Source organism: Mucilaginibacter sp. SMC90 (assembly GCF_022811725.1).
Classification (GTDB): Bacteria; Bacteroidota; Bacteroidia; order Sphingobacteriales; family Sphingobacteriaceae; genus Mucilaginibacter.
Genome location: NZ_CP094527.1, coordinates 6974274 through 7089616 on the forward strand (window position 1 = coordinate 6974274; position 115343 = coordinate 7089616).

Annotated in this window: 87 protein-coding genes, 3 tRNA genes and 3 rRNA genes (1 of these 93 only partly in view); 41 read left to right on the forward strand and 52 right to left on the reverse strand. The window is 42.7% G+C overall.

Going from position 1 to position 115343, the window contains the following annotated elements:
• The first annotated feature begins 8 nt into the window (after positions 1-8).
• Entirely contained in the window at positions 9-1124 is a 1116-nt protein-coding gene (locus MTO98_RS29080) for a sensor histidine kinase (protein WP_243482529.1), read from the forward strand.
• Positions 1121-1855, forward strand: coding sequence for a LytTR family DNA-binding domain-containing protein (locus tag MTO98_RS29085; protein WP_243482530.1), 735 nt, complete (start codon positions 1121-1123; stop codon positions 1853-1855). The genes MTO98_RS29080 and MTO98_RS29085 overlap by 4 nt, the downstream gene beginning before the upstream one ends.
• A 208-nt stretch (positions 1856-2063) precedes the next feature.
• Here the strand turns inward: MTO98_RS29085 and MTO98_RS29090 are convergent, their stop codons facing one another.
• The 12 genes from MTO98_RS29090 to MTO98_RS29145 form a co-directional block, all read right to left on the reverse strand.
• Positions 2064-3473, reverse strand: coding sequence for an ATP-dependent RecD-like DNA helicase (locus MTO98_RS29090; protein ID WP_243482531.1), 1410 nt, complete (start codon positions 3471-3473; stop codon positions 2064-2066).
• A gap of 11 nt (positions 3474-3484) precedes the next feature.
• Complete coding sequence (locus MTO98_RS29095; RefSeq protein ID WP_243482532.1) at positions 3485-3802, reverse strand: hypothetical protein; 318 nt, start codon at positions 3800-3802, stop codon at positions 3485-3487.
• Positions 3803-4033: 231 nt separating this feature from the next.
• Complete coding sequence (locus MTO98_RS29100; RefSeq protein ID WP_243482533.1) at positions 4034-4876, reverse strand: oxidoreductase; 843 nt, start codon at positions 4874-4876, stop codon at positions 4034-4036.
• A 96-nt stretch (positions 4877-4972) separates the two neighbouring features.
• Entirely contained in the window at positions 4973-5275 is a 303-nt protein-coding gene (locus MTO98_RS29105; protein ID WP_243482534.1) for a hypothetical protein, read from the reverse strand.
• Between the two features lie 89 nt (positions 5276-5364).
• Positions 5365-7359, reverse strand: coding sequence for a M1 family metallopeptidase (locus MTO98_RS29110; protein ID WP_243482537.1), 1995 nt, complete (start codon positions 7357-7359; stop codon positions 5365-5367).
• A 329-nt stretch (positions 7360-7688) separates the two neighbouring features.
• Entirely contained in the window at positions 7689-8039 is a 351-nt protein-coding gene (locus MTO98_RS29115; RefSeq protein WP_112572923.1) for a Spx/MgsR family RNA polymerase-binding regulatory protein, read from the reverse strand.
• A 132-nt stretch (positions 8040-8171) separates the two neighbouring features.
• Entirely contained in the window at positions 8172-10643 is a 2472-nt protein-coding gene (locus MTO98_RS29120; protein WP_243482539.1) for a TonB-dependent receptor domain-containing protein, read from the reverse strand.
• Between the two features lie 108 nt (positions 10644-10751).
• Positions 10752-13193 (reverse strand): outer membrane beta-barrel family protein, encoded by a 2442-nt coding sequence (locus tag MTO98_RS29125; protein ID WP_243482541.1) that lies wholly within the window; start codon positions 13191-13193, stop codon positions 10752-10754.
• A 105-nt stretch (positions 13194-13298) separates the two neighbouring features.
• Positions 13299-13859: an aminoacyl-tRNA hydrolase gene (gene pth / locus MTO98_RS29130; protein ID WP_243482543.1), complete on the reverse strand. Its 561-nt coding sequence runs from the start codon at positions 13857-13859 to the stop codon at positions 13299-13301.
• 275 nt (positions 13860-14134) lie between these two features.
• Positions 14135-14719: a 50S ribosomal protein L25/general stress protein Ctc gene (locus MTO98_RS29135; protein ID WP_243482545.1), complete on the reverse strand. Its 585-nt coding sequence runs from the start codon at positions 14717-14719 to the stop codon at positions 14135-14137.
• 136 nt (positions 14720-14855) lie between these two features.
• A complete protein-coding gene (locus MTO98_RS29140; RefSeq protein WP_243482546.1) occupies positions 14856-15800 on the reverse strand; it encodes a ribose-phosphate pyrophosphokinase in 945 nt (314 codons plus the stop codon).
• A gap of 154 nt (positions 15801-15954) precedes the next feature.
• Positions 15955-16025 (reverse strand) — tRNA-Gln (locus MTO98_RS29145).
• A 214-nt stretch (positions 16026-16239) separates the two neighbouring features.
• Between MTO98_RS29145 and MTO98_RS29150 the strand changes: the two genes are divergently transcribed.
• The 5 genes from MTO98_RS29150 (at position 16240) to MTO98_RS29170 (ending at position 24707) form a co-directional block, all read left to right on the forward strand.
• Positions 16240-19377, forward strand: coding sequence for a DUF2723 domain-containing protein (locus tag MTO98_RS29150; RefSeq protein ID WP_243482547.1), 3138 nt, complete (start codon positions 16240-16242; stop codon positions 19375-19377).
• A gap of 379 nt (positions 19378-19756) precedes the next feature.
• Complete coding sequence (locus tag MTO98_RS29155; RefSeq protein ID WP_243482548.1) at positions 19757-20440, forward strand: response regulator transcription factor; 684 nt, start codon at positions 19757-19759, stop codon at positions 20438-20440.
• Complete coding sequence (locus MTO98_RS29160) at positions 20441-21814, forward strand: HAMP domain-containing sensor histidine kinase (protein WP_243482549.1); 1374 nt, start codon at positions 20441-20443, stop codon at positions 21812-21814.
• 1438 nt (positions 21815-23252) lie between these two features.
• A complete protein-coding gene (locus tag MTO98_RS29165; protein WP_243482550.1) occupies positions 23253-23744 on the forward strand; it encodes a hypothetical protein in 492 nt (163 codons plus the stop codon).
• Between the two features lie 30 nt (positions 23745-23774).
• Positions 23775-24707 carry a bestrophin family protein gene (locus MTO98_RS29170; RefSeq protein WP_243482551.1) on the forward strand — a complete coding sequence of 311 codons (933 nt, stop codon included), beginning with the start codon at positions 23775-23777 and terminating at the stop codon, positions 24705-24707.
• 42 nt (positions 24708-24749) lie between these two features.
• On the opposite strand, the gene MTO98_RS29175 is transcribed toward MTO98_RS29170, so the two are convergent.
• From MTO98_RS29175 to MTO98_RS29190, 4 genes are all read right to left on the reverse strand, one after another.
• On the reverse strand, positions 24750-24953 hold the full coding sequence (locus MTO98_RS29175) for a DNA-directed RNA polymerase subunit alpha C-terminal domain-containing protein (protein ID WP_243482552.1): 204 nt from the start codon (positions 24951-24953) through the stop codon (positions 24750-24752).
• A gap of 672 nt (positions 24954-25625) precedes the next feature.
• Positions 25626-26579: an acetyl-CoA carboxylase carboxyltransferase subunit alpha gene (locus tag MTO98_RS29180; RefSeq protein WP_243482554.1), complete on the reverse strand. Its 954-nt coding sequence runs from the start codon at positions 26577-26579 to the stop codon at positions 25626-25628.
• 47 nt (positions 26580-26626) lie between these two features.
• Entirely contained in the window at positions 26627-27130 is a 504-nt protein-coding gene (locus MTO98_RS29185; RefSeq protein ID WP_243482556.1) for a hypothetical protein, read from the reverse strand.
• Positions 27131-27347: 217 nt separating this feature from the next.
• Positions 27348-29105, reverse strand: a complete 1758-nt coding sequence (locus MTO98_RS29190) for a discoidin domain-containing protein (RefSeq protein ID WP_243482557.1) — start codon at positions 29103-29105, stop codon at positions 27348-27350.
• A gap of 182 nt (positions 29106-29287) precedes the next feature.
• Here MTO98_RS29190 and MTO98_RS29195 point away from each other — a divergent pair, with 182 nt between their 5' ends.
• From MTO98_RS29195 to MTO98_RS29215, 5 genes are all read left to right on the forward strand, one after another.
• On the forward strand, positions 29288-31372 hold the full coding sequence (locus MTO98_RS29195; protein WP_243482558.1) for a beta-galactosidase: 2085 nt from the start codon (positions 29288-29290) through the stop codon (positions 31370-31372).
• 238 nt (positions 31373-31610) lie between these two features.
• Positions 31611-32705 (forward strand): acyltransferase, encoded by a 1095-nt coding sequence (locus MTO98_RS29200; protein WP_243482559.1) that lies wholly within the window; start codon positions 31611-31613, stop codon positions 32703-32705.
• Positions 32706-33173: 468 nt separating this feature from the next.
• On the forward strand, positions 33174-33740 hold the full coding sequence (locus MTO98_RS29205) for a pentapeptide repeat-containing protein (protein WP_243482560.1): 567 nt from the start codon (positions 33174-33176) through the stop codon (positions 33738-33740).
• Between the two features lie 43 nt (positions 33741-33783).
• The gene (locus tag MTO98_RS29210; protein WP_243482561.1) at positions 33784-34509 is read left to right on the forward strand and encodes a M23 family metallopeptidase; all 726 of its coding nucleotides are present in this window, start codon (positions 33784-33786) and stop codon (positions 34507-34509) included.
• Complete coding sequence (locus MTO98_RS29215; RefSeq protein ID WP_243482562.1) at positions 34506-35261, forward strand: DUF4846 domain-containing protein; 756 nt, start codon at positions 34506-34508, stop codon at positions 35259-35261. The genes MTO98_RS29210 and MTO98_RS29215 overlap by 4 nt, the downstream gene beginning before the upstream one ends.
• A 187-nt stretch (positions 35262-35448) precedes the next feature.
• Here the strand turns inward: MTO98_RS29215 and MTO98_RS29220 are convergent, their stop codons facing one another.
• Positions 35449-36468 carry an aldo/keto reductase gene (locus MTO98_RS29220; RefSeq protein WP_243482564.1) on the reverse strand — a complete coding sequence of 340 codons (1020 nt, stop codon included), beginning with the start codon at positions 36466-36468 and terminating at the stop codon, positions 35449-35451.
• 148 nt (positions 36469-36616) lie between these two features.
• On the opposite strand from MTO98_RS29220, the gene MTO98_RS29225 reads away from it, so the two are divergent.
• Both MTO98_RS29225 and MTO98_RS29230 read left to right on the forward strand, forming a co-directional pair.
• Positions 36617-36943: a hypothetical protein gene (locus MTO98_RS29225; RefSeq protein WP_243482565.1), complete on the forward strand. Its 327-nt coding sequence runs from the start codon at positions 36617-36619 to the stop codon at positions 36941-36943.
• A gap of 288 nt (positions 36944-37231) precedes the next feature.
• Positions 37232-38842 (forward strand): mechanosensitive ion channel family protein, encoded by a 1611-nt coding sequence (locus MTO98_RS29230; protein WP_243482566.1) that lies wholly within the window; start codon positions 37232-37234, stop codon positions 38840-38842.
• A gap of 292 nt (positions 38843-39134) precedes the next feature.
• Here the strand turns inward: MTO98_RS29230 and MTO98_RS29235 are convergent, their stop codons facing one another.
• Complete coding sequence (locus MTO98_RS29235; RefSeq protein WP_243482567.1) at positions 39135-40115, reverse strand: acyl-ACP desaturase; 981 nt, start codon at positions 40113-40115, stop codon at positions 39135-39137.
• Positions 40116-40173: 58 nt separating this feature from the next.
• Positions 40174-41229: a glycoside hydrolase family 5 protein gene (locus MTO98_RS29240; protein ID WP_243482568.1), complete on the reverse strand. Its 1056-nt coding sequence runs from the start codon at positions 41227-41229 to the stop codon at positions 40174-40176.
• Between the two features lie 129 nt (positions 41230-41358).
• Between MTO98_RS29240 and MTO98_RS29245 the strand changes: the two genes are divergently transcribed.
• The 4 genes from MTO98_RS29245 (at position 41359) to MTO98_RS29260 (ending at position 48393) form a co-directional block, all read left to right on the forward strand.
• On the forward strand, positions 41359-42705 hold the full coding sequence (locus MTO98_RS29245) for a sensor histidine kinase KdpD (protein WP_243482569.1): 1347 nt from the start codon (positions 41359-41361) through the stop codon (positions 42703-42705).
• A gap of 10 nt (positions 42706-42715) precedes the next feature.
• The gene (locus tag MTO98_RS29250) at positions 42716-44803 is read left to right on the forward strand and encodes a cellulose biosynthesis cyclic di-GMP-binding regulatory protein BcsB (protein WP_243482570.1); all 2088 of its coding nucleotides are present in this window, start codon (positions 42716-42718) and stop codon (positions 44801-44803) included.
• Between the two features lie 171 nt (positions 44804-44974).
• Positions 44975-46828, forward strand: coding sequence for a glycosyltransferase family 2 protein (locus MTO98_RS29255; RefSeq protein ID WP_243482571.1), 1854 nt, complete (start codon positions 44975-44977; stop codon positions 46826-46828).
• Positions 46825-48393, forward strand: coding sequence for a hypothetical protein (locus MTO98_RS29260; protein WP_243482573.1), 1569 nt, complete (start codon positions 46825-46827; stop codon positions 48391-48393). The genes MTO98_RS29255 and MTO98_RS29260 overlap by 4 nt, the downstream gene beginning before the upstream one ends.
• A gap of 26 nt (positions 48394-48419) precedes the next feature.
• Here MTO98_RS29260 and MTO98_RS29265 read toward each other — a convergent pair whose 3' ends face one another.
• Both MTO98_RS29265 and MTO98_RS29270 read right to left on the reverse strand, forming a co-directional pair.
• Positions 48420-48920, reverse strand: coding sequence for a hypothetical protein (locus MTO98_RS29265; RefSeq protein WP_243482575.1), 501 nt, complete (start codon positions 48918-48920; stop codon positions 48420-48422).
• A gap of 327 nt (positions 48921-49247) precedes the next feature.
• On the reverse strand, positions 49248-49628 hold the full coding sequence (locus MTO98_RS29270; RefSeq protein ID WP_243482577.1) for a very short patch repair endonuclease: 381 nt from the start codon (positions 49626-49628) through the stop codon (positions 49248-49250).
• A gap of 144 nt (positions 49629-49772) precedes the next feature.
• Here MTO98_RS29270 and MTO98_RS29275 point away from each other — a divergent pair, with 144 nt between their 5' ends.
• Both MTO98_RS29275 and MTO98_RS29280 read left to right on the forward strand, forming a co-directional pair.
• Positions 49773-51221 (forward strand): ATP-binding protein, encoded by a 1449-nt coding sequence (locus MTO98_RS29275; protein WP_243482579.1) that lies wholly within the window; start codon positions 49773-49775, stop codon positions 51219-51221.
• A gap of 3 nt (positions 51222-51224) precedes the next feature.
• Positions 51225-52268 (forward strand): O-methyltransferase, encoded by a 1044-nt coding sequence (locus MTO98_RS29280; protein WP_243482581.1) that lies wholly within the window; start codon positions 51225-51227, stop codon positions 52266-52268.
• On the opposite strand, the gene MTO98_RS29285 is transcribed toward MTO98_RS29280, so the two are convergent.
• The 8 genes from MTO98_RS29285 to MTO98_RS29320 form a co-directional block, all read right to left on the reverse strand.
• Positions 52258-53439, reverse strand: a complete 1182-nt coding sequence (locus MTO98_RS29285) for a DNA cytosine methyltransferase (RefSeq protein WP_243482583.1) — start codon at positions 53437-53439, stop codon at positions 52258-52260. The genes MTO98_RS29280 and MTO98_RS29285 overlap by 11 nt on opposite strands.
• Before the next feature lie 285 nt (positions 53440-53724).
• Positions 53725-54792 carry an AAA family ATPase gene (locus MTO98_RS29290; protein WP_243482585.1) on the reverse strand — a complete coding sequence of 356 codons (1068 nt, stop codon included), beginning with the start codon at positions 54790-54792 and terminating at the stop codon, positions 53725-53727.
• A 435-nt stretch (positions 54793-55227) separates the two neighbouring features.
• Entirely contained in the window at positions 55228-55467 is a 240-nt protein-coding gene (locus MTO98_RS29295; RefSeq protein WP_146750056.1) for a hypothetical protein, read from the reverse strand.
• Between the two features lie 225 nt (positions 55468-55692).
• Positions 55693-55804, reverse strand: a 5S ribosomal RNA gene (gene rrf, locus MTO98_RS29300).
• A gap of 267 nt (positions 55805-56071) precedes the next feature.
• Positions 56072-58951: ribosomal RNA gene (locus MTO98_RS29305) — 23S ribosomal RNA — on the reverse strand.
• A gap of 272 nt (positions 58952-59223) precedes the next feature.
• Positions 59224-59297, reverse strand: a tRNA-Ala gene (locus MTO98_RS29310).
• A gap of 92 nt (positions 59298-59389) precedes the next feature.
• Positions 59390-59464: transfer RNA gene (locus tag MTO98_RS29315), tRNA-Ile, on the reverse strand.
• A 278-nt stretch (positions 59465-59742) separates the two neighbouring features.
• A 16S ribosomal RNA gene (locus MTO98_RS29320) occupies positions 59743-61263 on the reverse strand.
• The 16S, 23S and 5S rRNA genes sit together here with 2 tRNA genes alongside, the layout of an rRNA operon.
• Positions 61264-62525: 1262 nt before the next feature.
• Between MTO98_RS29320 and MTO98_RS29325 the strand changes: the two genes are divergently transcribed.
• The 5 genes from MTO98_RS29325 (at position 62526) to MTO98_RS29345 (ending at position 66689) form a co-directional block, all read left to right on the forward strand.
• Positions 62526-63452: an outer membrane protein assembly factor BamD gene (locus MTO98_RS29325; protein ID WP_243482587.1), complete on the forward strand. Its 927-nt coding sequence runs from the start codon at positions 62526-62528 to the stop codon at positions 63450-63452.
• A 31-nt stretch (positions 63453-63483) separates the two neighbouring features.
• Entirely contained in the window at positions 63484-63816 is a 333-nt protein-coding gene (locus MTO98_RS29330; protein ID WP_243482588.1) for a DNA-directed RNA polymerase subunit omega, read from the forward strand.
• Positions 63817-63942: 126 nt separating this feature from the next.
• Entirely contained in the window at positions 63943-65136 is a 1194-nt protein-coding gene (gene coaBC, locus MTO98_RS29335; protein ID WP_243482589.1) for a bifunctional phosphopantothenoylcysteine decarboxylase/phosphopantothenate--cysteine ligase CoaBC, read from the forward strand.
• A complete protein-coding gene (locus MTO98_RS29340; RefSeq protein ID WP_243482590.1) occupies positions 65133-66026 on the forward strand; it encodes a DUF4835 family protein in 894 nt (297 codons plus the stop codon). The genes coaBC and MTO98_RS29340 overlap by 4 nt, the downstream gene beginning before the upstream one ends.
• Before the next feature lie 78 nt (positions 66027-66104).
• A complete protein-coding gene (locus MTO98_RS29345; protein ID WP_243482591.1) occupies positions 66105-66689 on the forward strand; it encodes a hypothetical protein in 585 nt (194 codons plus the stop codon).
• Between the two features lie 111 nt (positions 66690-66800).
• Here MTO98_RS29345 and MTO98_RS29350 read toward each other — a convergent pair whose 3' ends face one another.
• The 5 genes from MTO98_RS29350 to lpdA form a co-directional block, all read right to left on the reverse strand.
• The gene (locus tag MTO98_RS29350; RefSeq protein ID WP_243482592.1) at positions 66801-68471 is read right to left on the reverse strand and encodes a glycosyltransferase family 39 protein; all 1671 of its coding nucleotides are present in this window, start codon (positions 68469-68471) and stop codon (positions 66801-66803) included.
• A gap of 32 nt (positions 68472-68503) precedes the next feature.
• Complete coding sequence (locus MTO98_RS29355) at positions 68504-69484, reverse strand: glycosyltransferase (protein ID WP_243482593.1); 981 nt, start codon at positions 69482-69484, stop codon at positions 68504-68506.
• A gap of 137 nt (positions 69485-69621) precedes the next feature.
• Complete coding sequence (locus MTO98_RS29360) at positions 69622-70062, reverse strand: sterol desaturase family protein (protein WP_243482594.1); 441 nt, start codon at positions 70060-70062, stop codon at positions 69622-69624.
• Between the two features lie 2 nt (positions 70063-70064).
• Positions 70065-70685, reverse strand: a complete 621-nt coding sequence (locus tag MTO98_RS29365) for a TlpA disulfide reductase family protein (RefSeq protein ID WP_243482595.1) — start codon at positions 70683-70685, stop codon at positions 70065-70067.
• A gap of 108 nt (positions 70686-70793) precedes the next feature.
• Complete coding sequence (lpdA, locus tag MTO98_RS29370) at positions 70794-72197, reverse strand: dihydrolipoyl dehydrogenase (protein ID WP_121234164.1); 1404 nt, start codon at positions 72195-72197, stop codon at positions 70794-70796.
• Between the two features lie 263 nt (positions 72198-72460).
• On the opposite strand from lpdA, the gene MTO98_RS29375 reads away from it, so the two are divergent.
• From MTO98_RS29375 to MTO98_RS29400, 6 genes are all read left to right on the forward strand, one after another.
• Positions 72461-74317, forward strand: coding sequence for a CocE/NonD family hydrolase (locus MTO98_RS29375; protein WP_243482597.1), 1857 nt, complete (start codon positions 72461-72463; stop codon positions 74315-74317).
• A 216-nt stretch (positions 74318-74533) separates the two neighbouring features.
• Positions 74534-76204: a M1 family metallopeptidase gene (locus MTO98_RS29380; RefSeq protein ID WP_243482598.1), complete on the forward strand. Its 1671-nt coding sequence runs from the start codon at positions 74534-74536 to the stop codon at positions 76202-76204.
• Between the two features lie 11 nt (positions 76205-76215).
• On the forward strand, positions 76216-77880 hold the full coding sequence (locus MTO98_RS29385) for a M1 family metallopeptidase (protein ID WP_243482599.1): 1665 nt from the start codon (positions 76216-76218) through the stop codon (positions 77878-77880).
• 236 nt (positions 77881-78116) lie between these two features.
• Positions 78117-78860 carry a head GIN domain-containing protein gene (locus MTO98_RS29390; RefSeq protein WP_243482600.1) on the forward strand — a complete coding sequence of 248 codons (744 nt, stop codon included), beginning with the start codon at positions 78117-78119 and terminating at the stop codon, positions 78858-78860.
• Positions 78861-79069: 209 nt separating this feature from the next.
• The gene (locus MTO98_RS29395) at positions 79070-80092 is read left to right on the forward strand and encodes a proline iminopeptidase-family hydrolase (RefSeq protein ID WP_243482601.1); all 1023 of its coding nucleotides are present in this window, start codon (positions 79070-79072) and stop codon (positions 80090-80092) included.
• 48 nt (positions 80093-80140) lie between these two features.
• Positions 80141-80980 carry a DUF2911 domain-containing protein gene (locus MTO98_RS29400; RefSeq protein WP_243482602.1) on the forward strand — a complete coding sequence of 280 codons (840 nt, stop codon included), beginning with the start codon at positions 80141-80143 and terminating at the stop codon, positions 80978-80980.
• Positions 80981-81206: 226 nt separating this feature from the next.
• Here MTO98_RS29400 and MTO98_RS29405 read toward each other — a convergent pair whose 3' ends face one another.
• From MTO98_RS29405 to MTO98_RS29415, 3 genes are all read right to left on the reverse strand, one after another.
• Positions 81207-81932 (reverse strand): DUF2490 domain-containing protein, encoded by a 726-nt coding sequence (locus MTO98_RS29405; protein ID WP_243482603.1) that lies wholly within the window; start codon positions 81930-81932, stop codon positions 81207-81209.
• A gap of 216 nt (positions 81933-82148) precedes the next feature.
• Positions 82149-83174: a hypothetical protein gene (locus MTO98_RS29410; RefSeq protein WP_243482604.1), complete on the reverse strand. Its 1026-nt coding sequence runs from the start codon at positions 83172-83174 to the stop codon at positions 82149-82151.
• A gap of 8 nt (positions 83175-83182) precedes the next feature.
• Entirely contained in the window at positions 83183-84904 is a 1722-nt protein-coding gene (locus MTO98_RS29415; RefSeq protein WP_243482606.1) for a glycosyltransferase family 39 protein, read from the reverse strand.
• Positions 84905-85052: 148 nt separating this feature from the next.
• On the opposite strand from MTO98_RS29415, the gene MTO98_RS29420 reads away from it, so the two are divergent.
• The gene (locus MTO98_RS29420; RefSeq protein WP_243482607.1) at positions 85053-85532 is read left to right on the forward strand and encodes a DinB family protein; all 480 of its coding nucleotides are present in this window, start codon (positions 85053-85055) and stop codon (positions 85530-85532) included.
• On the opposite strand, the gene MTO98_RS29425 is transcribed toward MTO98_RS29420, so the two are convergent.
• The 9 genes from MTO98_RS29425 to MTO98_RS29465 all read right to left on the reverse strand — a co-directional run bounded on the left by MTO98_RS29425 (position 85529) and on the right by MTO98_RS29465 (position 94152).
• A complete protein-coding gene (locus tag MTO98_RS29425; RefSeq protein WP_243482608.1) occupies positions 85529-86872 on the reverse strand; it encodes a hypothetical protein in 1344 nt (447 codons plus the stop codon). The two genes, MTO98_RS29420 and MTO98_RS29425, sit on opposite strands and share 4 nt — an antisense overlap.
• Entirely contained in the window at positions 86857-88365 is a 1509-nt protein-coding gene (locus MTO98_RS29430) for an FAD-binding protein (RefSeq protein WP_243482609.1), read from the reverse strand. The genes MTO98_RS29425 and MTO98_RS29430 overlap by 16 nt, the downstream gene beginning before the upstream one ends.
• A gap of 6 nt (positions 88366-88371) precedes the next feature.
• Positions 88372-88728 (reverse strand): Bor family protein, encoded by a 357-nt coding sequence (locus tag MTO98_RS29435; RefSeq protein ID WP_243482610.1) that lies wholly within the window; start codon positions 88726-88728, stop codon positions 88372-88374.
• Between the two features lie 129 nt (positions 88729-88857).
• Entirely contained in the window at positions 88858-89973 is a 1116-nt protein-coding gene (cfa, locus tag MTO98_RS29440; RefSeq protein ID WP_243482611.1) for a cyclopropane fatty acyl phospholipid synthase, read from the reverse strand.
• A gap of 141 nt (positions 89974-90114) precedes the next feature.
• Positions 90115-90663, reverse strand: a complete 549-nt coding sequence (locus tag MTO98_RS29445) for a transposase (protein ID WP_243482612.1) — start codon at positions 90661-90663, stop codon at positions 90115-90117.
• A 194-nt stretch (positions 90664-90857) separates the two neighbouring features.
• The gene (recA, locus tag MTO98_RS29450; protein WP_243482613.1) at positions 90858-91877 is read right to left on the reverse strand and encodes a recombinase RecA; all 1020 of its coding nucleotides are present in this window, start codon (positions 91875-91877) and stop codon (positions 90858-90860) included.
• Positions 91878-92053: 176 nt separating this feature from the next.
• A complete protein-coding gene (nth, locus tag MTO98_RS29455; RefSeq protein ID WP_243482614.1) occupies positions 92054-92806 on the reverse strand; it encodes an endonuclease III in 753 nt (250 codons plus the stop codon).
• Between the two features lie 302 nt (positions 92807-93108).
• The gene (locus MTO98_RS29460) at positions 93109-93303 is read right to left on the reverse strand and encodes a hypothetical protein (RefSeq protein ID WP_243482615.1); all 195 of its coding nucleotides are present in this window, start codon (positions 93301-93303) and stop codon (positions 93109-93111) included.
• A 264-nt stretch (positions 93304-93567) separates the two neighbouring features.
• The gene (locus MTO98_RS29465) at positions 93568-94152 is read right to left on the reverse strand and encodes an RNA polymerase sigma factor (RefSeq protein ID WP_112575763.1); all 585 of its coding nucleotides are present in this window, start codon (positions 94150-94152) and stop codon (positions 93568-93570) included.
• Between the two features lie 505 nt (positions 94153-94657).
• Here MTO98_RS29465 and uvrA point away from each other — a divergent pair.
• The 4 genes from uvrA to MTO98_RS29485 all read left to right on the forward strand — a co-directional run bounded on the left by uvrA (position 94658) and on the right by MTO98_RS29485 (position 100992).
• Complete coding sequence (gene uvrA / locus MTO98_RS29470) at positions 94658-97546, forward strand: excinuclease ABC subunit UvrA (protein ID WP_243482616.1); 2889 nt, start codon at positions 94658-94660, stop codon at positions 97544-97546.
• A gap of 237 nt (positions 97547-97783) precedes the next feature.
• The gene (locus tag MTO98_RS29475) at positions 97784-98377 is read left to right on the forward strand and encodes a glycoside hydrolase family 19 protein (protein WP_243482617.1); all 594 of its coding nucleotides are present in this window, start codon (positions 97784-97786) and stop codon (positions 98375-98377) included.
• A gap of 87 nt (positions 98378-98464) precedes the next feature.
• Positions 98465-99262: a Fic family protein gene (locus MTO98_RS29480; RefSeq protein WP_243482618.1), complete on the forward strand. Its 798-nt coding sequence runs from the start codon at positions 98465-98467 to the stop codon at positions 99260-99262.
• An 89-nt stretch (positions 99263-99351) separates the two neighbouring features.
• Positions 99352-100992 (forward strand): ABC transporter substrate-binding protein, encoded by a 1641-nt coding sequence (locus tag MTO98_RS29485; RefSeq protein WP_243482619.1) that lies wholly within the window; start codon positions 99352-99354, stop codon positions 100990-100992.
• A 160-nt stretch (positions 100993-101152) separates the two neighbouring features.
• On the opposite strand, the gene odhB is transcribed toward MTO98_RS29485, so the two are convergent.
• The 5 genes from odhB to msrA all read right to left on the reverse strand — a co-directional run bounded on the left by odhB (position 101153) and on the right by msrA (position 108898).
• Positions 101153-102724, reverse strand: coding sequence for a 2-oxoglutarate dehydrogenase complex dihydrolipoyllysine-residue succinyltransferase (odhB, locus tag MTO98_RS29490; RefSeq protein WP_243482620.1), 1572 nt, complete (start codon positions 102722-102724; stop codon positions 101153-101155).
• 64 nt (positions 102725-102788) lie between these two features.
• Entirely contained in the window at positions 102789-105605 is a 2817-nt protein-coding gene (locus MTO98_RS29495) for a 2-oxoglutarate dehydrogenase E1 component (RefSeq protein ID WP_243482621.1), read from the reverse strand.
• A gap of 172 nt (positions 105606-105777) precedes the next feature.
• Entirely contained in the window at positions 105778-107073 is a 1296-nt protein-coding gene (locus MTO98_RS29500; protein ID WP_243482623.1) for a DASH family cryptochrome, read from the reverse strand.
• A gap of 254 nt (positions 107074-107327) precedes the next feature.
• Complete coding sequence (locus MTO98_RS29505; RefSeq protein ID WP_243482624.1) at positions 107328-108134, reverse strand: 5'-nucleotidase, lipoprotein e(P4) family; 807 nt, start codon at positions 108132-108134, stop codon at positions 107328-107330.
• 218 nt (positions 108135-108352) lie between these two features.
• Positions 108353-108898 carry a peptide-methionine (S)-S-oxide reductase MsrA gene (gene msrA / locus MTO98_RS29510; protein ID WP_243482625.1) on the reverse strand — a complete coding sequence of 182 codons (546 nt, stop codon included), beginning with the start codon at positions 108896-108898 and terminating at the stop codon, positions 108353-108355.
• A 116-nt stretch (positions 108899-109014) separates the two neighbouring features.
• Between msrA and MTO98_RS29515 the strand changes: the two genes are divergently transcribed.
• Positions 109015-109407: a DoxX family membrane protein gene (locus MTO98_RS29515; protein ID WP_243482626.1), complete on the forward strand. Its 393-nt coding sequence runs from the start codon at positions 109015-109017 to the stop codon at positions 109405-109407.
• A gap of 186 nt (positions 109408-109593) precedes the next feature.
• Here the strand turns inward: MTO98_RS29515 and MTO98_RS29520 are convergent, their stop codons facing one another.
• Entirely contained in the window at positions 109594-110490 is an 897-nt protein-coding gene (locus tag MTO98_RS29520; RefSeq protein WP_243482627.1) for a LysR family transcriptional regulator, read from the reverse strand.
• A 98-nt stretch (positions 110491-110588) separates the two neighbouring features.
• On the opposite strand from MTO98_RS29520, the gene MTO98_RS29525 reads away from it, so the two are divergent.
• The 4 genes from MTO98_RS29525 to MTO98_RS29540 all read left to right on the forward strand — a co-directional run.
• Complete coding sequence (locus tag MTO98_RS29525) at positions 110589-111227, forward strand: NAD(P)H-dependent oxidoreductase (RefSeq protein ID WP_243482628.1); 639 nt, start codon at positions 110589-110591, stop codon at positions 111225-111227.
• Complete coding sequence (locus tag MTO98_RS29530; RefSeq protein ID WP_243482629.1) at positions 111193-111483, forward strand: putative quinol monooxygenase; 291 nt, start codon at positions 111193-111195, stop codon at positions 111481-111483. Before MTO98_RS29525 ends, MTO98_RS29530 begins: the two co-directional genes overlap by 35 nt.
• A gap of 228 nt (positions 111484-111711) precedes the next feature.
• On the forward strand, positions 111712-114144 hold the full coding sequence (gene galB / locus MTO98_RS29535) for a beta-galactosidase GalB (protein WP_243482630.1): 2433 nt from the start codon (positions 111712-111714) through the stop codon (positions 114142-114144).
• A 151-nt stretch (positions 114145-114295) separates the two neighbouring features.
• Positions 114296-115343, forward strand: the start of a protein-coding gene (locus MTO98_RS29540; RefSeq protein ID WP_243482631.1) for a bifunctional YncE family protein/alkaline phosphatase family protein. The gene runs 1400 nt beyond the window's last position; only the first 1048 of its 2448 coding nucleotides appear in the window; the start codon lies at positions 114296-114298; the stop codon falls past the right edge of the window.

Genomic DNA, 115343 nt, shown 5'->3' on the forward strand with positions numbered 1-115343 from the left:
TTAGCTATATGAATAATGGTTTCGATCTGATGCTCAATAATGTTAAGCTGCCACGTTTCTGGCAGCACGTGATATTTTGGGTAATCGTATCGTTTTTCATTACCACGCTTTATTCATTCCAAACCAATTTTTGGGTATCATTTCGTAATAACCTTTTGTACATGCCCATTCAAATTGCTTACTACTATGCCATTGCCTATTGGCTGGTACCCAGGTATGTTTTTGAAAAGCGATATGTGATGTTCTTCCTGATGCTGATACCGCTTGTTTTTGCGTGTATGTTTATAAGCCGCACAATAGGGATCTTTTTTGTTACCCCATACCTGATCCGGGTGATGCGCGTAACCGATGCGGATTACATAGCATCTACCCATCGTCCGTTTCTTGAACAACTAATGGACGGACAAAGCCTTGTAAACTCATTTAAAGGGACCAACCTATTCATAGGCTTTGTACTCGCAATCAAACTGTTTAAAATGTGGTACGAGCGCAAACAGGCAGCCCTTGAAGCCGAGCTTAATGCGCTGAAAGCCCAGATACATCCGCATTTTTTATTTAATACGCTTAATAACCTTTACTCTTTGAGCCTCAATAACTCACCGAAATCGCCGCAGGCCATTATTGGTCTGTCGGATCTGTTGCGGTATATGCTTTATGAATGCTCGGATAATGAAGTTTCATTAGAGAAGGAAGTGTTTATGATGCAGCAATATGTAAAGCTCGAAAAACTTCGCTATGAGGAGCGCATTGATATCAACTTTACCATCACCGGTAATTTGAAAGACAAAACCATAGCTCCGCTGCTGATCTTGCCTTTTATCGAAAACGCTTTTAAACACGGCACCAGCGAACAGATCGGCGCTACCTGGATCAATATTGATATCAGTGTTACGCTAAACCACTTTAAACTAAAGGTAGCCAACAGCAAACCCGAACACCCCGTTGAGGCAGGTAATACGCCGGGCCATATCGGGTTAAAAAACGTAACCAAAAGGCTCAACCTGCTTTACCCTCATACTTCGCGCCTGAAGATCGTAAACGAAGAGGATACCTTTTTCGTGGCGCTTGATCTCGATCTGAAAACTGTAAAGCAAACTGTAACTCCACAAATGGTAACCGCATGAAAATCCGCACGCTTATAGTTGACGATGAACCGCATGCCATTGAGGTATTGAAAAATTACCTCGAGCGTTTCAGCGAGATGGAGGTTACCGCCACCTGTAACGACGGCATCCAGGCTTTCAGGTTATTGCAGCAAAAACCTATAGACCTGATGTTTCTTGATATCCAGATGCCGGGGATAAAAGGTACCGACCTGTTAAAAAGTCTCAAGAATCCACCTAAAGTAATTTTCACCACCGCCCATAGCGAATACGCTCTTGATGGTTTTGAGCTGAATGCAGTTGATTACCTATTAAAGCCAATCTCTTTCGAACGTTTTTTGCGGGCTGTTGATAAGATCTATCAACTGAACGAGCATAAAGGCAAACCTGTTATTACCCACGAAGAGCCTGTAAGCGATACGCATACGTTCATTTATTTGAAAGTAGATCGCAAAACCATCAAGGTGAATATCAATGATATTTTATGGATAGAAAGCCTGCGCGATTATGTGAAAGTAGTAGCCGTAAATAACCAGGTCCACATCACCAGGCAAAAGATCAGCCTGTTGGAAGAAATGCTTCCCGAAAACAAATTCGTACGCATTCACAGATCGTTTATAGTAGCGCTCAACAAAATAGATTCTTTCTATGCCTATAGTATGGATGTCGCCGGGCATGAACTGCCTATTGGTCGTAATTATAAGCAGGATGTGCAGAAACGGTTGAAGAACGAGCGATTGCAGATGGGGTGATGCGTTTTAGTGGATGAATAGCTTTGCAACAACCATGTCATTGCGAGGAGCTAACCGGGAATGAGCTTGGGTGCGACGTGGCAATCGCATGCTATACAGGGCGACCATGCTTCCGTGCGATTGCTTCGTCGTTCCTCCTCGCAATGACATTTTTGATATAACTTCAATGTCGTTACACCTACTATCGGCCTATTTCGAACAGCTCTTCTCACGAAATCCACCAGTCGTTCACCAAATTCAATTCATCTTTTGCGCGAGTAACGGCGGTATACCACCATTTGCAAAGTTCGTAATAGGACGCGCCGTACATGCTTTTATCTAAAAACAGGTAAACATTGTTCCACTCCCCTCCCTGTGCCTTATGACAGGTAACCGCATAGCCGTACGAAACTTTAAGACAGTTGAGATAAGGATCTTCACGCATGGCTTCCTTGTATGGCTCACTTTTTTGATGATATCCCTTAGCCTTCATCTGGTTGTTAAAATCAATCATCAGCGCTTTGGCTTGTTCGTTGGTGAGGTTACCCTTTAAACTTTCAAGTGTATCTAACGAAAGCAGCATCTTAAATTCCTTCCCGGAGGCAAGCGCGGTAACCAACACTTTTTGAAATTTCATATCAAGCTTTTGCTCTACCTCTTCAAGCTCATTCACAATAACAAAATCGCCATTAGTTAACGGCACCGAATAATTATTTTGTGTTACCAGCAGCACATCGCCAACCTGCAAAGGCACATATCCCGAACCAAAAAGCTCGCGGCGCATGTCGCGGTTTATCATTTGTACTTTTTTGTTGCTCCGCGCAATGGCGAGGCAGCTATTAGACCCGGCTGCTTTATAATTAGCGGCATACAGGCTAAACATAGCGTCATCTGTAGTGTGCAGCTTCACATTATTGAGGTTTGATGCCGGGATTTTAGGAAACTTGATCCGTTCCCGGCTCTCGGTCATGGCGCGGATGGCTCCTGCTAAAACCAATATGTCATTATCATCTTTATTGCGCTCTATTTTGGAAAGCTTAACTGATACCGGAAAACGCTGCTGCTTGGCCAGCCAATCGGTATCTAACGCCGGACTAAACGTTTGCCCTACTGGCGGCAGCTGGCAGGGATCGCCAACAAAAATGATCTTGCTTTTATTGGCTACCTGGAAAAAATCCTCCAACAAAATCCCCGAACCAAAAACGGCAATATTATTTCCCTCGGTCGGTACCCCGGAAAGCATCGACGCCTCATCAACAATATAAATGGTAGTTTCGCTATCTGGTGGACGGATTAAAAATTGCATGGTCATTTGTCCGACGATACCCGGCCCTGAACTTTCGGCCAGTGTTTCTTCATCAAGACCGTCTATCTTATCAAAGTTATATAGTTCACTATGAACTGTTGAGGCGGAAAAACCTGTTTTTCCTCTCAGAACGGTAGCAGCTCTGCCCGTTGCCGCCAGCATACAAAACTTCTTTTCCTTTTCCTTCAGCCATTGCGCAATGTGCTGCATCAAAAAAGTTTTACCCGTACCGGCGTAACCCTTCAGCACAAAAACATCGGCAGCAGGATGATCAAGAAATTTTTGGATTGCCTTGAATGCAGCTTTTTGATCTGTATTTAAAGTAACAGGCACAAAGACTCTTTTTAATTAACAGGCGTAAAACCGGCAAACAGATCCCCGGCTTCTTTCAAAGTATTCAGCGGAACGTAATCGCACACCTCAGCATATTCGCCCCACATTTGTTGCACGGCTTTGTTGCTATGTGCATTCGCGATGGCTTCTGCACTTAGCCATTCAAAAACCTCTATAATAGTGCCGTCAGTCGCCTCCATGATGATGGATTCGCGGTCGGTTACCAGCCCTTCTTGTTTAAGACGTGGCAAATGCGTTTTCATTAATTGTTTTAGTGCTTCGTCCTTGCCCGGTTTAGGTTTATAGGCAACAATTACAATCTGTCCCATGGGTTTCAGTTTATTGTGGATGCAATTTACGAAAAAACCGCGGGGCTTTTAAATAGAGACCCCATCTAAGACCAAATCAAAGAAATTGTCATTTCGAGCGCAGGGAGAAATCTTGTATAACATACAAAGCGGATTTGCAAAGCGACCATGCCTGGCGTACAAGATTTCTCTTTCGCCCTTACGCACATCCCCCCGCTCAATCGAAATGACAAATTTCAGAAAGCAAACCCTTTATTCCCCTTCCGGAAAATCTGCACCTACGGTAGTTGCTTCCCAGGTATCAAAATCCTTTTGCAACTCCTGTAGCTTATTACGTGCGCCTTTTAATGCGGCTTTACCTAATAACAAACGTAACGGCGAATTTTCGGCTTCAACTGCATCAACTATGGCTTTCGCCGCGCGTTCCGGGTCGCCGGGTTGCTTGCCGCTGTAACCGCGGATATTGTTTTTGTTGGTACCTGCGGTTTCTTTGTAATCGTCGATAACGATCTTGCTGTTATTAGCCGAACGACCGGCCCAATCGGTACGGAAACCACTTGGCGCAATCACCGTAACTTTAATACCCAAGTGTTTGGTTTCTTTAGATAGCGCTTCGGAATAACCGTCGACAGCAAATTTAGTTGCGTTATAAAAACCAACTGCGGGGAAACCCACCAGTCCGCCAATAGAGGCAATGTTAACCACATGCCCGCTTTTCTGCGCACGCATGATTGGTAAAACGGCTTTGGTCATATTGGCAAGGCCAAAGAAATTGATCTCGAACATCCGCCTTACTTCATCTTCCTCGCTCTCTTCAATGGCTCCAAAATAACCGATACCGGCATTGTTCACCAATACATCAATGGTGCCAAATTTTTGTGTTATTGCATCAACCGCCGCTTTGATCTCGTCGGGCTTGGTTACATCAAGCTTTAGCGCCACTGCTGTTTCGGGATAAGCCTCAACAATGTCTTTTACATCGTCTGTATTGCGCGAAGCAACACCAGCCTTGTAACCTGATTGTAAAACAAGCTTTGCCAGCTCCCTGCCAAAACCGGTTGAACAGCCGGTTATTAACCATACTTTGTTTTTCATGATAGTTTGTGTTTGATCATGTAAATTAACGGTGTAGTACGTAATTGTTTGTCAGTTGAACTTCATTGTTACAAAGAACGCCCCTCTAAATCTCGCCTAAACGGGATGGCTTTCTCTTGCGCCGCTGTTGATGTTGTCGCCAACAGCTTTACACGCTGCTTTTGAAGTTAGATTTCCGGCGCTATAAATACATTGGGGATTAAAAGAGTTGTTGGTGACAACACCAACAAGGGCGAAAATAAAAAATATGTCATTGCGAGCGTAGCGCGGCAATCTCGTAGCCAATGCATGTCCGCCCTGTATAGCTACGGGATTGCCACGTCGCCCCAAGTGCTTTTGCCCATGCCGCTCCTCGCAATGACATGACTTTTTTAACCAGCATTTCCAACCGATCTTCATCTTCTGAACAATCTATGGTGACAACACTAACACAAGCGGGAGACAAATCCATTCAAACAAAAAACCCGGCGTAAACCGGGTTTCTTCTTTTATTTCTTCCAAACGTTATTGTCCTGGTTGTAATCAGGCAATACTTTGTCAGGATCGTAAGTAACCGATTCAATCTCCTCTGTCGATGGATATTTAAATGTCCATGAAGCATAACGCTCCCAAATTTCAACAGGTAGTTTTATACGATCAACTTTGCCACCTTTGGTTTTGATCTCCAGGATAACCGGCATAGCCATTTTACCCAGGTTATCTAAAGTGATCAGTGAGCCTTTGGTTGGATCATTGTCAATATATTTTACATCGCTTACAGCAACGTCTAAACGCCAGTCGTTCAGGAACCAGCCTCTCCAAAACCATTGCAGGTTTTCGCCGGCTGCGTTTTCCATCGTGCGGAAAAAGTCGTCGGGAGTTGGGTGTTTAAATGCCCAGCGGTTAATGTAAGTTTTAAAGGCAAAATCGAAACGCTCAGGGCCTAAGATCTGCTCGCGCAGCAATACTAAACCAGCACTTGGTTTTGAGTAAAGCAAGGTACCTGTATTTCTTTCTTTCAGGTTGGCCGGTTGGCTCATTATAGGCTCAAGATCTGGCCTGGTAAAGTTACTGCCAATGGCATGCATGTCAGGCACACGGGTGCTTTTGTATTCGCCATTGTTAAAGTTAGCTGTTGATAAAGTGTTGATGAAAGTATTGAAACCTTCGTCCATCCAGCCGTACATACGCTCGTTTGAGCCAACGATCATCGGGAACCAGGTATGACCAAACTCGTGATCGTTTACACCCCAAAGACTTGCTTTTTTCGCTTTAGCTCCGCAGAAAACAATACCTGGGTATTCCATACCGCCAACAATACCGGCAACGGCTGTAGCGGCTGGGTAAGGGAACTCAAACCATTTTGATGAGTTATACTCGATAGATTTTTTAACGTATTCGGTTGAACGGCCCCATGCATCGTTGCCATCGCTTTCAACCGGGTAGGCTGATATGGCAGTTGATTTTTTACCGCTTGGCAGATCCATTTTGGCAGCATCAACAATGAATGCGGCAGATGAAGCCCATGAAGCATCACGGGCATTCTTGATTTTAAAGTGCCAGGTTAATTCGGCTTTACCGGCAGGGCGCGATTTTGGATCGGTAACCTCGCTTGCGCTACGGATGATCACTGTGCTTTCGCTTTTTTCGGCAGCTGCCCAGCGTTTCAACTGCTCAGGAGTATAAACCTCTTGTGGGTTTAATAATTCGCCCGATGCTACTACGATATGGTTTGCAGGAGCAGTAATATTCAGGTCGAAGTCACCATATTCCAGGTAAAACTCGCCCGGTCCGCTGTATGGAAGCGTATTCCAGCCCATTACGTCGTCATACACACATACACGTGGGTACCACTGTGCAATGGTATATACTTTACCATTTTTGGTTTGCAGGTAGCCCATACGGTCAGATCCGTAATTTGGAGAAACGAATGAGTATTCAATTTTCAGCTTAGCCTGTCCGCCGTTGGCAGCAATATCCTTCGGAAGAAAAACCTGCATCCTTGTATCGCTGATCAGGAACTTCACATCAACATATTCGCCTTTCAAACCGGCAACCTTTACCGATTTAATTTTGTAACCGGCATCAAATGCTTCGCCACGGCCCCAGTTACGGCTGCCCGCCGGCGGAACGATAGCTGTACCCCTTGAATCGAGCTTAAACAAGTTCTGATCCAACTGCATCCAAACAAAACCTAAGGTTTGCGGACTGTTGTTGGTATAAGTTAAAACTTCCGAACCGGTAATTTCATTGGTTTGATCGTTCAGTTTGGCAGCCAATTGATAGTCGGCGCGGTTTTGCCAGTATTTATACCCTGGCTCGCCGCTGGCTGCACGAAATTCGGTACCATTTTTAGTGTAAAACCCAGGACCAAAAGTTTCGTGATAATCGTAAACAGAACCGGCGGGTGTAGTAGTGGTGGTAGGTGCTGGCTGCTGGGCGTAACTCACGCTTGCGGCCAACGTAAAGGCAAGGCTGCAACCTGCCATCAGTTTTAGTTTCATGTTCAGTCAAATAAATTGCGTAAAGGAACAAGTATACTACAAATTAGGGAGATGCCAAGGGTTGGTAAAACGATTGTTACGGATTTATTAAATAATTAAATCCGTGCTTAAAGCCTATATATCAGGTAGATTTGAATAGGAATTAAAAGGAAGCATTAAAAAAAATCATGTCTTTGCGAGGAGGAACGACGAAGCAATCTCGTAGCTATACAGATCGGACATGCATTAGCTACGAGATTGCCACGCTATCGCTCGCAATGACATGGCTTTTAAGAGGTAATTTCATCCTCCGAGCATTTGTGGTGACAGCACCAACAATGGCGGGGAGCTTACTTCCCTAAAAAATGATCGGCATACACCTTTTCATCAAAACCGAAGAAAAGGAAACCATTATCTTCAATTACAGGGCGTTTGATCATGCTGGTTTTTTGCTGTAATAATTGCAGCGCATCAGTATTGGTTTTAATGCTTTCTTTAACTGCCGGGTCAAGCTGCTTCCAGGTTAGGCCTTGTTTGTTCATGAATTTTTCGTAGCCTGCTTTGGTATCCCATTCCTGCAGCTTTTCGGTACTTACACCCAGTTTTTTAAAATCCTGGAAATCATAAGCTACTTTATTTTCTTTAAGCCAGTCGAGGGCTTTTTTAACTGTGTTGCAATTGGTTATTCCGTAAACTTTCATGTGGTAAATTTACGCTTTTAGATATTCTGTGGATAGCTTTCAACACATCCAATCAATCACTTTTACAATAGCGAGATACAAAACAAAAAAAGGCGCAATTACGCGCCCTTCTTCATAAATATCATTCAACAATTAACCATTGCCGCCGCTATTGCTTTTGCCGCCGCCTTTGGTATCATCATTATTAATGCCGCGCTGGTTCTTTTTAATATCGCCATTCAGTTTACCAAACTTATAGTTTAGCCTGATAGCGAAATGGCGGTAGCGGTTATTATATATCGACTCCTGGTCAAAATCAACGGTACGGGTAGTCGACCGGAACGCACGGTATTTGCTATACGGGTTGTTGGCTACTAACGATATGGTCATTTTCTTATTCAGGAGTTCTTTTGAAACCACATAAGAATTATAAATAAAATTGCTCGATTTACCCTGTAAAGTAACATCACCGCTAAAGAAACCTGCATCAAGGCCAATACGATATCCACCGTCAAACTTGTAACCGATATTAGCAAAAGCATTGCCAGTGTAACCATCGTTTTTATAAAACTGGCCGTTATAAGTTCCCTTTAACCATATGTGTGAAATTTGCCCGTTGATGTTAACGGTAAACTTTTTAGTAATAGAGTAATTGGTGTTAAGGTTTAAACCAAGCGAACGGTTACTACCCAAATTTTGATAGGTAGTAAAAGTAACCGTATCAATATGATCGCCCATGTTGTTTTGAATCAGGCTGGTTACATTTTGGATGGCATTGTTGGAGAACGCATAGCTCAAACCCACGTTGATTGAACCCTTTGAAAAATTGCTGTAATTTAACTCGAAAGTATTATTTAATTCGGGTTTCAGATCGGGGTTACCGGTGCTGATAAATTTAGGATTTGATTTATCAATAAATGGGTTTAACTGGTAAATGCCCGGCCTTTGAATACGCTGGGTGAAACCTAAGCTAAGGCTGCTGCTTTTGAGCGAACGCTGAACAGAAACCGAGGGAATCAAATTATTATAGCTTTTATCAAGTGGTGTACCGGTAAACACGGCATTTACTTGTGTATGTTCCAATCGTAAACCTGCCTTACCGGTCCATTTATCTAACTTTAACTGGTATGAGTTGTAAGCACTATACACATCCTGGTGATAATCAAATTGGCCGGTTTGCCCTGTATTTACATTGTATACCGAACTGGTTGAATCCTTATCCTCGCGCCTGTAATCGCTGAAGTTATTGCGAAGGATAACTTTACCACCGGCCTCAATACTAACCTTTTTTAATGGATACGCATAATCTAACTGGAAAGTATGCTCGCGGTTACCGGCATTATTATACTGCCTGAAATCGGGCTGAAGGGCATTGTAATAATTAACCCTGTCCGAAAACTGGTTATCGGTAAAGTTTTTGCTCGGCCCGTAGCTGTATTTGTATGATAAAGTAAGCAACTCGTCCTTATGCCCTTTAAAGCCCAGCTGATAGTTGATGGAAGCATCAAGTCCCTGATCATGATTATAGCCATTGCTCAGCAAATTATATCCCTGGGTAAGATTGCCGACTGCATTTGTTTGGGCAGACCTTTGTGAGCCATCCTGATCAAACTCGCCATGAAAAACTTCAAATGAGCCGGTAAGCAGGTTCAGCGTATCTATCTCATAGCTCAACTCGGCATTGGCATAGCGATATTTGCCGCCAAATGAGTTATCACCTGTTTGCAGTATGGCAGACTCAGGGTTAAAAAAAGTTTGTTTTGTAGTTGAGGTATTGGTGTTACGCCTTTGGGTACCAAAACCGGCATAACCCGAAACTCCGAATTTGCCCTGCTTAGCAGTCATGTTCAGGTTATATCCGGGTCCCCATACGCTATTATAACGCAAATTAACACTCCCGTTATAGCCCTGGTCGGCATTTTTTTTGGTAATGATATTGATGATACCGGCTAAACCTTCGGCATCATATTTTGCCGGCGGAGTGGTGATCACCTCAATTTTCTCGATGTTGGTAGCCGGCATAGCTTTTAGCACATCTGACGGATTTTTAGCCATCAGCGCCGATTCTTTTCCATTAACCAGGATCTTATATTTGCCGCTGCCTTTCAGCTTGATATTATCATCTCCATCAACAGCTAAAAGCGGTACTTTGCGCATCATATCCAAAGCAGAAATGGCCTTGCTTTCAGGATCGGCAGTAACATCATAGCTAAGGCGGTCAACCTCTTGTTTCATTACGGGCTTTACTGCAGTAATGGTTACTTCATTGAGTTGTTTGTTTGAAGTTGCCACCAATATCCGCCCGGCGTCAAATATTTTACCTGTTAGTTTTACCGGTATAACTTTAGTAGCATATCCTACCGAAGCCACTACCAGCTGATACGTTTTACCTTCCGGAGCTTTCAGTTCAAAGCTGCCGTCATCTTTGGCAAGTGTACTTTTTACCGGCGTTTTGGTAGCTGCATCCTGCAGTGCAACAGTGCCATACCCCAATGGCTTGTTGGCTGCCGAATCAATCACGGTACCCCTAACCGTTATATTTTGGACAGGAGCCGGTGCAGCAGCCTGGGCCATGGCCATGCCCGTGACAAAACAGCATAGCACTGTTAGCAGAAGTTGTTTCATAATTGTGATTTTGGTCATAAGACGTTTAAGATACCCTGGCGTGACAGCAAAAAATATGCGTTTAACACTTTTTAACGTTTGCCACTACCAAATTAGTTATTCAAGTTGTTAATTGCGGCTTCCGCTGCTGGCATCATCATTATTGATACCACGTTGGTTTTTCTTTATGCTACTGTTAAGCCTGCCAAATTTGTAGTACACGCTTACGTTTATAGTACGATAAAAATTGTTGTTTGCCGTATAGGTTTCAAATCCATCGCCTTTTGTATAAAAGTCGAGCTTGTTGAATTTTTTAAATGGATTGTTAATGTTTAACGCTATCCCGGCTTTTTCTTTAAACAAAGTTTTGCTGCCGCTGATAGAACTGAAGAAGAAGTAATTGTCTTTACCCTGCAATAATACATAACGGCTATCATAGCCAATATTTAAACCGGCACGATAGCCACCGTCAAATTTATAGGTGGTATAAGTAAAAATATGCCCCTGTTTGCCGCTGTTACTAAATAACGAACCATTATAATATCCCCTCAGCCAAACAAACATCAACTCGGCATTCACATTTACATTTAGTTTAGGGGTTATTGGGTAATTGACACTCAAATCAAAACCCCAGTTTTTGTTAGATCCAACGTTAGCATAGGTAGTGGTAGTAACACCTGCTGTATCAACACTGGCAAGGTTTTGTACCGTATTGTTTGCAAATGAATAATTGGTGCTCAAATTGATAGATCCTTTGGCAAAGTTACTATAGCCAAGTTCAAAATTATTGGTGACTGCCGCCCTCAGGTTAGGATTACCTACGTTGCGGTACTGCGGGTTGGAAATATCGGTATAAGGATTAAGCTGATAAATGCCCGGGCGCTGAATGCGTTGAGTAAAACCCAATGTTAAACTACTGCTTTTCAGGCTTCGTTGTATAGATGCTGAGGGTACAAAGTTATCGTAATCCTGGTTAACGGGGGGTTGCCCAACAGCGAAATCGGCATTAACTGTCGTATGCTCCAGGCGCATACCTGCTTTAAAAGCCCATTTGGTTAACTTAACCGAATAGGAGTTGTACAACCCGTAAATATTCTGCTTGTATGTAAAGTTATTTACCTGCGCCGGATCGGCGTGATATTCGTTATCAGCATCACTTTTTACATCGGTGTTAAACTGACTGTAATTATTACGGAGTGTTGCTTTGCCCCCGGCCTCAACTGTAAAAATTTTGGACGGCTGGATATAATCTAATTGAAAAGCATGTTGCTTTGAACCCGATTTATTGTACTGTCTGTAATCATCCGGTATGCCTGTACCAATATTATCGCTGCCCTTTGTAGCCTCATTGTTTTGAACGTTATCGTTATAATTATATTTATAGGATACTGTAAGCAGTTGCTCCTTGTTTTTCTTAAAACCTAATTGATAGTTCAAGCCCACATCCGATCCGTTGAAATCGCCGCTACCATTGTTGAACAAGCGATAAAATTGCTTTATGACGTCTACGCTGTCTCGCTGGGTTGTAACCTGGTTGTTTTGCTGATTATTTTTACCATGATAAAAATCAAACATACCGGTAATAAGGTTCAGGGTATCTATTTCATAACTTAATTCGCCACTGCCATAAGTATTTTTGCCGCTATTGCCCCGCGTACCGGTTTGACTAAGTGAAGCTTTAGGATCATCAAAGGAGGTCATGGCTTCAAAAGAAGAAGTTCGCATCGGCCGGTAGTTGTACCCTGCATATCCGCTAAAGCCAAACTTGCCTTGCTTCAACGTTAAATTTACATTCGCCCGCTCGCCATAAACGCTGTTATAACCGGTATTGATGCTCACATTATAGCCCTGGTCAGCATTCTTTTTTGTAATAATGTTGATGATACCAGCCAAGCCTTCGGCATCATATTTTGCGGGCGGCGTGGTGATCACTTCTATCTTTTCAATATTGGCTGCAGGCATGGATTTCAACACATCCGATGGATTTTTAGCCATCATAGCCGATTCTTTACCATTGATCAGGATCTTGTAATTATCATTTCCACGTAGCTTAATTGCATCGTTTCCATCAACAGACAGTAATGGCACCTTGCGGATCATATCCAGCGCAGTGATCGATTTACTTTCAGGATCAGCCTGCACATCATAGCTCAGGCGGTCAACTTCCTGTTTCATTACCGGCCTCACCGCTGTAACGGTAACCTCCTTTAATTGCTTGCTTGATGCCGAAAGCAGGATTCGGCCTGCATTAAATATACTATTAACAGGTTTTACTGTTATGGTTTTAGTAGCATAGCCAATAAAAACAGCTACTAACTGGTACGTTTTACCTTCGGGTGCTTTCAGCTCAAAACTGCCATCATCTTTAGCCAGCGTACTTTTTACGGGGGCTTTGGTAGCAGCATCCTGCAGGGCAACTGTAACATAACCCATTGGTTTGTTCACAGCCGAATCAATGATAGTACCTTTTACAGTAATATTGGATACAGCAGGAGTAACAGCAGTTTTTGTTTGGGCAAATAAGAGCGTAGAAAAGCAACAGCAAAGTACCGTTAGCAGGATTTGTTTCATAAGGTTTTTTAAGGTTAAATAGACGTAAGAGCACATTGGTGTGTTACAATACGAATTACGATTTGAACGGATTTTTAACTAATATATTAGTTTGTAACAGGGTTGTTACTTATTGTAACGGGTCATGGTAAGTTCGGTTCCAATGGCGGCAAAACTCTTGATCATTTCTATCGAGCGGTCTATCAGTGCAGGAAGTTCGGGCTGCTCATCTTTATCAAAGGGGCTCAGCACAAAATCAACCTGACGGCCTTTAGGATAATTATCGCCAATACCAAAACGCAGGCGTGCATAGTTGTTATTGCCCAATACAGCTTCAATATTTTTAAGACCGTTATGCCCGGCGGCACTGCCTTTGGGCTTTAAGCGCAGGGTGCCCAGAGGCAACGCAAGGTCATCTACAATAACCAAAACATTCTCAACCGGAATTTTCAGGTCTTTCATCCAGTAGCTTAAGGCTTTGCCACTCAGATTCATATAGGTAGTTGGCTTAATAAGGCAAAGGGTGCGGCCTTTAAATGAAGTTTCGGTATAATAGGCCAAACGCGAGTTTTGGAACCTTGTTCCCTCCTGCTTAGCCAGCTCGTCTAATACCATAAAACCAATATTGTGCCTGGTATCTGCATACTCCGGACCAATATTCCCTAAACCTACTATTAAATATTTCATGCCCCCTGGCCTCCGCTAATCAGCGGAGAAATTTGATTGATTATTATTTAACAGGCTCTATTTTTTGGCTCCCCTCTTGAGAGGGGGCGCGTTTGGCGGTGCGGTAGCCAGGGTGTGTTATACATCATGCTGAATAACACACCCCTCCTCCCCTCTCAAGAGGGGAATCGCACAAGCCTACGCTTTTAAAAAAAGCCTCGCCGTTTTCTATTTCAAAATAAACAAAAACAGCGATAAGTTTCCCTATCGCTGTTTTGATAATTTGCTAAGCAAAATTATTTTTTACCTTGAGCTGCTTCCTGCTCTGCCTGACGTAATGCACGTGAGGTAGTTACAGAAACAATGGTATCTTCTTTAGCGTTAGTGATCACCAAGTTATCTAATTTAATATCAGACACTTTTACTGATTTACCTACTTCTAAAGACTCAATGCTTACTTCAATAGCATCAAGATGATCTTTAGGAAGCGCTTTGATACGCAGTTTCCTTAATTTTTGAACCAGTTTACCACCTACTTTAACACCTGGAGAAGTACCGGTTAATTTTACCGGGATCTCAATAGTGATCGGTTTTTTCTCGTCTAACAATAAAAAGTCAACGTGAGTGATTTTTTCAGTTAGTGGGTGAAATTGGATGTCTTTGATGATAGCTTGTGATTTAACACCAGCAACTTCAAGATCGATGAAATGAACAACCGGAGTGTAAACTACGGTCCTCAAATCAGCTGCGGACACTGCAAAGTGGGTTTGTGTAGCACCACCATAAAGAACTGCAGGCACCTGGCCATTGTAACGCAGCTCTTTCGCGTCTCTTTTCCCTACGTTCTCTCTTAGAGAACCGCTAATAGCAATTGATTTCATTTTTATTTATTTGTTTATTATTTAGTTCATGGTTCACAGATCATTGTTCATGGCCTACTACCCATAAAATCTTTATTCGTTTTCATTTCACGGTTGGCAATATACTATGAACCATCAACCATGATCTATGAACTTCTTAGTCCACCTTAAACAAGGTACTTATCGAACCGTGTTCGTTTACGTTGCTTATCGCTTTAGCAAACAGTTCGGCAGTTGAAAGCACTTTTATTTTAGGGCTTTGTTGTTTCAACGGTATAGTATCGGTAACTATCAGTTCGGTTAATGCCGAGTTTTCGATAGTTTCATAAGCTTTACCTGATAAAACGGGGTGCGTACAAACTGCGCGTACGCTGCGTGCACCACGCTCCATGATCAAGCCGGCTGCTTTTGCAAGGGTACCTGCAGTATCGCAGATATCATCAATAAGTACAATATCCTGATCGGTAACGTCACCAATCAGCGTCATGGCTTCAATTTCGTTGGCGCGTTTACGGCGTTTATCGCAAATTACCACTTCGGCATTAAAGAACTTGGCAAAGCTGCGGGCCCTGTATGAACCGCCCATATCAGGCGAAGCAATAGTAAGGTGGCCTAAGCCAAGGCTTTTGATATAAGGTACAAAAATGATAGATGCGTCCAGGTGATCAACCGGAACATCAAAAAAGCCCTGAATTTGCGCTGCGTGCAAATCCATGGTCATGATACGGTTAATGCCTGCTGCAACTAACAAGTTGGCTACCAGCTTTGCGCCAATAGCAACACGAGGTTTGTCTTTCCTGTCCTGACGGGCCAAACCAAAATAAGGAATAACGGCATTTACATAATGAGCAGATGCGCGGCGGGCGGCATCAATCATCATTAGCAACTCCATTAAATTATCAGTAGGCTGGTGGGTAGACTGGATCAGAAAAACATCAGATCCCCTGACAGATTCATTAAAATGCGGCTGATATTCACCATCGCTGAAACGCGATATCACAACTTCACCTAATTCACGACCATAAGCATCAGCTATAAGATGCGCAAGCTCCTGCGAGCCTGATCCTGCAAATAACTTAACCGGGTTAAATTGTAAGGGCATTTTGATTTTGGATTTGGGATATTCGATTTCGGATTTACTTGTCCTCAACCGTTGATCTTTTACAAATACAACCGTTATAAAACACAATTCGGATTTCAAGTTTTCAAAACGGAATAAATCCGAAATCAAAAATTCGAAATCCGAAATCTTAATGTTGCCCGACCAGGATTCGAACCTAGACAAACGGTACCAAAAACCGTCGTACTACCATTATACTATCAGGCAATCTCCTTTGGTTTGTTTTACTCCCCGAAAAGGAATGCAAATATAGCGCGAATATTTGATTCTCAAAATAGAATTTTAAAAAAATTCATTATCAACTCAAACACAGCAAAATAAAATACAAATACACCTCAAAACAGCTCATTTAATGGTAACATCCCAATAGTTTTATTATTTTCGGCTGCATTAATCCTGTTTTTTTACATAGCGTCCGAACATGAATTACAAAAAACTCAACAATATATTTGGCTGGATAGCCTTTATTATTGCCACAGTAACCTACATTTTAACCCTTGAGCCATCATCAAGCTTTTGGGATTGCGGCGAATTTATTGCCTGTATTTATCGCCTGCAGGTAGCTCACCAGCCCGGGGCCCCTTTATTTACGATGATAGGTAAAGTATTCACCCTGCTATCAATGGGCGATAATACAAAAGTAGCCTACTGGGCCAATATGGCATCGGCACTGGCCAGCGGCGCTACCATCATGTTCCTGTTCTGGACTATTACAGCCCTTGCCAAAAAGCTTTTGGTTAAGGCAGAAGAACAGCTTAATGTTACTAATCTTATCCTGATCATTGGCTCGGGCCTTGTGGGTGCCTTAGCCTATGCCTGGTCAGATACTTTTTGGTTCTCGGCAGTTGAATCGGAAGTGTATGCACAATCATCACTATGTACTGCAGTTGTATTTTGGGCAATATTGAAATGGGATGCCCATGCAGATGAGCCTCATGCCGACAGGTGGATAGTTTTTATTGCCTATATAATGGGCCTTTCTATCGGGATCCACTTACTAAACCTGCTGGTGATCCCGGCTATTGGCCTGGTGATCTATTTCCGCAGAGTAAAAAATGTTACTACAAAAGGTACGCTGCTTACCTTTTTGGTAAGTGTTGTGGCATTGGCATTTGTACTTTGGGGCGTTATTCAATTTACGGTAAAAGGCGCGGCCTTTTCCGACCTGCTTTTTGTTAATACACTGGGTATGGGTTTCGGCAGTGGTGCCGTGGTATTTTTCATTTTATTGATCATCACCATTGTGGCGGGTATTTACTATACCATAAATCCTGTTAAACCTGCCATTATTTTAGCTGCCGTATGCTTTGTGCTTATATTAGGAATAAGCGGCGGCATTATTGGCCTGGTAGTAAGCGCTGGTATTTTAGCCTTATTGGAGTATGTGGTAAAAATTCGCGAAAAGCGTTTTGCACTTAACAGCTTCCTGATCTGCCTGCTGTTCATCCTGTTTGGCTACAGTTCGTTTGTGATGATCGTTGTACGTGCAAAAGCCAATCCTAACCTGAACAACAGTGACCCTGAAAATGCCTTTGCTTTAAACAGCTACCTTAACCGCGATCAGTATGGCGATACGCCGTTATTGTACGGTCAGTTTTTTGATTCGGAAGCTACAGCCCAAACAGAAGGCGCAAATATTTACCGCCGCGGCCAAACCAAATACGAAGTTGCCGGTAAAAAATTAAATACAGTTTATGACCGCAATACCATATTTCCGCGTATGTTCAGCGATAAGCCTGGTCACCCGGAATTTTATCGTGAGTGGACCGGCCTTGGCGAAAGCGAGCATCCAACCTTTGGTTCAAACATCAACTTTTTTGCGAAATGGCAAATTAACCAGATGTATACCCGTTATTTTCTGTGGAATTTTGTTGGTCGTGCCAATGACCTTGACGGCCAGAGTTTAAATTCAGGTGCCGATGGTGAATGGATCAGCGGATGGAATTTCAGCCAGCCTCTTCCCTATTCGGTTACCGAAAGCAAAAGCTATAACCGCCTGTTCTTTTTACCACTTATTATTGGTTTGTTTGGCGCTGTATTTCATTTTACGCGCAACCAGCGCGAAGCCGGTGTTGTTGCCATTCTGTTTGTTTGTACCGGTTTGGCCATTGTACTTTACCTTAACCAGGACCCGCTGCAACCCCGCGAGCGTGATTATGCCTATGCAGGTTCCTTTTATGCCTTTGCTATATGGATAGGTTTAGGTGTAATTGGTATTGCCGATGTATTAAGCAAAAAGGTTAATGCAAAAGTTAGTGCCATTATATCAACAGCGGTTTGCCTTGTAGCTGCGCCTTTATTAATGGCCAACCAGGAATGGGACGATCATGACCGCTCAACCAAGCTTACCCCGCATGATATGGCTTATAACTACCTTAATTCATGCGCGCCAAATGCTATTTTGTTTACTTATGGCGATAATGACACCTACCCGCTTTGGTATATACAGGAGGTTGAAAACGTTCGCCCTGATGTGCGTATTGTAAACCTGAGCCTGCTGGGTACCGACTGGTATATCCGCGGTATGAAAAACAAGATGAACGAATCGGAGCCACTGCCTATCAGCATGCCTAATGATAAGTTTAAACCGGGCGTACGCGATGTAATCTATTTTAACGATCAGAAAATCCCTGAGGCTACCGAATTAAAAGATGTTTTTGATTTCATCACTTCTGATAAAAAGGAAGCCATGGTTGAGTACAATAACGGCGATGTTGCCAATTACCTGCCAACCAACAAGTTCAAATTAACCATTAATGCCGATGAGGTAATTAAAACAGGTTCGGTTGCCGCTGCCGATAAAGATAAGATAGCCCCCGAAATGGACTGGACATTTAACGGCCGTTATGTTACCAAGGATGTGCTGGCCATGATGGACATCCTATCACATAATGACTGGAAGCGCCCTATTTATTTTTCGGTAACAGTACCTAACAGTAATATGATAGGTTTGGATAAATACATGTACAACGAAGGATTTGCTTACCGCCTGCTGCCTTTAAAACCAGATACAGCAGTTGGCCCGCTTGAGGCCAGCAACACTGGTAAAATGTATGAAAACATGATGACCAAATACAGGTGGGGCAACATGAAAAACGCCAGCTACCTTGATCATGAATCAATGACCATGTTTTACCCGCTCATCACCAGACTTTACTCAACCCTGGCTGATGACCTGGCAAAAGCAGGCAAACCTGATTCGGCCCGTAAGGTGCTTAAAAAATATGATGAGGTAATGCCAACAACCATTAACTCGTTAGAGATAGCGGTACGTAAATATTACATGATCGAAAACGCATACCGTTTAAATGACATTCCGCTGGGCAATAAACTGGCTAACCTGGTTGATGATTACGTTAACAATCAGCTTAATTACAGCTATGCCCTGCTGCAAAAAGGTGAAACCAATCTCGAAAACCGCGATCTGCAATATTCAATGCAGATATTAGGTGGCCTCGTAGAGTTTAGCAAGCAGTATAAACAACCGCAACTGTTCAACAAATTCACTACGCAACTGAGTGGCTTTGAAAAGAAATTTGGAGTAACTGGGAAGAGATAGTTAACCGCTAATGCTTTTTTAAATGCCCGCCTGTGAGCGGGCATTTTTTGTTCTTAACGGTCTTTATACTGGTCGAAGTTTAGCGAAGCGTAACTTCGTCCTAAAATAGCTCAAGCTTTCGACAACTGGTCGAAGTTTAGCGGCAGCGTAACTTCGTCCTAAAATAGCTCAAGCTTTCAGCTTGAGTGTCCATGTCTAAATACTATTTTAAATGAACATTAACCCAAATCGCGGAAGCAGAATGCTTCCGTGATTTTAGGACGAAGTTACGCTATCGCTAAACTTCGACCAGTAGCAAATGACGATGCGGGCTATATGATTGAATTAAAACAACATGCTTATTTATTGTTTATACTATGTGTAATTTATATTTGCCGTAATGAAGATCCTCCTCATAGAAGATGAACCCAAACTGGTATCCATTATCCAGCGAGACCTTACTGCCGAAGGTCACGAAATAAGTGTTGCCCTCGATGGCACAACCGGACTGGATATGGCCATAAAAATGGATTTTCAATTGATCATTCTGGATATTATGCTGCCTGGCATCAATGGCATCGAAGTTTGCAGGCGACTACGGCAGGCAAACCAAAGTGCTGCCATATTAATGCTCACCGCCCTGGGTACTACCGAAAATGTTGTAACAGGACTTGATAGTGGTGCAGATGATTACATGGTTAAACCTTTTAGTCTGGTTGAGCTTAATGCCCGCATTCGCACGCTGGCCCGTCGCAATACCAATCTTGTACAGCCACCAAACGTGATCCAAATTGCCGACCTAACGATTAATGGCGATGAAAAATCGGTAAAACGCGGCGATAAAACCATCGAACTTACAGCTACCGAATACCGACTATTGGAGTTTCTGGCTAAAAACAAAAACCACATGCTCAGTCGCATTGAGATACTGGAGCACGTTTGGAACATTGATTTCAACATGGGGACCAATGTGGTTGATGTATATATCAACTACCTGCGCAAGAAAGTCGATAAAGATTTTGACAACAAGCTTATCCACACAGTTATAGGCATGGGCTATATTTTAAAAAACAACGCAGCCTAAATGAGCATCCAGAAAAAAGTCGCGCTGCTGTTCCTGGCCTTAACGGTATCGGTAATATTGGTATTTAGCGGGGCTATCTTCTATTTTGTTCACCAGTTTACTTTCGACGATTTTTTTAAACGCCTGGAAACAAGGGTAAACATTTCTTCGCAAATCCATCACCTTAATGACCGCGACAGCCTTGGCATGTACAAGGAAATACGTCAGCGCTATCTTGAACGCCTCATTGCCGAAAAACAATATATTATTAAACCCGAGGTTTATACCAAAGGTAAAACGGTAAAAGGCGTTCCGGCCGAATTGATAAAGAATATTCTGGCCAACGGAAAATCGCGGTTTAAAGCCAACAACGTATTTTATGCCGGCAATATATTTCACTTTCCCGAAGGTGACGCTATTATTGTAGTTTCGGCAACCAATCCATCGGGCCTTAGTGAGCTTAATGATCTTGAACAGGTATTGATTGTTAGTTTCCTGATTTCGATTTTAATTGTTTACCTCATTGGCCGCCGTTTTTCATACCATACCTTTAAACCGGTACGTAACATCATTAAAAAGGTAAACACCATTACGGCAAGCAACCTGCACCTGCGTTTGGAAGATTATAAAGGGAAAGACGAAATAGCAGAGCTTACCCAAACGTTCAATAACATGCTCGACAGGCTGGAGACCGCTTTTGAAACCCAAAACAACTTTATTAGCAACGCCTCGCATGAACTTCGCACGCCGCTGGCCATCATCAAAGGTGAGGCCGAGATCTCTTTAAAAAATTTAGATCAGCCGGGTGCCGATCTTCATAAAAACCTTAATGAAATCCTTACCGGCACCCAAAGTTTGCAGGACATTATTACCAGCTTACTTGGCCTGGCACAAAGCGGGTTTGACGGTAAAAAACAAAACTGGGAACAGATCCGCGCCGATGAGCTGGCGTTTATGGTTAAAGAGGCGGTTGATCATATCATCCCGACAAATAATTTAAGCATCGATTTCTCATCGCTGCCTGATGATGTAGAAAGCTTGGTAACGCAGGGAAACACCAACCTGCTCAAGTTGGCAATAAGCAATGTAGGCCTTAACGCCTGCAAATACTCCGAAAACAAACCGGTAACACTTAAGGTGTATGCCGAAAACAACAGCATTATTTTTAGTGTAAAGGACCAGGGCATAGGTATTCCTGAAAGCGATGTTCAGCACATCTTTGAACCATTTTTCCGTGCATCAAACACCGGGAAATATGAGGGTCATGGTGTAGGCCTTCCGCTCGCATTAAACATAGTAAGGCTACACAAGGGCAACATTGGTATTATTTCAAAAGAAGGTGAAGGCACCGAGATCAGGGTGATGCTGCCGGTGTATCGTGAAGAGAAAGGTTAAATATTTTTCTACTTTTACCATCCCAGGTGAAGTGAAAAGGGTGTCATGCAGAGTGTTTAAATCCATAGGGATCTGAAAGCTCAATGACATCTCAACCACGTCATTATAAGGCACGAAGCAATCCCTGATGGTAAAAAACTGACAAGTCTTGGCTTTAGCCCAATTTAACGTCTCATCAGGGTCTCTCGCAGATTTAAGCTAACCCGCAAAATTGTTTTGTCGTTTAATCAGCAAGGCGCTTTGTTTTGCACCTCTGGTGCATAGGGTATTTCTATACTTTCTATGCTACAAACCTTTTGCACCTCTGGTGCATCTGTCCTTAAGCATCTCAATTAATATCAGATTATGTTGTAAAACCTTGCCGGTCCCAGCGGGGCCACGTGTTTATAGCTTTAAAAAAACACATTCAGCTTGTGGTCGGTGTTTTCACCGCACCATATGATTTACTGGTCGATTGTTCAATCTAATGACTGCGAATATCGGAAGTTTACGGCCGGGTTGTAAGGCAAAAGTGGTGCGGTGAAAACACCACAGGTGTTCGGAAGATTCAGATCGGTTGGGAATGCTGGTTAAAAAAGCTATGTCATTGCGAGCGAAGCGGCAGAGGGTAGAGCGTGGGAGCGACGTGGCAATCCCGTAACTATACAGGGCGGATATGCATTGGCTACGAGATTGCCGCGCTACGCTCGCAATGACATATTTTTTTATTTAAAAAGTAGAGATAATTTCATCTTCCGAACACCTGCGGTGAAAACACCGACCACAGGCTAAAAAATCGTGATGACGTGTAAAAAAATAACATCGATAGTCAATAACTTACAATCATCATATAAGGCACGAAGCAATCCCTGATGGTAAAAAAACTGACAAGTCTTGGCTTTAGTCCAATTTAACGTCTCATCAGGGTCTCTCGCAGCGAACCCTGATGTATACGTCATTCAGATTCGCTGTTCATAATATCCTCGGAGACCTTTAGAACACAGCGAACCTCTGGGTGCATTGCGAGTTTAAGTTAACCCACAAAATCAACCAACCTCAAATTTCAACACGAGGCACCTACGGAGCCGAAAAACATGTCCCTTTAGCGCTATAAACACGTGGCCTCTCTGAGGCCGGTAACGCTTATAATATATTTGGCGTGCCAGGCGGCCTCGGAGAGGCCACGTGTTTATAGACAAAATTTAAAGAGATATTGGACTCCAGCGGAGTCTCGTAATCGTAAACTTGCTTTCCAACCATTGCTTAGCACACATTTAGATTTTGTGGGTAAACTCAAATTTGCGAGAGGCCCTGAGGGGACTAAATTTCAAAGCCCATTATCTTTTAATGATAATTATTAAACTCTAATCAGATTCTAATCTCCTTCTTAAACCGCTTTAATCCCCGGTACCTACTATTGTATCAACAAACAGAAGTAAACACAAAAAAAGGTATCATCATGAAAACATTAAACATCATTATCCCGTCTGATTTCACCTTATCATCACTGAACATTATACCCGTGTTAGCCGAGCGCTATCCGAAAGACAAACTAAACATATCACTGGTTCATTTCCTGCAACTATCAGATTCGATATCTGATCTGCTATTACTATCCCGTCGCAGCAGGGAGTACGCGCTCATCAGCGATGAATTTTACGCCGGCTGCACTATGCTTAAAGCTGATTATCCGGACCAGATCGCCTGTATCACACCCGACTTTTTTTACGGCAATACAGTAGCTGTATTTAAAAACTATCTTGAAGCAAAAGAAACCGACCTGATAGCTATGCCCGAAAACCATAATTACCAAAGGTTAACACCCAACAGCTTTGATCCTACCATATTAATGGAGCGCACCAGGTATAAAATAATTACCCTTAAAGCCGAAGTTAAACAGCCATTGACAGTAGTTAAAGCCGATGCAGAACATGAGCTGCTGGAGGTTTAGTATTTATTAAAATCATTTAAAACATTATCTATGTTACTAAAAGAAAATATCCCGGTAAAATACGTGGTGGGGAAAATCAAGAACGAGCTTTTATTTGTTGCCGGTTATGCCGTAGCTATAGCTTTATTTCACCGCTTTTTCCCTGAATACCGCATTTCAATTCCGATTGCGGTTCCGGCCATACTGGCTACTATTATATCACTATTGCTGGCCTTCCGTTCAAATCAGGCTTATGACCGCTGGTGGGAAGCCCGGGGCATCTGGGGAGCTATCGTAAACGATTCAAGATCCCTTACCCGCGAACTGATCACATTTTTAGATGGCGATAACGCTGCCTGCGAAGAAATAGAGGGTTTCAAAAAACGGTTTGTTTACCGGCAGATAGCATGGTGTTACGGCTTAAGCCAATCTTTACGTAAGCAGGACCCTTATGCTAAAAACACCCATCTGTTAGTTGATGAAGAGGTAAAATTCAGCCATCGTTTTACAAATGTGCCCAATAGTTTGCTAAAACTACACGGGCTGGACTTAAAGCTGGCTTATAAAAACGGATGGCTGAATGACTACCAGCAAGTGCAGATAGATGGTACGCTTACCCGCCTGTGCGATGCCATGGGTAAATGCGAGCGGATCAAGAACACTGTATTTCCGGTTACCTACAGTTTATATATCCACTTTTGCCTGTACCTGTTCATTATACTGCTGCCTTTTGGCCTGATAGAGTTCTTTGGTATGTTTGAAGTACCGCTGATCATAGCTATAGCAGCAGCATTTTTACTGGTAGAGAAAATGGCTATCCACCTGCAGGACCCGTTTGAAAACAAACCAACAGATACCCCAACAACTGCCATATCGCAAACCATTGAACGCGATTTGAAGCAGATGCTTAACGATAAACATGAGAGTGAAAAGGTAGCAGCTCAGCCTGCCGCCACTAAAGCCGACGTATATTATATACTGTAAGCTTTAAGCCCCTGTGCGGGAAGGCACAGGGGTTCACTTATTTTATTCTTTGAAGCCTAAACCTTCTTCTTTCATTTTCTCTTTTACCACCGGTACCGAACTTTTGCCGACACCGTGCAAATGCAAAAACTCCTTCTCCGTAAGTTTAGATAATTCAAGCAATGAAGTGATACCCGCATTAGCCAATGCACGCCGGGCCGGATTACCCAATTTGCCAAAAGGGCTTTCTGATTCTTCAGTTTTCATGATGAATGGTTTAATTGATGATCAAATTTACCATCAAACCAACTTCTGCGTAAGGGGCATTTGCGACTATTATGGGGTAGGGTTTGTAGTTCTTTTCTTGTGTTTGATTGAAACGAACGCTTAATATGGTTTACCTACCCTTCTCGGACTCCCGCAGTTTAAGTTCACCCACAAAATTGTTTTGTCGTTTAATCAGCAAGGCGTTTTGTTTTGCACCTCTGGTGCAAAGGGCGTTTCTATACTTTTTTATGCTACAAACCTTTTGCACCTCTGGTGCACCTGTCCTTAAGCACATCTTAATTGATACCCGTTTATTAAATTATAAAAATCCCCCAGAGGGGGAACAGGTTTGTAGTAATAACGTTCCACCCCTTACCTGAACCCCAGAGGGGTTCAACTCCGCGAATTACTCAATTGGCAATAATCATTGGACTATTAATTTGTGGGTAACTTAAATCTGCGAGAGCCCCCTAAAGGACCATGAAAGCAGCATAGCGAATAAACAACAACCATATCATTGCTGTGAGGAACGACGAAGCAATCTCGTAGCTATACAGAGCGGACATGCATTGGCTACGAGATTGCCGCGCTACGCAATGAATATTTTTAAAATATAGCGTCAAACAAAAAGAGCCGCCCTAAGGCAGCTCTTCGTATCAAAGCAGATAAATTTTATTCATTAACCACACCCATTGAGCAAAATTTGTCAATTCGCTCGGCAACAAGCTCGTCGATATTACGCTCTTTAAGGGTTTTGAGATCTTTTAGTAATTGTTTTTTCAGAATGCCAGCCATTGCAACCGGATCCTGGTGAGCACCACCAAGCGGTTCTTTGATCACGCCGTCAATCAGTTTGTTCTTGAACATCTCTGTCGAGGTTAGTTTAAGCACTTCGGCTGCACGCTCTTTGTTTTCCCAGGTTTTCCAAAGGATGGTTGAGCAGTTTTCGGGAGAGATCACCGAATACCAGGAATTATCCAGCATCAGTACTCTATCGCCAATACCAATACCCAATGCACCGCCCGATGCACCTTCGCCAATGATCACACAAATCACAGGCACTTTCAGTACTGCCATTTCAAGCAGGTTACGGGCAATGGCTTCACCCTGACCGCGTTCTTCAGCCTCCAAACCGGGAAATGCTCCGGGAGTATCAATCAGGGTAACTACAGGTTTGTTGAACTTTTCGGCCATTTTCATCAGCCTTAAAGCTTTGCGGTAACCTTCCGGGTTGGCCATACCAAAGTTACGGTATTGACGCTCTTTGGTGTTACGGCCTTTCTGATGACCGATAAACATTACTGTTTGGCCATTTAACGTACCGAAACCGCCGATTATAGCTTTATCATCGCCAACTGTACGGTCGCCATGCAGTTCAATAAAATCATCACACATCAACTCGATGTATTGCAAGGTATACGGCCTTTCGGGGTGACGCGAAATTTGTACTTTTTGCCAGCCGGTAAGGTTGCTATATATGTCTTTTTTGGCTTCCTCCAGCTTTCCTTCCAGTTCGGCAACTGTTGCCGACATGTCGAGTTTATTTTTTTCCTCAACCTGCTTTACCTTCTCTATTTGCTGCTGTAACTCAGCCAGTGGTTTTTCAAAATCAAACGTAATCTTCATACACTTTATTTGGAGGCGCTAAATTAAGCAAATCAAATGGGATATTTTCAATTATGAGCGTTGAGTGTTTCCAACTTGGTGATTTGCTGCGGCGCCAGCGCATTTCCGGTGTTCAGGCAAGCCTGTAAAATGGCGTTTCGCAGTTCACCGTAATACAAACCGGAGCGGTTGGAATAAAAGATAATGCTCCCATTATCCGTCCCTTTTCTCATCAGTTTATCAAGTGTGGTTTCGTTGGTAACAATAAAATTGCCCATCTCTACCCGCTTGCGGTGTAATTCTGCAGCAATGGCGGTGATCTTGGTAACCTGCACAGGGCTCAGGCTTAGCTCTTTTTTAAATTTCAATGCCGCATCGGGCATGGGGTAGTGATTAAGCCTTGCCACCTGCTCAATATCATCAAACAAATACTCACCGCTTATCAATTGGGTAAACTTCTTATCGCTCAAAGTTTTTATAGGCGATTTTTTCAGGGTGCTATCGGCTTGCTGGGCTTTGGCACCGATGCTTAGACACAAGGTTATGATGAGGGGAAGTATGGTTTTTAGCATTGGGGGATTTAGTATCTTATGTTGAAAGCTATTTGAATAACGCTAAATTTAGCAATAATCTTATAAGGCGCACAGTTTACTCACCCGGTCTGCGCTTCGCTGGACCACCCTCTCTTCGCCTTTGGCGGAAAGAGGGTAAGAAAAAATAAAATAAAACCCCTCTTTACGCTTGCGTAGAGAGGGGTGACGAGCGCAGCGACGTCGGGGTGAGTCAATACTACTCCACCTTCACAACCTTTGTCCTCGCCGAAATTCCGTTTTCATTAAACGCTTCTATCTGAAAATAGTATGGCAGGCTTTTATCCATCCCGTTAAAGTAGTATTCATTTTTACCGTAAACCATCATGCTGTTATACAGTTTATCAGGTGCTATGCCGAAATAAACGGTGTAACCTGTGGCATTATCATTCGGTTTCCACTTAAGCCAGGCATTGCGGCGCTCGCTATCACCACGTAGCACAATCAGGTTTTGAACGGTATCGGGTTTTGCCCCTGCGCCTTTACCAAATACCCTTAAGCCTGATAGTGCGAATTTGCCGGTTGGCATGTGCAGGTTTACCATTTTGATATAACGGGCTTTGGCTGGGGTTTTCAGTTCGATATAATCGTGCGGTACATCTTTACGGTTTTTGCTTTTGTCGATAAGGGGCTGCCATGTTTTGCCGTTGAGGGATGAGTAGATAATATACTGATGATACACCCCTAATGATTTACCCAAAAACTCTGCATCCTGATCGGCATAGTTTATTTGGATGGCATTTATGGTGCTGATCTCGCCCAGGTCAGTTTTTAACCACTCGCCTTTGTTGGCCGTTTTGGCGCTCCAGTAGGTCTTGATGTCTTCATCAACAGCGTTATTGGCGGCATAAGCGCCGAGAGTTGATGAAACCTCGACAGGCTTATTGTAATTGAGGATCATCCAGCCGGTGAAATCGCTTTTCAAATGATCTTCGGGGCCGTTGGATAAATAATGCGGGTAATCGCCGTAGGAGGTATTGCTGTACAGTACGCCGTCCTGATCAAACCCCGCCGGCCAAAAACCAATGCGGCGCTCAAAGTTATTTTTCACCGAGATCCCCATCGTGCTGATATGCCAGTAATTGCCATATTTATCGGCCCAGGTAGCGCCATGCCCTGCACCTTTGGCAAAACCTCCCGGTTTGTACGAGAAAGGGTTGTGCTTTTGATAAGTGAAAGGCCCAAGCGGATGATCGCCCACAAAAACGCCATCCCCATAGCCGCTTTGCTCGGTACCGGGAGCGCCAAATTGCAGATAATATTTGCCTTTATACTTGTTCATCCATGAACCTTCAATAAAGGGCAGCAGGAATACGTTGTCGTTATGTTCGCCAAAGCGCTCCCAGCCGTGCTCTTCTGGATTAAGCTTTACCATTTCCTTTTTAGGGCCGATGGGTTCAAAAGTATGCCTGTCAATCTCCTGCCCGTAAAGCGGCAGTGTATTGCTGGAGCCATGGTAAATATAAACCCGGCCATCGTCATCGGCAAACATACCGGGGTCCCAGGCACCTACTTTAAAGTAATCTTTGGCGGCTTTCCAATCGTCATGGGTGGGATTGGTGCTCATCCACAGCGTAAAATCTTTATTATAGGTAGATCCGATCACCAGCAGGGTATCGCCCAAAACCAAGGTAGCGGGAGCACAAAGCTCATCGCCCTTTACCTCATTATACGGGCGAACAAATTTGCGGTACACAAAATTCCAGTTCAGCATATCATCGCTCCACCAGTAACCGAATTGATTGGTGGAGAACAGGTAGTATTTCCCCTTAAAGAGGGTCATGGTCGGGTCGGCCGTGGCGCGGTGCTTACCCCAGCTTGCAAAGGTTTCAAAGGGCGTATAACCATAATCAAGGTTGAGCGGGTTACAATAGGTAAGGCGTTTTTGCTGCGCAGTTACATTTAGCGAGGCATAACAAAACACCAACATCAGCAGGTAGCGGGCTATCATTTTCATAAGGATATTAAAGGCTATAATTGTATTACAACAGGGCGCTAATATCAGTTTTTAAACAGCAATAAAAATGTTGTGTACTACTACATCTGTTTCACATCATAAAATATTTATCATTGTGTGTTAAAAACACAATTAATTCGTACTTTCATCAGCGTAAGCCAGTTATCCTAAATATCGCTTTTATGAACAAGAAATACCTGCTGCTCTTCATTACGCAATTACTTTTTGCTGCGTCTGCTTTTGCACAATATCCCAAAATGGATAAGCTGCTTTACGGCGTAGCTTACTATGACGAATACATGCCTTATGAAAGGCTGGATAAGGATGTTCAAATGATGAAAGCCTGCGGCATTAACGTGGTGCGCATTGCCGAATCGACCTGGAGCACGGAAGAACCACAGGACGGCGTTTTTGATTTTACCCATATCGACAGGGTATTAAATGCCATGCAAAAAGCGGGCATCCATGTTATCATTGGCACACCGACTTACGCAGTACCTACCTGGATGGTTAAAAAGCACCCCGAAATTTTGGCTATCACCCCATCGGGTCAAAACCAGTATGGGCCAAGGCAAAATATGGATATCACTAACAAGGACTATCGTTTTTATGCCGAGCGTGTTATCCGCAAGATCATGGAACATGTAAAGGATAATAAGGCCGTGATAGGTTACCAGGTAGATAACGAAACCAAATCATACGGTACAGCCGGACCAAACGTGCAGGCTTTGTTTGTTAACTACATGAAGGCAAAGTATAAAACACTGGATAATATTAACCACATTTTCGGGCTCGATTACTGGAGCAACCGTATCAATAACTGGGACGATTTTCCGTCGATGGTCAACACGATCAACGGCAGCCTTTCATCCGAGTTTGCCAAATTTCAGCGGCAGCTGGTTACCGATTATTTAGCATGGCAATCAGCAATAGTGCGCGAATACAAACGCCCGGATCAGTTCATCACCCAAAACTTCGACCTGGAATGGCATGGCTATTCGTTTGGTATCCAACCCGATGTTGACCACTTTGCAGCAGCCAAAGCATTGGATATTGCCGGGATAGATATTTACCACCCCAGTCAGGATAAGCTTACCGGTGTCGAAATTTCTTTCGGCGGCGATGTAGCCCGCTCCATGAAGGGCGGTAAAAACTACCTCACCATCGAAACCGAAGCGCAGGGTTTTCCGCAATGGGTGCCTTATCCCGGTCAGCTGCGGTTGCAGGCCTTTAGTCATTTGGCGTCGGGGGCAAATATGGTGAGCTACTGGCCATGGCATTCTATCCATAATTCGGCCGAAACTTACTGGAAAGGTTTGCTAAGTCATGATTTTGAACCTAATCCTGTTTATGACGAAGCCAAAACCATAGGGAAAGATTTCGACAGGTTGAGTTCAAAACTTATCAACCTGAAAAAGAAAAACGATGTAGCTATCCTGTTCAGCAACGAAGCCCTTACCGGCTTTAAAGCTTTCGGCTTTGGCTGGGGTACACGCACAGGTTACAATGATGTGCTACGTCAGTTTTATGATGGATTGTACCATATGAACGTAGGTTGTGATTTTGTCGATCCGACCAGCAAAAATATTGAAGACTATAAACTGCTGATAGTGCCCCTGCTTTACGCGGCTCCTGATAGCTTATTGAAACGACTTAACGCTTACGTGAAAAACGGCGGGCATATCATTTATACTTGCAAAAGTGGTTTCGCCGATGAAAATGTGAAAGTGCGCACCACGCACCAGCCGGGTATCATTAACGAAGCCTGCGGTATTTACTATAGCCAGTTTACCGAACCAAGTAACACGTCATTGAAAGCTGACGACTGGAACCTGAAGCCCGAAGATAAAAAGCTCAACACCTGGATGGAGCTCATCACCCCAACCACGGCTAAAGTATTAGCTTATTATGATCACCCGGTTTGGGGCAAGTACGCGGCCATTACCGAAAACACTTATGGCAAAGGCCTCGCTACATACATTGGCTGTTTACCTACCAGCGCTGTTACTGATAAATTATTAACTGATGCCGTAAAAAAGATTGGCCTATGGGGTGCCGACCAGCAAATAGCCTGGCCTCTTATAACCAAGCAGGGTGTAAACCAGGGCGGAAAAACGGTTCACTACTATTTTAATTATTCGGCCAGTGAAACCAGCCTGACTTATCCTTACAACAACGGTAAAGAATTATTGTCGGGCGATAACGTTAGTAAAAATGCCGGTTTAAAGCTGGAACCATGGGGTATCAAAATCATAGAGGTAAACTGATATATTCTTAATGTAGAGACGCAATTATGCGTCTCCCGCAGGATAAGCTTCTTTACGCAACGCTTAAGTTGCGTAATTTGCAAGCGGGACACGCAATTATGCGTCTCTACATTAAAACCCCTTCCCAAGCAAGGAATCTAATTATTTGCGGCCCGTTTCTTATTCTGTTATCTTTTTTACATTTTTAGGGCATCCTGAAATTAAGTAATAAGATGAGTAATTTATCACAACCGCGTACATGCTAAAATTAAGATACGTTGATGCCTTAAGGGGCCTGGCCATTTTAGCGGTTGTAATTACCCATACGTCGCAGTTTGGTACTAATACATTTTTACCAGCCATGCTTGTTCATGCTATAAGCCGGGGGATAAATGGGGTACAGCTATTTTTCTTTGTAAGTGCTTTTACACTGTTTCTTTCGGTAAACGCAAGGTTTGGCAAGGAAAAGCATTTTACCGGCAATTTTTTTATCCGTCGCTTTTTCAGGATTGCCCCTATGTATTATATCGCCATAATTTATTACTTATGGCAAGATGGTTTTGGCCCCCGGTTTTGGCTGGGCGATGCTTTGGGTGTCACTATTGGCAACATTACCGGCAATGTATTTTTTGTACACGGTTTTAATGCCTACTGGATAAACAGCCTTGTCCCCGGTGGCTGGTCAATTGCGGTTGAAATGCTTTTCTACCTTATCATTCCTTTTTTATTCAGTAAAATTAAAAACACTCAACACGCCACCGTATTTTTTCTGTTAACGCTCATTTTACGCTTTGTACTCGATATCATATTGCGCCGCTACCACCTGATGCAAAATGATATGTTATGGTACAACTATCTATATTTTTATCTGCCATCGCAGCTGCCGGTGTTTGCGCTGGGCATACTGTTTTACTTTGTGGTAAAGGAAAACTATCAGCCCCAAATTAAACCGTTCGCCATATTAATCGCCGCACTTTTTTTACTTACGCAATACCTGGGCGTTGTGCTTCTTCCCGATCATGTTTTTTGTACCATTGCATTTTTTGTACTTGCCCTGGCATTAAGTAAACGCGAGTACAAAATTGTGGTTAACCGCTTTACAACTTATGTGGGCAAAATAAGCTTTAGTATGTATTTAAGCCATTTTGCGGTGCTGCATTGGTTAACCCGTTTTCATTTAATTGATTATTTGCCGGTTCACAACTCAACCGGTGCCGTTGCTAATTACACTATACGATTGATAATAGTTTTATCGGCCAGTACGCTTATCTCTACATTCTTACATCATTTTATTGAGTTGCCTGCTCAAAGAATCGGATATCGTATTATAAAAGAGCGCGAAGCTAATAGTTAACCATTACGGCTACCGCACCGGGTGCTCCCTGGCTTGATCCATTTCCAGCCCCTGCCTCATTAGCTTTGGTGATTAATGTTGAGGCATCTTTGGATGATTGTGCCGATACCGGGACAGCAGCGCTAAACGTTAGCCGAATAACAGCACTGCCAACTTTATCTTAATGCTTTCATAGCGTATTGCTTTGACGCGGGGTAATTAAAACAATAGCTGTACCGGCGATGAAGAATAATGATATATAATTCCCAAGGGGAGCCGTTCTATCTATATTGGGCTAAAGCCCGCATATCCGGCATTTCCAACCCGTTCCTTAAAAGGAACGGCAATGAATCCATTATTCTGCACCTGTATAGTTCATTGCCGTTCGGCTTTAGCCAACGGGAACAATTGATGCAGGTAATGGCTTTAGCCAAATTTAAATGTGCAGATCAAACCGTTCAATTCCTGTTAAACTTTACATTTGTTATCATGCAAACTCTACTCTACGAAGACCAAACTTTTACCAAAATACCCGCCAGCCAGCTCAACGGCAGCACCTACGAAAACTGTAAATTCATCAGCTGCGATTTTTCCAATGCCTCGTTTGTGGGTATTACCTTTGTTGATTGCCAGTTTGATACCTGCAACCTGCTCCTTGCCGACTTGGGCAATACCGGCCTGCAAAATATCCGCTTTAAACACTGTAAAATTAGCGGTGTAAATTTTGGCAAAGCCAATGATTTTTTATTCGAAGTACATTTTGAGGATTGCATTTTAGATAATGCCGTATTTTATAAAAAGAAGAACAAGAAAGCTACCTACACCGATTGTTCCATGATCGAGACCGACCTTACTGAAGCCGACCTGAGCGATTGTAAGTTTAATAATTGCAATCTAAAAAATGCGTTCTTCAGTCGTACCATCCTAAAAAATGCTGATCTGAGCACCTCCTTTAATTTCATTATCGACCCGGATGATAACATCATTAAAAAGGCCAAATTCTCGCTTCATGGTTTGCCGGGGTTGCTTGCCAAATATGATATCCGGATAGGATAATATTTTGACGACTTATTAGTTAATGTTATTGATTATAAACCTTATGCAAAAACTTATCCTCTTTTTTTCTTTCTTATTAATAAGCACCGGGGTCTTAGCGCAGGCTGATACATCTGCTTTTGTCAAATTCAATGATTTTAATAACGCCGTACTAAATGGTGGTGTAAAAAAAGCCGAAGCACAAAAGCAATTTGAAACCATAATAAAAGAGATCCACCTTATAGAAATGAGAAGCAGCCGAATCAACCGTTCTAACACCCAATGGTTATTTCCATTAAAAGGATATAAAAGTAACGCAATCGGCGGCACACACGGTAATGGTTACTTTGACAAGGGTTATCGCTATCTCGACGGCAACAAACACGGTGCCCATCCTGCACACGATATTTTCATTAATGACCGCAACCAGGATTGCATTGATGATCGTACTAAAAAACCGGTTGATGTTATTGCTGTTAACGACGGCTGGGTTATTGCCTGTACCAATCAATGGAGCTCCACAAGCGATATGCGGGGAGGAAAATTTATCTGGATCTACCATCCGGTGGATAAGGTATTCACATATTATGCCCACAACAACACCATTTTTGTAAGCCCTGGTATGCAGGTTAAGCAAGGCCAGAAAATAGCCGAGGTTGGCCGAACAGGTTATAACGCTTATAAAAAACGCTCGCCAACGCACCTGCATTTTTCAGCATTTAAACTGGTGGATGGGATCCCGGTACCTTATAACCCTTATGAACAGTTAAAACAAGCCAAAACATTATGAAAGCCTTGATCGCCTGCCTGCTGCTGCTTTTGAATATCAATGTTCCCCCTCCGGATAATGTTGTCAAAAGATTTGCGGTGCCGGCGGGCTATCATCGTATCGCAGTTTCGCCCGGTAGTTTCGGGGCATGGCTGCAGGCTTTACCATTAAAACCGGCAGGCTCGCAAACCAAAACCTACAAAGGAGATATTGCACGTACTGATGTTTACACTGCAGCAGTTGTTGACATGAGCGTAGGTAACCAGGACCTGCAGCAATGTGCCGACGCAGTAATACGCCTACGTGGTGAATACCTTTATCAGCAAAAAAAATACAGCGAAATTTCCTTCAACTTCACCAGCGGTTTTAAATGTGACTACGAGCATTATGCCAAAGGATATCGATACAAAAATGATCATTGGGTATTAAAAGCCAAACCCGATTATTCATACAATACGTTTTTAAACTACATGAATTTGGTGTTCAGCTACGCAGGCACCCTGTCTCTGCAAAAGGAGTTAAAGGCAGTAAATCCCACCGACGTAAAACCGGGGGATGTGTTTATCCGCGGCGGTTCGCCGGGGCATTGTTTTATTGTACTCGATGTAGTGGAAAATGCCGTTCATCAAAAGCAGTTTTTACTGGCACAGAGCTTTATGCCAGCACAAAATATCCAGGTGCTGCAATACGGCTCGCCCTGGTTTGCCATGGATCAACACAGCGGAATTATGTATGGAGAGCTTATCAGCAAAAATTACCTGAAGCGGTTTTAGGAAGGTACAATAAATACTAAAATGTCATTTCGACGAACCGGTTGGGGAAAGAGCGGAGCTGGTGAGGAGAAATCTTATACACCATGCTATAAAGCTCGACATGATGTATAAGATTTCTCTTTCGCCCCGGCGCTCAAGTCAGCCCCTGCTCTATCGAAATGACATCTTTTATATACAGCAAGGGGAATTACCTTTTTTCAACCTTATCATAAAACCCGCCAAAACTGTTCATTTTCACGGCGTCCTCATTGAAAAAATCGCCGGGAAAACCTAACTCAATTGCACTTACTTCATTCAGCTTTTTAAAATGTTCGGGAGTTAATTTGGTATCAATTGCCCTAAGGTTATCATTTAGCTGATCAATTTTGGTAGCGCCAACAATGGGGATACAACTAAAGTCCCTGTCCATCATCCATTGCAGGGCAACATGACTTTCGGATACACCCAGCTCGGCCGCTATTTCAACTACAGCTTCGGTAATGGTTTGGGCCCTGTTGTTACGGCGGTTGCTTTCGGCTTTTACACGTCCCTGCTCACCACGCAGGTATTTACCGGTTAATGCACCACCTGCCAACGGAGCCCAAGGAGTAACGGTCATGCCGTAATGTTTTGCCATCGGAATCAGCTCGCGCTCGGCAGTACGGGCCAACAGACTGTACTCCACCTGTAAGGCTATGAACTGGCTCCAGCCCATAAGTTCGGCAAGCGTATTCCCTTTTGATACCACCCAGGCCGGTGTGTCACTGATAGCAGCATAGGTTACTTTACCTTGTTTTATCAGGTCGTCCAATCCGCGCAATACCTCATCAATGGGGGTAATATTATCCCAGATGTGCAGGTACAACACATCAATAAAATCTGTTTTAAGGCGTTTAAGACTCTCCTCCACACTCCGCATCATGTTTTTGCGGTTATTGCCCGATGCATTGGGGTTGGTAGTATTATCCTTTAAAGTGTATTTGGTGGCCAGCACAAAATAATCGCGGTCGTGATTGCCCAGGTACTCGCCGATGATCTTTTCGCTGGTGCCCAGTTTGTACACATTAGCCGTGTCAATAAAATTGCCGCCTGCATTGGCAAAGGCATCCATTATAGCAAAACTGGCATCCTTTTCGGCACCCCAGCCGCCTTCGGTACCGAAGCCCATTGCACCCAGACACAGTTCAGAAACTTTAAGGCCCGAACGGCCTAATAATTTGTAATTCATATATGGTGATGTTTTATTTTAAAATATGTCATTGCTCGCAATGACATGGTTGGTTTTAGGAATTTGTAAAACCATCTGGAAAAACACTATCCCAAACAATCCCTCCCTCAACTTTGTACTATTTAATACATCGCTAATATACCAAATTATGAAAATCATCACCCTCCATACCGATACTGACATTAACCAATTATACCTGCTGCTCCACGAAAAACTTAACCCCCTATTTCATAAACAACGACAAAGCGAACTCAATTTCACAATTGAACGCAAAGGCGAATCTGTAGAAATTTCACTTCCGTCTGTTTATGAAGGTGTACTTTTCAGCATAGCTATTAATGGCCACGAACTTTGGATTACCCGTAATGAGCATTATGTTGATGATGTCAATTCACTTACTGTTGAATCCATCCTCAACGACCTGTTTAGCAATATTGCCGGTGATTTGGGGACGGATCTGGTGCAGGAAGGGTAAACTATTGCGGCACTCAATCGAAACTTTACAATTAAATATAGTTTATCCTATTGACACGGTTAGGAAGTATTTTCTCGCCGAAACGCTAAGACGCAAAGAGGTTTTTACTTAGCGTCTCTGCGCCTTTGCGTGCTTAAATTAGATAGCGGACATATTTCCAATAAAGATTGTTTGCGTGCAAAAACGGATTACTCAATGTGGTAAATTATTTTCCGATCCGGGATCTACGATTATAATACGTGTTTTTTTCCACCAAATATTTTTTAGCTTTAACAGAAAAACATCCCTATGCCTAAAATTTACAGCCTGCTCATCCTTCTGTTTGCTGCATTTACCGTACAGGCACAAAAACTCCCGAATGAAAATGGCGAACCGGTAATCATTAACCGGGATACCTTGTTTAAATTTTATGCCCCACAGGGATTATTTGATCCTAAAGAACGTGCCGGGATTGTTACCAAACGCATTGAGGCGCTGATGAGCCGGATAGACTTTAACCCGGATTCGTTAACGCTTAAAAATGATACATCTATATCGGTGATAACCTACAACGGCCAAATGATCATGGGCGTTAATAATATTGACGCCTCCTACTCCGAACTGAACCGGCCGCAACTGGCGGCAAGCTATTTGTCCATATTAAAAAATAAACTGGGTAATGTTTTTGAAAGCAATAGTCCCAAACAGCTAATCACCAACGTGCTTGAAGCAGTGGCAGTTGTTATTCTGTTGATTTTGCTGATTTGGGTGGTGAACAAAAGTTTTAGATGGATAAAATTAAAAACCATACAGGGCTGGGAACGCCGGGTTGAAAAACTGGCAGCGAAGGGGGCACCGGTAGCTTATGCCTCGCGCCTGCTCCCGTTTATAAGTGGATTAATCAATATTGCACGGCTTTTTATTATCCTGTTGCTGGTATACCTGGCTCTGCCAGTGCTGTTCTATATATTTCCGTCCTCGCAGCCTATTGCCACTCAGCTTATAGGTTTTGTGGTTGACCCTTTGAAAAGTATTTTACTGGCTATTATTCATTTTATCCCCAATTTACTTACAATAACGGTTATTTACCTTGTTACACGGTATATTGTAAAACTGGTAAAGTTTATAGCTACCGAAATTTCCAATGGTTCTGTTAATCTGAAAGGTTTTTATCCCGAATGGGCTATCCCAACTTACAATATTATCCGCGTGCTGATGTACGCCTTTATGTTTGTGGTGATATTTCCCTACCTGCCTGGATCGCAGTCCAAAGTATTTCAGGGGGTGACTGTTTTTATCGGTGTATTGTTTTCACTGGGATCATCATCGGCTATATCCAATATGGTATCGGGCATTGTACTAACTTATATGCGCCCCTTTAAAATGGGCGACCGGATAAAGGTTGGCGAAATTATGGGTGATGTGATTGAAAAAAACCTGCTGGTTACCCGCGTGCGTACCATTAAAAACGAAGATGTTACCGTACCTAATGCCTCTATTTTAAGCGGTGCTACCATTAATTACACGTCATCATCAAAAACCTTGGGCTTGATATTGAACACCAGTGTTACCATTGGTTACGATGCCCCCTGGCAAACCATTCATAACCTGCTCATCAGCGCAGCAGATGCTACGGAGGGCATCCTTGCAGATCCCAAACCATTTGTGCTGCAAACCGCTTTGAATGATTTTAACGTTAGCTACCAGATAAATGCTTATACCGATAAGCCCGGCAAAATGGCGGTAACTTATTCAGCGCTTTATCAAAACATACAGGATAAGTTCAATGAAGCCAGTATGGAAATCATGTCGCCGCATTTTACGGCAGTGCGCGATGGAAGCCACATCCAGATCCCGGAAAATTATGTTGGCAAAGGATACAAAAAGCCGGGGTATAAAATAGAAAAAGAAGAAAGCTGAAAGCCGAAGGCTATAAAGGAGCTCAACGCAAAAAGCTTAAGGCCAAAAGCTACGAAAAAGAAGCATTAAACTAAGAAGCTGTTTAAAAATGAAAGGAAATATTTTGTAGAGACGCATAATTGCGTCTCCCGAAGGACAAGCCGATTCAAAAGCGGCCCAGCTGCCGTAAATTGCAAGCGTGAGACGCAATTATGCGTCTCTACATTCAAAAACTATCGTTTTTAAACAGCCTCTATGATTCGATTGCAAAGTAAAGCTTTAAGCCTTCGGCCTTAAGCTTTCAGCTCAAAAACTACCCGTTTATCCAGGTAAACTTATACTCCAGCATTGGGTTTTTCATGCGCTCGGCTACACGTAACAGGCGGTTTGGCAAGTTCATGATATAATCACGGGCCTTTTCGCCGGCTTCGTTAAGGTCGGGTACGCTTTCAATATGCCAGTCGGTAATAAGTTCTTTCAGGATGTCGACGTAGTCGATAGCTGTGTATATACCTAAACGCTGTGCAGCATCGGTAAAGTGGCCAAAAGTTTGACCAACCTTTAAACCAACCTCACGCAGGAAGTGGGCAGGCATTACAATCTTTTTGCGCATCATATCCTCAAAGGCTATCATGGCTTCGTTTGGATCTACTTCAAATATTTTTTCGATGAAGTATTTGTAGGCTTTAGCATGACGCGCTTCATCTGATGCGATAACACCGCACATTTTTGAAAGCAACGGATCGCCATATTTTTTTGCCTGTGAAGCCACACGACGGTGCGATACATTGGTTGCTAATTCCTGGAAAGAAGTATATATAAAGTTGCGGTAAGGATCATGACCGGTACCAATATCGAAACCATCGGCTATCAGGTATTGGGTGGAGATTTCCATCATACGCATGTTAACCCGGCCCGACAGGTACAGGTATTTGTTAAGCAGATCGCCGTGGCGGTTTTCTTCGCCAGTCCAATGGCGCGTCCATTTCATCCAGCCGCCTTCTTCATCGTCTGATACACCCTGCACCATAGTTAACCACGACTCATAAGTTGGCAAAGCCTCTTCGGTAATAGTATCACCAATTAATACGGCTATCAGATCATAGGATAAACCTGCGGCGCTTTCCTGTAGTTCTTTAATCTCGCTGAAAAATGAATCTCTTGAAGAATCGGGCAAAAAATCAGATGGCTGCCAGATAGTATCAATGGGCTTTAAATATTCATGTATTTTTTCTAACATGAACTTTTCAATGTGCACCATTACTTCTCTGCGCTTTTCTACAAAAAATTCCATAAAACAGGTATATTAATCAGCAAAGGTAACTAAATTTGTAACATTATGTTTTAAATTTTCACAGTGACAGGGCAATTGCGTCCTTCATACACAAGGGCAAATTTTCCATGTCAGGCTTTCCGTTAAACAGCGAAAAACTATCATTGTAAGCCCAAAGCATGCCAGGAATTTCCAGCCTTTTTAAAGCCCTGCGCACCGCCCCGATATACCGGCACCTGCTATCCATATCGGTATACTTATTGTAAACCCCATACTCACCGCAAATAATGGGTACATCGTATTTCAGGGCCCAGTTTTTAACAATTTGCAATTTATCGTTTATTGACTGTTCATTGCCATCGCGCGGGTACATACGGTAGTTACTTTCGCCGGGGGTATTTTTTGCTTTTGGGTTAAGTGCAGGAAAATTTTCCGCATTGTATGGAAATGATACCCCGGTGGTTGCTACCTGGTCGCCTACCCAACCCGCTCCCTGGTGGGTAAAAAAGAAAGGTTCATAAAAGTGAAAAGTATAAATAATATTATCGTCGGCAAGCCTTTCAAACCTGCTTAACTCATAGATACTATTGTAGTTTGATGCACCTACTATCAGGGTACGTTGCCTATCAATTTTACGGATAGCCGTAACCATATTATACGCAGCATCCTTCCACACTTTGGGGTTAATGCGGGGCGGCTCGTTATAGATCTCAAAAAATAGGTTGTCATAACTTGCGCTTTTATACCTTTTGGTTATTTTTAGCCACAAATCAATTATCCGGGGTGTTTCTGTAAGGTAATTATTATCGCTTAACCTGCCGTAATGATAATCTATCACCAGCCTGAATCCGTAAGTACGGCATTGCTCAACAACTTTATCAATATAGGTAAATAGCTGCGCAGTTGTTGCCGGGCTAAAAGAAGTAAAAGCAACAGGTAGCCTTATGCTTTTGAAGCCAAGCTTTTTGAGCAGCAAAAAATCGGATTTTTTAATTGCGTTTTGAGCCAGTGAGGTTTCGTTCCAGGTTTGTTCGAGCCATGAAATACTGATGCCGTTGTTTAAACTTTGGGCCCGTTTAAAAGCAACCGCCCGGGCTTGTTGCGGAATTGGACGGCTTTTTGCAACAGTATTCATTACTGTTAACAACAACAATAACAAACCTGTTTGAATTATCGTATAACGAATATTTCTATCAACCAATATTTAACTGATTTAATTTAAACAGCGGCCTTAATTTTTAATTACAATTCAAGATAACAAATAATGTTTGTTCAAATTACCAAAGAAGAATTAATTAGAGAGACCTCAAAAAAAGCGTGGTACCAAACCAATAACATCATTTGGACAATTATATTTCTGTACCCTCTTTTTAGCATTGTTGATTTCATTTACGCTACAAATTTCTGGCTTCAGTTTTTCATCATCCGCATTATAACAATCCTTATTATATACGGCCTGTTCAGCTATTTTCAGCATAAACAATTTAGTTATCGTATATTATTGCATATCAGTTTTTTCATGCTTTCCACAACGGCAGCTATATTGTGTAACCTGGTAAACATTCAGTTTTTAACCATTTACTTTATGCTGTTTGCCACTACCCTGCTGTTTTTTAACCTGCAGGCGTTTTGGGAGCCCTTAAACTCTATTATACAAACCTTGATGGCGCTGCTGCTGCTTGCCATTTTCTTTAACCTGCTAAGCGAATACAATCTCGACCTGGTTTTAAGCAACGGCGGGCAGATCTTCTTTATCATTGCAGGTATCTCCTGCCTGATACCCAGTGCGCGTTATAAGGTGATCCAGCGTGAAGTACGCTCGCAGATCATGATCGAAAAATCAAACGAGCAGCTTAAACAACAAAATAAGGATATCGCCGAAAAAAATAACCTCATCGACCTGCAATACGAGCAACTCCGCAAGCTCGACAGCCAGAAGAACAGCTTTATCAATATTGCCGGGCACGACCTTAAAAACCTTATCGGCTCAATAGTAATGAGCAACAATATGATCAAGGAAGAGGATTTCAGGCTCAGTACCGATCAGAAAGAGTTTGTGGGCTACATCTCCGAATCGGCCGATAAGATGCAGTATATGCTTAACAAGCTGATGGATGTTAAAGAGATCGAATCGCCGGATATGAAATTTAATATGGAGATCTTTGACATCAATGTTGAAGTGATGCATATTTTTAAAGGCCTGTATGAAACAGCCCTGATGAAAAATATCCACCTTATTGATAATATCCTGAAGCTGCCCCTTAACGTAAGGCTTGATAAGGTATTTACAGGCCAGGTGTTTCAAAACCTGTTATCAAACGCCATTAAGTTTTCGCAAACCAACAATAGCATTAAAGTGGTAACCAGCTTACAGCGCCAGCGTTTTGTTTTTGAGATCATTGACGAGGGTATAGCCATCGGTCAGCAGGAGCTGGAAATGATGTTCAACAAGCTTAAAACCCTTAATGATACATCGGGCGTTACCGAAAGCCGTTTAGGTTTAGGCTTATCAATTGCCAAATTGATGACACAGGAAATGGGCGGCGAGCTCAGCTACCGCAGCGACGATAGCGGCAATTATTTCAGAGTAGAATTTTACGTAATAAATTAATATTATATCAATGAATAAGTTTTTTACCTTATTAGCCTTTATACTATTATTCGGCACGGCTTCACGGGCACAGGGCAATAACATTGCATCTTTTAAAGCCTATGGTCATGAGGATGACATGATATACGGCATGAGTGGTGCTACTTCATTTTACTTCAAGATTACACCTTTGGTTGAAATGAATGGCAGTAAGCTGGTTTTATTTTTTGAACCTTCACAGGCGCTGGTAAAATCACATTCATACATAAACGTAGTTATTAATAACAAGCCGGCATACAGTAGCCGTTTGGGTCCGGATTCAATCCAGAAGATCATCCTTAACCTAAGCCGTACCGATCTGAGCCCGGATAAGTTTTTGAAAGTACAGATCAAAACCCTGCTTACCATTACTGATGACGAGTGTAAAGACCTTGATAACCCGGCTATGTGGTTAAAGATCAAAAACTACTCATACCTTTCGTTGGTTAAAAGCAATAAAAACTTTTTTGATAACGTAAACATCAGCAACTGTTTCGACTCTAAAAAAGCTATCGTTTACCCTTCAAATCCAAACCTGCATGACCTTAAGGCTGTGGCCTGGGCATATTCGAGGTTAAAAAAGACCCAAACACGCGATATTGCAGTTTACGAAGAAAGCAAGCTGCCCGATAGCGTTCGCAACTATATAAGGGTAGGTACTGTTGATAAACTACCTGCCGATCAGCGCGAACTGGTAAAAGTTACCCCACAGGCTAATCAGGGCTTATTTTACCTGCATAAATCGGTAAGCCTGCTCACCGACACCATTGTGCACATGGTTGATGTAAAAGGCCAGCTGGTACCTGTTAAAACCGTTACTCAGGAGCAGGCCCCTAAAGAAATATTGTTTGTTACCGGCGGCGATGATACCGGCTATGAAAAAGCCATTACCGCCCTGGGCAACATGAATATCCTTAACTCAACCTACGGCGATTACCTGCTTATAAACCAGGCCGAAAACACTTTCTTTAAAACCATCGACGAAAACCGTTCAAAACTATCTTTAAAGCAAATTGGCGGAGTAAGCGATTTCCTGTCGGGCATTGGCTCGTTAAAAAGCGCTTACAGCTTTAAAAACAGCGATTTTAGCTTTACCCCTAAAGAGGTGGAGATCCGTTTTATTGCCAATTACAGCGGCCTTGCCCCCGGCGACCGCGGTTTCTTTAACATTTACCTTAACGGTTTGCTTATCAGCAGCGAAAAACTTGATGCATCGGGCAAGCTCAACAGCTCCATCACCATTAACCGCTACCAGCACCATAAATATAATACGCTGGAGGCCGAATTCAGGTTTTACCCTACCAGCGGCAACTGCCGCAACAGCTTCACCAACTTTTTTGCCGAAGTTGATGTAGATAAATCATACCTCGAATCAAAAAACCCGTTCATCACCAGCGATCTGAGCTTTTACCAGTATCCCGAAGCTTTTAACAACGGTACCACCAAAATTGTGGTAAGCGAGCAATATGCCAAATATGCTGCCGGCGCAATGGGCGAGATCATTTATGAGCTTAACAATAACATCAACGCCAATAACTTCCCCGAGTTTGTTTACTCAAAAGATGTTGATGTTAATGACCTGAAGAAATACAATATCATTGCCCTGCTTGCAAAAGAAGATAAACTGCTTAATGAATTTCCTGATGCACCAATAAAATTCGACAAGAATTTCAGGCTGTATTATACCGATCATAACAAGCCGGTTTACCAGCTATCAGATACGGTATCAAACGGGCTGGCGCAGATCTTTTACGGGCGCAGCAACAACGCTACCCTGGTGCTTACAGCTACCGGTACGCACGTTGCCGATGCTTTCCTGGCGGTATCCAAATCCATTACCGAGCAGCTTTCAACCCTGTCAAGCAACGTTTGTATCTCTGATGTTAACTCAAACAAATACCTGTTCAACATCAACAAATCAAGCGAGAACCTGGAATACATTGATACCAAGAGCGGGCTTACCCGTTTCTGGGACAGCTATAACCTGTACATATTGCTGGGCATCCTGATCCTGATCCTGCTTTCGTTCCTGTATGTACGTTCAAAAGTTCAGAAATCGCAGGATCTGTTTAACGATTGATGCCGCTGCACATTGCATACAATTATCAAACCGGGCCTGCAACAACAACCGGTTTGATGATTGTTATTAGAGTCTGTCAATAGTTTCATACAAGACTGATAGATAGCAATGATAATCATACTATTAGCTTTAAGCCTTAAGCATTCGGCCTAGCTTTTATAAACACCTAATATGGATACACTGAGTATTTCTATTCCTGAAATTTTGGTTGCCGACGGGTTCATTTCGCCGGCCGACCAGGAAAAGATCCATGCTTTTTCGGAAAGATCGGGTATGTCATACCTTAAAATAGCCCTTAACTTTGGCTATGTTTCCCGCAAAAACTATGAACGCTCATTAGGCAATGCGGGCTATCAGCTTGCCGAGATCCGTAATGAAGCCTTCGACCAGAAAATCCTCGACCAGGTTGACCTTAAATTTGCCAACGACCAGCTGGGTCTCCCGCTCCGCATCGAAAACAATAAGGTGGTTACCATCATGGCCGACCCCAGCAATAACCTGTTCCTTGATTTTGTAAGATTTACTTACGATTTGGAACCCGAAGTTATTGTGGCCTCCGACCTGGAGGTTACCTGGTTAAGCCACAAGCTTACCGGCGAAAAATATGTAAAGGCCGCTGTTTTTGAACTCCTTAAACGCGACCCTAAAAGTTCGGCATCAACAACATTTACCACAACACAGCTTATTTTCATTTTTGCGTTGTGGGGCATTACCGCTATAGGCCTGTTCCTCAATTTCAAAACCGTATCCATCGCAATTAACCTTGTCATCAGCTCGTTTTTCCTGATCGCTATCATGTTTAAGCTGTTCCTGGCGCTGGTGGGCTCCCGCTTTGAACTGCACCAGGCTGTTACCAAAAACGATTTGCGAACCATTGTAAACGACGACCTGCCCGTATATACCATACTGCTGCCCGTTTACAAGGAAGATAAGCTGATCAAAAAACTCATCTGGAACCTGCAAAGTCTTGATTATCCGCGCGAGCAGCTGGATATCAAACTGCTTATTGAAGAAGATGACAATAAAACCCTCGGCGCGGTAAAAAACCTCGACTTCCCGGCTGTGTTTGAAGTTATTGTGGTGCCTTTCCACATGCCAAAAACCAAGCCGAAGGCCTGCAACTACGGTCTGCATTTTTCAAGGGGACAGTACCTCACCATTTACGATGCCGAGGACATCCCCGATACCGATCAGCTTAAAAAAGTAGTGGCATTGTTTAACAAGCTGCCCGAAAATTATATCTGCATTCAAAGCGCACTCAACTACTTTAACCGCAACGAGAACTTCCTTACCCGGATGTTCACGCTCGAGTATTCGTACTGGTTTGATTATATGCTGCCCGGTTTGGATACGCTGGATATCCCCATCCCGCTTGGCGGCACCAGTAACCACTTTAAAATGGATGTACTGATTGAGCTTGGCGCCTGGGACCCCTTTAACGTAACCGAAGATGCCGACCTTGGCGTGCGCGCCTATGCCAAAGGTTATAAAGTAGCCATTGTAAACTCCACCACGTACGAAGAAGCAAACAACAACTACTGGAACTGGATCCGTCAGCGTTCGCGCTGGATCAAGGGGTACATGCAAACCTACCTGGTACACATGCGCAATCCCGTAGCCCTTTGGCGTAAAGTAGGCTGGCGCGGTTTCATGGGCTTCAACTTTTTCATCGGCGCTACATCGGCTACGTTTTTGATTTACCCTGTGCTGCTCATCATCTTTATCTGTTACCTGATATTTGATTTTTCAACCATCCGCAATCTGTTTCCTGATTGGGTGCTGTTCATGTCGATATTTAACCTTATGGTGGGCAATATCCTCATGATCTATATCAACATGATGGCCGTATTTAAACGCCGCTATTTCGAACTGATTTTGTTTGCCATAGCCAACCCCATTTACTGGCTTATGCACTCCATGGCCGCTTATATGGGTTTGTATCAGCTTATCACCAATCCGTTTTACTGGGAAAAAACCAACCATGGTTTAAGTAAGGTTAATAACCCAACAAACGTTATTAAATGAAAATTGCCAAAAGCACATACCTGTTTCTATTTACCCTGGTACTGGCAGCCTGGTACCTTTTTATAGGCATCTACCTTAATAAACTGGGCTACTATAACCAGGAGAGCCTGTTTTATATCGAAAAAACAAAGATCGTGTTTGAGGGCCTGGGCAACCGCCTAAAAGTAATGGGCTTAACCGCCCCGCTGCTGCCTTTTTACTCCACCTTTATTTTTTCGACCATCAACAGTTACTGGGCACCCGTAATAGCATCGGCACTGGGTACGGCAGGCTTCTTTTACCTTATTTCTCGCTCGTTCCTTATCCGTGTTAAGGATGATTTTTACCTCTTTATGGTAGCCGTACTGTTTGTACTGCACCCCGGTATCATTTATATGGCCTGCTCGGGCAAAGCCATTTATTTGGTGGTAACCTTTGTGTACCTGTTTTTCCTTAACCTGCTTAAGTTTTACCGCTCAAACACCACGTTTCACGTATCTATAGCCAGTATGTGTTTGGTAACGCTCATTTTTTGCGATTACCGCTTTATCTGGCTCACGCTGTTCTTTATTCCGCTGGTGCTGTCCATAACGCTGGCCAGCCTTAACCTTGGCGAAAAGGAATCCATTTTCAGGCTGTTCATGAGCTTTAACAGTCCGTCGTTACGGCGTAAGCTTATCAATAAAACTTTTGCCATTTACGTGATCCTGTTCATCCTGCCGGTGGCATCGCTTGTCTGCTATCAGCTGCTAAACCAAACCCACGCCAGCGACTATAACTATTTTATGGAAAGTCCGCTGGCCACCTGGAACGTACTGGTCGACAAGCTTAATTACGATACCACCGTAACCGCCGTAAACTATCAGCTGCCCGAACTCAGCATCCTGGTATCATTACGGGTTATTTATTTTTGTCCGCTCATACTATTTGGTCTGTACCTGCTGCGCGAAAGCACTTACCACGTACTAACCGTACTTACCCTGTTTGCCTTTGTGGAGTTTTTACACATTAAGTATGATAAGCTGTTCCTTACCTATCAATATTATCTTATATTTTTATTTGTAGCGCTGTTATGCATCATATTTAAGGTGCATACCATAAAAAACAAGCTGGCAGTTAAACTGGGCCTGGCCTGCGTAATTGTGCTGCAGCTATACACCGGCTACACCTTTTTAACCCACTCGCTCATAACCGACGAGCGCCGCTTCATCACCACCCTTAACCGCTTGGAGCCCAATACCGACCAAAGCGAAAGCAAGGAAATGGCAGCCTACATCAACAGCCTGCCCGATGGTACGCACATCCTCATGGACGATGCCGTATCATACCCCATTGTAGCCTTTACCAACAACGTTAAAAAAATAACCCTGCCCTACCAGCTCGACACTTTCCTATCGGCCATTGAAACCCCCTATAAATACGACGACTATATCCTGATAGCCACCGCCAAAAACCCTTTCACCGGCTACACCCAGCTTAACGACAAATACATCCCCGAGATCCGCCGCCTCAACAGCGGTGTAAACTACAAACGGGCGTATGAAACCGACGGCTGGATTTTGTATAAGGTGGTGACCTTGCAGTAGTTTTTTCAGTTGGCAGTTTGTGGTTTTTAGTGGCAGCTGCAGTTGCAGTGGCCTGTCATCCTGAGTGATAACGAAGGATCTTCTTCACCATTTACGACCGCTTTACAGGGCGAAGAAGATGCTTCGTTTATACCCATGAATAATAAATGAAGGATGTTCCCGTCAGCAGGTAAGCTTCGGGTGAAAACGGGCAGAACAATGGTGACCTTGGGCGCTGGAAGGGCATAGCAAGTTTTTGCAGAAGCGTTGGGAAAGCGGGTGCAGGGCAAAATAATTGCAGCCGTGGTTCTGCCCGATTTGCAGGGCAAAGGCCTGTGGGCAAAGAAGCCTATCTGCTGACTTGACTTTTTGGGTACTTTTGTGTCAAGACAAAAGTACCTGGCCCAGCGCGGCCAAGAGCGCGACGATGTAAGTTCAATACCACTAAGCCCGTTACTTACCTCCCGGGGATTGCTTCGTTCCTTATAATAACGTGGTGAAGATGTCATTTTACCTTCAGAGTCCATCAGATTTAAATCACTCAGCATGACAACCATTTTTAATGCTACCCTATCAAATCAACATTACAAAAATCCTTAATTCCGAAATCGAAAATCCCAATTCCGAAATCAAAACAATGGCGTTGCCTGCGGCCCGGGCTTTACGCTGCAAATCCTCGCCCCGGCCCCAGCGCGAAGGCCTGTGCGGGCTGTGGGTTTTCCGCTGCAATCCCTAACGCGGCCGGGGCTCAGGGCCGGAGGGATAGTTGCTGGCTTTGCTTATTGTTTAGCCTTGCATGCGGGCCACAAGGTACAACCTTGCGGCAGCGTTTTGATTTTTTTGCTACCGTAAGGCTGTGGTAGCTGGGAAAAGATTTATTTCGAGACTATTCTTTCAATTACCGATCCCATAGTCTGATCAAGATCTTTTTTCTTTAATTCGCATTGAAATATAACAATTACTTTCCATCCCAATTTCTCCAGCTTCCTCATATTCAAATTATCTCGTTCTTTATTTCGAAAGATTTTGGTTTCCCAAAATTCCACCCTTGTCTTTGGCAATGCAGATTTAATGCATCCGATATGTCCATGCCAAAAACAACCGCTAACAAAGATTACAGCTTTATATTTCGACAAAACGATATCTGGCGTTCCTGGAAGATTCTTCCTATGAAGGCTGAATCTAAATCCATATTTAAATAAATATTTACGAACAAGCAATTCAGGGGCAGTATGTACTCCTTTGATATTTCCCATTATTTCACTTCTCCGTTCTTTAGACACTGTATCCACTAATCACCTCCTTTAATTTTACAAAGCAAAAACCATACTATTTTTGATAAATATTTTTTTGGTAGTAATATCTTTACTTATATATTGCATAAACTTTATCAAATTTATATGGCAGATAGTTTTAATGAAACTCAGCTTCCTGCTGGGACGGTATCGGCTTATCCAACTAAGAAATTTTTCATGTCGATGTTAACTCGAGATATAGCTCTTACAGATGCTATAATGGATTTACTCGATAATTGCATCGATGGCATACAAAGGCAAAAAAAAGAGCTTGCAATTGATTCACAGCTTCCATATTCTGGTTTTTACGGTGAAATTACTATAGATGAAAATCAATTTATTTTAAAAGATAACTGCGGGGGTATCCCGCTAAACACCGCGACAAATTATGCTTTTAAAATGGGGAGGTCAGATAGTTACCATGATGATGACAATCTTGAAACAGTTGGGATGTACGGAATCGGAATGAAAAGGGCCATTTTTAAAATGGGCTTAAAAGCGGAGGTTGTGTCTTACCATAAAGATGATATTTTTAAAGTTGAAATTCCCGAAGATTGGTCAAGCACACCTGATTGGTATTTTAAATACAACAGCTTAACAAAAGAAGATATAGACGAAATGCTCAGTGAATTTGGCACACTTATAAAGGTGACAAATCTCCACAAAAATATAGGCTTTCAATTCAATGATAAAAGCGGCTTCATTAAAAATTTAGCCATCGAACTTAGGAATCATTATGGTTATTTAGTTCAGCAAGGCTTTCGAATTACCTTAAATGGAGTAAATATCGAGCCCTTGGTTTTAAATATATTAACCTCGGAAGATTTTGCAGAAAAATCAATCAAACCATATGTTTATTCAGCCAAAATTGAAGACATTACGGTTGAAGTAATTATAGGTTTTTATAGGCCGCTGGCAAACTATGATGAGATAGAAGCTGAGTTAGATGGCTCAATCGCTAAATCTTTAAGTGAAAATGCAGGAATAACAGTAATATGTAATGATAGAGTTGTTTTATATTGCGATAAAACGTTTTTAACCGGGTGGGGGGAATCTCCTGTGCCCAAATATCATACACAATTTATTGCTATAGCAGGTGTTGTACATTTTAGGTCTAACAATCCAATAAATCTACCAGTAACTACAACAAAAAGAGGGCTGGATACCAGTTCTGCCGTATACGCTGAGGTTAAAAATAAAATTAAAGACGGGCTTAAATATTTCACTTCGTTTACAAATAATTGGAAAACCCCAAGCGAACAAAGAACAAAACTTTTTGAAAAAGCTGTTACAATTAATGCACTACAGCCAGGACAAACGAAATCAAATTTAATTAAGCTGGTAGATGCAAAAAAAGGAGAAACTGCTCAATACCAGATACCAAATCTCCCCAAACCCGATGATGCTGTCAGAGAGAAATTTGTTACGATAACTTTCAATCGTGAAAAAACAAAAGTAGATGATATAAATAATTATTTCTTAGCAGGCCAAGCAAAATCGGCAGCTGAAGTTGGCGGATGGTGTTTCGATCAATTAAGCTCGCAAGTAGAATAAATTATGGATAAACCTAAGATTACCGGGGCTACTATTCCGTATCAATTACGCCCACACAAAGCGATTGAAAGAAACCTATTTATTAATCTCCTAAAAAGAATAGATTCATATAAAAATATCGACCTTAAAAATTATAGATACGTAGGTTTTGGAGCAGCATTTTTAGAGGATTTCAAACTTTTACATTTAGATATCGGTATCCAAGACATGGATTGCATTGAAATGGACGAGAGCGCATATTCAAGGCAACTCTTTAACAACCCATATTATTTTGTTACTGTACATAACCTGTCAAGTACAAAATATATCGATGAAGAATTTAAATTTGATAAAAACCAAATCATTTGGCTTGACTATGCAATGCCTAAACAATTAAGGCAGCAACTTAAAGACATCGAGTTGGTTTCAGCCAAAATGACTAAATTGGATATCTTGAAGGTTACTTTTAACGCAAAATTAGCTTCATTTATATCATCCCACTTTATCAAAAACGAGAAAGGATTGAATTGTAGAGAAACTGATTATAAAACTATCCTAAAATTCCTAAAAGATGACCCCTCCTATCAACTTTATTTACCAGATAACATACAAGTAAAAGACCTTTTGGATTTTTCAGCGGTAGTGAGAGCGATGGCGGTACGTGCTGTGGAACGAGGGCTTTCAAGTGGAAATAAGGAATTCAAATATCAACATATTTCCTCTTTTTTATATGCTGATGGGCAGGAGATGACAACAATTACAGGAATAATTACCACAGATGAAGAATTTGAACAGATCCTGTTAGAAAGCAAATTAGGCGATTGGGAGTTTTATAAGAAAAAATCATCCAGCTCTGAATTTATTGCGCCAATTGAAATAAGTGTACCTGCAATGACTGTTTCCGAAAGGATAGAAATTGATAGAAGAATACCTTCTAAAGATATTAGGGAGCTTGCTAAATCATTGGTTTTCTCTTATGGGACAAATGAAGACGAACATATTCAACTTATTGAAGGATATCATAAATTTTATAAATATCTTCCTTATTATTCTAAGGTTATATACTAAGAGATTCTTTCACTGCTGTCAAAACTTTTTCTGCGGCTATCGGGCAAACACTATTTCCTATTTGCCTAAAACTATGCCACTTGGTTTCATGGAATTGGAACCAATCCGGAAATCCTTGTAATCTCGCTGCTTCTCTTGGTGTTATAACACGTGCTTCAGTAGGGTGAATTGGCCTTACCGCTTGATAACTACCTTTAGTGCTGTCTGTTCCTGCTCGTAATGTGGGGCAATATCCATCTTGCCTTAATTTCACTGATTTCGAAACGCTATCCTGTTGCCCGGGCTTAAGATTTGCATATCTGAACGCTATTGCAGGAGCATGTTTAGTTCCAAAGCATCCAGATACTTCTTTGTCTTTTAAAAAACGATTAATCGCTCCATCATCTCCTAACCCATCGATTATCAAATTCAGTGAATTCAGGTAACGATGCTTATCAAAAAAGGAAATTTTTTGCCAGCTGGAACTATAATCTGTCCAACTGTCAGAAACCTTTATTGGCAACCCTTCCAATGCATCTTTAACGAAATTTGAATTTATAGTTTTCAAATTTGTTATGGCTTCAGGTATCAGCTCTGCTCCTGAAATATCTCGTCTAACACCAATAAAAAAAACTCTCGTACGTGTAGTCGCCGCGCCAAATTCAGATGCATTAATTTTGATTGGTTCCAATAAATTGTAGTCGGACTCAACAGTTTTAAAAGCATTCTTCCTAATTTCCGAATACTTTTCATTTAATATGCCGGGAACGTTTTCCGCCATAAAAAAAACCGGCTTTATTTCTGAAGCAAGCCTAAAGAAGTGATCAAAGAGCTTATTTCGATGATCATCCAAATTTCGCTTTCCGATGGTACTAAACCCTTGACATGGCGGACCGCCTATCAGCCCACATAGTTCATCACTTCCTAATTGGGTCAAATTGGATAATTCCCTCCCATTTAAAGATGAAACATCTTTGCAAATATGTGTTGATTTCGGAAAATTGCGAGAGTGGCTATCGATTATCCTTTTTTCATATTCGACAGCACCAATAAGATCGAAGTTAGCTTTTACCGCTCCTAATGAAAGACCACCCACTCCGGAATACAAATCGATTACTTTAGACGTATTTGACATCAAATATACATTGGAAATAGGTTTCGCAAAGATAGGATTAATAAATCTATCGGTCAATAGGCGATGGAGTGATAACTAAGATCAATATACGCTAACGTTAGTCCGAATTGACCACACAAGTTCCTTCCCCATCTGGCGCGAGTATGCAGCGTTTCCAAAAGCGTGGCGTACTCGTGACTTTTTAATCTGTAAACCTATAACCGGATTTATCAATTAATCTGTAAACTTTATTAGGACGATATAAACTATAACTATAGGCCACGAGTACACAGCCCACAAACCACACCCTGCATACTCGCGCCGGATATGCGAAAGTTCAAAGTCTCCCCTACAGGAGGAGATTTACAGGTGACTATTCAGCATCCTATTCACATTCCCCGCACTCATCCCAAGCCGCTCGGCCACCTGCCGTTGGCTTAGTCCTTCGTCGATTAATTTTTTGGCCTCCCGGCGCATCTGTTCGCGTTCTTGCTTTGAGGTTTCGCGCAGGTGGTTTTTCTCGCAATCATTGCGCGTAAAAACAAACTTTAAAAAGCCATTATGCCGCTCCAGTTGGGCAAGGCATACGTTATCGGCACCATAAGTCTCGGCAGTGCTGCGTTGCTTAATCTGCTTTAAATACCGCTGGCCGGGCATGGAGTGGCTTTCGCCCATGGCAAAGGCGCTATCGCAAAAATTGATCAGCATTTTACTCCCCTGCAAATCATTGCGGCTAAGCGGCAACCGCGGGTTACGCTTAGGGGTATGAGCCAGCACCAGGATGCTTATCCCATGGCGGGTTTTAAGCTTTTTCAGTTCCTTCATCAGCAACAGGGCAGCCCCAGCGCTTTCGGTTCCGTTGCGCAGGCAGGTAATATTATCAATAATGAGCACCCGGGCATCCGTACGTTTAATGCCCCGCGTTAAAGCCTCAATCACATACCTGTCCAGCTTTTGATAGTGCGAGCTTGCACGGTTAAACTGGTTGTATTCGCCGCGGTAAAATTCGGAGGCAAAATGATAGCGGTTTTGGCCGTCGGTATAGCGTTGTTCAAACTGCTTGCCGGTGAGTTCAAAATCAATATACAACACCGGCGAGGCTTCGGCCCCGAGCGTAAAGGGAGCAATGGGTTCGCCGCGGGTAATACTGTCGGCCAGCTGCACAGCCAGCAGGCTTTTGCCCATATTGGTATCAGCAAACAGGATGCACAGTTCGCCCTCCAGCCAAAAATTGCCAAACAGCATTTGCGGCGTTTCGTGTTCGGTTTCCATAGCCATCCACTCGTTGGCCGGATAAATATCAAACAGCTCAACCACAGCATCCGGATCAGAAATAACCACCTGCCCCTTACGCGCAAGCTTAGCCGCTGTTTCCCGCACATCTTTTTCAATCATCTGGATAACCATGGGTTTTTCTGAAGTATGGTCCATAAATATCATTGCCCCGTCCCGCAATAAAAGCAGGAAACATCCATCGTTACTTGCCGCTTACCCACCGGCAATCATGAAAGGCACTCAAATTTACCCACTAACAAGCCCCGCAATGGTGGCACTATTTTGTCAGTGTTCAGTTTTTAAAAACGGGGTGTTCAGCGCTTAAAAACCAATTTACATAAACCACTGATTATCAAATACAATCTGTTCAACTCAGGATTTTGAACAGATTTACAGATTTATAAAACACTGATTATCAGGAGTTCAATTTTACAGAAAAACACAAAGTGTTTACACTTTCAAAAACTGAACAGTATGCATCAGCAACAGGATCCCGCCCTTCCCTGCGGACGGACACCCATCATTATCAAACAAAAAAGGCCCGCCAACCCGGCCGACCTTCTTCAAATTCTTCTACCTAACCTAATACCGTTATTCCTTGCTCTTCTTTTTAGCTGGTTCAACATATTTTTCGCCGAGGGCTTCGAGGGCGGCTATCAGTTTCTTTCTTTCAACGGCGTTGTCGGGTACGGTAGCCAGCTTTTCGCGGCGGGCTTCCTCCACTTTACGGATCTTTTCGTCGAAAGCCTTGTTGATCTTATCGAGTTCAGGCGTGGTATCCAGTTTGGCTATTTCTAATTTAATTTGGGCTGCTAATTTTTCAAATTCCATAGGGCTATTTTTGGAAGCGCAAACATAAAAAAATGATTGTAAGTTATCATTACCACAATGAAAAGTATGTGTATTAACTTACGTTTTTTGTTAATAGCGCAAGAATTCGTACCGCTTCATAACAGGTTCAAACCAACTGCCGATCGATACAAAAGTTCTATCAACGCAAAAAGCCTTAGGTATTAGCTAAGGCTTTTGCATTGTTACACCATTAAAGGTGATAAAGGGTGGCACCGACCTACTCTCCCACGTTTTACCGCAGTACCATCGGCTCTGGCGGGCTTGACTTCTCTGTTCGGAATGGGAAGAGGTAGACACCGCCGATATAGGCACCTGAATTTCTTTAAGTTAGTGGTTGATTATGTGAGTGGTTAAGTGGTTCTTGTCTGATCATTTACATGGTTTATAGCTTTAAAACTACTCACCTAATCAACCATTCACCATTCACTACCATTAACATGACATATTATTGAAAGAAGTGATTGAATTTAAGAGAAAACAACAGCTTTTGTTGTTTATCTGTTTGTTTTGTTTCGGATGAGTGATTGGCTTCGTTTGCAGTTTTGCAACTACTCACTTAATCAACCACTCACCTTAATCCGTCACGAAGAAAGCTTCGGGCAATTAGTATTACTCGGCTATGATGTCACCACCTTTATACCTGTAACCTATCAACGTAGTAGTCTCCTACGACCCTCAATGGAAGTCTCATCTTGTGGCTAGTTTCGCACTTAGATGCTTTCAGCGCTTATCTATTCCCAACGTAGCTACTCTGCAGTACACCTGGCGGCATAACAGATTCACCAGAGGTTAGTCCAACCCGGTCCTCTCGTACTAAGGTCAGCCCCACTCAAACTTCCTACGCCCACAACAGATAGGGACCGAACTGTCTCGCGACGTTCTGAACCCAGCTCGCGTGCCACTTTAATGAGCGAACAGCTCAACCCTTGGGACCTTCTCCAGCCCCAGGATGTGACGAGCCGACATCGAGGTGCCAAACCTCCCCGTCGATATGAGCTCTTGGGGGAGATCAGCCTGTTATCCCCAGCGTACCTTTTATCCTTTGAGCGATGGCCCTTCCATGCAGAACCACCGGATCACTATATCCGTCTTTCGACCCAGCTCGACTTGTCTGTCTCACTGTCAAGCAAGCTTTTGCTATTGCACTCCGCGTACGGTTACCAAGCGTACTGAGCTTACCTTTGAAAGCCTCCGTTACCTTTTTGGAGGCGACCACCCCAGTCAAACTACCCGCCAAACAATGTTCTCCTCTTTGAAGAGTTAGACACCAGATACAGAAAGGGTGGTATTTCAACGTTGACTAAATGACTCCTGGCGAAGCCACATCACAGTCTCCCACCTATCCTACACATCCTGTATCCGATATCAATGTTAAGCTATAGTGAAGGTGCATGGGGTCTTTCCGTCCCGTTGCGGGTAACCGGCGTCTTCACCGATACCACAATTTCACCGAGCTCATGGCTGAGACAGCGCCCAGATCGTTACACCATTCGTGCAGGTCGGAACTTACCCGACAAGGAATTTCGCTACCTTAGGACCGTTATAGTTACGGCCGCCGTTTACTGGGGCTTCAATTCAATGCTTCGCCTTGCGACTAACATCCCCTCTTAACCTTCCAGCACCGGGCAGGTGTCAGGCCATATACGTCATCTTTCGATTTTGCATAGCCATGTGTTTTTGTTAAACAGTCGCCTGGGCCTTTTCACTGCGGCTGACATTGCTGCCAGCGCCCCTTCTCCCGAAGTTACAGGGCCATTTTGCCGAGTTCCTTAGCCATGATTCACTCGAGCACCTTAGGATTCTCTCCTCGACTACCTGTGTCGGTTTACGGTACGGGTTTTTATTACCTGAAGCTTAGCGGGTTTTCTTGGAAGTCTGATTACCTGAACTATCACCTTGTCCGAAGATTCGGTGTACTATCAGCTTTCAGCATAGTCTGCGTACTTAACTACAAACTATATACCTACGGCCTTTAACGAACTATTCCGTCAGTTCGCGTCAGTGTCACTACTCCGTCACCGCATCGCAGTAATAAAAAGTACTGGAATATTAACCAGTTGTCCATCGGCTACGCCATTCGGCTTCACCTTAGGCCCCGACTAACCCTGATCCGATTAGCGTTGATCAGGAAACCTTAGTCTTTCGGTGGGCGGGTTTCTCTCCCGCCTTATCGTTACTTATGCCTACATTTGCTTTTCTATTTCCTCCACAGTCAGTTACCTTCCTGCTTCGCCGGCAAATAGAATGCTCCCCTACCAGTCATATTAATATGAATCCATAGCTTCGGTATACTGCTTGATGCCCGTTTATTATCCATGCCCGATCGCTCGACTAGTGAGCTGTTACGCACTCTTTAAATGAATGGCTGCTTCCAAGCCAACATCCTAGCTGTCTGTGCAATCGGACCTCGTTAGTTCAACTTAGCAATAATTTAGGGACCTTAGCTGATGGTCTGGGTTCTTTCCCTCTCGGCCATGGACCTTAGCACCCATAGCCTCACTCCAGCGTATATTATAAAGCATTCGGAGTTTATCTGGATTTGGTAGGATTTGACTCCCCCGCACCCAATTAGTAGCTCTACCTCTTTATAACTCAACCGCCAGGCTGTTCCTAAAAACATTTCGGGGAGTACGAGCTATTTCCCAGTTTGATTAGCCTTTCACCCCTACCCACAAGTCATCCGGAAACTTTTCAACGTTTATCGGTTCGGTCCTCCAGTACCTGTTACGGCACCTTCAACCTGCCCATGGGTAGATCACAAGGTTTCGCGTCTACCTCCCCTGACTATACGCCCTTTTCAGACTCGCTTTCGCTTCGGATCCGTGTCTTAAACACTTAACCTTGCCAGGGAAGAGTAACTCGTAGGCTCATTATGCAAAAGGCACGCCGTCACAGATTGCTCTGCTCCGACCGCTTGTAAGTACACGGTTTCAGGTTCTATTTCACTCCCCTGTTCGGGGTTCTTTTCACCTTTCCCTCACGGTACTGGTTCACTATCGGTCTCTCAGGAGTATTTAGCCTTACCGGATGGTGCCGGCAAATTCCCACAAGGCGTCTCCGACCTCGCGGTACTCAGGATACCACTATCCTACTATTCATTACCCGTACGCAGCTCTCATGCTCTATGGCCAGGCTTCCCATCCTGTTCCGGTTCTGTTTAATATTCATGTTGTGGTCCTACAACCCCCATATTGCCGTAACAATATAGGTTTGGGCTTCTTCCATTTCGCTCGCCACTACTCTGGAAATCACTATTGTTTTCTCTTCCTCTGCTTACTTAGATGTTTCAGTTCGGCAGGTTAGCGCATTTATGCAATTATCCTTCAGATAATTAGGTTTCCCCATTCGGAAATTACCGGATCAAGTCCTATTTGCAGATCCCCGGTACTTATCGCAGCTTATCACGTCCTTCTTCGCCTCTGAGAGCCAAGGCATTCCCCGTGTACCCTTTCTTACTTTCTTCTACTCTTGCGCCTTTTGCGCCGCAAGGTATGTCTTTATTTTAGATTAGTCGTATTTGTTCATTAGTTCATTGGTTCATTAGTATTGCTACTTATTTACCTTTGAAGCTTTTGTTCAAGATACAACGTCTCTATCTGTTGTTTTCTCTTGTTTTCAATTACTTCTTCCAATATGTCAAAGAACGTTTTGATCCTCCGTCATTCTTTCATTAAGTCATTATGTCATTTTTCAATGACTCAATGACCTGATGACTTAATGACTTCCGGTTCAATGTGGAGAATAACGGATTCGAACCGTTGACCCCCTGCGTGCAAGGCAGGTGCTCTAGCCAGCTGAGCTAATCCCCCGTTAGATGGGCTCGTTCATTTGTTCATTCGTTCATTCGTTTATTGGTGCTTTACCAATCCACTAATGAACCATTGAACTAATGAACCCTGTGTAGTCCCGAGCAGATTTGAACTGCTGACCCCTACATTATCAGTGTAGTGCTCTAACCAAGCTGAGCTACAGGACTGTGTTATTTCGGATTTCGGATTTTCGATTTTAGATTTTTTTATTCTTCAAATCGCAAATCGTAATCTCTTACAATCCCGCCTCTCAGTTGTTCGCACAACTTGATGGCTTCATCTTCTGGGTTTTCCTTTTGTTTGTGTGTTATTAGTATATGATTGCTCTCGCTTTGTGATCTTCGCTTTTCAACTACTCACCACTTAACTTAATCAACCATTTAACTAAATTTAAGAAATATCATGTAGGTAACAGTTCCAAGCTACTTCGCGGAAACTGCTCCAGAAAGGAGGTATTCCAGCCACACCTTCCGGTACGGCTACCTTGTTACGACTTAGCCCCAGTTACCGACTTTACCCTAGGACGCTCCTTGCGGTTACGCACTTCAGGCACTTCCAGCTTCCATGGCTTGACGGGCGGTGTGTACAAGGCCCGGGAACGTATTCACCGCGTCATTGCTGATACGCGATTACTAGCGAATCCAACTTCACGGGGTCGAGTTGCAGACCCCGATCCGAACTGTGAACAGCTTTAAGAGATTGGCATCCTGTTGCCAGGTAGCGGCCCTCTGTACTGCCCATTGTAGCACGTGTGTAGCCCCGGACGTAAGGGCCATGATGACTTGACGTCGTCCCCTCCTTCCTCTCTATTTGCATAGGCAGTCTGTTTAGAGTCCCCACCTTAAATGCTGGCAACTAAACATAGGGGTTGCGCTCGTTGCGGGACTTAACCCAACACCTCACGGCACGAGCTGACGACAGCCATGCAGCACCTAGTTTCGTGTTCCGAAGAACTGTGACGTCTCTGTCACATTCACTAACTTTCAAGCCCGGGTAAGGTTCCTCGCGTATCATCGAATTAAACCACATGCTCCTCCGCTTGTGCGGGCCCCCGTCAATTCCTTTGAGTTTCACCCTTGCGGGCGTACTCCCCAGGTGGAACACTTAACGCTTTCGCTTAGACGCTGACCGTATATCGCCAACATCGAGTGTTCATCGTTTAGGGCGTGGACTACCAGGGTATCTAATCCTGTTTGATCCCCACGCTTTCGTGCCTCAGCGTCAATCATACTTTAGTAAGCTGCCTTCGCAATTGGTGTTCTGTGACATATCTATGCATTTCACCGCTACTTGTCACATTCCGCCTACCTCAAGTACATTCAAGCTCTTCAGTATCAAGGGCACTGCGATAGTTGAGCTACCGTCTTTCACCCCTGACTTAAAAAGCCGCCTACGCACCCTTTAAACCCAATAAATCCGGATAACGCTTGGATCCTCCGTATTACCGCGGCTGCTGGCACGGAGTTAGCCGATCCTTATTCTTACCGTACATTCAGCTTGATTCACGAATCAAGGTTTATTCCGGTACAAAAGCAGTTTACAACCCGTAGGGCCGTCTTCCTGCACGCGGCATGGCTGGTTCAGACTTCCGTCCATTGACCAATATTCCTTACTGCTGCCTCCCGTAGGAGTCTGGTCCGTGTCTCAGTACCAGTGTGGGGGGTCATCCTCTCAGATCCCCTAAACATCGTAGCCTTGGTATGCCGTTACCACACCAACTAGCTAATGTTGCGCATGCCCATCTTGATCCTATAAATATTTGATTATATTGCGATGCCACAACATAATGTTATGCGGTCTTAATCTCTCTTTCGAGAGGCTATCCCCCTGATCAAGGTAGGTTACATACGTGTTACGCACCCGTGCGCCACTCTCACAGGGAGCAAGCTCCCCGATCCCGTCCGACTTGCATGTATTAGGCCTGCCGCTAGCGTTCATCCTGAGCCAGGATCAAACTCTCCATTGTAAAATGTTTTGTTTTAATCACTGACCCTATTATTAATTAATAGAATCTGTTTTTATTATTTCTTATTACAGATTCCGCTTTTTATTGTAACTCTTCAGCTCCTGTTAGCCTTAGCCTTCAGTCGCCTCCCGTTACGCTACATGATTTCCATTTCTTAAAAGAACTTGCTCGCCTCATCATCCGAATCAGCTATATAATCTTTTGGTTGTTACACCGCTTTGATTTGTCATTTTTATTAAGCCTTGAGAATCGCTCTCCTCAGCCTAAGAAAACTAATCACTCTCGCTTTCATTTCCTTCGTTTTAAACTCCTTCCAGAGTCCGTCCCGTTCGGGGTTGCAAAGGTAAAAACCTTTTTCTTATTTCCAAAAAATAATTTTTTTTATTTTTTGGTGGTTTTTTGCGGCGTTTCCTTCTCTCTTTCTCCTTGCCCCTCAGCGCCTTGCAAACCTTTTTAAGAACTCCCGCTCCTTTTCGAAGCGGCTGCAAAGGTGCGAATTTCTTTTCTCTTTCACAAAAGATTCTGAATCTTTTTTTCTTCCCTTTTCACCCTTTTCTAACCCTTTAATGAACTATCCCGCTATCTCGTTTGCGGGCTGCAAAGGTACGCGCTTTTTCCTTCCCTCCAAATTATTTATACCCTTTTAACTTAATACTAACTTAACAACCTATTTATCAATAATAAAAAGTTTATACAGCCTCCCTCCCGGCGGCCTTTTCCCGCAGAGTTTACATACTTCCATGTTCAAAACAATCATTCAACATTTATGAATAACCTTTATTAAAGTCTCAATTCCCTCATTTGCTATGCCACACTATTATATATAGTATGAAACCAGCCTATTTCTACAAATCTTTTGCACCGCTGGTGCAGCCACGTTAATATATCGGCCATCAATCAATATCATATAAAAAAAACAGGCTATAGGCGGCGAAGTTCTGACACTCATGTTATAACGACCTACCTCAATCGTATTTAAAACAGTGCGCTTAAACATATATATACCGCAACACACAAACGGCCTGTGATGTCCCCATTCAATCATATAGTTTCTCTGATCAATAAGGCCTCAAAAAGCGGCATACGTTATATAAGAAACAAGCGTTTTTACCCTGTTAATTATACAAGCAGGATATACCTAAACCAACAATAGTTAAAAGATGTTAAATACACCTTATATATAGGCAGCGAGCCAATGCCTCGTCATATATTAGCGGCTAAATAAAAATTGATTGATTTATATTATTAACTATCTTTGCAGAATGTTTAAAAAGCAACTAACGTTATTAGCCAGTGTTTTAGCTATCGTAATTATTACGCTTGGCAGTTGTAAAAGCAAATACGAAAAGTTAAAAGCAAGTAACGATTACGCCAAAAAATACCAGGAAGCTATCAAGTACTATAACAAAAAGGACTATAACAAGGCTTTAGGCTTATTTGAGGTACTGGTTGAACGTTACCGTGGCCGCGAAGGTGCAGAGGATCTTTTTTACTACTATGCGTTTACGTATTACAAACAAAAGGACTACACTTCGGCCAGGTATCACTTTAAAACATTCGCAGATAACTACCCTTCAAGCCCGAGGGCTGAGGAGTGCCGCTTCTTTTCGGCTTATTGCTATTACCTTGATTCGCCGATATACTCACTTGATCAGGATAATACATTAAAAGCTATCGACGCTTTACAGTTGTTTATTAACCTTTATCCAAAAAGCGACCGTGTAGCAGAAGCCAGCAAGCTGATCCAGAACCTGCGTGATAAACTGGAAACAAAAGCTTATGCCAATGCCAAGCTTTATTTAACTATCAGCGATTACCAATCGGCAGTGATTGCGTTTAACAACGCACTACGCGATTACCCTGATACCAAATATGGCGAAGAAATGGAATACCTTATTGTTAAGGCGCAATACCAGTATGCTTACCATAGCTTTGAAACTAAACAGGAAGATCGTTTTAACCAGACTATTGCCTATGCCGATCAGTTTGCCGAAAAATATCCGAACAGCAAATACCTGCATGAAACACAGACCTATGCAAAAGACAGTCAGCAAGGTATAAAACAAGCTCAGCGCCTTATTGCCGAAGCAATGAGCAATAGTAAGCTTGCCAAAAAGCTGGCCACTAAAGATACTGTAACAACAACAGCGCCGTCTGAAAAAAATCAGCCGCAAAAAATACCATATTAATTAAGATATATTAAAGAGTTTAAATTAAGATATGACAGCTAACAACAGTAATAAACCAGCAGCAGCCAGCAGCACTGTAACCCGCGATTTACGCGAGCTGGATACCAAAACCGAGAACATCTATGAGTCGCTTGTGATTATGTCAAAAAGGGCTAACCAGATCTCGAACAATATTAAAGAAGAGCTTCACCAGAAACTTTCTGAGTTTGCATCATCAAATGACAACCTTGAAGAAGTGTTTGAAAACCGTGAGCAAATTGAAATTTCAAAACATTACGAAAAACTTCCTAAACCATCATTGGTAGCGGTTCAGGAGTTTTTAGATGGTAAAGTTTACTATCGTAACCCAATTAAAGAAGCATAAGCCCCCGGCTCCCTAAGGGGAGTTTAGGAAACTTATTCATGAAATAACAAAAAACTCCCGTATGGGAGTTTTTTGTTATTTTTAACTTTTATAATATAATCATTCCCTCTTTAGGGGTAGGGGCATATGAAAAACATTGTTTTGGGAGTTTGCGGAAGTATTGCTGCATACAAATCTGCTTTTTTGGTAAGGCTGCTGGTAAAGGCAGGGGCTAACGTTAAAGTGGTGATGACTACAGACGCTGCTCATTTTATAACGCCGCTTACCCTTTCAACCCTTTCAAAAAACCCGGTATTGGTTGATTATTTCAAAGCTGATACCGGCGAATGGAATAATCATGTTGAACTTGGGCTTTGGGCAGATATGATGATCATTGCCCCCGCAACAGCCAATACGCTTGCCAAAATGGCTAATGGCCTTTGTGATAACTTGCTTAGCGCCGTGTATCTATCGGCCAAATGCCCGGTTTATTTTGCCCCGGCTATGGATCTGGATATGTGGCTGCACCCCGCTACACGTCAAAATGTAAGCAGGCTGCAATCCTTTGGCAACGTCATGATCTCGCCGGGAAACGGTGAACTGGCCAGTGGCTTGTATGGAGAAGGCCGCATGGCCGAGCCTGAAGAGATTGTTACCTTTTTAGAAAACGAATCAAAAAAAAAACTCCTTTTAGCCGGTCATAAAATTCTGGTAACCGCCGGACCAACGTATGAGGCTATAGACCCGGTTAGGTTTATCGGCAATCATTCGTCGGGTAAAATGGGATTTGCCATTGCCGATGCGTTGGCGTTGATGGGTGCCGATGTCACTTTGGTAGCGGGCCCTACTGCACAAATCAGTAAACAACAATCTATAACAAGAGTGGATGTTACTTCTGCAGCGCAAATGCTTGAGGCCTGTCTTTCTGTTTATCCCGGCGTTACGGCCTGCATCATGAGTGCCGCCGTAGCTGATTACACCCCTGCGAACGTTGCCAGCCAGAAGATCAAGAAACAGGACGACAGCTTCAACATCGAATTAAAGAAAACCACCGATATATTAAAAACCCTGGGCGAAGCCAAGCGCGAAGGGCAGATATTGGTTGGCTTTGCGCTTGAAACCAACGACGAGGAAATGAACGCAATAACCAAGTTGCAAAAGAAAAACCTTGATTTTATTGTGCTAAATTCGCTTAACGATGCGGGTGCCGGCTTTGCAGGCGATACCAATAAAATAACCATTATTGATCGCGACCTCAAAAAAAACACTTTCGACCTGAAAAGTAAGGAAGCAGTAGCCCTCGATATTTGTAATAAAGTTGCCCAACTGATAAACGGATGAAAAAACTGTTGCTCTACACAGTGTCGATGTTTCTTTGCTGCCAGGCGCCTGCTCAGGATCTGAATGCCCGTGTACAGGTGGTATCGCCTAAAATTCAGGTTGCCAATAAACGTGTATTCCAAACCCTGGAAACTGCCATGAAGGATTTTCTGAATGGCCGTAAATGGAGCGCCGACCCCATTTTGCCGCAGGAAAGAATTGATTGCAATTTTGTGCTGAACATTACCAACTGGGATGGCAGCAGTAATTTTACCGGCGAACTGCAGGTTCAATCATCACGCCCGATTTTTGGGTCGTCCTATACCTCCACGCTGTTAAACCTTAATGATAAAGACATCAGCTTTAGCTATACCGAAGGGCAAACCATTGATTATACAGATCAAAACTTTCAGGGTAACTTAAGCTCCATTATGGCTTTTTATGCCAACGTTATTGTTGGCCTTGATTATGATACCTTTTCGAAATTTGGCGGCACTCCTTATTTTTTGGCCGCCCAAACGATAGTAACCAACGCGCAAACATCCTCATACAGTGGTTGGAAAGCTTTTGATGGCAACGTAAACAGGTATTGGCTGTCCGAAAACCTGAATAATAAATTATATAATCCGCTGCGCAGCTTTTTGTACGACTATCATCGCAATGGCCTCGATATCATGTCGGATAATGTGAGCAAGGGACGTAAAGCTATTGATGGCCTTTTGCCCCTGTTACAGCAGATAGACAGACAACGCGTTGGCGCTATGCTCCCCCTTATATTTTATACGGCAAAAAGTGATGAGCTGGTTTCTATTTACAGCAAGGCCGATAACCAGGAACGGCTAACGGCCATGAACCTCTTTTTACAACTTGATCCTGCCAACGGCAATAAATATCAAACATTGCAAAAATAGGTAAAGAAGATGTGACTATAGCCATTGTTTATAGGCTTGATATTGATATATTGCCATTGCAACTTTACCTTTATCACAATGAAACTAAACCTCAATCACTGGAAAACCGCACTTCTTTTTACCCCATTCTTAATTGCTTATTTGCTTAGCCAAACTTTAAATAACACGCTGGCTAACTATAACCGGGTGCATCAGATATCCAATATTCTTAATGGGCTTAATACTTTTATACTTATTGGTATTCAGGCATATTTACTGATCAGGTTTAATGCTATCGCGATTAAAAGAAATGACTTTTTCAAGATCAATGCGCTGGTTCCGCTTATTTATGTAGGCGTTTCATTATTGTATACTATCTATTTATCAGTTTTAAAACAAGCGCCACTTACTATAGCACCTGCACATGAAGGCCCCGTTAGCCTGGCTCAGATTCCCGGATATGGGATTTTGATCCTGGTACTTGTGCTCCACGCTTTCATTACCTTCTTTTTTATAAATAATCAATATGTTTCAAGAGAGATCAGGAAGGTACAGAACCCGGCAGAACAGGGTGCTTTGATCAATGATTTTCTAAATCCTATGCACCTGATTTTAAAAGCATCGGTAATTGCCGTGGTTGTAAGTTTTGTGCTTTCAATATTCCATGACCTGTTGAGGTTTTAAATCCGGACGAATGCTGAAGATGCATTGACAAAAGAGGGCTGGCCACGAAGACTCAAGCACAAAGGCTCCATTTTTTAACTTGTCATGGGTAGGTTTAAAGCAGGCTGCCTCCTATTCACTAAGCCTGATCAAGTAAAAACGATCTAAAGTAGCTGCCCTTTTCTTTTTGATGATAAAGGGCAGGCTCAGGTTTTCGTGAGGAAAATCCTGAAAGGCTTTGATGGTACTATAATTAATTCCCTTTGCTTTTAACTCAGCTATTACTTTTTCATCAGCAACAATGATTTGATTCTTTAGCGTATCGTTTTTCACGATAGCGTCAACATTGGTATAGGTAGCCTTGCCTTTGTAGTAAAAATCAAAAGTGTTTGATAAAACTGTAGCGCTAACTTTTTGCTGTGGATAGTTTTGATTTAGATATTCGGCCGCAGAAAGATCTCCGCGGTAATCAACAATAGTTGGGTAAGCAACTGAAACCAGGTAAGCGTTCACCAGGATAGATACGACGCATGTAAACAAAAATATTGGCTGATAAACTTGTGTTGGCTTTTTATATATGTAGATGGATAACGCTATAAACCCAGCAATTAACAAAACAAACAGGGGCCAGCATTCGGGCGCGAAGATAAAATTAAGCGCAATAACAGCTATCAATAAAAGGGCTGTCATTATATATTGCGCGATCTTGAAAAACTTAAACCCGGCACCAGTTTTTAATGAACCAATAAAAACCGCCGTTATAATAGCAAAAAACGGGAACAGGATATTGGTATAAAAAGGTAGCTGAAACTTGGATGCCGAAAAGATAAGCAGCATCAATACCCCGCCCGAAATACATAGATACTCGGGCTGTGCCACACGTTTAACCATTTTCCTGATGGTGGCAAAAAGCGCATAAAACAGGATGATTGCCCAGGGTGCAAAAGCCCAGAGTAAGGTATGTACAAAAAACAGTTTATCGCCGTGGGTATTGGTGATATAGCCATTATTGTTGAAACGACCGAACTGGCTATCCCATAAAAACCAGTGAATTCCCGAGATTCCCGTGCGACCAAAAACAACTTTTTCGGGATGAAGATCAAACTGGGTGTATACCGAATAGATTTCGGGTAAGGAAAAAATCACTACCAATATAAATGCGAGCAGCCATTTCCAATGGAAAACACCTTTAATATTCCCCTTAAATAAATAATCGCCAATAATTGCAGTCCCAATCGGGATGAGCAGGTAGATACCTTTGGTCATTACCGCGCAGGCCGTAAATACTGATGCCAGCAATACATCGGCCATGCTGAACTGTTCTTTTACTTTGTAAAAATGATACACTGCCCCCATAAGCAGGCCCATAATATAAGGTTCGGCACGTACATCGGTATTTGACATTACGCTGTGTTGCGCTGTAAGCAATATCAGGATAGCAATAATGGCTGTTTCATCACCATAAAACTTTTTGGCCAATTTATAGGTGTAAACTACCGCCATGAAAAAGAACAACAAAGCAGGCAATTTATAGGCAATGGTATTTACTCCTAAAATTTTAAAGCTGATGGCAATGGCCCAAAAAGGAAAATGAGGTTTATCAAGCCAGTCGGCACCGTGATACATCAAATCGGTAAAATTGCCGCTTTGCGCTATGTTCCGGGCCAGGGCCGAATACAAAGCCGGATCATCGGTAAAGAACCGGATGCCAATACCCGCTATATTGAGTACGATGGCCAATAGCAGCACTACTAAGTAAGGCCGTTTTTGTGATGAAAAAATTGAAGCTGCTGAACTATCCACTAAAAATATTTATGCCCAAAAATAGCTGAATTTTAATTATTCCACGGCAGGTATTTGGGCTGATCATTATTGACCAGTTTGGGCTGTTCAGAATTTAACGCCTGCCCTTTTAAAACCCGTTCGTACAGCGTTAGGTACGCATCGGCCATTTTACCGATGTTAAAGTTATCAGCCGCATACTCATGACAGTATTTCTTATTAAAGTTTTCAACGTTTTTAAGCCCGGCGGCTAATTCAGATTTACTTGCCGAGAGCAAGCCAACCTCTGCAGGTACCAGTTCGGGCAATGATCCGTAAGGGGTGCCGAAAACCGGACATCCAAAATAAAGACTTTCAATAATGGCTATCCCGAACGGTTCATGCCATAATACAGGGAAAAGCAGCGCTTTCGAACTGTTCATCACTACCGATTTTGCTTCGTCCCCTACCATACCCTTAAAACGAACATTTAAGTTAGGTGTAAAACGCAGTCCCATTTTTAGGTTAAGCCGGGTACCGCCAAGTACTACCAGTTTATTCCCGCTCATGGTAGCTACATCAATAGCACCTTTTACATTTTTGATCCGCCAGGCAGCTTTAGCAAGAAAGTGGGTATGGGTACGCTTGTTATTCAGATCGGGAATCTGGTAATCGGCTGTATCAATTGCATTATGTACAAACATCGTTGAGCCATGCCTTTGCGCATGATTGGCCGATACAAATACCGAATTAAGATCCAGCTGCACTCCCCCCGGGTTATTATGAACCGTAACTATATAAGGCTTTTTAGTAAAACCACTCACCTGGAACTGGAAGTGTACTACATCGATATCATCGGGTACCTGCTGGTTGATGTCTTCAGCTGGATCATAAGTCAACACCTTTGCAAACGGACAGCTTGATCCCTCGCCTACCAGGTAAGTGATTTTGTGACCAAGCCTGTTTAACTCGCGGCCAAGCCACCAGATAATACGTTCGGTACCACCGTATTTAGTTGCCGGGATTGGGGTATTGTTTACGATGAGGATGTTCATAGATATTTGGCAAAGATAATATTAGCAGCGGAATGAGTCGTTCAATAATTGTCTGAACCATGATTTATAGGATTTATGGATTCCCCCGATACTCGAAACTCTAATCCAAACAATCCATAAATCCCATAAATCAAGGTTCATTTCTTAAACCATTTCCTGCTCGCCACCAATAACCCAAACTCTTCCGAGGGGTATTTTTCTGTTGATTTATGATGGATCTTATGCGCCCGGCGAATCCCGGTCAGGTAGCGGTTATCGCTTTTAAAAGCTTTAAAGCGGTTATGGATAAACCAGTCGTGAAAAATGAAATAGATGGTTCCGTAAATACTTATCCCTGTACCTATCCAAAAGTGGTAGTCCAAACTCAAATGACCAACCCACATCAGCCATAAAGCAAAAGTCGCGAAGCCTATGCTAAACAGGTCGTTCAATTCAAACCAGCCGTGCCTTTGCTGGTGATGGGTTTTGTGGATAAACCACAACGGGCCGTGAAAAAGGTATTTATGCATAGCCCAGGAAATGAGTTCCATCATTGCAATTGTTGATATCACAATCCCTATGTCTGCCAATGCTTTCATGATCATTTAGCTGCTACGTTCCGCGCTATCAGGTTTTCCATTTTTAGGTTGTTTTCATCTTCGTGATCACCATAGCCGGTCTTCTTGAAAATCAGCTTTCCTCGCTTATTGAAGATAATAACCGTTGGATATCCCCTAAAACCAAACTGCCTGTCGGGACATTTGTTTTTGTCATCAGGCGTATATTTAGCTAAAGTTTTGCCTGTATAAATTTTTTCATTGCAACCGGGTATAAAGTAAACAGGTAGCTTAAAATCCTGCCGCTTACTAAAATCCTTATACAGCTGCACAAAATTCGCTATCGACTTATCCTGCGCAATAAACCGCTTAACTATGCCGCTATCGGTTTGGCATAATGTTATGAAACAAAAATTCTTATTATCCTTGTACTTAGCGTAAAGCTTGTGCAGCATCCCCATCTCGCGAAAACAGGGTGGGCACGGCACAAACCAGCAATCAATGAACAACACTTTATTTTGGCCCAATTGCTTTAGGGTTGTATGTTTTCCGCTGATATCATAAACTTCAATATCAGGTACCGATTTGATTTGTTTGGTTCGCGCATTAACCGTAAGGCCGATCAAAATTAAAAATGCGAATAAGGAATAGGTTATCACTTTCATAACAGAAGTATTTACCACTAACTTAAAACTAAAAAAGCGGCTATCAAATGATAACCGCTTTTAAATATTCAAATTAAAAATCCGAAATCGAAAATCCCGATTCCGAAATTAAATATGTATCGCCCTGTTTTCAGTAGCTGCTAAACACGCTTCGCGCATGGCTTCGGTGTAAGTTGGGTGAGCATGGCTCATACGCGAAATATCTTCGGCACTTGCACGGTACTCCATAGCCACAACAGCCTCGGCTATCATATCTGCAGCACGCGGACCAATCATGTGTACGCCTAAAATTTCGTCGGTAGTGGCATCGGCCAATACTTTTACAAAACCATCAAGGTCGCCGCTTGCACGGGCACGACCGCTTGCTTTGAATGGAAATGAACCTGTTTTGTATTTAACACCTGCTGCTTTCAATTGCTCTTCTGTTTGGCCAACTGCGGCAACTTCCGGCCAGGTATAAACTACTCCGGGGATCAGGTTGTAATCAATATGTGGTTTTTGGCCGGCAATAATTTCGGCAACCAGCGTACCTTCATCTTCGGCTTTGTGGGCAAGCATAGCGCCTTTGATCACATCACCAATAGCGTAAACACCTTTAACTTTGGTTTCCAGGTGCTCGTCAACTGTGATTTTACGACCGCGCTCTTCAACGGTAATGCCTATGTTCTCTAATCCTAAACCATCGGTATAAGCAATACGGCCAACAGCTACCAGGCAGTAATCGCCTTTCAATTCTTTCTTTTCACCTTTAGGGGTATCAAAGCTAACGGTTACTTCTTTGCCTTTTACAGCAGCTCCGGTAACTTTATGACCCAGGTAAAATTCCATACCCAGTTTGGTCAATACTTTTTGCAACTCGCGACCTAAGCCTTTATCCATAGTAGGAATAATACCATCCATAAATTCAATTACAGATACTTTGGCACCTAAACGTGCATAAACCGAACCCAGCTCCAAGCCGATAACGCCACCACCGATCAATACCAGGTGTTTAGGCACTTCGCTCAGGGTTAAAGCCTCGGTTGAAGTAATAATGCGTTTTTTATCGATTGGCAAAAATGGCAGTGCCGAAGGTTTTGAACCTGTGGCAATAATCACATTTTTACCGGTGATCTCGGTAACAGTACCATCGCTCTTTTTAACGGTGATGGTATTTTTATCTTTAAATGACCCTACGCCAAAGTGGGTGTCGATCTTGTTTTTCTTCATCAGGTAGCTGATACCGCTGGTGTTGGCATCAACAACTTCCTGTTTGCGTTTGATCATCTGCCCAAAATCTATCGAAAGATCTTTCAGGTTGATGCCATGTGTTTTAAAAGCATGAGCGGCATTGTGGTAATGTTCAGACGAATCAAGCAGCGCCTTTGAGGGGATACAGCCCACATTAAGGCAAGTACCGCCAAGGGTATTATACTTTTCAACAATTGCGGTTTTTAAACCCAGCTGGGCACAGCGGATAGCGGCTACATAACCACCGGGGCCCGAACCTATAACTATAACATCATATTGCATAGTAGTGTGTATTTTATGGTGGGCAAAGTTAAGGATTATTGTCTGAACCTGAATTTATCGAGTTAAGGAATTATCAGAATACCAGGCAAATTCTAAAAATTCATTTAATTCAGACAAAATCCCGACAATCTTTTAATCCCATAAATCATGGTTCAGATTTATCCCAAACTAACAGCATTTTAACCTATTTGTAACAGAACCGCTGATAAATCGGTTTATCATGAACTGTTTATTAAATTAGCCCAATTAACCCGACTGATCTCATGAAGAAAATCAACCTTTTTTTCGCGCTGGTGTTGCTATGCACCGGCGTTAATGCCCAAAGCACTTATGTAAAGGAGCATTTCACCAAAAAAGATGTGTACATCACCATGCGCGATGGTGTAAAACTGTTCACCTCAATTTATACCCCGAATGACGCTTCGCCCAAAAACAAGTATCCGATGATGATGCAGCGTACCTGCTACAGCATTGCCCCATATGGCGAGGATAAATACCCGGCAAGACTTGGCCCATCTGAAATTATGATGAAAGAGGGTTATATTTTTGTTTACCAGGACGTACGCGGCCGCTACAAAAGCGAAGGCACCTGGACCAACATGACCCCGGTTATCGACAACAAAAAAAGCAAAAAAGATGTCGACGAAGGTTCTGATACCTATGACACTATCGACTGGCTGGTTAAAAACGTAGCCAACAACAATGGCAAGGTTGGGCAGTATGGCATCTCCTACCCGGGATTTTACACCGCTGCGGGCATCCTTTCAAACCATCCGGCCCTGAAAGCTTCATCGCCGCAGGCCCCTATCTCCGATTTCTTTTTTGACGATTTCCACCATAATGGTGCTTTTATTGAGGGCTACTTTTTTACCTTCCCGGTATTTGGTGTTCAAAAAACGGATACAACCAGCAAAGCCTGGTATACCATGCTTAAACCCGATAGTAAAGATGGTTATCAATACCTGTTAGATTTGGGCCCGCTTAAAAATGCCGATAAATTTTACAAGGATAATTTCTTTTGGCAGGAAACCATTAATCATCCTAATTACGATGAGTTTTGGCAAAAACGCGGACTGTTGAAACACTACGGCAAAGTAAAACCTGCCGTGATGCTGGTAGGCGGCTGGTTTGATGCAGAAGATCTAACCGGTCCGCTGGCTATTTACAAAACCATTAACAAAACCGATCCCAGCGCCTACAATACCATTGTGATGGGCCCATTTGGGCACGGCCGCTGGTCGCGCGAAACGGGGCATACCATGCACAGCAATGTTTACTTTGGCGATAGCGTGGCAACATTCTATCAAAAAAATATCGAGGCTAAATTCTTCAATCACTTCCTGAAAGGCAATGGCGATAAAAACTCGGGCCTGCCTAATGCCTATATGTTTAACACCGGCAAAAAAGAATGGGCAACATTTGATAAATGGCCTGCCCCAAATGCCGTACACGAAAAAATGTTTTTAGGTGCCGATGGCAAGCTGTCAACCACTCAAGCAGCATCTGCCGGTTCAGTTTCATACGTAAGTGATCCGCTTAAACCGGTTCCTTATACTGAGGACAATACCACTACTATGGGCTTTACGCCGCACAATTATATGAGCGAAGACCAGCGCTTTGCCGGTCGCCGCCCGGATGTGTTGGTTTATCAAAGTGAGGTTTTAAATGATGATGTAACCCTTGGCGGCGAGATCATGGCACACCTTAAAATTGCAACCACAGGTACCGATGCCGATTTTGTTGTGAAGCTGATTGATGTTTATCCGTCAGATGAGCCTAACAATCCATACATGCCTAATAAAAACATCATCCTGAGTAATTATTGGCAAATGGTACGTTCGGAGGTAATGCCGGCACGTTTCCGTAACAGCTTTGAAAAACCAGAGGCATTGGTAGCTAATCAAAAAACTGACGTTAACTTCCGCCTGCAGGATGTGCTGCATACCTTCAAAAAAGGTCACCGTATTATGATCCAGGTACAAAGCACCTGGTTCCCGATAGTGGCTCGCAACCCACAAAAATATGTGGAGAACCCTTATAAAGCAGATGAAAGTGATTATATCAAAGCTACCGAAACAGTTTATAACGATAGCTTTATTGATGTGCAGGTGTTGAAATAGTTGGTAGTGATCAGGCTTACCATTTTTGTCATTTCGACCATAGGGAGAAATCTTATACGAGCAAAGAGCAAACCTGCAAAGCAGCTTTACAGAGCGTATAAGATTTCTCTTTCGCGCCACCTCATGATGCCCCCGCTGCTCCATCGAAATGACATGCGTTAAAAAAACTTTAACTTAGCTATTATGGATACCTTTTAACCTGTTACAATTAAGTACATGAAAATAAAACAACTATATCTGGCAGCGCTTACCTTACTAAGCACCGCAACAATTAGCCAGCAGGCCAGTGCCCAGCTCCTGAAAGAAAAAGAGCAGTTTACCCATGCCGATTCACTTCGTGGTATGCTTACTCCTTTGCGTACCTGTTATGATATCAATTACTATCACCTTGATGTGAAATTTGATATCGATAAAAAATTCATCAGCGGCAGCAACCAGTTTAAATTTACCGCCACGCAGGATTTTACCAAACTCCAGTTCGATCTGTTTGCCAACCTAAAAATTGAAAAGGTTGTTTATAAAGGAAAAGAGGTAGCATTTACCCGCGATGGTAATGCCGCATTTGTTACTTTCCCTCAAACTATAACTAAAGGCAGTAAAGATGAGTTTACCGTTTATTACTCGGGCAACCCAACAATAGCGGTAAACGCTCCCTGGGACGGAGGCGTTGTCTTCAAAAAAGATTCGTTGGGCAAACCATTTGTAGCCACTGCCTGCGAAGGTATTGGCGCAAGCATCTGGTGGCCTACTAAAGATCAGCTGGCCGATGAGGTTGATAGCATGATGATCAGCATCAGCGTGCCCAAAGGTTTAAAAGATGTTTCTAACGGCAGGTTGCGTAAAGTAACCCCGCTTAAGGATGGTTATACCCGGTTTGATTGGTTTGTAGCCAACCCGATCAACAATTATGATGTGGTTGCCAACATTGCCGATTATGTACATTTTGACGATACCTACATGGGCGAAAAAGGCAAACTCAGCCTTGATTACTGGGTGCTGCCAACCAGCCTCCAAAAAGCAAAAAAGCAATTCGCAGCCAATGTAAAACCTATGTTAAAGGCATTTGAACACTGGTTTGGCCCCTACCCTTTTTATGAAGATGGTTACAAACTGGTTGAAACACCTCACTTAGGTATGGAACATCAAAGTGCCACAGCCTACGGCAACCGTTTTTTAAATGGTTACCTGGGTTATGATATGTCGGGCACCGGATGGGGTACCAAATGGGATTACATTATTGTACACGAAAGCGGGCACGAATGGTTTGGTAATAACATCACCGATAAAGACGCTGCCGATATGTGGATTCACGAAAGTTTCACCTGCTACTCCGAGTCGCTTTTTATTGAGGATAACTGGGGTAAAAAAGCCGGATTGGATTACAACTACGGCTTAAGGCTCACCATTAATAATGACAGCCCGATAGTTGGTGTTTATAATGTGAACAAAGAGGGCTCGGGCGATATGTATTCTAAGGGTGCGGTTTTCCTTAATATGATCCGCACTATTATTAATGATGATGAAAAATGGCGCGGCATCCTGCGCGGGCTTAACAAAACTTTTTACCATACAACAGTTAGCTACGATGATGTGGTAGGTTTTATAAACCAGCAATCGGGCATGGACTTCTCGGCAATTTTTGATCAATATCTGCATCACCGCAGCCTGCCCGTTCTTGAATTCACCAGTCACGAAAATAAACTTTATTGCCGGTGGATAGCCGAAGCAAAAGATTTCAATATGCCAATCAGGGTACGTGTTAAGGGGGGCGAATATAAATTCATTACGCCAACCAGGAAGCTTAGCCCGGTTGAAATTGAAGGTGCCACTAAAGATAATATCGAAATTGATTATTTAAACTACTACGTGGGTTCGCTCATGGATTAAATCAAGAATAAATGAAAAAGAAACTAATGAATATATGCGCCTTGTCGATAGCTATTTTAGGCGCTGCATTCCAGGTTGCTCATGCTCAATTAGGTACCAACAAGCAAACATTTACCCGTGCCGATTCGCTTCGGGGCAGCTTAACGCCATTGCGCACCTGTTATGATATCAGCTACTACCATCTTGATGTTAAATTTGATATCGATAAAAAATTCATCAGCGGCAGCAATCTGTTTAAATTCACTGCTACTCAAAACTTCAGCAAACTGCAGTTCGATCTGTTTGCCAATTTAAAAGTAGAGAAGGTACTTTACGAAGGTGCCGAGATACCTTTTACCCGCGAGTTTAACGCCGTGTTTGTTACCTTCCCAAAAACAATAAAAAAAGGCAGCAAGGATGAATTTACTGTTTATTACTCGGGCAATCCAACCATAGCTAAACATGCCCCATGGGATGGCGGCGTAGTTTACACTACCGATTCGCTTGGAAAACCCTGGGTGGCAACGGCCTGCCAGGGTATCGGTGCAAGCATTTGGTGGCCTACTAAAGATCATCAGTATGACGAGGTGGACAGCGCCCTCATCAGCATCAGCGCACCCAACGGTTTAAAAGATGTATCTAATGGCAGGCTGCGCAAGGTAACCGATCTGAACAACGGCTACACTCGCTTTGATTGGTTTGTGGCTAACCCCATCAACAATTATGACATAGAAGCCAACATTGGCGACTATGCCCACTTTGAAGGCACTTACCAGGGCGAAAAAGGTCCGCTAACGCTTGATTACTGGCCGTTAAGCTACAACATTGATAAAGCCAAAAAGCAATGGGAACTTGACGCTCCGCGGATGCTTAAATCATTTGAATACTGGTTTGGCCCTTATCCTTTTTATGAAGATGGCTACAAGTTAGTTGAAACGCCGCATTTGGGCATGGAACACCAAAGCGGTACAGCCTATGGCAATCACTACCAAAACGGCTACCTCGGTCGCGATCTTTCAGGCACAGGCTGGGGCCTCAAGTGGGACTTCATTGTGGTACACGAAAGCGGTCACGAGTGGTTTGGTAATAACATCACCTCAAAAGATGTAGCCGATATGTGGATCCACGAAAGTTTTACCAATTATTCCGAGTCGCTGTTCATTGAAACCTATTATGGTAAACAAGCCGGGCAGGAATATGTGAACGGTACCCGCAAAAACATTCGTAATGATAAACCCATTGTAGGCCCATACGGCGTAAACATGGAAGGCTCGGGCGATATGTATTATAAAGGCGGCAACCTGTTAAACATGGTGCGCACCATCATCAACAACGATGATAAATGGCGCAGCATCCTCCGCGGACTTAACAAAACCTTCTACCATAAAACAGTTACCTATGATGATATTGTGGGTTACATCTGCAAACAGGCGGGCATGAACCTGGCCCCGGTATTTGACCAGTACCTGCATTATAAAGATATCCCAACCCTGCAATTTGTTGTTAAAGACGGCAAGCTTTACTCAAAATGGGTAGCTAATGCCGAAGGGTTCAACATGCCGGTAAGGGTACGCGTTAAAGGCGGCGGGTATATCTTTATTAAACCAACCACCCAGTTTACCCCTGTCAAAATTGACGGCATAACTAAGGACAATGTAGAGGTGGATACCTTTAATTATTATATAAAAGTTGATTGAGTGAATGGTTGATTAGGTGAGTGGTTTAGCCCAAAAATAAAAGCAAGACTTAGGAAGTTTTAAAAACTTCCTAAGTCTTGCTTTTATAAGGTGAGAAAGTTAACCCCAAAACCAACCACTCACTCAATCAACCGAATCGACCACTCACCTACCCACCCCACAAAAAAATCCAAATCCCGTGCAACTTTCCTCCCCCTGCCGGCGTCTAATTTGAAAACGAAACTAAAACAACCATTATGAAATCTATTTCAAAAATATTATTAGCCGCCGTATTGGCAGCGGGAACAACAGGTTACACTACGGCTAAACCAGTAAACCCTATTGTTAAACATGCCGATCAAACCACGCAGGATCGTCATTTATCAGGTTTCAGCGCTATTGACCTTGCAGGTTCATTTGATGTTTACTTTACCCAAGGCTCAAACGAATCGGTAAAAGTTGAAGCGCCTTCAGACGTGATCGACAAGATCATTACCGAAGTTCAGGGCGGTGTATTGAAAATTTATAGTAAAAAAGGTACCAATTGGGATAACTGGAGTTTTGGACGCAACCGTAAAATGATAGTCCATGTGGTAGCTAAAGATATGACCAGCATTAACGTTGCCGGTTCGGGCGATGTTTATTTTAAAGAAGGGATCACCACCAATTCATTGAAACTAAAGGTAGTTGGCTCGGGCGATATGCTGGGCATAGTAAATGCTAAAAACCTCGACAGCAGTATTTCGGGTTCGGGCGATATGAAACTTTCGGGCCGTGCCGATAATTCGAGAGTGAATGTTGTGGGCTCAGGCGATTTTACCGCCCGCGATCTGATCACCATTAACACCGAAGTGCATATAGCCGGTTCAGGCGATGCCACCATCAATGCCAGCAGTAAAATTGATGCCTCCGTAAGCGGTTCGGGCGATGTGCATTACACCGGCGGAGCTAAAAACATTTCGAGCTCAAAAGCTGGCAGCGGAGATATCGAGAGGCTTTAAAAGCCCTGCCTAACAGTAACCTGTTAAAATATATCGCAGCGTCATTGCTGAGGTACGAAGCAATACCCGATTTGCAGGTCCGCCCTGTATAGTTCGCGATTGCTTCGTACCTCGCAATGACGCTTTTTTTATAATCTGACGAAGCTGCTTTTATTCCGCTTCTTAGTATCTTTATACAAAGATGTCCATCAACCATTCCTGTCGTTCACATGAAAAAGCTACTCTTCATCCTTGTTGCTGCCTGCTTTTACGCATGCAATAATCCATCAAAACCAACTGCAGATACCTCTGCCGATTCATCAAACAAGCCTTACGAAATAAAAACCGGGGGCAGCAAAATGATCAAGGTTGCCGGGAAGTATAACGTGTGGACAAAAAAAGTTGGTGATGGCAAAATAAAAGTATTGCTGCTGCATGGCGGTCCGGGGTTTTCACATGACTATTTAGAATGCTTTGAGGATTTTTTGCCGAAAGAAGGCATCGAGTTTTATTATTACGACCAATTGGGCTGTGGTAATTCGGATATACCTGCCGACACCTCTTTATGGAACACTCCCCGCTATGTTGAAGAGGTAGAAGAAGTACGCAAGGGCCTGGGGCTTGATAATTTTTATATACTCGGGCATTCGTGGGGCAGTATGCTGGCTATGGAATACCTGCACAAATACCAATCGCACGTTAAGGGCGCTGTATTGTCAAACATGACGGCGGGTATCAAAGGCTACGTTGCGTATGCTGCTGAATTAAAGAAAAAGTTTTTCACGCCCCGTGATATCGCCGTATTTGACTCGTTAGACAGACTGAAACAATACGACTCGCCCCAATACAACGATCTGCTGATGAATAAGCTTTATACCCAGGTTGTTTGCAGGCTTCCAATAGAGAGTTGGCCCGAACCGCTGTGGCGTGCTTTTAAAAAAGCCAACCACACTATTTATATACAAATGCAGGGTGTTGATGAGTTTCACGTAACCGGCAATTTCAAGAACTGGGAATTTTGGGATAAACTACCTGATATCAAAGTGCCAACGTTGGTTTTAGGCGGTGTACATGACGAAATGAATCCGGAGGATATGAAAAAAGAAGGCCGTTTACTGCCCAACAGCCGTACCTATCTTTGCCCCAATGGCAGCCACCTGAGCATGTATGATGATCAGCAAAATTATTTCAAAAATCTACTCGCATTTTTGAAGGATGTTGACGCAGGTACATTTACAGCAGATAAAAAGTAAAACACCAATTATTAATACAGCATCTTTTATTTTAACCACCACACTTTTATGAAAAAGTTATTTACCTGCATCATCACCATGATGACCTTTACTGCGATAAATACTTATGCGCAGTTAACACCGCAACCCAGCTCAACACAAAGTATTGCGCAGGATTTTGGCCTCGGAAAAATCAATCTTACTTACTCGCGTCCTGATGTAAAAGGCCGCAAAATATTTGGAGGCCTGGAGCCTTATGGGGCCGTTTGGCGCACGGGAGCAAATTCGGCCACGGTAATTAAATTTACCGATGAGGTGAGCATGGAAGGCAACAAGATCCCGGCAGGCGAGTACGGTCTGTTCAGTATTCCCGGCGAAAAAGAGTGGACAATCATCCTCAGCAAACAGCCGAAACAATGGGGTGCGTATCTGTACAAGGAAGCCGATGATTTCCTGCGCTTCAAAGTAAAAACAGAACGTATCTCTGCACTTACCGAAACAATGACGCTCGCTTTTACTAATGTAACCACTACCAGCTGCGATTTGCAAATGATGTGGGAGCACAGCGGTTTCACGGTCCACATGACCACCGATATCGACGCCAAGGTAATGGCACGGATCGATTCGGCCATGAAAACTGATAAAAAACCTTATTACGAAGCTTTGATCTACTATTACAACAATAATAAAGACATGGACAAAGCATTAGCCTGGGCTACCGAGCTGGAAAAAAACAAAGATTTTCCGCCATTTGTTCCTAAACTATGGAAGGCACGGATCTTATTGAAAAAAGGAGATAAAGCCACAGCTATAACAACCGCGCAGGAAGGTGTAAAAATGGCCACCGCCACGAAAACGGATGAGTATATACGTTTAAATAATGAGGTGATTGCGCAAGCGAAGAAATGATATATTAATCGCCTATCATCGCTAATAAAAAACCTTGCCAGTGATATTGGCAAGGTTTTTTTGTTTATAAAGTAAGAAACAAATCTTAAAAAAGATTGGGTTTGTGCGATTCCCCTCTTGAGAGGGGCGGAGGGGTGTGTTTCTGCTTTGATAAGTCTACCGCAGAAACACACCCCTGCTACCGCTCGTTCCTCCGCGCCCCCTCTCAAGAGGGGAATTTTTGGTCTTAAAACCTTGTATAAAAAGCCACCTGAGCTACATGGTTTACCACATAGGCATCGGCTTGTTTAATATATTGGTTAAGATAACCCGCTTCGGCATCAAATGATTTACTGAAACGGTAGCCAACCGCTACGTAAGCACGGTTTTGATCAAAGAAATGCTTGTTTACTTTGTTTTTGTTTTGCACGTTTACAAAAGCCTCGTTTTGCAGGGCGAGGAAGGTGCCTTTTGTAAATACGTCCGAATCAGGTTTCATCGGGATCACTGCACGGGCAAAATACCTGAAACGCTGGGCAAAATATCTGTCGTTTTTATTATCGGCAGTATTTCCTAAAAAGCGCTGTTCTAACCTCAGACGGTGAGCCAGCTGTATATGCTTGGTAAGCTTGTGGGTATAAGTGTACTGCTGCCAGATCCGGTGCTCCGGACGAAAAGTTGTTTCATTAGCGGGCGTGCGGCCGTAAGTAGCAATATAGGCATACCCTAACGCACCTACTTTGTTCTTGGCAAAATAGTAATTGGCCGAAGGACGAAGCAGGATATGTTTAAGATAACTTACCTCATCATGCGAGCGCAATTGCCCGTCGAAAGAGTAGCCCCAATGCTCGGATAATTTATGACTATGAAAAATAGCCGCCCAGCCCGAAAACTGATTGTCTTGTGCAAGCAGCTTTGCAGGCGCCGCAAGCAGTAGTACTGCAAAAATTAATAGTTGTTTTTTTAATTGCATGGATATTATATGTGTGTTATAAAGGTTAACATTTATTAAAGATAATAGAAATCATGGCATTTCGATAACGTACGGGCGACATGAGCGCCGGGGCAAAAGAGCAATCTTATACACCGCAAAGAGCTATCGTAACTGGTTAAAGCAAGATGTACAGATTTTCTCCTCTTTCAACATTCCCTAACCTGTTCATCAAAATGACCATGTTTATATTTTAAATCAATCTTTAAACTTCACCAGTGTTTGGCGGCCCAGGTCAACCGTTACCCTAAAGGCCTCCTGATTGCTGCTGTAACCAGGTGTTTGGTGCAGGCTCAATATAAACTGCCCTTTTACACGTTTGTACAAAAACGGCGTGTAAATGATATCCAAACGGTTATAAGTTTTCTTTTCAAAAAAAGCATCACCATAAATAATATGGCTGCCCTGGCCTTTGTAAAACTCATCAAACAAGGCAAAACGTTTCCAGCTTAAATAGGCGTTGGCCACAAAGCCGGTAGGTGTCCTGAAACCATCAACACCACGTACCCGTTCAAATGATGTCATAGCACCTGCTTCAATAGATAACGAATCTAAAATGGTTTTATGACTGAAGTCGAGCCCTAATCTTATTTGCCCGCCACCATTATCCTGGATATGATCGTTAGGCAGCAAAATTTCCGCACCGGCATCATGCATCAGCAAAAAATAGTGTGATAAATAAAAAGGTCCGGTTAAGCTTGGTCGGTATTTACCCGAGAAACCAAACAGGAACTGCTCCCGGTCTGTAACCGTTTGGCGGCTTACCCAGTCAATCCAAACTGTTTCGGTTAAATGATCATTATGAAAACGTGTAAGCAAACCTTCAACGTTTGGGCGGTAGTACCGTAAAGTATCGTTTAACAAAGCCCGGGGATAGTCATCCAGTAAACCTTCCCGCGGGAAAGCACCGGCGTTAAACAGCCAGTTTTTGCCGGTAAAGCTGTAATATACCACCGGGTTAACTTTCAAAAAATAAGGTTTAGCGCCAAACTCGTGAATACCGTTAACACCTACAATGAAATGGTTCACACTATCCACATTTAAACCAAGGTCAAGCGCGGTACGCACGCCCGAATAGGTACGCGAGCGGGCCACAAAATCCTTGTATTCGCGGTTATCCATAAAACCTAAGCCGTTAAAATGAATATCAAGGCTGCCTTGCGCCAGGGCTGCAGTAGTGGTTATTATCGAAAAAAAGATTAAAAGGTATATGCGTTTAAACATAGCTGATTTTATTTTACTGTAATATTGATGCTCTTGCTGTTACGTCCCCCAAAAAAAGGTTCGGTACGGAGTGAAAAAATGAGTTGGTATCGGCCCGGCTGATCAGGCACCTTTACGTTAAATTTAAAATGAGTGCTTTCGCCGGGTTTCAGGGCAATATTATGAAACGAATCGTCGGCTTCCTGATTAGTGATCTGATCTGTCTTTTTAAAGAAACAGGCTTCAAAAAACACCGGATGTTTTTGATCTTTATTACTGAAATCGATGGCAAATGGATAAGGGTTTTTAACCGTCAGATCGAAATCAATTTTCTGCCCTGCATTAACTGTTGCTTTATTTAAAGGCGCTTCAAATTCAACCCGCTGATAGGTACGGGTATCATCAACCCAGCCGCCGTACCACTTACCGGCAAATATGTTAATGGAGTCGGTTGTTACGCCAGGTACCCAAACATCCAATAAGTAATAAGTTTTTTTATGCTGAATGCTGTCTTCTATCGGCCAGATATCATATTGGGTGCGGCGGTAATGGCGCGAATCATAAGCCAATCCGTGGGTGGTATTATTGTAAAAATTGTATTTGGAAGGATCCTGAAAACCTTCGTAAAAAATCACATAATTATCACCCGCCTTTTGTTTGATTTGATGTGCCCAGTCCTTAAAACCAAAAAAGCTTTTCATTGCATCTATTTTTAACAAAAAGGGCGGCCCCCATATAATACAGATGCGTACAAGTAAAATCAGGCTTACATTTACAATAGCCAAACGATTAAACCAGGCTGGTTTGCCCCCGGGCTTTGCAAAACTGATAAGAACCAGCATGCTCAGCGGCACATAGGCAATAAGCGTCCAATGGAGCTGTACCTCGCCTTTAAAAGAGGTAAGAAAGAAAAACAGCAAAATCCCCACACTGTTCACAAGTAAAGTACGGGTAAAAACATCCTGTATTTTAGCGCCGAAACCTTTATAGAATAAAAACCAGCCAATCAGCGGCCCTGCCATCAGCAATTGCCCCAGCGGGTATAAATAGGTATTATCCAACTGATAATCATCGGCCGAGCGCTCATTAAGGTGATAGCTTATTGAAGGGTAATCATGGCGTACCTGCCATAAAATATGGGGTATATATAAAGCCACAGCCAGCAGCACAATGCCATAAAAAGTACCCCGTTTTAATAATTTGATATTAGAAGCCAGCGTGAAAGCTATCAGCAAAATACCATGATACTTGCTATACAGCAGGCACGCTATTACAACGCCTAATATAACAGCCAGCTTTAAACTATCCTGTTCAATATACTGCTGATAAAAATAGAGGAATAGTACCGTGAAGAATAGCAACGGCGCATCGGGAGTGGTGGTAAAGCCATAAATGTGAAATACAAAGATACCCGAGATCACCAATATGAAGTTAACAGCATTAACTTTATACCGTTTTAACATAACCCACATCAGGTATAACGACGCGGTGGTGCTGATAACTGTGAATAACCTCACCCCAAATTCATTATGTATGAGACTGTAGCCTGCTTTAATAAAAACGGCTACCATGGGCGGATGATCATAATATCCCCAGTCTAAAAACCGGGAGTAAACCCAATAGTACGCTTCATCTGCATGGATCTCGAGCGTAAATGCCTGTACAGCATTTAGCAATGCCCACAATAGTAAAAAATAAATTATTGGCTTATTATATTTTACCTGCGCACTATTTAAAGAAGTATCCTGCATTAAAATGGATGAGTAAATGAATGGGCAAAGGTATGATAAAAGATATAAGCCATAAAACCTTGGCGGCAGCGATGTGATAATTTGACGAAATTATACCACAATCTTCATAATTTAGCATAGCTGTAAAGCCTTAACTCTTCTGATAAAAATGAAACAAGAATTTGAGGTTATAAAAAATACCCGCCAGATGTTGCTTAGAGTTGTTGAGGGCCTTACCCCCGAACAACTTAATCATATACCTTCCGGGTTTAATAATAACGTGATCTGGAACCTGGCCCACATCATCTCAGGGCAACAAGGTATTTGCTACACCCGCGCAGGCGTACCTATTGCAGTAGATGATAAATTTTACGCCCCTTACCGTCCCGGAACAAGCCCCCGGGGTTTTATTGATGCCGATGATATAGCTGAGGTTAAAGAACTGCTTATTTCAACCATTGAAAAGCTGGAAGAAGATTACCACGCGGGTATTTTTGCAAATTATCCAACTACCACAACCAGCTCTGGTGTTACACTAAATAATATTAACGAAGCCATCCGCTTTGTGCCATTTCATGATGGTTTGCATACGGGCTATATAATGGCTTTAAAAAGGGCAGTTTTAGAAGAGATGAGCAAGCTTGTTTAATAAACTATTTTACTAAACGGGATTCCCACTGTTAACCCAATTGCAGTTTTGTTATAAGGCAGATGGGTACCATTTAAGGAATTATTCATATCCTGAAGCAATAGCTGTGCTTCAAAATTAATAGCGGGGACACCTTTTTTATCGATCAAAACAATGGGGATGCCTATAATGGAGTTGAGAGCCTTATAACTCCCCCAATTTTTCTCGATCCTGAAACTAATGCCAACATGCGAGGTGCCGGGAATATATACCAGCTTGCCCGCTGCAACCGGTGTTATAAAGTTTTTATATTCACCAATGTACCTGTTACCCCTATTTATGATAACCGTATTGATACCGTCTGTGCCTTGTGTTCCTGAAATATCTGCGCTGAGTAATGAACCGCTTTGTACCGAATTATTAATAGAGCCCTTGCCCGTAAACGTTAAAAAGATCCGCCCCAATTTAGGGCTCTCCCAAAATTGGGTATGGCTCGCAAATAATTCGAGCGGATAGTTATAGTGTTTGTTAACAGCACTGTTAACGTTGTCACTAACCATAAATTTTTGTGGTATAACCGGAATATAAATCCCCAGGGTTGTCCAGTTATCGGTAACCAGATTAAAACTGGCCGCATTTACCATCAATTCCGATTGTTGTTCGGAAAACTGCTGAAGATAGTCAGCGCGCAGTGCGGCATAGAAGTTTTTACGAAGTTTGCCTTTTGCTTCAGTCAGATCTTGTCCTGGCACTTCATCCTGCTTCAAATTGCTAAGTGATTGTTCAAACTCTTCGGCTTTTTTGTTGATGTTTTGGGCAATTGTATTTACCATTAATGCACGGGCAGCATCCATTTGCTTTTTGAAATCACCATTTGCCAGGTAATGCGTTTTAGGCTTTCCCATCCATGTATTTTGAATAGTGAACCCAAGCTGATTGTCAAAATACCGGTTTGCAGTCTTTGCCGAATATGCATTGGCAATGTTTACCCTTGCTCCCACTACCACAAATGATCTTACCCAATCATCACTATCTACCGGCTGGTGAAAATTATGATTGATGCTGATCATTCCTTCTGCCGCGTTAATATTAACATAGTTTTTGTACAAAGAAAGATCCTCATTTCCGGAGAGATAAGAGCTCACTTTGTTTGACAGGAAAATATTCATGGCTTTGTTGGAGATCAGCATCCCCTGCCCGTTATTATTGTTGTAATTGGTTACCTTACTATTTACCGCTTTGATCTCATCGATGATTTGCCCGCGGGTTTGGGCTTTCAAACCATCCATTTTGCAGCACAAAAACAGCAGGCAACACAGTACAACTTTTGCCGGGTTTCCTTGTGTCAGGCCAGGCCCCATTGCTGTGTAATTTGATTGGTAAAAACTTTTTGGCAATCGGCATTGAGCAGGGTTTTACGGGCGTTGAGCCAGCGGGTGGCTGCATCTCCGTACATCCTTTGAATCCGTTCGGGAGTAACTTCATTAGCTTTGCCCCAATGAAAAGTAAAGGGGATATTTTCATGTTCAAGCATCAGCCACACCTGGGTGTAAAAATCATAAGCCTTGTCTGATAACGGTGCATCCAGTTCCATAATACAGGTATGTTCAAAACGTGTAAAGCCCAATGTAGCTTTTGTTTGCTTAACAAACCTGAAAGAAAACACACCACTGAAAGGCCCTATATCCTTATTGATCTTCAGCATCAGGTCAGCAACCTTTGGCGAAAGCTCGGCCGGGAAACCAATTGCAGAGCTTAGCAATTTGCCCCTTAAAGTAGTATTGCTAAAAATTTCGCCCAGTGTACCAAAGTGAGGCTCAGTATTAGTCGTCATGCTGGTGTTTAGCACTTTGGTAACCACAATAGGGATCAAAGCAGGTACGGCATCAGTAATAGTACCTATAAAGCTTGCTGCATCATCCCCCGGACCAATCCCAGCCGCGTTGTCAACAGGTGGTTGATAGTTGGTTCGATATGGCCGCTTATACATGGTGGTTATAAAGGCTCCTTTATCCAGATCATACGGATTTAACAATACCGAAAAATGGAACGGGCGTTCACTGCCGCACGGCAACTTATTGGTTTTACTAAAATCAAGTGTTTCCATCATACCACGCAGTTCGGTATCGTAAGGCAATCGCTGCACATAAGTTTCTAATAAAAACAATGGCTCTGTTTCCATTAACATCCCGTGGATGATGCCAAAACTGCCAAAACTTACCAAAGCAGCGTTGAAAAGTTCATCGTCCTGTACCAATTCTGTTTGCAGCAAATCCACAAACCTTTGCGCTACTACTGGTGCAGAGGCCCGTTCCAGCCAAATGTGCCTATCGGGGCTTAATACAATATGCAGCCCTACCACAAAATCAGGCGTGGCACCAAAGTCAAATGCCGAACCATGGGTTCCCGTGCTCACTGCACCGGCTATGGTTTGCCCGTTGCTGGCTCCGGATGTTTTAAGTGACAAGCCCCTGTTTTTCAAAAATGCACCCAGCTCCCAAATGCCGTTTCCGCTTTGTGCAAAAAGCAGCTGATCTTTATTACCGGCATAAGCCGGGTTTACGGCCGTATCTGCAACCGAGAACCTGGTATTAAGTGGCTTTGTATCCAGCATTACGCCATCTTTAACGGTGGCTATTTTTGTCCATGACCAGCCAGCGCCTAATGATCGTAATGGAGTGTTGGTATCTATGGCTTCTTTAATCAGGTTTTGAAGGCCTTTGGTGGCGTCATTGTAACCTTCAAGTGCATCGAGGTTATCCTCGTTCCCTAATTCATACAAATCTTTTATCTGCTCAATAAAAGTTTCGTGCCGGTTTTCCCAACTGCTAACTCCTGTTTTAATTACTTTCATAGCTGCTTATTTTATAGTGCCTTCTTTAGCACAAGGTTTACCGCATTTCCACTCAACCCTTGCAGGGCTCCATATACCCAGGGTTACTACAGTTAGCAACGAATAACCGAAATTATTTTTTACCGTTACCTCGGCCATGCCATTGGAGCCAAGTGAATCACATACAGGAGTAACTATTCGCTTTGGGCTTTGGATAGCGCCCCAAAAAAAGAAGTTTACATTTTGATGTGATACCTCTGAGCCTGCCTGCGCTTTGGTTTCGACCCGGGCGGTGTAGCAACTACTTAATAATAATGAGAGCAATAGGGCGGATACACTTTTTTGATAAAAGCGTGAAGACCACTTTAAATATGATGGCAGCATAAGGCAAGTATTTAGGATTTAACTGAAATAAATTAAAGTAAATCCAAATACTTGATTTTCAGATAAGTAAAAACCCGTTTATTGATACGTATTTTTACGCCTTTTTGGCGGCCTGCATGCAGAGAAAGCCTATCTTATTGACTTGTACAATCCTAAATGTTTAGGCTTGGTTAAAACGATATGCCATAAATGATTTTTTCTTGAACGGAAAGATGCAGCACTGGCACTAAGATAGTAGCGCCACATACGGTAAAAAGTGTCGCCATATTTGTCACTTAGATCAGGCCAGCTTTGTTCAAAGTTTTTGCGCCACTCCATACAAGTGCGGTCATAATATACGCCGAAATTATGCCAGTCTTCAAGAATAAATAATCCCTGCCATGCGGTTGAGAGCTGTGCTGCAGATGGCAGCATGCCATTAGGGAAGATGTATTTATCAATCCAAGGGTCGGTAATCTTGGTAGAATAGTTGCCGCCGATGGTATGCAGCAGAAAAATGCCGTCATCGGTTAGGTTTTTGGCAACAGTTTCCATATAGGCTCTGTAATTACGATATCCTACGGCTTCCAACATGGCTATGGATACAATCCGGTCGAATTTTTCATCAATATCCCGATAATCTTCCAGTCTGATCTCAACCGGTAATCCCTTATTGATTTCGCGGGCAAGTACAGCCTGCTCCTTAGATATAGTTAACCCTACCACCGATACACCGTATTTTTCGGCAGCATATTTGGCAAAGCCTCCCCAACCGCATCCAATCTCTAACATGCGCATGCCTGGCTCCAACTTTAATTTACGACAGATCAAATCAAGCTTGGCTTCCTGGGCTTCATCCAATGTTTGCGCATTTTCCCAGTAGGCACAAGAATACATCATACGTTTATCAAGCATTTGCTCAAACAGGTCATTGCCTATATCGTAATGTTTATGTGCAACTTCTATAGCCTTTGATTTGGTTTGCTGGTTGCCAAATTTTGCTTTTAAGAAATACTTAAGCGTATTTAAATCACGGGGAATCATTTTATCAACCCGGTGATATTGCACACGAAAAAAGAACTCATCAAGGGCTTCGCAATCCCACCAGCCTTCCATGTAAGCTTCACCGAAACCCAATGAACCACCGGCCAGCAAACGATCATACAATTTAGGATTGTGTACCTGTGGATCCCAGGGATTGGTACCATTCATGGTGATCCCACCTGCAGCAAACATATTTGTAACAATCTCCTTTGATGAACCCATAGTTTTTTAGTTTCCGTTTTATGCGGTGATAAAGATATTCTTTTTGTTGAAAAGAGGAAAAAAACTACCGTGGGTCTAACAATAGCTGCCGCAGGTTTAGCGAAGCGTAACCTGTGGTTTACTATGTTTTAAGCTTTCAGCTTAAAACATCAATTCAATATCAATTAAGCCCTTATCACCTGCATAATCCTTGGCACTACTATACAGAAAATGCTCCGGCTTATCAACCCAACCGGCAGCAACCGGGTTATTATGCAGGTAATCCAGCTTTTGATCTATCATTTTAACTCCAAAAAGTTCTATGGGATGGCTACCCGCCTGCCAAAACTGGTAATATTCGTTGCTTGGATTCTTCCAACCTGCACGTTCAAAAAACCAAAGCAGCCAGTCGCGCCTGCTCTCTTGCAAGTTCTCCTTAATTGCTTTGATAATGGTTTTAGAAGTGTGCCTTTTGATATCCCTTAAAATATCCTGCATTGGTTTATCTGTAGTACCGATAATTAAATGCACATGATTGCTCATTATTATCCAGGCATATAATTTAAGGCCTTTGTTTTTGATACAATACTTTAGGCTCTCAACCAAAATATGTTTGTATTCAATTCGGGTGAATACATCGATCCATTGTACAACAGTGAAAGTTACAAAATAGGGAAATTCCTGGTTGTGGAATTTGTAATTGCGGCTCATGGCTTAGGTTATTGATTTTATTTAAGTTGGTTTTATTTAAGCTGGAAGCTTAAATGATGCTACACCACGGGTTACGCTACGCTAAACCCGCGGCAGCTATATTGGCAGCTATCTATAAAAAAAGCCCCCCTTGCGGGGAGCTCTTCTCATAGGTAGATAGATTTAAATCACTTTTAAAATTGTATCAATACTGATTAAACTTCTTCCATGCTTTCGCCGGTTACAGTTTCTTTGATCTTGCTTTCCAGTTCTTCCTGCAGTTCAGGGTTATCAAGAATCAGTTGTTTAACGGCATCACGGCCCTGGCCCAAGCGGGTTTCGCCATAGCTAAACCATGAACCTGCCTTTTTGATGATGTTGTATTCAACCCCCAAATCAATGATTTCGCCTGCTTTTGAAATACCTTCGCCAAACATGATATCAAACTCGGCTATACGGAATGGAGGGGCAACTTTATTTTTAACGATCTTAACTTTTACACGGTTACCTGAAACCTCATCGGTATCTTTAATTTGCGAGATCCGGCGTACATCTAAACGTACCGAAGCATAAAACTTCAATGCGTTACCGCCTGTGGTAGTTTCGGGGTTACCAAACATAACACCAATCTTATCGCGCAATTGGTTAATGAAAATACAGCAGCATCCGGTTTTGCTGATGGTACCGGTTAGCTTACGTAATGCCTGCGACATTAAACGGGCATGTAAACCCATTTTTGAATCACCCATTTCACCTTCGATCTCGGCCTTTGGTACCAATGCAGCAACAGAGTCGATAACAAGGATGTCAATAGCACCCGAACGGATCAGGTTATCGGCAATTTCCAGCGCCTGCTCACCATTATCTGGCTGAGAGATCAGCAGGTTTTCAACATCAACACCTAATTTTTTGGCATAAAAACGGTCAAAAGCATGCTCCGCATCAATAAAAGCTGCGATGCCGCCTTTCTTTTGCGATTCGGCAATGGCATGGATAGCCAAGGTTGTTTTACCTGATGATTCAGGCCCGTATATCTCAATGATCCTTCCCTTAGGTAAACCGTTAACCCCCAAAGCAATATCAAGCCCTAATGAGCCAGTTGATATAACTTCAGTTTGCTCAATAACGGAGTCGCCCAATTTCATGATGGTGCCTTTGCCGTATGATTTTTCCAGCTTATCTAATGTAAGCTGTAATGCCTTTAATTTATCGCTGTTTTTATCTGTAGTAGCCATCGTTTTATTTTCTTAAGCAAATATAATTACAATTTTCACAATTACTAATTTTTTTAGTAATTTATTTTTTTGGTGAATTGTTGATTAAGTGAGGGGGGATTAGTTTAGTATGGCGAAGATAGACAACCATTCACTCAATCAACCATTCACTCAATCAACCATTCTCCCAATCAACCTTACTCCACACTCCTCTTCCTCAACTCCTTACTTATGGTATTGAGTGCCTTTTTCTTTTTAGCTTCTTTGGCTTTTTTAACTTTAGCGGCTTCGGCACGTTGCAGCGCTGCCTCGGTATTGTTACGCTCGTAATACCGGCAAAACCAGGTTAGCGGACAAACATCACATTTAGGGCTGCGTGCCAGGCAAATATAACGGCCATGCAATATCAGCCAATGATGTGCAACAGCTATATATTCTTTAGGAATATTTTGAACCAGTTGTTTTTCAACTGCAAGTGGCGTGCGCGCGTTATTTGTTAAACCAATGCGGTTAGCTACCCTGAACACGTGGGTGTCAACCGCCATGGCGGGTTCTTCAAAAATAACCGAAGCTATTACATTGGCTGTTTTGCGGCCTACACCCGGCAATTTCTGCAGGTTTTCTATCCCGGCAGGCACTTCGCCATTAAAAACTTCGATAAGCATTTTGCCCATGCCTACCAGGTGCTTAGCTTTATTATTAGGATAACTTACAGAGCGGATGTATGAAAAAACTTCGTCGGATGTTGAGGCAGCAAGATCCTGAGCTGTGGGGAAACGCTCAAACAACGCCGGAGTTACCTGGTTAATACGCTTATCAGTACACTGTGCCGAGAGTATCACTGCCACCAGTAACTGAAACGGATTATTGTAATGGAGTTCCGTAACAGGATTAGGTTGGTTTTTAGAAAAATATTCAACAAAATGGCGGTAGCGTTCGGCTTTTAACATAGTTCACTGGTTCATTTGTTCATTAGTTTATTGGTGCCTTGCTTATCGTTATGAATAGAACGATCCATACTAAACTAAGCGTCAAAATTATCAAACTTTTCACCAATGAACGAATGAACCACTGAACTAATGAACCTTATCAAACTTTTCACCAATGAACGAATGAACCAGTGAACTACTGAACCGTTTTAAAATAGAAAGGTTCATAAATCATTCATTGGGTTTCGGTTTTCTTCGATTCGCATCGGCAACCTTCTCAACAATTATGATCTATGAACCAGTGGGGGAATCTGCAATAACTACTAACGTAAGCTTTTTGAATAATCCAGGATCTGGTGTATGGTTTGCACTTTAGGTTTCCTGATCAGCAGATCTAAACCAGTACGAATTGAATTGTAAAAAATCACTTCGTCGGCATCCAGATTTTCTTGTGCATTCCTGTTCATTTCAGCTTCGTTAGCTAATGCATTTAACGTTTTTGTAAAGGTTTCATCCATAAGCTTATTTACTATAATTTTTATATGGTTTATAACGGTGGCTTAAAGATAATATTTTGTTAAATGAAAATTAAATGAAATTTTTATTTCAAGAAATTCAGGCCTGGGAGGCGTTAGGCACACTTTTATAACAGTAAGCCACTTTATATCAACACCTAATGAAAACTTATCAAAAGTGCGGGCAAAAAAGAAGGTTAGAATATTATTGTTGACATTTAACCTAAACAATAATATTCTAACCTTTTATATAGATTTGCTTAACCTTTAATTTTTAAGGCTAAGCTCTTTGCTCTGCATCATTTTGCGGAGATTGTTAAGCGCATAGCGCATACGGCCAAGCGCTGTATTGATACTAACCTCTGTAATATCGGCAATTTCTTTAAAGCTCATATCACCAAAGTGGCGCATAATCAGCACCTCCTTTTGTTCTGACGGTAACAGCTGGATCAGCGCTTTAAGATCTTTGTGGGTCTGATCCCTAACCATCTTGTCTTCTGTGCTTTCGTCATAATTTCCAAGCACTTCGAAAATATCAAAATCATCGCCATTGCTTATCATTGGTGCACGTTTTTCACGGCGAAAATGGTCAATGACCAGGTTATGCGCAATACGGGTTACCCAAGGCAAAAATTTACCTTCTTCGTTATATTTCCCGGCTTTGAGAGTATTGATCACCTTTATAAACGCATCCTGAAAAATATCTTCAGCAAGGTATTCGTCTTTTACCAGCAGGTAAATAGAAGTGTATATTTTTGATTGGTAACGCCTTATCAATTCTACCAAGCCAGCTTCGTCGCCGGCTACATATAGATGGATTAGATCCTGATCACTTTTCAATTGAAAATCCATAGAAAGTACTACTTAAACTTATTTTTTAGTTAAAACCTTTTAAAGTAAAGTGTATTCTATAGCTTGCTCCTTAGGGGTTAAAGATTTGTTTCCTCAAATAAAATAAATTATTGGCAAAAAAACAAATAAAATTTTTTTTTAAAGCTCAACTTTACTATTTAATCGGCAAAACCGACCATTAAACAATCATTTATTTGGCCAGCTCTCTTTAGACTGACTTTTAATACCGAAGGTTTAATCATTCACCAAAATAAATTTTTTAAAAAGTAGTTGTTAAAACAACATTAAACTTTAAAAAGTCAGTAAACTGTAAACTCCAATAATTCACGTAGTTTAATCCAACAAACAATCAAAACTCATTTGGATTCTGCTAAATATTTTAGGATTTTTGCATTCCGAAAAGTTCATGGTTCATAGATCATGGTTCATGGTACAAATTTTGCCATCAACCAACCAATTCATGGCTATCTTCTATAAACCATCAACTTTGAACTAATTCAACAGAATGAGTAAAGAAGCAGAAAAAGATCCGCAAAAACATATTATCATAAAAGGTGCAAGGGTACACAACCTCAAAAACCTTGATGTGGCTATCCCCAAAAACAAGCTGGTGGTAGTTACGGGCATGTCGGGCTCGGGCAAATCATCGCTCGCTTTCGATACTTTATATGCCGAAGGCCAGCGCCGTTATGTGGAAAGCCTTTCATCATATGCCCGTCAGTTTCTGGGCCGTATGAACAAGCCCGATGTTGATTATATTAAAGGTATTGCCCCTGCCATAGCAATAGAGCAAAAGGTGATCACTTCCAATCCCCGCTCAACCGTTGGTACATCAACCGAAATTTATGATTACCTGAAGCTGCTATTCTCACGCATCGGTAAAACCATATCGCCCATATCAGGTAATATCGTAAAAAAAGATTCGGTTACCGATGTGGTGAACTTTGTGCTTTCGCTGCCTAATGAAACCCAGGTAACTATTCTTGCACCATTGCACCCGCATAATAACCGTAGCCTTAAAGAAGAGCTTGCTGTTTTAATGCAAAAAGGCTTTGTGCGTGTTGAATACAATGGCAAACTTTCGCGCATTGAATCTTTATTAGAGGATGAAACGGTGGAGAACGTCCCTTTAATAGCTGCTGAACCGGTGGTTGAGATCAAGAAGCCCAAAGCGAAAAAAGCTACAGTAGCAACTACAGAAACCGACCAGCAAACCGTTGTACGTATAGTTGTTGACCGTGTTACCAAAAGCGAAGAAGATGAAACCGTTAGCCGTTTAGGCGACTCTATACAAACTGCCTTTTTTGAAGGAAAAGGTGATTGCTTTGTGCGCTTCCAGGAGCCGGATGGCGAAACCGAACACGAACGCTTTTTTTGCGATCGTTTTGAGCTGGACGGGCTAAAATTTGAAGAGCCTACACCAAACTTCTTCAGCTTTAATAACCCTTACGGTGCCTGTAAAAAGTGCGAGGGTTATGGCAAGGTGATTGGCATTGATGAAGATTTGGTAATACCAGATAAAAGCAAATCCATTTACGAGGGCGCTATTGCCCCATGGCGCGGCGAAAAAATGCGCGAATGGAATGATGCACTTGTAAGGCATGCGCTAAAATTTGATTTCCCTATCCATCGCCAATATAATCAGCTAACCGAAAAAGAACAGCGCCTGTTATGGACAGGTAACAAGTTTTTCCGTGGCCTTGATGAGTTTTTCAAGGAGATGGAAGAGCAAACCTATAAGATCCAGTATCGTGTTTTGCTATCGCGATACAGGGGTAAAACCACCTGCCCTGAGTGTAAAGGCAGTCGCCTGCGGATAGATGCCTCTTATGTTAAGATCAGCGAAAAATCAATTACCGATGTTGTGCTGATGCCGCTGGATAAGGCATTTGAATTTTTCAAATCACTGGAGCTAAGCGAAACTGATGCCAAGATCGGTAAACGCCTGCTGATGGAAATAACCAATCGTCTCGGCTTTTTAAATGATGTAGGTTTGAGCTATTTAACGCTTAACCGTTTGTCAAATACGTTATCGGGCGGTGAATCGCAGCGTATTAACCTGGCTACCTCATTGGGCAGCAGCCTGGTGGGTTCGGTTTATGTTTTGGATGAGCCAAGCATCGGTTTGCACCCGCGTGATACCCAACGATTGATCACCGTATTAAAGTCCCTTCGCGATGTGGGCAACACCGTATTGGTTGTTGAGCACGAGGAAGAGATCATGAAAGCTGCCGACCATATCATTGATATTGGCCCGGAAGCCGGCACGCACGGCGGCGAACTGGTTTTCACCGGTACTTATGATGAAATTATAAAGGATGATAAAAGCTTAACCGGTAAATACCTGAGCGGCCGCGAAGAGATAGCGATTCCTTCAAGCCGCCGCAAATGGCATGATTTTATCGAAATAAAAGGCGCACGCGAAAACAACCTTAAACACGTTAACGCAAAATTTCCGTTAGGGGTGCTTACGGTTGTTACCGGTGTATCCGGCTCAGGTAAAACCAGTTTGGTAAAACGCATCCTTGCCCCTGCCGTTCAAAAAGTATTAGGCAATTATTCGGGCGAGCAAACGGGTTCATATGATGCCATTGATGGCGATTACGGCAAAATTGAACAGGTTGAAATGGTTGATCAAAACCCGATAGGCCGTTCCTCACGCTCAAACCCGGTTACGTATGTTAAAGCCTGGGACGAGATCCGCAATCTGTATGCTGGCCAGCCGGCGGCTAAAGCTGCGGGGCTAAAACCATCTGCGTTTTCATTTAACGTTGAAGGCGGTCGTTGCGATGTTTGCCAGGGCGAAGGCGAAGTTAAGATAGAGATGCAGTTTATGGCCGATATCTTCCTAACCTGCGAAACATGCGGAGGCCATCGTTTTAAGCAACACATCCTTGACATCCAATACAAAGAAAAAAATGTATCGGATATCCTGAACATGACCATTGATGAGGCTGTTGAGTTTTTTGCCAAAGAGCCTAAGATCATCGCTAAAATAAAACCTTTGGTTGATGTTGGCCTGGGCTATGTTCAGTTAGGGCAGTCGTCAAATACTTTATCAGGCGGCGAAGCCCAGCGTATCAAGCTGGCATCATTCCTGGTAAAAGGTAATAACACCAATAAAACGCTCTTTATTTTTGATGAGCCTACCACAGGCTTACATTTTGCCGACATCAAAAAACTGCTGAAATCATTTGATGCGTTGCTTGATCATGGCAATACCATTATTGTTATTGAGCATAATATGGACGTGATCAAATGTGCCGACTGGGTTATAGACATCGGCCCCGAAGGCGGCGATCGTGGTGGTAAAGTTGTGTTTGAAGGTATACCCGAAGACCTTTTAAAACAAAAAGACAGCTATACCGGTAAATTTTTAAAAGACAGGTTCTGAAACTAAAAGCACCCGGTTTTGCCCCGGGTGCTTTTAAATCTCCCCTATAAGGTTATCCCGCTTTCAGCCCTTTGAACGGGACCTAAAATAAACTTGCGGCTCATTCGCAACTCTTTGAACATCAGCATTGATATTCCAAACACGAATATCTATCTTTATTCTGCTCCGCACCTATTTAATCTGAAACGTTCGTTTACAGTATCTTATTTGTATTACTAAAACCTAAATTTTACGGCTATGCCAGGTACAAAAGAATTTTATGACACCATTCGTGACACTGTATTTAAAGGTCACCTTTCACAAAGCCAGGTTGATGGCATTGAAACTATTTTAAAAGCAACTGCAGATGCCGGCATTACCGACCAACGCAAAGTAGCCTACATGCTGGGGACTGTTTACCATGAATGTGCAGGAACCATGCAGCCGGTTACCGAATTTGGTAAAGGCAAAGGCCGTGCTTATGGCGAAAAATTAAAAATGGGTGCCGGCCCAAACCACCGTGTTCCCTACACAACGCCCGATCAATTGTATTACGGTCGTGGTTTTGTACAATTAACCTGGTATGAAAACTATGAAGCCATCGGCAGGCATTTAAATGTCGATCTGCTTAACCATCCGGAACTGGCCTTACAACCAGATATTGCAGCAAAGATCATGATTGACGGCATGACCAAAGGCATGTTTACCGGTGTTGGCCTCGGCAAGTATTTTGACGATACCCATGCCGACTGGATCAATGCCCGACGCATTATTAACGGGAACGATCAGGATGTGCTAATAGCCGGGTATTCAAAACACTTTTACAAAGGGTTGACCGGGATTGACGCATAGCAAAACTTAGTTGTTCGGGGTTTGCTCCCCCGAACAACTGAATCTCTACATATTAAAACTTATAAGTATTTTCGCGTTAGCGAGATAATGGAAATACTTAGTCTTATAGAAAAATATAATGAGCTTGGCATTGCTGATGTGATCGATCATGACCGGTTTAACCTGATTTCTATTGACCATCATTCCACCCGGATAGAGGGCTCAACATTGACAGAGGTTGAAACACAAGTATTGATCAATGAAGGCCGTACCCCCAACGGCAAACCGTTAGAAGACAGCCTGATGGTAACAGATCATCATGCCGCTCTTCTTTTCACAATCGCGAATGCCAAAGAAAAAAAGCCGCTATCTGTATCTCTGCTAAAAAACATCAATGCTTTAGTTATGAAAAACACAGGCAAGGTATACAATACCATGCTTGGCACAATAAATTCTCGAACCGGGGCATTCCGCAAAGGCAATGTTACTGCGGGTATCTCCTATTTCCCAAATTTTGATAAAGTAGAACGACTGACGAATGACTTGTTAACAAAGCTTCACGAGTCAATGACCTCTCCTTTATCTATTGCCGAACAACTCAATCTTTCCTTTGATGCACATTTCAATCTTGTAAGCATACACCCGTATTATGATGGCAATGGCCGCACTTCGCGATTGTTAATGAATTATATTCAGGCCTGGTATAATCTTCCATTGGCAATTGTACGTAGTGAAAATAAAGCAGCCTATATTCAGGCGCTAATTGATACCCGTCAGCAAGAAAACATTAAAATATTCCGCGAGTTTATGAACGGCGAATATGCCTTTTCACTCAACCAGGAAATTGAAAAATTTGAGGAAATGAAAAGGCCATCAAAAGGAAAAGGCTTTACTTTTCTGTTTTAGTTTTTCAACAGTCAGACGATCCATCATTCCCGCGTAATAATCGGCTATTCTTCCACATCGCTAACGCGATATTTGATATATTAGCCTGAATGAATAAGCTGATCACTTACCTTTTTATATTATTTTCCGTTCAGCTTTGCTCGTGCCATACCGATAAATCTTCCGATCAGCATAAAACTGTTTTTAATATCAACCTGGAAGAGGGCCTCACCTCGCTTGATCCAGCTTTTTGCCGCAACCATTATACCATATGGATGGACAACCAGCTTTATAATGGCCTGGTGCAAATTGATGATAGTTTAAAAACCATTCCCTGTATAGCCAAAAGCTGGGAAACATCTGCCGATGGCTTGCTTTATACCTTCCATCTGCGCAACGACGTTTACTTTCATGACGATCCTCATTTTGCAAATGGCATAGGCCGAAGGGCGGTGGCATCAGATTTCGCTTATAGCTTTGGCAGGCTGATCGATCCGAAGGTAGCCTCGTCGGGTTCCTGGATCTTTAGTGATAAGGTAAAAGACAAAACCGCTTTTACAGCACCAAACGATAGCACTTTTCAAATAAGGCTTAAACAGCCTTTTGCACCATTTTTAAGCCTGCTTACGGCTCAATATTGCTCTGTAGTACCCAAAGAAGTAGTTGAGTTTTATGGTAAGGATTTCAGAAGCCACCCGGTGGGTACCGGCCCTTTCAGGTTTAAATACTGGAAGGAGGGCGAAGTACTGGTATTTTTAAAAAATGAGCATTATTGGGAAAAGGATAAAAAAGGCAACCATCTCCCCTATCTTGATGCTATCCGCTCCACCTTCATCGCCGATAAGCAAACATCTTTCCTTGAGTTTGTAAAAAAGAACATCGACTTTTTGAATGATATTGATGGCAGCTACCGCGATGACATCCTCACCAAGGCGGGCAAGATAACGCAAAAATATAAAGGTAAATTTATACTTAATACAGCCCCTTATCTAAACACTATTTACCTGGGCATGCTGGTTGACACCACTTTGCCAATCGTAAAAAAATCCCCTTTAAAACTACTGAAGATCAGGCAGGCCATCAACTATGCTATCGACCGCGAAAAGATGATCAAATACCTGCGCAACAGTATGGGTACACCTGGCTATGAAGGTTTTGTGCCCGAAGGTATGCCCGGCTTTAACGGAACTGGTGTAAAAGGCTATACGTACGACCCGGAAAAAGCCCGCTGTTTGCTTCGGGATGCAGGTTATCCCAATGGTAAAAATATGCCCGAAATTACGTTGGCTACAACTGTCGGTTATCGCAGTTTGATAGAATATGTACAGGGCCAGCTGGAACGCATCGGCATAAAAACAAATGTGGAGATAACCCAGGGGGCAAGCTTACGCGAGCTGATCTCCAAGAATGGCATTAACTTTTTTTACGGCTCATGGATAGCAGACTATCCCGATGCCGAAAATTACCTTTCGGTATTTTACTCTAAAAACAAAATCCCTTTCGGCCCCAATTACACCGGGTTCAATAACAAAAAATTCGACGAGCTTTTTGAGCAAACCTACCAGGTAAAAGATGATGAAAAACGATTTGCCATCTACCGCCAAATGGATAACCTGATGATGGAGCAATCGCCCATCGTAGTGTTATACTATGATAAACTGGTAAACCTTTATCAAAACAACATCAGCGGTTACAGCCTTAACGGGCAAAATTTATTGGTGCTTAAAAGAGTGGTGAAGAGTTCGTATTAGAGATTAGAGGTTGGAGATCAGAGATCAGGATTTGTATACAAAAGCTTTTGAACTGCTTTGTTATTTTCCCATTTATGATTTGATTCCAACATACGGATCAAAAAAAATCCCGGAAGGGAAAAAACCAACCGGGATCTCTTTTTATAAAGTTTTTGCAGGGTTATACACCTAACAACAACCTTGCAGGATCTTCAAGCAATTGTTTAACCCTTACCAGGAAGCTTACCGATTCGCGGCCGTCAATGATGCGGTGATCATATGACAGGGCAAGGTACATCATCGGGCGGATAACTACCTGACCATTTACTGCCACAGGGCGCTCAATGATATTATGCATACCTAAAATGGCCGATTGAGGGGCATTGATGATAGGAGTTGATAACATTGACCCAAACACACCACCATTGGTAATGGTAAATGTACCACCTGTCATTTCAGGAATGGTCAGTTTGTTTTCGCGGGCTTTGCCTGCAAGCACAACAATAGCCTTTTCAATTTCGGCAAGGCTCATGCTATCGGCATTTCGGATAACCGGAACAACCAAACCTTTAGGGGCAGATACAGCGATTGAGATATCAGCAAAGTTACTGTAAACAATCTCTTCACCTTCAATACGTGCACCAACAGCCGGCCAGTCTTTCAGGGCTTCGGTAACGGCTTTGGTAAAAAACGACATGAAGCCTAAGCCAACATTGTGTTTTTCTTTGAATTTATCTTTGTATTTAGCGCGTAATTCCATGATCGGCTGCATATCTACCTCGTTAAAGGTGGTTAGCATAGCTGTTTCATTTTTTACCGATACCAAACGTTTGGCAACGGTTTTACGCAATGAAGTCATTTTCTCACGTTTCTCGTCACGGGCACCACCAGTTGAAGCAACAACCGGGGCAGCAGCTGGCTGAGCGGGAGCGGCAGGTTTAGCAGCCGGAGCCTGTGCGTTTAATGCATCACCTTTAGTGATACGGCCATCAACACCTGTACCTGATACAGAACCGGCATTAACACCTTTTTCGGCCAGTATTTTGGCTGCCGCAGGCGATGGTGTACCCGAAGCATAAGTTTTAGCACTTTCAACAGCAGCACCACCACGAGGTGATTCATCGGCAGCACTAACTACGGCCGGGGTAACCGGGGTAGTTGCAGGCTGCGAAGCACCGGCACCTTCAATAGTACAAACAACAGCGCCGATAGGTAATACATCACCTTCTTTAGCAATGGTTTTTAAAGTGCCTGCTTTTTCGGCGGTAAGCTCAAAAGTAGCTTTATCTGATTCCAGTTCGGCAATAGCCTCATCCATGGCAACAGCTTCACCGTCCTTTTTTATCCAGCGCGATAATGTCACTTCAGTAATTGACTCACCAACGGGTGGTACTTTTATTTCGACAGCACCTGATGAAGCAAGAGCAGCGGCTACAGGGGCCGGAGCGTTAGCAACAACTTCAGGCTGTGGCTGTGCAGCCGGTGCGCTTTCCTTAGCAGGGGCAGCAGCCTCAGCGCCGCCATCTTCAATATTGGCAACAACCGCGCCAATAGCTAATACATCACCTTCATTGGCAACGATCTTTAAAGTACCGGCTTTTTCGGCAGTAAGCTCAAAAGTAGCCTTGTCTGATTCCAGCTCGGCAATAACTTCGTCCATTTCTACATGGTCTCCGTCTTTCTTTTTCCAGCTTGCAAGGGTTACTTCCGTAATTGATTCGCCTACGGTAGGCACCTTAATCGCTAAACTCATATTGTTTGTTGTAGATTTTATATTTTTAAAAATGAACTAATATCAGGAATGATCAATTGAAAAATCAATCGGCACCGGCATCAGCCATTTTCTTTGTTGTTTTTTTTACTGATTCCTTAACCACTTTACCTACTGGAGCTTCAAAAGCCTTTGAAACTATATATAGTTGCTGGGCAGCGTGCTGCTTAGCAAATCCGGTAGCAGTGCTGCTGCCTTCAATCCTTGAAATAACGCTCAGGTTAATCAGTTTATCATTATGGAACTTGCGGCAAATATATGGCCATGCACCCATGTTTTCAGGTTCTTCCTGTACCCAGATAAATTCGGCCTTTTCATACTTGGCTTTAACCTTCAGGATTTGGGTAACCGGAGTTGGATATAGCTGTTCAACACGCACTATGGCAACATCTTTACGTTTATCGGCCTGTTGCTTATCTAACAAGTCATAATAAACTTTACCTGTACACAGCAATACACGTTTTACTTTTTTAGGATCAACGTAAGTATCATCTATCAACTCGTGGAATTTACCGTTGGTAAAATCTTCCATCGGCGATACGCATTTAGGACTGCGCAGTAAGCTTTTTGGTGTAAAGATGATCAATGGCTTACGGAAATCGCGGTGCATTTGCCTGCGCAAAATATGGAAGAAGTTGGCAGGAGTAGTACAGTTAGCCACCTGGATATTATCATCGGCGCAAAGCTCCATGAAACGTTCAACACGTGCAGAAGAGTGCTCGGGGCCCTGGCCTTCATATCCGTGAGGCAATAACATTACTAAGCCATTACCACGCTGCCATTTAGTTTCGGCACTGGCAATGTACTGGTCAACAATAATTTGTGCACCATTAAAAAAGTCGCCGAATTGGGCTTCCCAAATGGTTAAAGCAGTAGGATTGGCAAGCGCATAGCCATATTCAAAACCTAAAACGCCATACTCAGATAATAAAGAGTTATAGATGCTCAGTTTTGCTTCAGGATTAATATCGGCAAGCGGTGTAAACTCATCTTCCGAATCAACAAGCGTTAATACGGCATGACGATGAGAGAAAGTACCACGCTTTACATCCTCGCCGCTTAGCCTGATCGGATAACCTTCTTTCAATAAAGTACCGTAAGCAAGCAGTTCGCCCATGGCCCAGTCAAACACCTTGGTTTTATTTACCATGGCGCTGCGGTCCTCAAACAGCTTTTCAATTTTTTTGAAAAACTCTTTGTTTGGCGGCAATACAGTTAATTTATTACCAATTTCTAAAATGGTTTCTTCAGCAACTGAAGTATCAACAGCTCTTACCAGTTCTTTATGACTTGCCAGGTGCAAACCGCTCCAGGCACCTTCAAACATGGCAATGGTATCAGTAAATCTTTCTTCTGATTTTACTTCATCCAGCTTTTGCTGTAGCTCATCTCTAAAAGCTTTTTCTATTCCTTTCAAAAACTCACCGTCGATACTGCCTTCGTCAACCAGTTTCTGATTGTAAATTTTTAGAGGGTTAGGGTGTGCATCGATAGCTTTGTATAACAGCGGCTGGGTGAATTTAGGCTCATCGGCCTCATTATGACCATAACGGCGGTAGCAAAGTATATCGATAAATACATCCTCGTTAAATACCTGCCTGTATTCTATGGCCAGGTTCACCACATAAGCTAAAGCTTCAACGTCATCGCCGTTTACGTGAAAAACAGGCGAAAGCACAGTTTTAGCAACATCAGTACAGTAAGTACTTGAGCGGGCATCTTTATAATTTGTGGTAAAACCTATCTGGTTGTTGATCACCAGGTGAATGGTGCCGCCGGTACGGTAGCCATCCAGTTTTTCCATTTGCAAAACTTCGTACACTATACCCTGGCCCGCAATTGAAGCATCGCCATGGATCAGGATCGGGGCAATCTTTGAATGGTCGCCACCGTATTTAAAGTCGATTTTTGAACGGGTGATACCTTCTACAACCGGGTCAACAGCTTCCAGGTGCGATGGGTTAGGACAAAGGCTCAGGTGAACCTTTTTGCCGCTTTTGGTATGTACGTCGGTCGAAAAACCTAAGTGGTACTTTACGTCACCACCAAAAGGCGATTCAGAATCATAGTTTTTACCTTCAAACTCAGAGAATACCTCTTTATAGGTTTTCTCCATAATATTGGTCAGTACGTTTAAACGACCGCGGTGGGCCATACCAATAATAAACTCTTCTATACCCAGGTCGGCACCATTTTTAATTACCGAATCCATTGACGGGATCAGGGCTTCGGCACCTTCCAGCGAAAAACGTTTTTGACCCAGGAATTTGGTACCCAAAAAGTTTTCGAAGGTAACGGCCTCGTTTAGCTTGTTAAGCATTTCCTTCTTTTCATCAATTGTAAAAGAAGGTGTATTGCGGCGGCTTTCCATCCGCTCTTCAAACCATTTTACCTTAATCGGATTGCGGATATACTTATACTCGGCACCGATGGTACGGCAGTAGGTATCTTCAAGCAGCTGACGGATATCGCGCAGTTTAGCAGCACCCAGGCCAACTTCAACACCAGCATTGAACACCGTATCCAGATCGGCTTCGCTTAAACCAAAAGTTTCAAGCTCCTTGCCCGGAAAATAATGGCGGCGTTCACGCACAGGGTTTGTTTTTGCAAACAAATGCCCGCGCGAGCGGTAACCATCTATCATGTTTAATACATTGATTTCTTTCAGGAAATGTTCGGGAGTAGCTTCGCCAACAACCCCAGGCGCAATTGCACCGGCTGCATCGGTATCTTTACCAAAATCAAAACCTTCAAAAAATTTTTGCCATCCGTAATCTACCGATTCCGGCTCCTGTTTATATTGTTCGTATAGGGAAGATATGTAGGCAGCGTTTCCGCTATTTATATAATTGAGACGATCCATGTGAAATTGATCTTTAAAACGGTACAAAAGTAAGCATATACCCCTATATACTTCATAATTAATTGTAAAGAAATTTAGCCATTATTGGGCTTATTTTACCCATTGGGGTGAAAACTCAAAATAAGGCTTGTTGTTTTTCTGCAAACACAAAATATTTCAGAGCAAACCAAGGTTAAGCTTCAACCAAGTCTCCGGCATCATCAATTGATGACGGCTGCCAGGTATTTACGAAATCGGTTTTGGCTTCAAGCTCTTTGGGAAGCTTGGTTGCTATTGTGTATTTGCTTTCTTTGGCATCATTAACACCGGCAATAAAGGCCCAGTTGCCCCAATTGCTTGCCGGCGAATAGTCTATTAGCTTTTCTTCAAAATAAGCAGCGCCCTGTGTCCAGTCGGCCTTGATGGTATTTACCAGGTAACCTGCCACAATTTGCCGGTTTTGATTACTGATAAATCCGGTAGCATTAAGCTCATGCATTGCAGCATCAATAAGCGGAATCCCGGTTTCGCCATTTTTCCACTTTTGAAGCAACATATCTGCATCCGGTGCAAAATCCTGGGCTTCGTCTTTAGCTTTGATAAATTTTTGCCCGTGCTTTTTAAACATGAACCTGAAATAATCGCGCCACAACAACTCAAGCTTTAACAGGTTGCCATTGCTGCCATATTTCTGAATTTCCCAGTAAACCTGGCGCGGAGAAATACAGCCTATTGACAGCCACGGCGAAAGTTTAGACGAAAACTCAGCGCCGCTGCGGCCATTTTTTTGTTTGATAGCTATATCAAGATGTGAAAAGTATTTGTGCATTTGTACCAGTGCAGCAGTTTCGCCACCCTGAAAATATTCCGCAGCCCTGGGATCATCAACCGGCTCGGTTAAACCCAATTGCTGCAAAGTGGGCAATTCGCCGGCATCAGCAATTTCCGGTACAATAATATGCGCTGGTGTTGGCACACATGAACGAACATTACTGTCACGTTCAACTTTCTTTTTAAAAACCGCAAAACTATCAGGAATATCTTTTATTGGGAAAGGAAGATCTTCCTTATGGTACATGGTATGACCAATAAAGTGCTTAAGGTTAAGCCTCATTTTCCATAGCGCTGCTTCCACTTCTTCAGAGATTTTAGTTTCCTCATAAGCCACCTCACGATGATGGTAAACCTCATTTACATGATACTCTTCGGCAAGCTGCGGGATCACATCGGCAGGGTTGCCAATCCGGATAATAAGTTCGGCACCAAAGCCCTGTAAGTTTTTGCGAAGATCGGCAACAGCTTCAATTAAGAACCGGGCCCTGAAGCTTCCTGTTTTTGGTGCACCGCTCGCGGTATGCTGAAAATAATAAGGATCAAAACAATAAACCGGCAGTACTTTATCAGCCTTGCGTACAGCTTCTAACAAAATTTCGTTATCGTTTATGCGCAAATCATTTCTAAACCAAACCAGAATAGTTCTATCACTCATAGTTAAACAGGGGGTTAACTGAATAATGCAGTATGCAAATTTGCAATTTATTTGCGTTTTATGCACATTTTGCCACAAGATTATGACATCACCCAAACATTTAATTATTCACTAACCCAGATAAAAAGCTTTTAGCTGCATTAAAATAATTAAACCCCAAAAGGGATCAGTGCGTAAATATACGCAAATGCACACAATTATGTTATATCCGCAACCCGGCCACTACAGCCGTCAACTGTTAAATAACAAAACCCTTATTGGTCGGCTTTGATCTTCGCCCTGATCACTGAATCTTTTTGGGCAGGCGTAAGTTTGTAGTTAAATTGAAACAGCGCCCCTTCAAAATCACCATATGAAGGATTGGGAATAACAATATACCTGCTGCCAAATTCCTTTTGCAGCTTTTGTGTAGTTGCGATCCTGCTTTCTTCAGTTGGATGATTATCGTAAAGCAGGTCAAAATCGGGTAGGTTATCACCGCAAAGCAACAGGATATTATGCGTTTTTAAAACATCAAGCCTCCTTGCCTCTTTACTTGAGGATGTAGTTTTAAGCAGCAAGTGCTCATTGTCGGCAAAAGGCAGGCTATATAGCTGTAAGTTTTTCAGCGTACTTGCCCGTTCATTTTCATTGCGATTGGTGATATAAAATATTGTAACACCTTTAGATGCCGCATACTTAAAAAAAGCAGGCGCTCCCGGAACGGTATCAGCAATGGCTTTATCAGTCCACTGTTTCCAGGTAGCATCGTTGTAATCTAAATTTTGCAAGGCACGGTGTGCATCATATGGACTGTTATCAAGCAAAGTTTCGTCAATATCAGTAACGATAGCCCAGGGCTTATCAACGGGAGTTTTAACCCCTTCATCAACCCTAAGCTTAGCTATGTTATAAGCCTGAAAGCATAGCGCTTTATATTCGGCCGCCCGCTGCTGCCATAACGAAGCCCAGATTTTGCCATCATTGGCAATACTGGTATTTGAAGTAGCAGTTTTTTTAACGGATGCACAAGCACTGAATAGTAACAGGCCCGAAAGTAGATAACTATAGCTTTTTTTCATGTTGGTTGATATAAAGGGATTGTCAGTCGGAGTGCATAATACCGGAGTGCTCTCACATTAAGCAAAGGGGACCTGTTAACCTGAGCCCGCCGAAGGGCGGCGTGCAAAGCGTGCACACCATGCTTCGATAAGTCCAGTCCCCACAAACACTTAGCTGCCGTAACGTTGACTTAACAACGGGGATCCCGAAATAAATTCGGGATGACCACAATATATTGTTACAACAACTCCGGTTTTATTTTATCCTTAAACTCCCTGGCAAATTTATTGAGTTTTGGCTGGATAACAAATGCACAGTATGACTTGTTAGGATTATCGTTGAAATAGTTTTGGTGATAATCTTCGGCATTGTAAAACTCGCTTGCCGGGGTAATTTCGGTTACAATAGGATCATCAAAAACATGCTCATTGGTAAGCGTTTTGATCATCGCTTCTGAAGCTTGCTTTTGATCATCATTATAATAAAATATTGCCGACCTATATTGCGTGCCTACATCAGCACCCTGACGGTTAAGTGTTGTTGGGTTATGGGTTTTAAAGAAAACCAGCAACAATTCATCAAACGATATCACATCGGCATCATATTCCAGATGGATCACTTCTGCATGCCCGGTAGCACCTGTACAAACCTGCTCATAAGTTGGGTTGGCAATTTTACCGCCCATATAACCTGAGGTTACTGATGTTACACCTTTAAGGGATTGGAAAACGGCTTCGGTGCACCAAAAGCAACCATTGCCGAAAGTTATTTTTTGAATGTTCATATAACCTGTTTTATCAAAAGCAATGCCCGTTTAAACGGTTAGATATGAGGACAATTTGAATATGTCAATTAAATTACTAAACTTAGTGTTTAACCTTATATTAAACCTGTTTGATTATGAAAATTGCAGTACTAATTGCCCGCATTTTGCTTGGCCTCGTATTCGTGGTGTTTGGTTTAAACTTCTTTTTCCAGTTCCTGCACATGGCCCAGCCACCCATGACTGATAAGGCACAAGCTTTTAGCGGCGGATTGTTTGGCTCGGGCTATTTTTTTCAATACATGAAGGTGATAGAAATAGCAAGCGGCTTCTTTTTGCTCGTTAATCGCTACACCGCTTTATTTGTACTGATACTACTGCCTATTTCGCTTAATATATTTCTATTCCATGCCATTTTGGCACCGGCAGGGATCCCTATCGGATCTGCGGTTATAGTTTTACAGGTGTTTCTGCTATTTGCTTATCGTAAATATTATGCGGGCATATTTGAAGCAACGCCGGTAGTTTGATAAGTCATCATATCATTGGGAGTTACTGTTTACATAAAAGTCATGTCATTGCGAGGTACGAAGCAATCGCACAGAAGCATAGCCGCTCTGTATAGCATGCGATTGCCACGTCGCTCCCACGCTCTTATCCATTTCGCTCCTCGCAATGACATGATTTATTAAAAATTCGGCAATTACTTAATTTCATCACACCATCTCCCGCTCAAAAATTTCCTGCACTATAGCTATCTGTTCCGCATAAATTGATTTTTTGCGGGTGCCGAAATACAGTGTATTTTCTATGAGGTTATAACCCTCCCAAAGCAATTTAATATTACCGTTGTCGCGTTCTTTTTTTGAAAGAAAATCGGGGATCACCGCTATACCCTTGCCATTGCTCAGGCATCGCAAAATAGAACCCATGTTAGGCACAATAAAGTTGGGCTTGAAATCAGGCCGCTTACCAAAGTTGATATGCCAGAAACGGCGCAGATGCTCCATATCTCCAGACGAACCATACCAAATTTGCGCCTTAAGCCAGGCCTGGATCTCGTTAAGGTCTTTAGTCTTCAGCAATTCATTAAACTCTTCGGTGGGGGTCTGTGCCCCGGCCAGTACCACTATCCGTTCCTTGAAAAAAGGTTTATACTCAAGGGTTTTATAATCACCTTTATGAGGGGTTACTATCATATCCAGAATACCGCCATCCAAATCGGCAAGCATTTCAGGATATTCGCCAAATTTGATGATCACATTAAAAGGCAGCGTTGGCAAATAAGATTCAAGCGTGAACTGAAATGTTTCAAAACACATCCCTATACTAATGGTTGGCACATCCTTTTCGGTGCTTTTGTGAAAGTGCCGTTCGGCATCCTCCAGTTTACTTATCGACTCCTGGATATAGTTATACAGGATCTTGCCCCGCTCGGTTGAGACCATTTTTCTTGAGGTGCGATCAAACAGTTTATAACCTACATAACTTTCCAGCGAGCTTAAATGCAGGCTCACACCCGGCTGGGATATGAACAAGGCCTCCGCTGCTCCGGTTAACGACCCGGTTTCATATATAGCCTTAAACGTACGGAACCATTCAAAATTTACCATGATCTATCATAATTATGATACAAATGTATAAATTATACTATTTTAATAGTAGATAGATCAGCCGTAATTTTGTCATAAATTAAAACAAGAAAATAAAAATGAAGAACATATTTGTAATAAACGGCGGACAGATCTTTGGTCACTCCGGCGGAAAGTTTAATAAAACTTTATTGGATACTACTGTACAATACTTTACCGAACATCCTGATTTTGAAGTGCGCTCAACCGATGTCAATCATGAATACGATGCTATGCAGGAGGCGGAAAACTATAAATGGGCCGACATAATCATTTACCACACCCCAGTTTGGTGGTTCCAGGTACCGCATGCTTTAAAAAAATATATCGATGAAGTTTTCACAGCCGGCTATCAAAATGGTATATACCGCAGCGACGGCCGCACAGCCGAAAACCCGGCAATCAACTACGGCACCGGCGGGTTAATGCATGGCAAAAAATATATGCTAACCACGTCATGGAATGCGCCGGTTACAGCCTTCACCCTGCCAGGAGAGTTTTTTAATGAGCACAGTGTTGATGAAGGCCCTATGTTCGGCTTTCACCGCATGAACGCATTTACCGGCATGCAAGCTTTAAAAAGTATCCATTTTTATGATGTGATGAAAAATGCCAATATTGACGAGAACCTGCAACGCTACCAGGAGCATTTAAATAACCTGTTTACCCAAAACAACCCAAACCATGAAAATTTACTTAACAGCCTTAGTGAAGTGTAAAGCCGGTACTACCGCCCAAATGAAAGATTTTTTGGATAAGCTGGTAGCAGCATCCCGGCAAGAAGAAGCCTGCTTACAATACGAGCTGTACCAATCAACAACAGATGAAACCCAGTTTATTTTCCACGAAACCTGGGCAAGCCAGGAAGGTCTTGATCAGCATGTTAAACAAGAACATTTTCAATTGTTCAGTAAACAGATAACTGATATTATTGATGGCCCGCTGGGAATATATAAAACAGACAGGGTCCATTAACAACATTCACTAAAACGGCTTCCGACCAATATCGGAAGCCGTTTTGTTATTGATTACTTTCTTGAATCATTCCGCCTGTATCCACACTATTTAAATTTTGAGCTTACACCCGGTCGCACTGTGCGTAGCAATACAGTTTTATTTTTTCCAAACAGCTTTGGATTACTTTGCTTTTGAGCTATTATTTATAATTTAGTGTCGAAAACACAATTAATCCAAACTAATATTATGTCATCAATAAAACCCTACCGAGTTAAGGTTTACTGGCGTGCGTGCATGTTTGCTATCCTGATGCTGGCCGCCCTAAAACCTTTTGCTCAAACCCGCCAAAAGCTCAACTTTGATAAAAGCTGGCGTTTTAATCTCGGAGCTGTTGAAAACGGCGAAAAAACAACACTTAATGATAGTAAATGGCGCACATTAAATCTCCCGCATGATTGGAGTATAGAAGGTTCGTTTTCAAAAGATAACCCCGCCACTCCCGAAGGAGGCGCTTTGCCTGGTGGCATAGGCTGGTACCGCAAAACATTTACTGTTCCGGCAGCATCAAAAGGCAAACTGGTTTATATTGATTTTGATGGCGTATATGAAAAAAGCGATGTATGGATCAACGGTCATCATCTTGGTTTCAGGCCAAACGGGTATATCTCGTTCAGGTACGAGCTTACCCCCTACCTGAATTTTGGTGGCAGCAACGTTATTGCTGTTAAGGTTGATAACTCGGTGCAGCCAAATTCCCGCTGGTATTCGGGTTCGGGTATTTACCGCCATGTGTGGCTAATTACCACCAGCAAAACTGCTATTGATCATTGGGGCACTTATGTAACTACAAGTGATATCAGCAGTTCATCGGCTAAAATCAATGTGCAGGTGCAATTGCATAATTACCAAACAAAACCCGGGCTAATGATTAGTACCAAACTTTACGATGCTGCCGGTAAACCGGTATCGTTAGCTGGCGAAGCTTTATCTGCAGCAAAAAGCAAGGATACGGCACTAACGGTGGCTCATACACTCACTGTCAAAAACCCGGTGCTTTGGTCGGTTGAAAAACCCTATTTGTACAAAGCCGTTACCCAGTTGCTTGAAGGAAAAACAGTATTGGATGAGTATACTACTAACGTAGGGATCCGTTATTTTAATTTTGATGCAGATAAAGGCTTTAGTCTGAACGGTAAACCGATGAAGATCCTGGGCGTGTGCGATCACCATGATCTTGGTAGCCTTGGTGCTGCTTTGAATAACCGCGCTTTAGAGCGCCAGCTTCAAATACTAAAGGCTATGGGTTGTAACGGCATCCGTACGTCGCACAACCCTCCGGCTCCCGAACTGCTTGACCTTTGCGATAAAATGGGTTTTATTGTGATGGATGAAGCCTTTGATTGCTGGGAATGGAAAAAAGCCAAATATGACTACCATCTCTTTTTTAAAGAATGGCATAAACGCGATCTGGAAGATCAGATTAAACGCGACCGTAACCATCCCAGCATCATGATCTGGAGTATTGGTAACGAGATCCCTCAACAGGCTGATAGCAGTGCGTTACGTATTGCTCCGGAGTTGGCTGCCATTGTTCACAGCCTGGATAAAACCCGCCCGATCACTACGGCGAATGACCGCCCGGATACTACCAATAAAATTGTTAAATCAGGAGCTATTGACCTGATCGGCTATAATTATCACGAATTTGACTATGCTAAATTTCATGACCGCTATCCCGGCAAAAAGTTTATCGCCACCGAAACTACTTCGGGATTAGAGACACGTGGCTACTACGAAATGCCGTCGGACAGCATCCGCGTATGGCCTACAAGCTGGGATAAACCTTTTGTAAGAGAGGGCAACAATGTTTCGGCATATGATAACACCCGACCACCTTGGGGCTCAACGCATGAGATGACCTGGAAGATCATGAAAAAATACAACTTCCTTTCGGGCATGTATATTTGGACAGGCTTTGACTATCTTGGCGAACCAACTCCATATTCCTGGCCGTCGCGCAGTTCATACTTTGGTATTATTGACCTGGCCGGCTTTCCTAAGGATGTGTATTATATGTACCAAAGCGAGTGGACAAACAAACCGGTTCTGCATATTTTCCCTCACTGGAACTGGGAACCGGGTAAAATGATAGATATCTGGGCTTATTACAACAATGCTGATGAGGTTGAACTTTATCTGAACGGTAAATCGTTAGGGATCCAAAAGAAAACCGGCGACGACCTGCATGTAATGTGGCGTGTAAAATTTGAAAAGGGAACGCTTAAAGCAGTATCGCGCAAAAACGGCAAAACAGTTTTAACCCGCGAGATCCATACAGCCGGTGCCCCTGCCAAAATTGAACTTACCGCAGATCGTTCACAAATTAAAGCAGATGGTAACGACCTGTCATTTGTTACCGTAAAAATATTAGATAAAGACGGCAACGTTGTACCTGATGCTGACAATAAAGTAAATTTTAAAATTACCGGCGAAGGTTTTATTGCGAGTGTTGATAACGGCGCCCCGGTTAGTCACGATCCGTTCAAGGCAGATTACCGCAAGGCATTTCATGGCCTTGCATTGGCCATTGTGCAGGCTAAAGAAAAAGCAGGCACGATTACTTTAATCGCCTCGGCCGATGGTTTGCAAAACAGCACATTGGTGTTAAAAAGCAAATAAAATATCAACTGCCTTTAAAAATTGTATTATAGTTTAAAATCAAAACCCTTCTCCCAAAAGAGAGGGGTTTTGATTTTACCTGTGTTAAGTTTCTGTTAACAAGCCTTTAGGGATAAAACGATTTTGTAATTTTGATCACAATCGTTTTCTTATGAAATTAAAACTCATCGTTGGCATAGCATTTTTAACTGCGGCGCTGCAATCATTTGCCCAAACTCCGGGTAAAATTGAACAAACAGGCCAGGTATTATTACCCAACGGATGGAAGCTTAGTCCCGCCGGAAACTCCCTCCCTCTTGGTGATTTGCCGCTTAATATGCAATTGTCATCATCGGGCAAATTATTAGCAGTTACCAACAATGGCCAAAGTACACAGTCGGTACAGTTGATTGACCCTAAAAATGAAAAACTGCTGGACGAAGTTGTGGTTAAAAAATCATGGTACGGGCTTGCCTTTAGCCGCGATGAAAAAAAACTGTATGCATCGGGCGGTAATGATAATTGGATCCTGGTATTTAATATCGCAAACAACAAACTGGGCACACCCGATACCATCAGGTTAGCACCAAATGCCTGGCCCAAAAACAAGGTTTGCCCTACCGGCATGGTAACTAACAAAAGCAACAGCCGCCTGTACTCGGTCACTAAGGAAGACAGCACTCTTTACATTATCGATCCTGATAAGAAAGAGATACTGAAACAGGTAAAACTCCCGGCAGAAGCTTACAGCTGCATTTTATCGCCCGATGAAAAAACACTTTATATTTCATTATGGGGAGGAGATATGCTTGGCTTTTACAACATAGCCACACAAACGCTCAGCACTATTAAAACAAGCAGCCATCCAAACGAACTGCTTTTAGATAAGAAAGGAAAGTTTCTGTATGTAGCCGATGCCAATGACAACGCGGTATCGGTAGTAAATACAACTACGCGTAAAGTATTAGAAACCATTTCAACAGCGCTCTATCCTACACGTCTCACCGGTTCAACAAGCAACGGCCTGGCCCTATCGCAAAACGGGAAAACACTTTACATTGCCAATGCCGATAATAATTGCCTTGCAGTATTTGACGTAACTGTGCCCGGCAGCAGCAAGAGCAAAGGCTTTATACCGGTTGGCTGGTATCCTACCAATGTAAAAGTTTTAGGCAGTAAAATTTTGGTATCAAACGGCAAAGGTTTTTCATCAATGGCTA

Excerpts from the sequence above, each read along its gene's own strand:
- MTO98_RS29080 (WP_243482529.1), top strand. The coding sequence starts at position 9 with ATGAATAATGGTTTCGATCTGATGCTCAATAATGTTAAGCTGCCACGT.
- MTO98_RS29085 (WP_243482530.1), top strand. The coding sequence starts at position 1,121 with ATGAAAATCCGCACGCTTATAGTTGACGATGAACCGCATGCCATTGAG.
- MTO98_RS29095 (WP_243482532.1), bottom strand. The coding sequence starts at position 3,802 with ATGGGACAGATTGTAATTGTTGCCTATAAACCTAAACCGGGCAAGGAC.
- MTO98_RS29100 (WP_243482533.1), bottom strand. The coding sequence starts at position 4,876 with ATGAAAAACAAAGTATGGTTAATAACCGGCTGTTCAACCGGTTTTGGC.
- MTO98_RS29105 (WP_243482534.1), bottom strand. The coding sequence starts at position 5,275 with ATGAAGATCGGTTGGAAATGCTGGTTAAAAAAGTCATGTCATTGCGAG.
- MTO98_RS29110 (WP_243482537.1), bottom strand. The coding sequence starts at position 7,359 with ATGAAACTAAAACTGATGGCAGGTTGCAGCCTTGCCTTTACGTTGGCC.
- MTO98_RS29115 (WP_112572923.1), bottom strand. The coding sequence starts at position 8,039 with ATGAAAGTTTACGGAATAACCAATTGCAACACAGTTAAAAAAGCCCTC.
- MTO98_RS29120 (WP_243482539.1), bottom strand. The coding sequence starts at position 10,643 with ATGAAACAACTTCTGCTAACAGTGCTATGCTGTTTTGTCACGGGCATG.
- MTO98_RS29125 (WP_243482541.1), bottom strand. The coding sequence starts at position 13,193 with ATGAAACAAATCCTGCTAACGGTACTTTGCTGTTGCTTTTCTACGCTC.
- pth (WP_243482543.1), bottom strand. The coding sequence starts at position 13,859 with ATGAAATATTTAATAGTAGGTTTAGGGAATATTGGTCCGGAGTATGCA.
- MTO98_RS29135 (WP_243482545.1), bottom strand. The coding sequence starts at position 14,719 with ATGAAATCAATTGCTATTAGCGGTTCTCTAAGAGAGAACGTAGGGAAA.
- MTO98_RS29140 (WP_243482546.1), bottom strand. The coding sequence starts at position 15,800 with ATGCCCTTACAATTTAACCCGGTTAAGTTATTTGCAGGATCAGGCTCG.
- MTO98_RS29150 (WP_243482547.1), top strand. The coding sequence starts at position 16,240 with ATGAATTACAAAAAACTCAACAATATATTTGGCTGGATAGCCTTTATT.
- MTO98_RS29155 (WP_243482548.1), top strand. The coding sequence starts at position 19,757 with ATGAAGATCCTCCTCATAGAAGATGAACCCAAACTGGTATCCATTATC.
- MTO98_RS29160 (WP_243482549.1), top strand. The coding sequence starts at position 20,441 with ATGAGCATCCAGAAAAAAGTCGCGCTGCTGTTCCTGGCCTTAACGGTA.
- MTO98_RS29165 (WP_243482550.1), top strand. The coding sequence starts at position 23,253 with ATGAAAACATTAAACATCATTATCCCGTCTGATTTCACCTTATCATCA.
- MTO98_RS29170 (WP_243482551.1), top strand. The coding sequence starts at position 23,775 with ATGTTACTAAAAGAAAATATCCCGGTAAAATACGTGGTGGGGAAAATC.
- MTO98_RS29175 (WP_243482552.1), bottom strand. The coding sequence starts at position 24,953 with ATGAAAACTGAAGAATCAGAAAGCCCTTTTGGCAAATTGGGTAATCCG.
- MTO98_RS29180 (WP_243482554.1), bottom strand. The coding sequence starts at position 26,579 with ATGAAGATTACGTTTGATTTTGAAAAACCACTGGCTGAGTTACAGCAG.
- MTO98_RS29185 (WP_243482556.1), bottom strand. The coding sequence starts at position 27,130 with ATGCTAAAAACCATACTTCCCCTCATCATAACCTTGTGTCTAAGCATC.
- MTO98_RS29190 (WP_243482557.1), bottom strand. The coding sequence starts at position 29,105 with ATGAAAATGATAGCCCGCTACCTGCTGATGTTGGTGTTTTGTTATGCC.
- MTO98_RS29195 (WP_243482558.1), top strand. The coding sequence starts at position 29,288 with ATGAACAAGAAATACCTGCTGCTCTTCATTACGCAATTACTTTTTGCT.
- MTO98_RS29200 (WP_243482559.1), top strand. The coding sequence starts at position 31,611 with ATGCTAAAATTAAGATACGTTGATGCCTTAAGGGGCCTGGCCATTTTA.
- MTO98_RS29205 (WP_243482560.1), top strand. The coding sequence starts at position 33,174 with ATGCAAACTCTACTCTACGAAGACCAAACTTTTACCAAAATACCCGCC.
- MTO98_RS29210 (WP_243482561.1), top strand. The coding sequence starts at position 33,784 with ATGCAAAAACTTATCCTCTTTTTTTCTTTCTTATTAATAAGCACCGGG.
- MTO98_RS29215 (WP_243482562.1), top strand. The coding sequence starts at position 34,506 with ATGAAAGCCTTGATCGCCTGCCTGCTGCTGCTTTTGAATATCAATGTT.
- MTO98_RS29220 (WP_243482564.1), bottom strand. The coding sequence starts at position 36,468 with ATGAATTACAAATTATTAGGCCGTTCGGGCCTTAAAGTTTCTGAACTG.
- MTO98_RS29225 (WP_243482565.1), top strand. The coding sequence starts at position 36,617 with ATGAAAATCATCACCCTCCATACCGATACTGACATTAACCAATTATAC.
- MTO98_RS29230 (WP_243482566.1), top strand. The coding sequence starts at position 37,232 with ATGCCTAAAATTTACAGCCTGCTCATCCTTCTGTTTGCTGCATTTACC.
- MTO98_RS29235 (WP_243482567.1), bottom strand. The coding sequence starts at position 40,115 with ATGGAATTTTTTGTAGAAAAGCGCAGAGAAGTAATGGTGCACATTGAA.
- MTO98_RS29240 (WP_243482568.1), bottom strand. The coding sequence starts at position 41,229 with ATGAATACTGTTGCAAAAAGCCGTCCAATTCCGCAACAAGCCCGGGCG.
- MTO98_RS29245 (WP_243482569.1), top strand. The coding sequence starts at position 41,359 with ATGTTTGTTCAAATTACCAAAGAAGAATTAATTAGAGAGACCTCAAAA.
- MTO98_RS29250 (WP_243482570.1), top strand. The coding sequence starts at position 42,716 with ATGAATAAGTTTTTTACCTTATTAGCCTTTATACTATTATTCGGCACG.
- MTO98_RS29255 (WP_243482571.1), top strand. The coding sequence starts at position 44,975 with ATGGATACACTGAGTATTTCTATTCCTGAAATTTTGGTTGCCGACGGG.
- MTO98_RS29260 (WP_243482573.1), top strand. The coding sequence starts at position 46,825 with ATGAAAATTGCCAAAAGCACATACCTGTTTCTATTTACCCTGGTACTG.
- MTO98_RS29265 (WP_243482575.1), bottom strand. The coding sequence starts at position 48,920 with ATGCTGAGTGATTTAAATCTGATGGACTCTGAAGGTAAAATGACATCT.
- MTO98_RS29270 (WP_243482577.1), bottom strand. The coding sequence starts at position 49,628 with ATGGGAAATATCAAAGGAGTACATACTGCCCCTGAATTGCTTGTTCGT.
- MTO98_RS29275 (WP_243482579.1), top strand. The coding sequence starts at position 49,773 with ATGGCAGATAGTTTTAATGAAACTCAGCTTCCTGCTGGGACGGTATCG.
- MTO98_RS29280 (WP_243482581.1), top strand. The coding sequence starts at position 51,225 with ATGGATAAACCTAAGATTACCGGGGCTACTATTCCGTATCAATTACGC.
- MTO98_RS29290 (WP_243482585.1), bottom strand. The coding sequence starts at position 54,792 with ATGGACCATACTTCAGAAAAACCCATGGTTATCCAGATGATTGAAAAA.
- MTO98_RS29295 (WP_146750056.1), bottom strand. The coding sequence starts at position 55,467 with ATGGAATTTGAAAAATTAGCAGCCCAAATTAAATTAGAAATAGCCAAA.
- MTO98_RS29325 (WP_243482587.1), top strand. The coding sequence starts at position 62,526 with ATGTTTAAAAAGCAACTAACGTTATTAGCCAGTGTTTTAGCTATCGTA.
- MTO98_RS29330 (WP_243482588.1), top strand. The coding sequence starts at position 63,484 with ATGACAGCTAACAACAGTAATAAACCAGCAGCAGCCAGCAGCACTGTA.
- coaBC (WP_243482589.1), top strand. The coding sequence starts at position 63,943 with ATGAAAAACATTGTTTTGGGAGTTTGCGGAAGTATTGCTGCATACAAA.
- MTO98_RS29340 (WP_243482590.1), top strand. The coding sequence starts at position 65,133 with ATGAAAAAACTGTTGCTCTACACAGTGTCGATGTTTCTTTGCTGCCAG.
- MTO98_RS29345 (WP_243482591.1), top strand. The coding sequence starts at position 66,105 with ATGAAACTAAACCTCAATCACTGGAAAACCGCACTTCTTTTTACCCCA.
- MTO98_RS29355 (WP_243482593.1), bottom strand. The coding sequence starts at position 69,484 with ATGAACATCCTCATCGTAAACAATACCCCAATCCCGGCAACTAAATAC.
- MTO98_RS29360 (WP_243482594.1), bottom strand. The coding sequence starts at position 70,062 with ATGAAAGCATTGGCAGACATAGGGATTGTGATATCAACAATTGCAATG.
- MTO98_RS29365 (WP_243482595.1), bottom strand. The coding sequence starts at position 70,685 with ATGAAAGTGATAACCTATTCCTTATTCGCATTTTTAATTTTGATCGGC.
- lpdA (WP_121234164.1), bottom strand. The coding sequence starts at position 72,197 with ATGCAATATGATGTTATAGTTATAGGTTCGGGCCCCGGTGGTTATGTA.
- MTO98_RS29375 (WP_243482597.1), top strand. The coding sequence starts at position 72,461 with ATGAAGAAAATCAACCTTTTTTTCGCGCTGGTGTTGCTATGCACCGGC.
- MTO98_RS29380 (WP_243482598.1), top strand. The coding sequence starts at position 74,534 with ATGAAAATAAAACAACTATATCTGGCAGCGCTTACCTTACTAAGCACC.
- MTO98_RS29385 (WP_243482599.1), top strand. The coding sequence starts at position 76,216 with ATGAAAAAGAAACTAATGAATATATGCGCCTTGTCGATAGCTATTTTA.
- MTO98_RS29390 (WP_243482600.1), top strand. The coding sequence starts at position 78,117 with ATGAAATCTATTTCAAAAATATTATTAGCCGCCGTATTGGCAGCGGGA.
- MTO98_RS29395 (WP_243482601.1), top strand. The coding sequence starts at position 79,070 with ATGAAAAAGCTACTCTTCATCCTTGTTGCTGCCTGCTTTTACGCATGC.
- MTO98_RS29400 (WP_243482602.1), top strand. The coding sequence starts at position 80,141 with ATGAAAAAGTTATTTACCTGCATCATCACCATGATGACCTTTACTGCG.
- MTO98_RS29405 (WP_243482603.1), bottom strand. The coding sequence starts at position 81,932 with ATGCAATTAAAAAAACAACTATTAATTTTTGCAGTACTACTGCTTGCG.
- MTO98_RS29410 (WP_243482604.1), bottom strand. The coding sequence starts at position 83,174 with ATGTTTAAACGCATATACCTTTTAATCTTTTTTTCGATAATAACCACT.
- MTO98_RS29415 (WP_243482606.1), bottom strand. The coding sequence starts at position 84,904 with ATGCAGGATACTTCTTTAAATAGTGCGCAGGTAAAATATAATAAGCCA.
- MTO98_RS29420 (WP_243482607.1), top strand. The coding sequence starts at position 85,053 with ATGAAACAAGAATTTGAGGTTATAAAAAATACCCGCCAGATGTTGCTT.
- MTO98_RS29425 (WP_243482608.1), bottom strand. The coding sequence starts at position 86,872 with ATGGGGCCTGGCCTGACACAAGGAAACCCGGCAAAAGTTGTACTGTGT.
- MTO98_RS29430 (WP_243482609.1), bottom strand. The coding sequence starts at position 88,365 with ATGAAAGTAATTAAAACAGGAGTTAGCAGTTGGGAAAACCGGCACGAA.
- MTO98_RS29435 (WP_243482610.1), bottom strand. The coding sequence starts at position 88,728 with ATGCTGCCATCATATTTAAAGTGGTCTTCACGCTTTTATCAAAAAAGT.
- cfa (WP_243482611.1), bottom strand. The coding sequence starts at position 89,973 with ATGGGTTCATCAAAGGAGATTGTTACAAATATGTTTGCTGCAGGTGGG.
- MTO98_RS29445 (WP_243482612.1), bottom strand. The coding sequence starts at position 90,663 with ATGAGCCGCAATTACAAATTCCACAACCAGGAATTTCCCTATTTTGTA.
- recA (WP_243482613.1), bottom strand. The coding sequence starts at position 91,877 with ATGGCTACTACAGATAAAAACAGCGATAAATTAAAGGCATTACAGCTT.
- nth (WP_243482614.1), bottom strand. The coding sequence starts at position 92,806 with ATGTTAAAAGCCGAACGCTACCGCCATTTTGTTGAATATTTTTCTAAA.
- MTO98_RS29460 (WP_243482615.1), bottom strand. The coding sequence starts at position 93,303 with ATGGATGAAACCTTTACAAAAACGTTAAATGCATTAGCTAACGAAGCT.
- MTO98_RS29465 (WP_112575763.1), bottom strand. The coding sequence starts at position 94,152 with ATGGATTTTCAATTGAAAAGTGATCAGGATCTAATCCATCTATATGTA.
- uvrA (WP_243482616.1), top strand. The coding sequence starts at position 94,658 with ATGAGTAAAGAAGCAGAAAAAGATCCGCAAAAACATATTATCATAAAA.
- MTO98_RS29475 (WP_243482617.1), top strand. The coding sequence starts at position 97,784 with ATGCCAGGTACAAAAGAATTTTATGACACCATTCGTGACACTGTATTT.
- MTO98_RS29480 (WP_243482618.1), top strand. The coding sequence starts at position 98,465 with ATGGAAATACTTAGTCTTATAGAAAAATATAATGAGCTTGGCATTGCT.
- MTO98_RS29485 (WP_243482619.1), top strand. The coding sequence starts at position 99,352 with ATGAATAAGCTGATCACTTACCTTTTTATATTATTTTCCGTTCAGCTT.
- odhB (WP_243482620.1), bottom strand. The coding sequence starts at position 102,724 with ATGAGTTTAGCGATTAAGGTGCCTACCGTAGGCGAATCAATTACGGAA.
- MTO98_RS29495 (WP_243482621.1), bottom strand. The coding sequence starts at position 105,605 with ATGGATCGTCTCAATTATATAAATAGCGGAAACGCTGCCTACATATCT.
- MTO98_RS29500 (WP_243482623.1), bottom strand. The coding sequence starts at position 107,073 with ATGAGTGATAGAACTATTCTGGTTTGGTTTAGAAATGATTTGCGCATA.
- MTO98_RS29505 (WP_243482624.1), bottom strand. The coding sequence starts at position 108,134 with ATGAAAAAAAGCTATAGTTATCTACTTTCGGGCCTGTTACTATTCAGT.
- msrA (WP_243482625.1), bottom strand. The coding sequence starts at position 108,898 with ATGAACATTCAAAAAATAACTTTCGGCAATGGTTGCTTTTGGTGCACC.
- MTO98_RS29515 (WP_243482626.1), top strand. The coding sequence starts at position 109,015 with ATGAAAATTGCAGTACTAATTGCCCGCATTTTGCTTGGCCTCGTATTC.
- MTO98_RS29520 (WP_243482627.1), bottom strand. The coding sequence starts at position 110,490 with ATGGTAAATTTTGAATGGTTCCGTACGTTTAAGGCTATATATGAAACC.
- MTO98_RS29525 (WP_243482628.1), top strand. The coding sequence starts at position 110,589 with ATGAAGAACATATTTGTAATAAACGGCGGACAGATCTTTGGTCACTCC.
- MTO98_RS29530 (WP_243482629.1), top strand. The coding sequence starts at position 111,193 with ATGAAAATTTACTTAACAGCCTTAGTGAAGTGTAAAGCCGGTACTACC.
- galB (WP_243482630.1), top strand. The coding sequence starts at position 111,712 with ATGTCATCAATAAAACCCTACCGAGTTAAGGTTTACTGGCGTGCGTGC.